106 protein-coding genes (1 of these 106 running past the window's edge) are annotated in these 115,343 nt (G+C 41.3%); 58 read left to right on the top strand and 48 right to left on the bottom strand.

Annotated features, from left to right (window positions below; translation table 11 throughout):
- From E0H89_RS09800 to E0H89_RS09740, 13 genes are all read left to right on the top strand, one after another.
- Positions 1-875 carry the 3' portion of a glycosyltransferase family 4 protein gene (locus tag E0H89_RS09800; protein WP_131216572.1) on the top strand. 409 nt of this gene lie to the left of the window's left edge, so 875 of the gene's 1,284 nt are visible here — the last part of the coding sequence; its start codon lies beyond the left edge, outside the window; its stop codon occupies positions 873-875.
- Between the two features lie 31 nt (positions 876-906).
- Positions 907-1,458, top strand: coding sequence for a phosphatase PAP2 family protein (locus tag E0H89_RS09795; protein ID WP_131216570.1), 552 nt, complete (start codon positions 907-909; stop codon positions 1,456-1,458).
- An 85-nt stretch (positions 1,459-1,543) separates the two neighbouring features.
- Complete coding sequence (iscX, locus tag E0H89_RS09790; RefSeq protein ID WP_131216568.1) at positions 1,544-1,744, top strand: Fe-S cluster assembly protein IscX; 201 nt, start codon at positions 1,544-1,546, stop codon at positions 1,742-1,744.
- Positions 1,745-1,853: 109 nt separating this feature from the next.
- Complete coding sequence (ndk, locus tag E0H89_RS09785; RefSeq protein ID WP_131216566.1) at positions 1,854-2,285, top strand: nucleoside-diphosphate kinase; 432 nt, start codon at positions 1,854-1,856, stop codon at positions 2,283-2,285.
- 123 nt (positions 2,286-2,408) lie between these two features.
- Positions 2,409-3,644: a dual-specificity RNA methyltransferase RlmN gene (rlmN, locus tag E0H89_RS09780; RefSeq protein ID WP_131216564.1), complete on the top strand. Its 1,236-nt coding sequence runs from the start codon at positions 2,409-2,411 to the stop codon at positions 3,642-3,644.
- A gap of 61 nt (positions 3,645-3,705) precedes the next feature.
- Positions 3,706-4,467: a type IV pilus biogenesis/stability protein PilW gene (gene pilW / locus E0H89_RS09775; protein ID WP_165494041.1), complete on the top strand. Its 762-nt coding sequence runs from the start codon at positions 3,706-3,708 to the stop codon at positions 4,465-4,467.
- Positions 4,458-5,246 (top strand): helix-turn-helix domain-containing protein, encoded by a 789-nt coding sequence (locus E0H89_RS09770; RefSeq protein ID WP_131216560.1) that lies wholly within the window; start codon positions 4,458-4,460, stop codon positions 5,244-5,246. Before pilW ends, E0H89_RS09770 begins: the two co-directional genes overlap by 10 nt.
- 24 nt (positions 5,247-5,270) lie before the next feature.
- On the top strand, positions 5,271-6,392 hold the full coding sequence (ispG, locus tag E0H89_RS09765) for a flavodoxin-dependent (E)-4-hydroxy-3-methylbut-2-enyl-diphosphate synthase (RefSeq protein ID WP_131216558.1): 1,122 nt from the start codon (positions 5,271-5,273) through the stop codon (positions 6,390-6,392).
- 3 nt (positions 6,393-6,395) lie between these two features.
- On the top strand, positions 6,396-7,691 hold the full coding sequence (hisS, locus tag E0H89_RS09760; protein WP_131216556.1) for a histidine--tRNA ligase: 1,296 nt from the start codon (positions 6,396-6,398) through the stop codon (positions 7,689-7,691).
- A gap of 29 nt (positions 7,692-7,720) precedes the next feature.
- On the top strand, positions 7,721-8,422 hold the full coding sequence (locus tag E0H89_RS09755) for a YfgM family protein (RefSeq protein ID WP_131216554.1): 702 nt from the start codon (positions 7,721-7,723) through the stop codon (positions 8,420-8,422).
- The gene (gene bamB, locus E0H89_RS09750) at positions 8,422-9,570 is read left to right on the top strand and encodes an outer membrane protein assembly factor BamB (protein ID WP_131216584.1); all 1,149 of its coding nucleotides are present in this window, start codon (positions 8,422-8,424) and stop codon (positions 9,568-9,570) included. Before E0H89_RS09755 ends, bamB begins: the two co-directional genes overlap by 1 nt.
- 3 nt (positions 9,571-9,573) lie before the next feature.
- Complete coding sequence (gene der, locus E0H89_RS09745; protein WP_131216552.1) at positions 9,574-10,983, top strand: ribosome biogenesis GTPase Der; 1,410 nt, start codon at positions 9,574-9,576, stop codon at positions 10,981-10,983.
- Between the two features lie 91 nt (positions 10,984-11,074).
- Positions 11,075-11,722 carry a 4'-phosphopantetheinyl transferase family protein gene (locus tag E0H89_RS09740; RefSeq protein ID WP_131216551.1) on the top strand — a complete coding sequence of 216 codons (648 nt, stop codon included), beginning with the start codon at positions 11,075-11,077 and terminating at the stop codon, positions 11,720-11,722.
- 74 nt (positions 11,723-11,796) lie between these two features.
- On the opposite strand, the gene E0H89_RS09735 is transcribed toward E0H89_RS09740, so the two are convergent.
- A complete protein-coding gene (locus E0H89_RS09735) occupies positions 11,797-12,570 on the bottom strand; it encodes an SDR family oxidoreductase (protein ID WP_131216548.1) in 774 nt (257 codons plus the stop codon).
- A 119-nt stretch (positions 12,571-12,689) separates the two neighbouring features.
- Here E0H89_RS09735 and mazG point away from each other — a divergent pair, with 119 nt between their 5' ends.
- The 9 genes from mazG (at position 12,690) to yjgA (ending at position 19,320) form a co-directional block, all read left to right on the top strand.
- Positions 12,690-13,451, top strand: a complete 762-nt coding sequence (mazG, locus tag E0H89_RS09730; RefSeq protein WP_131216546.1) for a nucleoside triphosphate pyrophosphohydrolase — start codon at positions 12,690-12,692, stop codon at positions 13,449-13,451.
- Positions 13,452-13,461: 10 nt separating this feature from the next.
- Positions 13,462-13,869 carry a ComEA family DNA-binding protein gene (locus E0H89_RS09725; protein WP_131216543.1) on the top strand — a complete coding sequence of 136 codons (408 nt, stop codon included), beginning with the start codon at positions 13,462-13,464 and terminating at the stop codon, positions 13,867-13,869.
- A 136-nt stretch (positions 13,870-14,005) separates the two neighbouring features.
- Positions 14,006-15,457, top strand: coding sequence for a polynucleotide adenylyltransferase PcnB (gene pcnB / locus E0H89_RS09720; RefSeq protein ID WP_131216541.1), 1,452 nt, complete (start codon positions 14,006-14,008; stop codon positions 15,455-15,457).
- The gene (folK, locus tag E0H89_RS09715) at positions 15,454-15,942 is read left to right on the top strand and encodes a 2-amino-4-hydroxy-6-hydroxymethyldihydropteridine diphosphokinase (protein ID WP_131216539.1); all 489 of its coding nucleotides are present in this window, start codon (positions 15,454-15,456) and stop codon (positions 15,940-15,942) included. Before pcnB ends, folK begins: the two co-directional genes overlap by 4 nt.
- A 39-nt stretch (positions 15,943-15,981) precedes the next feature.
- Positions 15,982-16,791: a 3-methyl-2-oxobutanoate hydroxymethyltransferase gene (gene panB / locus E0H89_RS09710; RefSeq protein WP_131216537.1), complete on the top strand. Its 810-nt coding sequence runs from the start codon at positions 15,982-15,984 to the stop codon at positions 16,789-16,791.
- A 2-nt stretch (positions 16,792-16,793) separates the two neighbouring features.
- Complete coding sequence (gene panC / locus E0H89_RS09705; protein ID WP_131216535.1) at positions 16,794-17,639, top strand: pantoate--beta-alanine ligase; 846 nt, start codon at positions 16,794-16,796, stop codon at positions 17,637-17,639.
- A 24-nt stretch (positions 17,640-17,663) separates the two neighbouring features.
- On the top strand, positions 17,664-18,515 hold the full coding sequence (gene rapZ / locus E0H89_RS09700) for an RNase adapter RapZ (protein WP_131216533.1): 852 nt from the start codon (positions 17,664-17,666) through the stop codon (positions 18,513-18,515).
- Positions 18,512-18,781: an HPr family phosphocarrier protein gene (locus tag E0H89_RS09695; protein ID WP_131216531.1), complete on the top strand. Its 270-nt coding sequence runs from the start codon at positions 18,512-18,514 to the stop codon at positions 18,779-18,781. The genes rapZ and E0H89_RS09695 overlap by 4 nt, the downstream gene beginning before the upstream one ends.
- Before the next feature lie 2 nt (positions 18,782-18,783).
- Complete coding sequence (gene yjgA, locus E0H89_RS09690) at positions 18,784-19,320, top strand: ribosome biogenesis factor YjgA (RefSeq protein WP_131216529.1); 537 nt, start codon at positions 18,784-18,786, stop codon at positions 19,318-19,320.
- A 252-nt stretch (positions 19,321-19,572) separates the two neighbouring features.
- On the opposite strand, the gene E0H89_RS09685 is transcribed toward yjgA, so the two are convergent.
- The gene (locus E0H89_RS09685; protein ID WP_131216527.1) at positions 19,573-21,213 is read right to left on the bottom strand and encodes an acyl-CoA synthetase; all 1,641 of its coding nucleotides are present in this window, start codon (positions 21,211-21,213) and stop codon (positions 19,573-19,575) included.
- Between the two features lie 913 nt (positions 21,214-22,126).
- On the opposite strand from E0H89_RS09685, the gene thrS reads away from it, so the two are divergent.
- Entirely contained in the window at positions 22,127-24,049 is a 1,923-nt protein-coding gene (gene thrS / locus E0H89_RS09680) for a threonine--tRNA ligase (RefSeq protein WP_131216525.1), read from the top strand.
- Between the two features lie 5 nt (positions 24,050-24,054).
- On the top strand, positions 24,055-24,606 hold the full coding sequence (gene infC / locus E0H89_RS09675; RefSeq protein WP_131216524.1) for a translation initiation factor IF-3: 552 nt from the start codon (positions 24,055-24,057) through the stop codon (positions 24,604-24,606).
- A 66-nt stretch (positions 24,607-24,672) separates the two neighbouring features.
- On the opposite strand, the gene E0H89_RS09670 is transcribed toward infC, so the two are convergent.
- On the bottom strand, positions 24,673-25,050 hold the full coding sequence (locus tag E0H89_RS09670) for an SPFH domain-containing protein (protein WP_131216583.1): 378 nt from the start codon (positions 25,048-25,050) through the stop codon (positions 24,673-24,675).
- Positions 25,051-25,240: 190 nt separating this feature from the next.
- The gene (locus tag E0H89_RS09665) at positions 25,241-25,699 is read right to left on the bottom strand and encodes an Hsp20 family protein (protein WP_131216522.1); all 459 of its coding nucleotides are present in this window, start codon (positions 25,697-25,699) and stop codon (positions 25,241-25,243) included.
- Between the two features lie 330 nt (positions 25,700-26,029).
- On the opposite strand from E0H89_RS09665, the gene E0H89_RS09660 reads away from it, so the two are divergent.
- The 3 genes from E0H89_RS09660 (at position 26,030) to E0H89_RS09650 (ending at position 27,488) form a co-directional block, all read left to right on the top strand.
- The gene (locus E0H89_RS09660; RefSeq protein ID WP_131216520.1) at positions 26,030-26,653 is read left to right on the top strand and encodes a glutathione S-transferase N-terminal domain-containing protein; all 624 of its coding nucleotides are present in this window, start codon (positions 26,030-26,032) and stop codon (positions 26,651-26,653) included.
- A 109-nt stretch (positions 26,654-26,762) separates the two neighbouring features.
- Positions 26,763-27,047 (top strand): hypothetical protein, encoded by a 285-nt coding sequence (locus E0H89_RS09655; RefSeq protein ID WP_131216518.1) that lies wholly within the window; start codon positions 26,763-26,765, stop codon positions 27,045-27,047.
- Positions 27,048-27,062: 15 nt separating this feature from the next.
- Positions 27,063-27,488: a YqaA family protein gene (locus E0H89_RS09650; protein ID WP_424619312.1), complete on the top strand. Its 426-nt coding sequence runs from the start codon at positions 27,063-27,065 to the stop codon at positions 27,486-27,488.
- 49 nt (positions 27,489-27,537) lie between these two features.
- Here E0H89_RS09650 and E0H89_RS09645 read toward each other — a convergent pair whose 3' ends face one another.
- Positions 27,538-28,272, bottom strand: a complete 735-nt coding sequence (locus E0H89_RS09645; RefSeq protein WP_131216516.1) for a TonB family protein — start codon at positions 28,270-28,272, stop codon at positions 27,538-27,540.
- A 104-nt stretch (positions 28,273-28,376) separates the two neighbouring features.
- A complete protein-coding gene (locus E0H89_RS09640) occupies positions 28,377-29,636 on the bottom strand; it encodes an MFS transporter (RefSeq protein ID WP_131216514.1) in 1,260 nt (419 codons plus the stop codon).
- 237 nt (positions 29,637-29,873) lie between these two features.
- Between E0H89_RS09640 and rpmI the strand changes: the two genes are divergently transcribed.
- Both rpmI and rplT read left to right on the top strand, forming a co-directional pair.
- Positions 29,874-30,068 (top strand): 50S ribosomal protein L35, encoded by a 195-nt coding sequence (gene rpmI, locus E0H89_RS09635; protein WP_067721945.1) that lies wholly within the window; start codon positions 29,874-29,876, stop codon positions 30,066-30,068.
- A gap of 12 nt (positions 30,069-30,080) precedes the next feature.
- Complete coding sequence (rplT, locus tag E0H89_RS09630; protein WP_131216512.1) at positions 30,081-30,440, top strand: 50S ribosomal protein L20; 360 nt, start codon at positions 30,081-30,083, stop codon at positions 30,438-30,440.
- 137 nt (positions 30,441-30,577) lie between these two features.
- Here the strand turns inward: rplT and E0H89_RS09625 are convergent, their stop codons facing one another.
- The 3 genes from E0H89_RS09625 to lgt form a co-directional block, all read right to left on the bottom strand.
- Positions 30,578-30,958 carry a hypothetical protein gene (locus E0H89_RS09625; protein WP_131216511.1) on the bottom strand — a complete coding sequence of 127 codons (381 nt, stop codon included), beginning with the start codon at positions 30,956-30,958 and terminating at the stop codon, positions 30,578-30,580.
- The gene (locus E0H89_RS09620; protein WP_131216509.1) at positions 30,958-31,344 is read right to left on the bottom strand and encodes an AzlD domain-containing protein; all 387 of its coding nucleotides are present in this window, start codon (positions 31,342-31,344) and stop codon (positions 30,958-30,960) included. The genes E0H89_RS09625 and E0H89_RS09620 overlap by 1 nt, the downstream gene beginning before the upstream one ends.
- 82 nt (positions 31,345-31,426) lie before the next feature.
- A complete protein-coding gene (gene lgt / locus E0H89_RS09615; protein ID WP_131216508.1) occupies positions 31,427-32,239 on the bottom strand; it encodes a prolipoprotein diacylglyceryl transferase in 813 nt (270 codons plus the stop codon).
- Between the two features lie 93 nt (positions 32,240-32,332).
- Between lgt and E0H89_RS09610 the strand changes: the two genes are divergently transcribed.
- The gene (locus E0H89_RS09610) at positions 32,333-33,115 is read left to right on the top strand and encodes an NRDE family protein (RefSeq protein WP_131216506.1); all 783 of its coding nucleotides are present in this window, start codon (positions 32,333-32,335) and stop codon (positions 33,113-33,115) included.
- 58 nt (positions 33,116-33,173) lie between these two features.
- Here the strand turns inward: E0H89_RS09610 and E0H89_RS09605 are convergent, their stop codons facing one another.
- From E0H89_RS09605 to tatA, 4 genes are all read right to left on the bottom strand, one after another.
- Positions 33,174-35,402 carry a PhoX family protein gene (locus E0H89_RS09605; RefSeq protein WP_131216504.1) on the bottom strand — a complete coding sequence of 743 codons (2,229 nt, stop codon included), beginning with the start codon at positions 35,400-35,402 and terminating at the stop codon, positions 33,174-33,176.
- A 172-nt stretch (positions 35,403-35,574) separates the two neighbouring features.
- Positions 35,575-36,354: a twin-arginine translocase subunit TatC gene (gene tatC / locus E0H89_RS09600; protein WP_131216502.1), complete on the bottom strand. Its 780-nt coding sequence runs from the start codon at positions 36,352-36,354 to the stop codon at positions 35,575-35,577.
- Complete coding sequence (gene tatB, locus E0H89_RS09595) at positions 36,351-36,818, bottom strand: Sec-independent protein translocase protein TatB (protein ID WP_131216500.1); 468 nt, start codon at positions 36,816-36,818, stop codon at positions 36,351-36,353. Before tatB ends, tatC begins: the two co-directional genes overlap by 4 nt.
- Before the next feature lie 6 nt (positions 36,819-36,824).
- On the bottom strand, positions 36,825-37,058 hold the full coding sequence (tatA, locus tag E0H89_RS09590) for a twin-arginine translocase TatA/TatE family subunit (protein WP_131216498.1): 234 nt from the start codon (positions 37,056-37,058) through the stop codon (positions 36,825-36,827).
- 154 nt (positions 37,059-37,212) lie between these two features.
- Between tatA and E0H89_RS09585 the strand changes: the two genes are divergently transcribed.
- Entirely contained in the window at positions 37,213-38,088 is an 876-nt protein-coding gene (locus E0H89_RS09585) for an AEC family transporter (RefSeq protein WP_131216496.1), read from the top strand.
- Between the two features lie 164 nt (positions 38,089-38,252).
- Here the strand turns inward: E0H89_RS09585 and rdgB are convergent, their stop codons facing one another.
- From rdgB to E0H89_RS09530, 11 genes are all read right to left on the bottom strand, one after another.
- Positions 38,253-38,879 carry an RdgB/HAM1 family non-canonical purine NTP pyrophosphatase gene (gene rdgB, locus E0H89_RS09580; protein ID WP_131216494.1) on the bottom strand — a complete coding sequence of 209 codons (627 nt, stop codon included), beginning with the start codon at positions 38,877-38,879 and terminating at the stop codon, positions 38,253-38,255.
- 116 nt (positions 38,880-38,995) lie between these two features.
- Entirely contained in the window at positions 38,996-39,583 is a 588-nt protein-coding gene (locus E0H89_RS09575) for a tetratricopeptide repeat protein (protein WP_131216492.1), read from the bottom strand.
- Positions 39,580-40,173, bottom strand: a complete 594-nt coding sequence (metW, locus tag E0H89_RS09570) for a methionine biosynthesis protein MetW (RefSeq protein ID WP_131216490.1) — start codon at positions 40,171-40,173, stop codon at positions 39,580-39,582. Before metW ends, E0H89_RS09575 begins: the two co-directional genes overlap by 4 nt.
- On the bottom strand, positions 40,173-41,333 hold the full coding sequence (metX, locus tag E0H89_RS09565) for a homoserine O-succinyltransferase MetX (protein WP_131216488.1): 1,161 nt from the start codon (positions 41,331-41,333) through the stop codon (positions 40,173-40,175). The genes metW and metX overlap by 1 nt, the downstream gene beginning before the upstream one ends.
- A gap of 101 nt (positions 41,334-41,434) precedes the next feature.
- Positions 41,435-43,132 carry a 2-isopropylmalate synthase gene (leuA, locus tag E0H89_RS09560; RefSeq protein ID WP_131216486.1) on the bottom strand — a complete coding sequence of 566 codons (1,698 nt, stop codon included), beginning with the start codon at positions 43,130-43,132 and terminating at the stop codon, positions 41,435-41,437.
- Between the two features lie 268 nt (positions 43,133-43,400).
- Positions 43,401-44,504, bottom strand: a complete 1,104-nt coding sequence (locus tag E0H89_RS09555) for an alpha-hydroxy acid oxidase (protein ID WP_131216484.1) — start codon at positions 44,502-44,504, stop codon at positions 43,401-43,403.
- Positions 44,501-45,184, bottom strand: coding sequence for a Fe2+-dependent dioxygenase (locus tag E0H89_RS09550; protein WP_131216482.1), 684 nt, complete (start codon positions 45,182-45,184; stop codon positions 44,501-44,503). Before E0H89_RS09550 ends, E0H89_RS09555 begins: the two co-directional genes overlap by 4 nt.
- A gap of 305 nt (positions 45,185-45,489) precedes the next feature.
- Positions 45,490-47,739: a catecholate siderophore receptor Fiu gene (locus tag E0H89_RS09545; protein ID WP_131216480.1), complete on the bottom strand. Its 2,250-nt coding sequence runs from the start codon at positions 47,737-47,739 to the stop codon at positions 45,490-45,492.
- A gap of 367 nt (positions 47,740-48,106) precedes the next feature.
- On the bottom strand, positions 48,107-48,790 hold the full coding sequence (locus E0H89_RS09540; protein ID WP_131216478.1) for a Fe2+-dependent dioxygenase: 684 nt from the start codon (positions 48,788-48,790) through the stop codon (positions 48,107-48,109).
- Positions 48,791-48,897: 107 nt separating this feature from the next.
- Positions 48,898-51,165, bottom strand: a complete 2,268-nt coding sequence (locus tag E0H89_RS09535; protein ID WP_131216476.1) for a TonB-dependent receptor — start codon at positions 51,163-51,165, stop codon at positions 48,898-48,900.
- Between the two features lie 214 nt (positions 51,166-51,379).
- Positions 51,380-53,584, bottom strand: coding sequence for a TonB-dependent receptor domain-containing protein (locus E0H89_RS09530; RefSeq protein ID WP_131216474.1), 2,205 nt, complete (start codon positions 53,582-53,584; stop codon positions 51,380-51,382).
- 280 nt (positions 53,585-53,864) lie between these two features.
- Here E0H89_RS09530 and tig point away from each other — a divergent pair, with 280 nt between their 5' ends.
- From tig to E0H89_RS09510, 4 genes are all read left to right on the top strand, one after another.
- A complete protein-coding gene (gene tig, locus E0H89_RS09525) occupies positions 53,865-55,199 on the top strand; it encodes a trigger factor (protein ID WP_131216472.1) in 1,335 nt (444 codons plus the stop codon).
- A gap of 193 nt (positions 55,200-55,392) precedes the next feature.
- Positions 55,393-55,998: an ATP-dependent Clp endopeptidase proteolytic subunit ClpP gene (clpP, locus tag E0H89_RS09520; protein ID WP_067866498.1), complete on the top strand. Its 606-nt coding sequence runs from the start codon at positions 55,393-55,395 to the stop codon at positions 55,996-55,998.
- Positions 55,999-56,025: 27 nt separating this feature from the next.
- Entirely contained in the window at positions 56,026-57,336 is a 1,311-nt protein-coding gene (gene clpX / locus E0H89_RS09515; RefSeq protein ID WP_131216470.1) for an ATP-dependent protease ATP-binding subunit ClpX, read from the top strand.
- Positions 57,337-57,540: 204 nt separating this feature from the next.
- Positions 57,541-58,254, top strand: coding sequence for a DUF2846 domain-containing protein (locus tag E0H89_RS09510; protein WP_131216468.1), 714 nt, complete (start codon positions 57,541-57,543; stop codon positions 58,252-58,254).
- Between the two features lie 111 nt (positions 58,255-58,365).
- Here the strand turns inward: E0H89_RS09510 and E0H89_RS09505 are convergent, their stop codons facing one another.
- Positions 58,366-59,892, bottom strand: coding sequence for a fumarate hydratase (locus tag E0H89_RS09505; protein WP_131216467.1), 1,527 nt, complete (start codon positions 59,890-59,892; stop codon positions 58,366-58,368).
- 567 nt (positions 59,893-60,459) lie between these two features.
- Between E0H89_RS09505 and E0H89_RS09500 the strand changes: the two genes are divergently transcribed.
- The gene (locus E0H89_RS09500) at positions 60,460-61,071 is read left to right on the top strand and encodes a class I SAM-dependent DNA methyltransferase (protein ID WP_131216465.1); all 612 of its coding nucleotides are present in this window, start codon (positions 60,460-60,462) and stop codon (positions 61,069-61,071) included.
- A 648-nt stretch (positions 61,072-61,719) separates the two neighbouring features.
- On the opposite strand, the gene pta is transcribed toward E0H89_RS09500, so the two are convergent.
- The 4 genes from pta to E0H89_RS09480 all read right to left on the bottom strand — a co-directional run bounded on the left by pta (position 61,720) and on the right by E0H89_RS09480 (position 67,223).
- Positions 61,720-63,861 carry a phosphate acetyltransferase gene (pta, locus tag E0H89_RS09495; protein WP_131216463.1) on the bottom strand — a complete coding sequence of 714 codons (2,142 nt, stop codon included), beginning with the start codon at positions 63,859-63,861 and terminating at the stop codon, positions 61,720-61,722.
- A 55-nt stretch (positions 63,862-63,916) separates the two neighbouring features.
- Positions 63,917-65,134, bottom strand: a complete 1,218-nt coding sequence (locus E0H89_RS09490; protein ID WP_131216460.1) for an acetate/propionate family kinase — start codon at positions 65,132-65,134, stop codon at positions 63,917-63,919.
- Positions 65,135-65,433: 299 nt separating this feature from the next.
- Complete coding sequence (locus E0H89_RS09485) at positions 65,434-65,835, bottom strand: hypothetical protein (RefSeq protein WP_131216458.1); 402 nt, start codon at positions 65,833-65,835, stop codon at positions 65,434-65,436.
- Positions 65,836-65,957: 122 nt separating this feature from the next.
- Positions 65,958-67,223 carry a glutamate-5-semialdehyde dehydrogenase gene (locus tag E0H89_RS09480; protein WP_131216456.1) on the bottom strand — a complete coding sequence of 422 codons (1,266 nt, stop codon included), beginning with the start codon at positions 67,221-67,223 and terminating at the stop codon, positions 65,958-65,960.
- Positions 67,224-67,520: 297 nt separating this feature from the next.
- Between E0H89_RS09480 and E0H89_RS09475 the strand changes: the two genes are divergently transcribed.
- Complete coding sequence (locus E0H89_RS09475; protein ID WP_131216454.1) at positions 67,521-68,852, top strand: alpha/beta fold hydrolase; 1,332 nt, start codon at positions 67,521-67,523, stop codon at positions 68,850-68,852.
- Positions 68,853-68,886: 34 nt separating this feature from the next.
- Here E0H89_RS09475 and E0H89_RS09470 read toward each other — a convergent pair whose 3' ends face one another.
- Together E0H89_RS09470 and nagZ are read right to left on the bottom strand one after the other, a co-directional pair.
- A complete protein-coding gene (locus E0H89_RS09470) occupies positions 68,887-69,744 on the bottom strand; it encodes a class I SAM-dependent methyltransferase (RefSeq protein WP_131216452.1) in 858 nt (285 codons plus the stop codon).
- 185 nt (positions 69,745-69,929) lie between these two features.
- Positions 69,930-70,952 (bottom strand): beta-N-acetylhexosaminidase, encoded by a 1,023-nt coding sequence (gene nagZ, locus E0H89_RS09465; RefSeq protein WP_131216450.1) that lies wholly within the window; start codon positions 70,950-70,952, stop codon positions 69,930-69,932.
- Positions 70,953-71,152: 200 nt separating this feature from the next.
- Here nagZ and E0H89_RS09460 point away from each other — a divergent pair, with 200 nt between their 5' ends.
- From E0H89_RS09460 to E0H89_RS09425, 8 genes are all read left to right on the top strand, one after another.
- On the top strand, positions 71,153-73,351 hold the full coding sequence (locus E0H89_RS09460) for a carboxy terminal-processing peptidase (protein ID WP_131216448.1): 2,199 nt from the start codon (positions 71,153-71,155) through the stop codon (positions 73,349-73,351).
- A gap of 474 nt (positions 73,352-73,825) precedes the next feature.
- On the top strand, positions 73,826-75,895 hold the full coding sequence (locus E0H89_RS09455) for a putative bifunctional diguanylate cyclase/phosphodiesterase (RefSeq protein ID WP_131216446.1): 2,070 nt from the start codon (positions 73,826-73,828) through the stop codon (positions 75,893-75,895).
- A 124-nt stretch (positions 75,896-76,019) separates the two neighbouring features.
- On the top strand, positions 76,020-77,612 hold the full coding sequence (locus tag E0H89_RS09450; RefSeq protein WP_131216444.1) for a peptide chain release factor 3: 1,593 nt from the start codon (positions 76,020-76,022) through the stop codon (positions 77,610-77,612).
- 378 nt (positions 77,613-77,990) lie between these two features.
- Positions 77,991-78,815 carry a hypothetical protein gene (locus E0H89_RS09445; RefSeq protein ID WP_171459150.1) on the top strand — a complete coding sequence of 275 codons (825 nt, stop codon included), beginning with the start codon at positions 77,991-77,993 and terminating at the stop codon, positions 78,813-78,815.
- Positions 78,816-78,882: 67 nt separating this feature from the next.
- Positions 78,883-79,875: an RsiV family protein gene (locus tag E0H89_RS09440; RefSeq protein WP_131216442.1), complete on the top strand. Its 993-nt coding sequence runs from the start codon at positions 78,883-78,885 to the stop codon at positions 79,873-79,875.
- Positions 79,875-80,696 carry a TatD family hydrolase gene (locus E0H89_RS09435; protein WP_131216440.1) on the top strand — a complete coding sequence of 274 codons (822 nt, stop codon included), beginning with the start codon at positions 79,875-79,877 and terminating at the stop codon, positions 80,694-80,696. Before E0H89_RS09440 ends, E0H89_RS09435 begins: the two co-directional genes overlap by 1 nt.
- A 175-nt stretch (positions 80,697-80,871) precedes the next feature.
- The gene (locus E0H89_RS09430) at positions 80,872-81,606 is read left to right on the top strand and encodes a Bax inhibitor-1/YccA family protein (protein WP_131216438.1); all 735 of its coding nucleotides are present in this window, start codon (positions 80,872-80,874) and stop codon (positions 81,604-81,606) included.
- 160 nt (positions 81,607-81,766) lie between these two features.
- On the top strand, positions 81,767-82,573 hold the full coding sequence (locus E0H89_RS09425; protein WP_131216436.1) for an enoyl-ACP reductase FabI: 807 nt from the start codon (positions 81,767-81,769) through the stop codon (positions 82,571-82,573).
- 198 nt (positions 82,574-82,771) lie between these two features.
- Here E0H89_RS09425 and secB read toward each other — a convergent pair whose 3' ends face one another.
- From secB to rsgA, 4 genes are all read right to left on the bottom strand, one after another.
- Positions 82,772-83,227, bottom strand: a complete 456-nt coding sequence (gene secB, locus E0H89_RS09420) for a protein-export chaperone SecB (RefSeq protein WP_131216434.1) — start codon at positions 83,225-83,227, stop codon at positions 82,772-82,774.
- Positions 83,228-83,265: 38 nt separating this feature from the next.
- On the bottom strand, positions 83,266-83,520 hold the full coding sequence (gene grxC / locus E0H89_RS09415) for a glutaredoxin 3 (protein ID WP_131216432.1): 255 nt from the start codon (positions 83,518-83,520) through the stop codon (positions 83,266-83,268).
- Positions 83,521-83,541: 21 nt separating this feature from the next.
- Positions 83,542-83,949 (bottom strand): rhodanese-like domain-containing protein, encoded by a 408-nt coding sequence (locus E0H89_RS09410; RefSeq protein WP_131216430.1) that lies wholly within the window; start codon positions 83,947-83,949, stop codon positions 83,542-83,544.
- Positions 83,950-84,042: 93 nt separating this feature from the next.
- Positions 84,043-85,101 (bottom strand): small ribosomal subunit biogenesis GTPase RsgA, encoded by a 1,059-nt coding sequence (gene rsgA, locus E0H89_RS09405; RefSeq protein WP_131216428.1) that lies wholly within the window; start codon positions 85,099-85,101, stop codon positions 84,043-84,045.
- Positions 85,102-85,226: 125 nt separating this feature from the next.
- On the opposite strand from rsgA, the gene orn reads away from it, so the two are divergent.
- The 3 genes from orn (at position 85,227) to E0H89_RS09390 (ending at position 87,690) form a co-directional block, all read left to right on the top strand.
- Entirely contained in the window at positions 85,227-85,784 is a 558-nt protein-coding gene (gene orn, locus E0H89_RS09400; protein WP_131216426.1) for an oligoribonuclease, read from the top strand.
- 165 nt (positions 85,785-85,949) lie between these two features.
- Positions 85,950-86,720, top strand: a complete 771-nt coding sequence (locus E0H89_RS09395; RefSeq protein WP_131216424.1) for a tRNA threonylcarbamoyladenosine dehydratase — start codon at positions 85,950-85,952, stop codon at positions 86,718-86,720.
- Between the two features lie 460 nt (positions 86,721-87,180).
- Positions 87,181-87,690: a pyridoxamine 5'-phosphate oxidase family protein gene (locus tag E0H89_RS09390; protein WP_131216422.1), complete on the top strand. Its 510-nt coding sequence runs from the start codon at positions 87,181-87,183 to the stop codon at positions 87,688-87,690.
- A gap of 129 nt (positions 87,691-87,819) precedes the next feature.
- Here the strand turns inward: E0H89_RS09390 and E0H89_RS09385 are convergent, their stop codons facing one another.
- A complete protein-coding gene (locus E0H89_RS09385; protein WP_131216421.1) occupies positions 87,820-88,863 on the bottom strand; it encodes a hypothetical protein in 1,044 nt (347 codons plus the stop codon).
- Between the two features lie 157 nt (positions 88,864-89,020).
- On the opposite strand from E0H89_RS09385, the gene pheS reads away from it, so the two are divergent.
- From pheS to E0H89_RS09370, 3 genes are all read left to right on the top strand, one after another.
- Complete coding sequence (pheS, locus tag E0H89_RS09380; protein WP_131216419.1) at positions 89,021-90,001, top strand: phenylalanine--tRNA ligase subunit alpha; 981 nt, start codon at positions 89,021-89,023, stop codon at positions 89,999-90,001.
- 131 nt (positions 90,002-90,132) lie between these two features.
- A complete protein-coding gene (gene pheT, locus E0H89_RS09375) occupies positions 90,133-92,514 on the top strand; it encodes a phenylalanine--tRNA ligase subunit beta (protein WP_131216417.1) in 2,382 nt (793 codons plus the stop codon).
- Complete coding sequence (locus E0H89_RS09370) at positions 92,511-92,807, top strand: integration host factor subunit alpha (protein ID WP_004649746.1); 297 nt, start codon at positions 92,511-92,513, stop codon at positions 92,805-92,807. The genes pheT and E0H89_RS09370 overlap by 4 nt, the downstream gene beginning before the upstream one ends.
- Before the next feature lie 184 nt (positions 92,808-92,991).
- Here the strand turns inward: E0H89_RS09370 and E0H89_RS09365 are convergent, their stop codons facing one another.
- From E0H89_RS09365 to trxA, 3 genes are all read right to left on the bottom strand, one after another.
- Positions 92,992-93,273 (bottom strand): hypothetical protein, encoded by a 282-nt coding sequence (locus E0H89_RS09365; protein ID WP_131216415.1) that lies wholly within the window; start codon positions 93,271-93,273, stop codon positions 92,992-92,994.
- Positions 93,274-93,692: 419 nt separating this feature from the next.
- The gene (gene rho / locus E0H89_RS09360; protein WP_131216413.1) at positions 93,693-94,961 is read right to left on the bottom strand and encodes a transcription termination factor Rho; all 1,269 of its coding nucleotides are present in this window, start codon (positions 94,959-94,961) and stop codon (positions 93,693-93,695) included.
- 329 nt (positions 94,962-95,290) lie between these two features.
- Complete coding sequence (gene trxA / locus E0H89_RS09355) at positions 95,291-95,617, bottom strand: thioredoxin (protein ID WP_131216411.1); 327 nt, start codon at positions 95,615-95,617, stop codon at positions 95,291-95,293.
- A gap of 262 nt (positions 95,618-95,879) precedes the next feature.
- On the opposite strand from trxA, the gene ppx reads away from it, so the two are divergent.
- Genes ppx through E0H89_RS09330 form a run of 5 tightly spaced genes read left to right on the top strand, consistent with a single transcriptional unit; the run spans position 95,880 to position 101,017 of the window.
- The gene (gene ppx, locus E0H89_RS09350; RefSeq protein WP_131216409.1) at positions 95,880-97,400 is read left to right on the top strand and encodes an exopolyphosphatase; all 1,521 of its coding nucleotides are present in this window, start codon (positions 95,880-95,882) and stop codon (positions 97,398-97,400) included.
- Between the two features lie 50 nt (positions 97,401-97,450).
- Positions 97,451-98,275 (top strand): acetyl-CoA carboxylase carboxyltransferase subunit alpha, encoded by an 825-nt coding sequence (locus E0H89_RS09345; RefSeq protein ID WP_131216407.1) that lies wholly within the window; start codon positions 97,451-97,453, stop codon positions 98,273-98,275.
- Positions 98,212-99,561: a tRNA lysidine(34) synthetase TilS gene (tilS, locus tag E0H89_RS09340; RefSeq protein ID WP_131216405.1), complete on the top strand. Its 1,350-nt coding sequence runs from the start codon at positions 98,212-98,214 to the stop codon at positions 99,559-99,561. Before E0H89_RS09345 ends, tilS begins: the two co-directional genes overlap by 64 nt.
- Before the next feature lie 28 nt (positions 99,562-99,589).
- Positions 99,590-100,420, top strand: a complete 831-nt coding sequence (gene proC / locus E0H89_RS09335) for a pyrroline-5-carboxylate reductase (protein ID WP_131216403.1) — start codon at positions 99,590-99,592, stop codon at positions 100,418-100,420.
- Between the two features lie 27 nt (positions 100,421-100,447).
- Positions 100,448-101,017 (top strand): YggT family protein, encoded by a 570-nt coding sequence (locus E0H89_RS09330; protein ID WP_131216401.1) that lies wholly within the window; start codon positions 100,448-100,450, stop codon positions 101,015-101,017.
- Positions 101,018-101,257: 240 nt separating this feature from the next.
- Here E0H89_RS09330 and polA read toward each other — a convergent pair whose 3' ends face one another.
- Positions 101,258-104,023 (bottom strand): DNA polymerase I, encoded by a 2,766-nt coding sequence (gene polA / locus E0H89_RS09325; RefSeq protein WP_131216399.1) that lies wholly within the window; start codon positions 104,021-104,023, stop codon positions 101,258-101,260.
- A 163-nt stretch (positions 104,024-104,186) separates the two neighbouring features.
- On the opposite strand from polA, the gene E0H89_RS09320 reads away from it, so the two are divergent.
- Positions 104,187-106,904, top strand: coding sequence for a DUF2339 domain-containing protein (locus E0H89_RS09320; RefSeq protein ID WP_131216397.1), 2,718 nt, complete (start codon positions 104,187-104,189; stop codon positions 106,902-106,904).
- 97 nt (positions 106,905-107,001) lie between these two features.
- On the opposite strand, the gene E0H89_RS09315 is transcribed toward E0H89_RS09320, so the two are convergent.
- Together E0H89_RS09315 and E0H89_RS09310 are read right to left on the bottom strand one after the other, a co-directional pair.
- Positions 107,002-107,928, bottom strand: coding sequence for a mechanosensitive ion channel family protein (locus E0H89_RS09315; protein ID WP_131216395.1), 927 nt, complete (start codon positions 107,926-107,928; stop codon positions 107,002-107,004).
- 9 nt (positions 107,929-107,937) lie between these two features.
- On the bottom strand, positions 107,938-108,765 hold the full coding sequence (locus E0H89_RS09310) for a DUF432 domain-containing protein (RefSeq protein WP_131216393.1): 828 nt from the start codon (positions 108,763-108,765) through the stop codon (positions 107,938-107,940).
- A gap of 93 nt (positions 108,766-108,858) precedes the next feature.
- Here E0H89_RS09310 and gspE point away from each other — a divergent pair, with 93 nt between their 5' ends.
- Positions 108,859-110,346 carry a type II secretion system ATPase GspE gene (gene gspE, locus E0H89_RS09305; RefSeq protein WP_131216392.1) on the top strand — a complete coding sequence of 496 codons (1,488 nt, stop codon included), beginning with the start codon at positions 108,859-108,861 and terminating at the stop codon, positions 110,344-110,346.
- Positions 110,347-110,389: 43 nt separating this feature from the next.
- On the opposite strand, the gene E0H89_RS09300 is transcribed toward gspE, so the two are convergent.
- From E0H89_RS09300 to E0H89_RS09275, 6 genes are all read right to left on the bottom strand, one after another.
- Positions 110,390-110,782 (bottom strand): DUF4951 domain-containing protein, encoded by a 393-nt coding sequence (locus E0H89_RS09300; protein WP_131216390.1) that lies wholly within the window; start codon positions 110,780-110,782, stop codon positions 110,390-110,392.
- 138 nt (positions 110,783-110,920) lie between these two features.
- Complete coding sequence (locus E0H89_RS09295; protein ID WP_131216389.1) at positions 110,921-111,346, bottom strand: organic hydroperoxide resistance protein; 426 nt, start codon at positions 111,344-111,346, stop codon at positions 110,921-110,923.
- A gap of 117 nt (positions 111,347-111,463) precedes the next feature.
- Positions 111,464-112,288 (bottom strand): carbon-nitrogen hydrolase family protein, encoded by an 825-nt coding sequence (locus E0H89_RS09290; protein WP_131216387.1) that lies wholly within the window; start codon positions 112,286-112,288, stop codon positions 111,464-111,466.
- A gap of 23 nt (positions 112,289-112,311) precedes the next feature.
- Positions 112,312-112,830, bottom strand: coding sequence for an anti-anti-sigma factor GigB (gene gigB, locus E0H89_RS09285; protein WP_131216385.1), 519 nt, complete (start codon positions 112,828-112,830; stop codon positions 112,312-112,314).
- A 113-nt stretch (positions 112,831-112,943) separates the two neighbouring features.
- Positions 112,944-113,912 carry an RsbU family protein phosphatase GigA gene (gigA, locus tag E0H89_RS09280; RefSeq protein ID WP_131216383.1) on the bottom strand — a complete coding sequence of 323 codons (969 nt, stop codon included), beginning with the start codon at positions 113,910-113,912 and terminating at the stop codon, positions 112,944-112,946.
- A gap of 108 nt (positions 113,913-114,020) precedes the next feature.
- Positions 114,021-114,941, bottom strand: a complete 921-nt coding sequence (locus E0H89_RS09275) for an MlaA family lipoprotein (RefSeq protein ID WP_131216381.1) — start codon at positions 114,939-114,941, stop codon at positions 114,021-114,023.
- Positions 114,942-115,343 lie beyond the last annotated feature (402 nt).

Below are 115,343 nucleotides of genomic sequence, written 5' to 3'. Positions count from 1 at the left end.
TTGTTACCGAAGGACCTTTGGGTTTAAGTGTTTTACAAACTGCAAAAACCAAAGGAATTCCTGTTTCAAGTGGTTTCCATTCACCTTTTCAAGAATTTAGTCGCTTCTTCGATTTGGCTTTTTTAGTTAAGCCTATCCAGCACTATTTACGTTGGTTTCATAACAATACACAACTGACATGTATTCCCAGTAAAGATACGGAATATATTTTAAGAAAGTTTGGTGTTCGTTGTCCTTTGGCTATTGTTGGGCGTGGCGTGGATGTTGCATGCTTTTCTCCAGACCATAGCTCAGATGCTTTACGTCAACAGTGGAAGGCTACTTCAGAGACTAGGGTCATGCTCTATGTAGGACGGTTATCTCCCGAGAAGGAGGTTGAGGTAGTGGTGAATGCCTATATAGCAATGAAGCAAACATCCCAACAGAATATAAAACTTGTGATTGTAGGGGATGGACCAGATCGAAGTCGTCTGGAAGTGCTCTGTGAAGGTCATGATGTCATTTTTATGGGGAATTTAACCGGGTTAAATTTAGCGCAGGCCTATGCAAGTGCCAATGTTTTTGTATTTGCTAGCCAAGTTGAAACCTTTGGTAATGTGGTACTTGAGGCGATGGCCAGTGGTTTGCCTGTGATTGCTTATGATTATGCCAGTGCGCATTTGCATGTGAAAAATGGTGAAACTGGTTGGTTAAGTCCTTTAGGGCAAATAGATAAACTGATTCAGTCAATTCATCACTTACCGAATAATCAACAGTTGAAAATTATGGGAATTCAAGCCCGCGAAACAGTGTTAAATGTAGGATGGCAGCATCCGGTCCGGCAGTTCGAGCAGGCACTGTATGGTGTTGCTAGAGAGATAAAAATGACATCCTGAATTTAAAGCAGAAGCTTAAAGGAGAATCATCATGAAATTAAAAAAAGCAATAATAACGATGTTAGATCTCGACTTAAAAGGATGTATGTATCTGAATCATTTTTCACATTCACATACGGTTGCCCATTTTTTTAAGATCATTAGTCGTCTTGGCAATGGTTTGTTTTGGTGCCTGATGTTGGCCAGTCTGTGGGTATTGGAAGATAAATTCTATATTGAGCAGTTGCTATATATCCTGATCAGTGGATCTATAGGAACTGCAATTTACAAAATCTTAAAACAAAAAACCACACGCCCCCGTCCTTACCAAGTTCATCAAGTGGTTCTATTGCAAGAGCAACCGCTAGATCACTTTAGTTTCCCGTCTGGACATACCTTACATGCTGTCATGGCGAGTATAGTGATGGGCTATATTCAGCCGATGTTATTGGTTTTAATGTTGCCTTTTACGTTTTTGGTTGCAATATCCCGTATGGTTTTAGGATTACATTATCCAAGTGATGTGATTGTGGGTGCACTAATTGGGGTGTTGGTCGCAACTGGTATCATTTTCACTGCGCCATTATTAAATATCGTGTTATAAAAATGTCTTTTAAGAATCGAAAAACTATCTCTCGATTTTAGGAATTTGTTAAAGTAGGACATTTATTTAGCGCTTAGGAATACCCATGGGTTTACGTTGGACTGACACCATTGATCTTGCCATTGAACTTTCTGAAGCACATCCCGAGGTCGATCCACAATGGATTCGCTTTACAGACTTACATGCATGGGTTTGTGCCTTGCCAAACTTTAAGGATGACCCGCAAAAATCGACAGAAGGCTTGTTGGAAGGGATTCAAATGGCGTGGATTGATGAAGTTCGTTAATCAGTAAATTGAAAAAAGCAACTTTTTACATATCAAAAGCTGATACTTGCTGATTATCTCGGTATAATGCGGCAAAATTTTCTCGTCAAATTGACATAAGGAGCCAATCATGGCTATTGAACGTACTTTATCTATCGTTAAACCAGATGCTGTTGGCAAAAACAACGTTGGTGATATCTTTGCTCGTTTCGAAAAAGCTGGTCTTAAAATCGTTGCGACTAAAATGAAACACCTTACTCAAGCTGAAGCTGAAGGCTTTTACGCTGAGCATAAAGAACGTGGTTTCTTCGGTGACCTCGTTGCGTTCATGACTTCTGGTCCGGTTGTAGTATCTGTTCTTGAAGGCGAAAACGCTGTTCTTGCTCACCGCGACATCTTGGGCGCAACTAACCCTAAAGAAGCTGCTCCTGGTACTATTCGTGCAGATTTCGCTGTAAGCATCGATGAAAATGCTGCTCACGGTTCTGACTCAGTTGCATCTGCTGATCGTGAAGTTAACTACTTCTTCGCTCAAACTGAGATCTGCCCACGTACTCGTTAATTCGAAGTATTCAAGCCAGATAAGTGTTATTATACTTATCTGGTTTTTTTATTCTCTGAATAATACTTTGCTCGATTATTGAGCTTCTCCTTTCATCTTTAGACATGGTTTAGGTAATTACACATGAGTACTGAAGTCGTCGCTGTCTCTGCAATTTCAGCTGAACAGCAACCATCTCTATCCACTCCGACACAGCAAAATGCCGTGGAAAAAGTGAACTTACTCGGCATGTCACGTCCGCAACTGGAAAAATTCTTCGAAGATATGGGTGAGAAGAAGTTCCGTGCTGGACAGGTGATGAAGTGGATTCACCAGTTTTTCGTGACTGATTTTGCCGAAATGACCAATATTTCTGGCAAACTGCGTGAAAAGTTGGAAAAGATTTGTGTCATTGAAGCGCCTGAAGTGGTGCATAAAAATTATTCGAAAGACGGTACTCGTAAGTGGGTATTCCGTGTCGGTGAAGGCGAAGGTTCACTGGTCGAAACTGTACTGATTCCTGCTGAACATCGCAGTGGTTTACGCCGTACTTTGTGTATTTCTTCACAAGTGGGCTGTGCGCTGGATTGTTCATTCTGCTCAACCGGTAAACAAGGCTTCCAACGCGATTTAACCCCAGCTGAAATTATTGGTCAGTTGTGGATGGCAAACTATTCTTATATGGAAGATGTACCTGTATTAGAACGTGAGCGTTCAGTGACCAATGTGGTCATGATGGGTATGGGCGAACCCTTATTGAACTACGATGCTGTTCTGAGTTCAATGCGCATCATGCTGGATGATTTTGCGTATGGTATGTCTAAACGCCGTGTGACTTTATCGACCTCAGGTGTGGTACCGAAGATTGACCAATTGACGAAAGATATTGATGTGGCACTCGCCATTTCTTTACATGCGCCAAATGATGAACTGCGTAACGAATTGGTTCCAATTAATAAAAAATATCCATTGGAGCAATTGATTGCCGCATGTCAGCGGTATATTGGCAAAGATGGCAATGAAAGTTCACGTAAACATGTGACCATTGAATATGTAATGCTGGATGGAGTGAATGATCACCCTGAACATGCGCAGCAAATGATTAAGTTACTCAAAAATTTACCAAGTAAAATTAATTTAATTCCGTTTAATCCGTTCCCGCATGCACCATACGGTCGCTCAAGCCGTAACCGCATTATTTCTTTCCAAAAAACTTTGTCTGATGCCGGTTTTGTGTGTACGATTCGTCAGACGCGTGGTGATGATATCGATGCAGCATGTGGACAGCTCGTGGGTCAAGTGGCCGACCGTACACGTCGTGCGGAACAGTGGAAAAAGAAAATTGCGCAAAGTAATGAGATTATGCGCTCTCAAGGATAATAAAAGGGGACGCCAATTGAGAAAGCCCACATATAAATTAGCTTTTATTACAACGATTTGTATGTCTGCTATTTTTATCACTGCTTGTCAATCACCGACGACAATGGTGAAGAAAGATCCAGAAAAAGCAGTTAAAGTTCGTACTCAATTGGCTGCAGAATATATTAAATCGGGTGATCTGGATTCTGCAAAGCGTACTTTAGACCAGGCGCTTGAAATGAATTCCCGAGATTCCGCTGCGAATATGATGATGGGAATTTTACTGCAACAAGAAGGCAGTAAAGTCAGTATGGATAAAGCAGATGCATATTTTAAACGTGCGATTTCTGCTGATCCCAAAAATGCCCAGGCGCGTAACAACTACGGTACTTATTTGTATCAAATTGAGCGTTATAATGACGCGATTGAGCAGCTCAATGTAGCCGGTACTACATTGGGCTATGATCAACGCTATAAAGCACTGGAAAATGTAGGGCGAATTTATTTAAAACTAGGTGACATGTCGAATGCTGAAAAATCATTCAAACAGGCCCTACAAGTCAATCGTGATTCCTATATTTCAATGTTAGAGTTGTCCGAAATTTTTTATTTGAAACAGCAGACCGCTGCTGCAACACAATTGTATGAACAGTTCGTGCGTGGTGTAGGTCAAAAGAATCAAGGTGCGCGTGCGCTCTGGATTGGTATCCGAAATGCACGGGCAAATAGCGACACGATGGGAATGCAGGCGCTTGTTAATCAATTACGTGCGCTTTTTCCGGAAAGTCCAGAATACCAACGTTATCTGCAATTACAGTACAGTACTGAGGCCGTATGGAAGTAAATCCTAATTCACAGCAATCAAATGGTTCAAGCGTAGTACCCAATGCATTAGGAAATGTTCAGCGTCCAGGTGAGTACTTACGTCAAATTCGAATTGCACAAAAGCGTGAATTAAATGACGCTGCCAAAGATTTGAACATGCAAGTGAAAACTTTGACAGCTTTAGAACAAGATGATTATAAAGCTTTGCCTGAAGCGACCTTTATTAAAGGTTACTACCGTATTTATGCGAAATATCTAAAGGTCGATGCAACGTCAATTATTCAGCGTTTTGATGAGATTTATCAAAATGATACAGGATTACTGCCTAACCATGCCTTAAACAATTCACCGATTAAAATCATGGGTAAATTGCCTGGTTCGAATAGTGATCGTAATAAGAAATGGTTAAAACGTATTATCATTGCTTTAGTGGTGCTGTTTGCTATCGCTGTTGCTGTGATGGCTGTGCAAAACATGTCATCAAATAAAGATGATAGCCAAGAAATTGCCCCAGCAAAATCCGATGTGGAAGTGTTGAATTTAGACAATTCAACGGCTGTATCCGGTGATCAGCTGGAACTTGACTTTAGCCGTCCAACCTCGGTTCATATTGTAGACTCAACCGGTAAAGTCCTGGCAACAGGTCGTCAGGCATCAACAGTGAAATTGAATGGTGAAACACCGTTCCAAATTCGTCTTGATGATGCATCAGCTGTAACCTTAACCTTGAATAATGAAAAGATTGCGTTGTCACCTTATACAGTGAATGGCAAGGCAGACTTCCGTTTGTCACGTTAATGGGTAAAGAGAAGAGCGATATTAATGATTGAAAATCCGATTAAGCGCCGTTCCACTCGCAAAATTCGTGTTGGTTCCGTCTATGTAGGTGGTGATGCACCGATTAGCATCCAGAGTATGACCAATACCGAAACCTGTGATGTTGCGGCAACTGTTGCACAAATTCAGCGCTGTGCTGATATCGGTGCGGACATTATGCGTGTTTCTGTACCTTCAATGGAAGCAGCAGCAGCATTCGGTGAAATCCGTAAGCAAGTCAAAGTACCCTTGGTTGCCGATATTCATTTCGATTATAAAATCGCTTTGGCTGTGGCCGATGCCGGTGCAGATTGCTTACGTATTAATCCGGGCAATATTGGTTCGGAAGCAAAAATTCGTGAAGTGGTTGCTGCGGCAAGACATAACGATATTTCAATGCGAATAGGTGTGAATGCCGGTTCGCTAGAAAAAGATATACAGAAAAAATATGGTGAGCCGACAGGTCAGGCCTTGCTTGAATCTGCGATGCGTCATATCGATATTTTAGACCGTTTGGATTTCCATGAATTCAAAATTTCGGTAAAAGCATCGAATGTGTTTTTAACCATGGATGCCTACCGTTTATTGTCAGCGCAAATTGATAATCCCCTGCATTTGGGTGTCACTGAAGCCGGTATTTACCGTACCGGTTCAGTGAAATCAGCGATTGCTCTGGGTGGTTTATTAATGGAAGGCATTGGCGATACCATGCGTATTTCCTTGGCGGCTGAACCTGAAGAAGAAGTGAAAATTGGTTTTGATATCTTGAAATCATTGGGGCTTCGTTCTAACGGGATTAACTTTATTGCCTGCCCAAGCTGTTCGCGCCAGGAATTTAACGTGATTAAAGTGATGCAATCACTGGAAGAGCGTTTAGAAGATATTCGTACCCCCATGGATGTATCGGTGATCGGGTGTAAGGTGAATGGTCCGGGCGAAGCCAAAGAAGCCGATATTGGCGTTGTAGGTGCAAGTCCGCGTTCACTGGTATATCGTAATGGCGAGAAAAGCCATTTAATCGATACCAATCAACTGGTTGATGAAATCGAAACGATGGTTCGTCAACGCGTTCTAGAGCTTGAAAAAGCTAAATCTAAAGAGATTATTCGCACAGGTTTTTCTGAGTAGATCATGAGTTCAATTGTCGCAATCAAAGGTTTTAATGACATTCTCCCAAAGCAAACTGCTGCGTGGAGACGTCTTGAGCAACATTTAGCATCACTTATGGATGCTTATGGCTACCAGCAAATCCGTTTGCCGATTGTTGAACAGACCAATCTGTTCAAACGTTCAATTGGTGATGCGACGGATATTGTTGAAAAAGAAATGTACACCTTCCTGGATAAGGGTAATCCACCTGAGTCTTTGACTTTGCGTCCTGAAGGGACTGCAGGCTGTGTACGTGCCATGCTCGAACATAATTTGCTTCGCGGTGCGACACCTCGTGTGTGGTATGTCGGACCAATGTTCCGTTATGAAAAGCCACAAAAAGGCCGTTACCGTCAGTTCCATCAATTTGGTGTGGAAACATTTGGTGTGGCTACACCGGATATGGAAGCAGAATTGATTTTGATGACTGCACGTTTGTGGAAACGCATGGGAGTTGCCGACAAGGTTCAGCTTGAATTGAATACTCTAGGTGAGTCTGATGAGCGTGCTGCATATCGTGCTGCATTGGTAGATTTCTTGGAATCGCACAAAAGCGATTTAGACGAAGATTCACAACGTCGTTTAGAAACCAACCCACTACGTATTCTCGATTCTAAAGATGCAGGGACTCAAAAAATTCTTGAGAATGCACCAAAACTTCACGACTTTATGGGTGAAGAAACTTTGGCTCACTTTGCTCAATTGCAGCAGTATTTAACTGATGCAGGAGTGGAATTTGTAATTAACCAGAAACTGGTCCGTGGTCTGGATTACTACAACAAAACTGTCTTTGAATGGACAACCACACATTTGGGTTCACAAGGAACGGTATGTGCCGGTGGCCGTTATGATGGTCTGGTAGGTCAATTGAAAGGTAAGGCGGATCAGTCTGTACCTGCAGTTGGATTTGCGATGGGGATTGAGCGTTTACTTCTTTTACTTGAACAAGTTGAAGACAATACACCTGTACGTGATTGTGAAGTATTCTTGTTGTCGGATCCTGCATCACAAGGTAAAGCCTTAGTACTTGCAGAACAAATTCGTGACCAGCTGGAAGCGGCAAATAGCAATATTCGTCTGAAAGTAGGTTCACAAGGTTCGATGAAATCTCAAATGAAAAAAGCGGATCAATCAGGCGCTCTTTTTGCCGTGATTGCAGGTGAACGTGAGTGGGAAGCGCAGCAATTAACTGTGAAAGAATTGGCGACCGCTGAGCAAACTGATGTTGTTGTGGCGAATATTGTGCCATTCTTCATTGAAAAATTTTCTTCAAAATAAGCTTAAAAACATAAGGAAAAGGTAATCACATGAACGCATTGAGTGATGAAGAACAACTTGATAGCTTGAAATCTTTCACTAAGAAATATGGTTCTGCCATGATTAGTGGGATTTTAATTGCGTTGATTGCCTTTTTCGGATGGGAATATTGGCAGAAGAAAAACCTGGCTGAATCTCAAATGGAAACAGCCAAGGTTCAACAGTTGATGGATGATGCTAAAAATGCGCAAGGCAATGAAAATGCATTTAATGCCTTATCTGCAACTGCAGATAAAATTGTAAAAGAAGCGCCCGATTCTGCTCAAGCTATTCAAACGCAATTGCTAATGGCTAAACTTGCGTATGACAAAGCAGATTATGCGCATGCAGAAAGAGCATTAAAAAAAGTTGAAAATTCCAAGCTGGATGATGCAGGCTTGGTTCAGCTGGTTAAGCTGCGCCTGGGTTATGCTCAACTTGCCCAAAAGAAATATAATGAGGCATTAAAGACATTAGCGGCAGTAAACGATCCAGCTTTTAAAGCGACTGCTGATGAAGCGCTGGGTGATGTGTACGTGGCTAAAAATGATATAGAAAATGCTAAAAAGTCGTACAAGAGTGCATGGGATGCGCTGGTTGAACGTCAGCAAGAACGTCAAATTTTACAAATTAAACTCGAAAGTGTTGGCGTTTTAGTTGATGATCCTGAGGTAGAACGACCAATTTTAGAAACACAAGTGGATGAGTCATGATGGATAGAAAATACAAAATACCGTTTGCGCTGACAATTTTAACATTTGCATTGGTTGGCTGTTCAACGAATAAAATTAAAGTGGAAGAAGCCAAACCGAATCCATTACCTAAATTGGTCCAAGCCAAAAGTCTTGTTCCAGTATTTTCTCAAAGTGTTTCATCAACCTCGACAGCGGATCCATTACGTCTACGTTTAGATGCGGATAACGGTGTAATCTTTGCATTAGATCCAAAAGGTGAAGTGGCAGCTTATCAAGGTAAGCAGCGCATCTGGGAGAAAAAAGTTTCTAAACAGGGTTTAAGCTCTGGTGTAGAGGCGGGCGAAGGCACAGTGGTTGTGGGCAATCACAAAGGTCAACTGTTTGCTTTAGATCAGGCGACAGGCGAGCAAAAGTGGACTGCCCAGTTGTCGGGTGCCATTTTATCTGCTTCATTGATTCAATCAGGTCGTGTGATTACTGTCAGTAATGACGGCACTGTTTATGCGCATGATCTTGCCACTGGTCAGCAAGTTTGGACATATAACCTTCCTAATGTACAATTTAGCTTACGTGGAATGGCATCACCGGTTGCACTCGATCCGCGTACGGTATTGATTGCTTCATCCAATGCTTATGTTTATGCCCTGGATATCATCAGTGGTGTACCGCGTATGCAGCGCCGTGTCGCAGTAAGCGAGGGCCGTTCAGATATTCAACGCCTCAATGATATTGATGGCGATCCAGTCGTTGCAGGGCAGTTTCTTGTAACGACCAGTTTCCAAGGACAAGTTACTGTTACAGATCTAACTTCACAACAAGTGGTGTGGAGTGAAGATGCAAGCAGTATTCAACGTCCAGAAGTAATGAATAATACCGTTTTTGTTGCACAGGCAGATGGCAAAATTACTGCTTATGCACTCACAACAGGTGAGCAATTATGGCAAAACGATAGTTTGCTCAATCGTCAGCTCAGTAATCCTGTTGTTCTCGGACAAGACCTTGTGGTTGGTGATTTAGATGGTGTATTACACTTAATCGATCCAACTTCCGGGCAAATCATTGGTCGATCAAAAACAAGTGGTGAAGTACGTTCACTACGCGAAATTGATGGACAACTATATGTCTCCACCAGAAAGGGCGCGTTAAGCGTTTGGCAGAACCGTTAATTTATGAAACCCGTAATTGCGCTAATTGGACGTCCGAACGTCGGTAAATCAACGTTATTTAACCAGATTACCAAGAGTCGTGATGCACTCGTTGCTGATTTTGCAGGTCTTACTCGTGACCGCAAATATGGCGATGCAGTATTCCAAAATAAATCCTTCATTGTAGTCGATACAGGCGGTATCGGTGAAAGTGAGGCAGGTATCGATTCATATATGGCTGAGCAATCAAAAACAGCCATCAATGAAGCCGATATTATTGTTTTTGTTGTTGATGCGCGTGCGGGATTACTAGCGTCAGATGAACAGATTGCACGTGAACTTCGTACTCTAGGGAAAAAAGTTTACTTGGTTGCAAACAAAGTTGACGGCGTACATGCCGAAGCTGCGGTAGTTGAGTTTTATCAACTGGGCTTTGGTGAACCGTTGCATGTTGCAGCAAGCCACGGTCGTGGTGTGGCTCAAATGCTGGAAGATGTGCTTGCAGATGTTCCTGAGGATGAAGATCCTGAATTGCATGACCAGAACACCGGTCTACGCTTAGCTGTGATTGGTCGTCCAAACGTCGGCAAATCGACTTTGGTCAACCGTTTACTCGGTGAAGAGCGTGTTGTGGTTTATGACATGCCGGGTACTACGCGTGATTCTATTTATATTCCATATGAGCGAAATGAGCAGAAATACACCCTGATTGATACTGCGGGTGTACGTCGTAAAGGTAAAGTAGATGAAATGGTTGAGAAATTCTCAATTGTGAAAACTTTACAAGCCATTAAGGACGCTCACGTTGTGGTTGTGGTATTGGATGCGCGTGAAGGCGTGGTTGAACAAGATCTACATTTGATTGGCTATGCTTTAGAAGCAGGCCGGGCAATGGTGATTGCGATTAACAAATGGGATAACATGACGGAGTACGACCGCAAGCAATGTAAGCTTGATGTCGATCGTCGTTTTGACTTTATTCCATGGGCCAAAGTGCATTTGATTTCAGCATTGCATGGGACTGGTGTCGGTGAGCTATATCCGTCCATTCACCGTGCCTTTGATTCTTCACATTTGAAAGTTTCGCCTGCGAAATTAACCCAGATTCTGAATGATGCAACCGAAGCGCATCAACCGCCAATGATTAGCGGTAAACGTATTAAAATGCGTTATGCCCACATGGGTGGTCAGAATCCACCAACGATTATTGTGCATGGTAACAAGGTCGATAAAACACCTGCGGATTATCGTCGTTATTTGGAAAATGTATTCCGTCGCGTCTATAAACTTGAAGGCACACCGGTTCGTATTGACTTTAAAACCTCTGAAAATCCGTTTGAAGGCCGCAAGACACAAATGGACGAACGCGTGGCAGCACGTAAACGTCGTTATGTGCAGAAGTTTAAAAAGGCTGAAAAGAAATTTAAGCGTTAATTGATTTTTGTCGATGCTGATAAAAGCCTGAAGTTTACTTTGGGCTTTTTTGTTTTAAGATGTCATTATATTTTGGGATAAGGTGGTACACGTGACCAGAGCAATACAAATAGCGGTCGATAAAATTGAGCGTATTGTCCCTCTAGCTAAAGAATTGGATCGCAAGACCAGAATTCAGCAGCAAAAACAGGCTATCTATCATTATCGAAATCAATTGCTCTCGCAACAGTTACACGTCACCATTCAGCAAGAAGATTTTGCTACCAATGAACATGGCAAACCATATTTAATTAAATTCCCCCAGTTTTATTTTAATCATAGCCATAGCCAAAAAAATTATGCTTTAGCCACCAGCTCTCATATGCCAGATTTAGGTGTGGATCTTGAGGATTTAGATCGGAAAGTACGCTTTGAGGCTTTGGCAGTACACGCTTTTCACCCCAATGAATTACGATACTGGAACGAACTGGAACAAGATCGTGAGTATTGGTTTAAAGTCTGGACGACTAAGGAAGCGGTATTAAAAGCATCTGGCTTGGGTATACATCTAAATTTAAATGAATTAGAAACTCGGGTGCATCCTATTTATGATGGAGGATTATGCAGTCATCCTTCAATCGGAACATTTGCCTATCAAAATTTCAATTTAGGTCATGCCATGTTAACGGTTGCGTGGCGTTCAGAATCCTCCTGTAAAGGTTTTGCTTTTCCCGAAATTAAAATAATTTTTCCCTCTTAAAGAATTTTTTAAATAAAATTGATGAAGCATTGAGTGCTTTAAAGAGCCTGATCATCAGGCTCTTTTTTATTGAATTATTTTCTTGTGGCTAAAAACATTGTACTGATCCGGTTTACAAACTGCGGACTGACTTTAGACAAATTAAACATAATTTTGGTCTTGAACCCCACTGGTTCATGGGTTTTGGTAAATACAGAATCTTTCGCTTGCACACGTGTGTAAATTGTCTGTGCGACATCTTCAGCAGTTAAATGTACTCCCATATTTTGAATGCTGCCTGCATCCATATCTTTAACCATAGCGGTTTGAACAAATAAGGGCATGACATCCAGAACCCGAATACCATATTTCTGCCATTCAATATCTAGGCCTTCGGTAATACCGCGAACCGCAAACTTACTGGCTGAATACGAGACTAAATCAGGTTGTCCATAAATGGCGGAAGCAGAGGATAGATTAATCACACGTGCAAAAGATGCCTGTCTTAGAAAAGGTAAAGCAGCATGGCAACCATTTAAAACCCCGTTAACGTTGATATTGAAAGTTCGTTGATGCGCTGCAATATCGGTCTGCTCAAAAGCCCCTGAATAGAGAATACCGGCATTATTAACTAATATATTAATTTCTCCTGCCCAAGCCTGAAATTCATTTAAAGCCTGTTGCCATTGTTCATAATGACAAACATCAAGTAGACCAGCTTTAGCATTTATTCCCAGGCGCTGGGCAAGTTTTTGCGCTTGAACGACATTGATATCATAGATGCCGACTTTATAACCATGTTGATAAAACAGTGTTGCAATTGCGGCCCCAATTCCTTGTGCTGCACCACTAATAAAGATACTGTGCATATATTTTTCTCTTTCAGTTTTGTTTTTGTAGCGCTTAATTGTTAGCGATTTTAGCTTGAGCATAACAAATATTGACTGCGAAAAACGAATTTTTTCAAAATGACTGGAGTGATGAAAACATGGATAAATTATTAGCAATAATGCGTGAGTTACGTGAAAAATGTCCATGGGATCAACAGCAAACACCACAAAGCCTGACCAAATACGCCATCGAAGAAGCGTATGAGGTAGAAGCAGCGGTCAGGGAAGGAAATACAAACGAGATACGAGATGAACTCGGTGACTTGCTCCTGCAAGTGGTTTTTCAGTCGCAAATGTATAGTGAAGTTGGGGCCTTTGATTTTAATGATGTGGTAAATGCGATTACTGAAAAGTTAATTCGTCGTCATCCACATGTATTTCAGGCAGAGCAATTTTCACAACTTAGTTCTGATGATGTGGCGGTACTTTGGAAAAAAATTAAACAAAAAGAAAAACAGGGCAAAGCCCAATCCCGTTTAGATGACATCAAACATGGACCTGCAATTCAGCAAGCGCATGAAATTCAAAAAAATGCAGCACAAATTGGCTTTGACTTTCCTGATGTAGCAGGTGCTTATGGCAAGCTGAATGAAGAGTTGGCTGAATTACAGCAGGCTATCCACAATCAGAATTCCGACGAAATACTCGATGAATTTGGTGATTGTTTATTTTCACTTATCAATGTTGGACGTAAACTGGGACTTTCCAGTGAAATGGCGCTTTTAAGCACCATTCATAAATTTAGAACACGTTTTGCTTTCATTGAAGATCACGCTCAGCAACAACATAAAAAAATTGAGAAGCTGTCTTTAGAAGAAATGGATCGACTCTGGGAGCAGGCAAAACAACAATTAAAATAAAAGGCCTAGAATGAAAAAAATAATACAGATCCTGAATGCCATTTTTTATCTTGGCACATTGATGTCAGTGCTAAGTGGAACGACTGGTTATGCTCAGCAATTTGACCAGCAATACTTAAAATGGAAGGCTGAGCAGGAAGCCGAAGATGCTCGCTTAAAAATACCGCATGTATCTCCGCCAAAAAATTACTATTTGGCGAAACCTGCCTTACAGGCATCTACGGGGTCTAAAATAAGTTTGAACCAAGCCAACCTGCAACAGCTACAAGAGTTGTCCGGGGTCGGTGTAAAAAAAGCGGAAGCAATTATTGCCTATCGTCAAAAAAATGGAAAATTTAAAAACATTGAGGAATTACAGCAGGTCAAGGGGATTGGACCGGCTTTATTTGCCAAGAATAAAGATCGATTAGCCTTATAATTCGTGGCTCAAGCAGTCAACAAGGGACAAACAATATATTTAGCATCGAGATAATCAAATTGCCCTTTGATTGTGTTAGATATATGATTAGCGTCATCTTAGATATTTTACGTTCAGACGTAGGAGACAGCGTCTTTTGCAAACTTTGCGCGCGTCAAAATGTGGTTTATCAACCGCTCAATTACCTTCTTCCATATTAGATGTTATCGATGCCTTAAATAAGGCAGGCTTTGAAGCTTATATCGTCGGTGGTGGTGTCCGTGACTTAATGTTGGGTCTTAATCCTAAAGATTTTGACGCAGTCACCGATGCAACACCGGCGCAAGTGAAAGAAGTTTTCGGACGGCGTTGTCGTATCATTGGACGACGTTTTGAGCTTGCTCATGTCTATTCAGGCCGAGAACTGATCGAAGTTGCGACATTCCGTGCACCGCCTAAAAAAGCAGTCACTTCTGCTTCAGGCATGATTTTACGTGACAATAATTGGGGCACGATTGAGCAAGATTTTGCCCGCCGTGATTTTTCCATTAATGCGATGTATTACCAACCGCGTAAAGGGATCGTGCTCGATTTTTGTAATGCAATTGATGATATTGAAAATAAAACTTTACGCTTATTGGGCGATCCGACTTTACGTTTTGAAGAAGATCCAGTGCGTATGCTGCGTACTTTGCGTTTCGCGGCAAAATTAAATTTCAGTATTGCACCTGAAATTTTAGAGATTTTCACTCCGGAAATGACCCAGTTGCTGCGTGATATTTCTCCGCATCGTTTGTATGACGAGTCGCAGAAATTGTTCACCATGGGGCATTTGAATCGCGTGCTGCCGATGCTGATTGATTTTGATATCTGGCGTCAGTTGTTTGCTGATATCCGGCCAGAAATTTCCACATTTATCGAACACGCTGCCATCAATACCGACCAGCGTATTCAAATTGGTAAAACCATTAATCCTGCATTTTTCTATGCGGTGTTGCTGTGGAAACCCTTTTTAGAGCGTTGCGAATTTTATCTCAGTAAAGGTGTGGTTGCTGCAGAAGCACGTGCACAAGCGGGTCTGGATGTATTAAAACGTCAGGCCACCCGTACCATCATCCCACGTTTTGCAGAAACCTTTATTCGTGAAGTTTGGGAAATGCAAACTCGTTTGCTGAATCCAAAACCACAACAAATCCAAGCTTTATCATCCCATGCACGTTTCCGTGCCGGTTTCGATTTTCTGCTACTTCGCGAAAAGTCAGGGGATAACACTACCCAAGGTATGGGCATGTGGTGGGATTCATATCAGTTAATGAGTACCGATGAAAAAGAACGTGCCATTAGTCAATATAATCGTCAACGTGCAAAAAGTCGTCGTAAAGCTGCAACAGAAGATACAATTGAACCTAAATCCGTCTCTGTAGAAATTGAACCGTTGGTCAACGAACCTGAACCACGTCGCCGTGAGCGCAAGAGCAGAACCAGACCTGACAGACCTGTTCAAACAGTTTCTGCAGGTGGCTCAGAGATTGCATATGACCATCCAATTCTAAAACGTAAACGGGTAAAACGTGATTTAAATCACGTTGTTTTTGGGCCGACACAATGACCACAGTCACCTATATTGGCTTAGGTAGCAATTTGGGTGATTCACGCCAGATTTTGCTTGAAGCTGTGCAAAAACTGGCAACACTTGGAACCGTGAAAACATCCAGATTATATCAAAGTCCACCAATGGGCCCCCAAGATCAGCCGAATTATTTAAATGCGGTGGCGCAGCTAGAAACTGATTTAGCGCCTTTGGTCTTATTGGATGAGTTGCAACGTTTTGAACAAGAGTCGGGTCGGGTACGTTTACGCCGTTGGGGCGAGCGTACCTTGGATCTGGATTTATTGATCTATGGCCAAGAACACATTCAAAATGATCGTTTAACTGTTCCACACGTGGGACTGTTCGAACGTGATTTTGTGGTCATACCCTTGTTAGATTTAGATGTAAATATACAAATTAAAGCACAACGATTAAAAAATTTACCCGTGGTTCAACATCCGACAGTGTCTGTTTTGGATGATGAAACTTGGTCAAATATTTAATTTAGACATGTGGAAAGCATGGGTTAGAGGAATATCTTGATGATTAGTCTCAGCGACTTAAGAAAATTTAAAACTGATGGACGCAAATTTTCTTGTTTGACTTGTTATGATGCAAGCATGGCAAAAGCGATGGAAATTGCCGAAGTCGACAGTATTTTAATTGGTGATTCTTTAGGGATGTCGATTCAAGGGCGTGATTCCACTCTGCCGGTTACTGTAGAAGATATGGCTTACCATACTGCAGCGGTACGTCGTGGTAATCAGCATGCCTTTATTATGACTGATTTGCCATTTATGAGTTATGCTACTTTAGATGATGCCTTACTTAGCTCAAAAACCGTCATGCAGTCGGGCGCACAAATGGTCAAAATGGAAGGCGGGGCCTGGCTAAGTGAAACTGTCACTGTTTTGACCCGAAATGGTATCCCTGTGTGCGTCCATTTAGGTTTAACGCCTCAATCCGTACATGTCTTTGGTGGTTATAAATTACAAGCTCGTACTCGTGAAGCCGCGGATCAATTAATTGCAGATTGTAAAGCCGTGGTTGAAGCGGGTGCTGCATTATTATTATTAGAATGTGTACCTGCACAATTGGGTAAAGAAATTGCTGAACTGTTCCCGCATATTCCTGTAATTGGGATTGGGGCAGGCGCAGATACTGATGGTCAAGTACTTGTGGTTCAAGATATGCTTGGGCTGACCTTTGGTCGTGTGGCTAAATTTGTACGTAATTTTATGAAAGAACAAGCGGGGGAAACTGCAATTTTGGATGCTTTTAAAGCCTACCATGCTGCAGTACAAGAGGGTTCTTTCCCTGCCAAAGAACACACTTTTCAAGTCGAGCTGTAAACATGAAAACAGAAACCACCATTCAAGGATTAACGGCTTCACTTAGTCCAGCTCGATCGGCACGAAAAATTATTGGTTTTGTTCCAACCATGGGTAATTTACACGAAGGTCATTTAAACCTTGTACGTGAAGCGCGTAAATTATGTGATGTAGTGGTGGTCAGTGTTTTTGTCAATCCAATTCAGTTCGGTCCAAATGAAGATTTTGAAAATTATCCGCGTACTTTGGAACAGGATAGCCGTTTGTTGGCAGAGGTAGGCTGCGATATTGTTTTTGCGCCAAGCGTTGAGCAAATGTATGGTAATAAACCCCGTTTAACCAATATTAGTGTCTCTGAAATCACCAATGATTTGTGTGGTTTACAGCGTCCGGGTCATTTTGATGGCGTAGCCGTTGTTGTGACTAAACTGTTTAATATGGTGCAACCAAATTTTGCATTCTTTGGACAAAAAGATTATCAGCAATTGGCGGTGATTCGTCAGTTTGTACGTGATTTAAATATTCCATTGGAAGTGATTGGCGTACCGATTACCCGTGCTGAAGATGGTCTGGCACTGAGTTCGCGTAATGGATATTTAAGTCAAGAACATCGTCAGATTGCACCGACTATTTACCAAAGTTTAAAAGCTGCTGAACAAGAACTTCAAAGCGGTATTGAGCTAACGGAAGTGTTGGAAAATATTAAGCAAAAGTTGACACAAGCCGGTTTTATTGTGGATTATGTGGAAGCACGTACTCTGGAATTACAGCAAATAGAAGCATTTAATCAGGATGTGGTTTTGTTTGTCGCGGCAAAATTAGGTACAACCCGACTGATTGATAACTTGCAAGTTAAGTATACTGCTTAAAATTTAGTTAAGGACAGCCTTGCCATGAAGCGTATTTTAATCGTTACAGGACAATCCGGATCAGGGAAATCATCTGCATTGCAGGTGCTTGAAGATTTGGGATATTACTGTATTGATAATTTGCCATTGGCACTGCTGCCGGAAATTGTTGCTAAACTGGACAGTGAAAATAATTTAGAACAATTGGCTTTAGGTGTAGATGTACGCAGCACTCGCGCGGACTTACAAGAGTTTGATCATGTGTTTGAACAACTGCAAACCCATGGTTCAGTCGATATCATTTATCTGACCACCCAAGATCAACAATTGATTTCCCGTTTTAGTGCTTCGCGTCGCCCTCATCCTTTGTCCAGTCGTTTTAAAAGTTTGAATCAGTGTATTCAGGAAGAAAAAACCTTATTGCTTCCGATACAATTACGTTCAACGGTACATATTGATACTACGGATAAAAGTGTGCATGATCTGAAGCATACTTTGTTGTCTAAACTTGGACAATCCGATAACCTCATTTTAATTTTGCAGTCTTTTGGTTATAAGCACGGTATTCCACTGGATGCCGATTATGTGTTTGACGTACGTCATTTGCCTAATCCGCATTGGGAGCTGGAATTACGCAAATATTCAGGTTTGGATTTACCTGTGCAACAATTTTTGCTGCAAAGTGAACAAACCAATGAAATGTTCGAAGATATTTATCATTTTTTAGATAAATGGTTGCCTGTCTTCGCAGAGGGACATCGTCACTATATGACAGTGTCGATTGGATGTACCGGAGGGCAGCACCGTTCAGTATATATAGTGGATAGACTCAAAAAAGCTCTTGAGGCAAAATGGTCTATTCAGGTCTTACACAGGGAAATGAAGCACTGGTCATGATTGACACAACTGTTGACGTAATTAATAAACTAGGTTTACATGCGCGTGCATCTGGAAAGCTAATTGAAGTTACCACCAAATTTCGTTCATCGATTCAAATTGGTAAAGGTGACAAATTAGTCGATGCAAAAAATATTATGTCCTTGCTCATGCTCGGTGCAGGCAAAGGCACAACTTTACGTTTAGTGCTTGAAGGTGCAGATGAACAACAAGCTTTATCTGAAATTCAGGCGCTATTTGCAGCAAAATTTTACGAGGCAGATTAATCGTGGCACGTCGACCGCAACAGCGTTTTACTGAAGATGACTTTGAAACTTTAGAAGGACGTGCAAGCAAAACCGAACAAAAAAAAGCAGTTCAGCGTATGGCTGCTTTAGGTGAACAACTCTCTGAATTGAGCCTTAAGCAGATTCAGAAACTCCCTGTGGAAGAGCGTTTAATTGATGCTTTGCTTGATGTGCGTAGTATTACTTCACATGAGGCACGCCGTCGTCAGTTTCTACGGATTGGTAAATTATTGCGTAATGAAGATGAGGCAGTGATTTTGTCTTATTTAACGCCGCAACAAGGTGCGAAAAAAACCGCACAATTACAGCGTTGGGTTGACCGAATGATTGCACAGGGTGATCCTGCAATCAAAGAATTCATGAAAGCGCATAATGCGGCTGAGCATCATCCGATTCGTCAGCATATCTTGCGTATTCAACGTGATATCACCAAACAATTGCCTGAAGAACAAGTCGCTGCGTCTAAGCTGAAATTATTTAACTATATTCAGCAAGTGGCATTGATTTCAGATAACTGATTTTTTGTTCAGTGCAAAATCTAAAAAAGCGACTCAATTGAGTCGCTTTTTTAGATTTTAAGATTTCTCTCTCCCTTTGGGGGATTAAAGAGAGGGTTGATCACTATCCAAAAATATCTTTCAAACAACTCATTTTTCAAATAGCTACGTAAAATCACGTATTTCTTCGATGTATATAACCTCTCCCTAACCCTCTCCTAATAGGAGAGGGAAACTTTTGTAAGATGAAAGTTTATTCAGCATAGAAAGAAATTAATTAAACTCACCTTCAGCACGTTCTTTTGCCCAGTCACGCAAGATGAATTTCTGCAGTTTCCCGGTTGAAGTTTTAGGAATTTCGGTAATCACTAAATCTTTAGGCACTTTAAAGCGCGCTAGATGTTGTTTGCAGAATTCGATCAGTTCTTTAGGGGTGGCTGTTTTACCTTGTTTGAGTTCCACAAAGGCACACGGTACTTCCTGCCAACGTGAATCAGGTTTGGCCACCACGGCTGCAGTCAGTACAGCAGGATGTTGATATAAGACTTCTTCCACTTCAAGCGATGAAATGTTTTCACCACCCGAAATAATCACGTCTTTGGAACGGTCGGTGATTTTGGCATAGCCATCTGATTGGCACACAGCAAGGTCACCGGTATGGAACCAGCCACCAGCAAATGCCTCGGCTGTTGCTTCGGGATTCTTTAAATAACCTTTCATGACAATATTGCCACGGAACATAATTTCTCCCATGGTCTGACCGTCATGCGGAACCTCTTGCATAGTTTCAGGATCAAGCACTTTCATGCCGTCTTGTAAGGGGTAAGGAACGCCTTGGCGTGAGTGTAACTGCGCTTGTTCTTGAATCGACAAATCACTCCAACCCGCTTGGGAGGCGCAGAGAGCAGAAGGACCGTAGGTTTCTGTTAAGCCATAGACATGAGTGACATTAATGCCAATATTGCGCATCCCTTCAATGATCGCTGCTGGAGGCGCAGCACCCGCGACCATGACTTCAACACGGTGATCAAGCTGGGTCTTCTTCTCTTCAGGCGTGTTGATGAGCATGGACAAGACAATCGGCGCACCACAGAAGTAATCCACTTTATGTTCAGCAATTAATTTAAAGATCAGTTCAGCATCGACCTTACGTAAGCAGACATTTGTTCCACCGTTGGCAGCCATAGTCCAGGCAAAGCACCAGCCATTACAGTGGAACAGTGGCAGTGTCCATAAATAGGTGGCACGAGGCATCATGCCGCAAGCAATGATATTGCTGGCCGCGTTAATGTAGGCACCGCGGTGATGGTAAACCACACCTTTAGGATTACCGGTGGTTCCAGATGTATAACTTAAACTGATGGCATCCCATTCATCTTGGGGTAAATGCCATTCAAAATTTGCATCGCCTTGGGCAATCCAGTCTTCATATTCAACTTGACCAATTGGTGTTGACGCATTTTCATATTCTTGGTCAGCCACATCAATCACATAGATCTCTTGTGACACCAGCGAGAGTGCTTCGGTAGCAACTGCAGTAAATTCGGGATCGACCAATAACACTTTGGTTTCAGCATGCTCAAGCATAAAGGCAAGGGTCTTGGCATCCAGGCGCGTATTTAAGGTGTTGAGTACCGCACCCGCCATAGGCACGGCAAAATGTGCTTCAATCATGGCAGGGACGTTTGGCAGCAGTACTGAAACGGTATCATTTTTACCGATGCCTAATTTTTGGAGTTGGTTGGCAAACTGACGGCAACGATTGTATTTCTCACGCCAGGTAATACGACGCTTACCGTGAATAATCGCATCTTGATTTGGATAGATATACGCTGCACGATCAAGATAGCGTAAAGGTGACAACGCTACAAAATTTGCGGGGGTACGCGGTAATTCATCGTATGCGTTAACCATTTTAAAACTCCGTTATATATTTATTTTCATATCCTGTTAAAAAGATATGCACTTCTTGGGAATCTTGCATTTAGGCTTTAGTCGAGTGCGTTTTTATAATTTTTAACATATTGAATATTAATGATAATGTTTGACGATATTCAAATATTTTGAACGCCCCGGTTCCCATGTTTGATTTTTTAAGTATTTTACTCTAATTGAGCAATTAAATAATATCAGCCAAGGAAGAAGAATGAAATTTTGTACAGTATTACCAGCAAAGCAAATGTAATGATTTGGCTTTGGGTCAATGTTGATTAAACCGAGTGCTTGTGATCTGGACAATTTATCAGAACTAAAATGCACACTCTAGATTGCTATACCCGTGTTAAATTTTTTGCCTTATACCTAATTAGCCGGTTTAGAATTACTGAATTATTTTACCCATAATAATCAAGCTTAGTTTGTGTATGGGGGATGGGCGCGCAGATGATATTCATCCTGCAAAATATTAGCCGCATATTTTATATGGATATAGCAGTAATCCGGAAATGGTACAGGTTCTCAAACGGCGCGATGTCGTTGTGGATAATTATGTGTTCTTAAAGCGGAAATAGAGCAAAGCGGTTTATTCCGCAATTTTCCAAGCTTTATGCCCATGCTCAGGCAAAATTTACAGGGCGGGATACCTTTAGAGAATAAAATAAGAAGAAAGATTCCCAGATTCTGATAAGGGTAGAGGAGTGGCAAATAAATTCAAAATGAGCCAAATCGCGAATTTTCTAGGTAAAAAGGTTTAATCCTGTGGATAAGACGTGTAAAATTCGAATCGATTTTATTTATCCACCGTTTTTATCTTTTGAGGCTTTGCCTCGATCATAATCTCGCGGTGATATGCCCCATGGTACGGGGCATCACTCCTTAAGGATTTCTTATGCCAATTATCACTTTGCCAAATGGCGATCAAAAACAGTTTGATCAAGCCGTATCTGTGATGGACGTTGCACTCAGCATTGGTCCGGGTCTTGCCAAAAATACAGTTGCTGGTCGTGTGAATGATCGTTTAGTGGATGCGTCCGATTTCATCACTGAAGATGCAACGCTACAAATCATTACGCCTAAAGACGAAGCGGGTGTCGAAATTATTCGTCACTCATGCGCACATTTGGTTGGCCATGCTGTTAAGCAATTGTTCCCAGAAGCAAAAATGGTGATTGGTCCGGTCATTGAAGAAGGTTTCTACTATGACATCTGGATGCCACGTCCATTTACATTAGACGATATGGCAGCGATTGAGGAGCGTATGAAAAAGCTCATCGATCAAGACTATGATGTGGTGAAAAAAATGACTCCACGTGACGATGTGATTGCAGAGTTCACAGCACGTGGCGAAGAATACAAATTACGCTTGATTGCGGACATGCCTAACGAGACACAAATGGGCTTGTACTACCATCAAGACTACCTGGATATGTGCCGTGGTCCGCACGTACCAAACACCAAATTCTTAAAATCATTCAAGCTGACTAAAATCTCTGGCGCTTACTGGCGCGGTGATGCGAAGAATGAACAATTACAACGTATTTACGGTACAGCGTGGGCAGACAAGAAACAGCTAGCGGCTTATGTAAAACGTATTGAAGAAGCAGAAAAACGCGATCACCGTAAAATTGGTAAAGCGCTTGATTTGTTCCATATGCAAGAAGAAGCGCCGGGTATGGTGTTCTGGCATCCAAATGGCTGGACCATTTACCAAGTGCTTGAACAATACATGCGTAAAGTTCAGCAAGACAACGGTTATGAAGAAATTCGTACTCCGCAGGTAGTGGATTTCACGTTGTGGGAAAAATCAGGACATGCTGCAAACTATGCAGACAACATGTTCACCACGCATTCTGAAAACCGCAACTATGCGGTTAAACCAATGAACTGTCCTTGTCATGTACAAGTGTTCAATCAGGGTTTAAAATCGTATCGTGATCTTCCTGTACGTTTGGCAGAATTCGGTTCATGCCACCGTAATGAACCATCGGGTTCATTACATGGCATTATGCGTGTTCGTGGCTTTACTCAAGATGACGCGCATATTTTCTGTACCAAAGAACAGATTGGTCAGGAAGTTGCAGACTTTATCAAATTGACACTGGATGTATACAAAGATTTTGGCTTCGAAGAGGTACAAATGAAATTGTCGACTCGTCCTGAGAAACGTGTGGGTGAAGATGCACTTTGGGACATGGCAGAAAAATCTTTGGCTGATGCTTTAGATGCTGCAGGTCTAGATTGGGACTTACAACCAGGTGAGGGTGCATTCTACGGTCCTAAGATTGAATTCTCATTGAAAGACTGCTTAGGTCGTATCTGGCAATGTGGTACTATTCAATGTGACTTTAACCTGCCTGAGCGTTTGGATGCTTCTTATGTCACAGAAGATAACGACCGTGATCAGCCAGTAATGTTGCATCGTGCAATTCTTGGAAGTTTTGAACGATTTATTGGTATACTTATTGAGCACTATGCGGGCTTTATGCCACCTTGGTTAGCACCAACACAAGCATGTGTAATGAATATTACAGATTCGCAGGCCGAGGCGTGTGAGTCAGTCGTCGCTAAACTTAAAGAAAGTGGAATTCGTACCATTTCTGACTTGAGAAATGAGAAAATCGGCTTTAAGATTCGTGAACGTACTTTAGAGCGTATTCCTTACTTACTGGTTCTTGGAGACCGTGAAGTAGAGGAAGGTACTGTGAATGTTCGTACCCGCTCAGGAAAAAATTTAGGTACTATGTCAATTGATGCCTTCGTTGACCTAGTGAAAGCAGCCGTAGCCGAACGTGGCCGGTATATTGTGGAGTAATAAAGATTAAACAGCCTGACCGTAACCAACAACAAGGTGCTAAAAGCAATCGTCCTGCATTGAATGACGAGATCCGTGCAAAAGAAGTACGTCTCGTTGGTGCTGAAGGAGAGCAAAAGGGCATCGTTTCTTTAGCTGAAGCGTTGCGCGCTGCAGAAGAAGTTGAGCTTGATCTTGTTGAGATCGTTGCTAATGCAGAGCCGCCTGTTTGTAAAATCATGGACTTTAACAAACATTTATTCGATCTGAAGCAAAAGCAAAAAGATGCGAAGAAAAAACAGCATCAAGTTCAGGTTAAAGAGATTAAGTTGCGTCCTGGTACAGACATTGGTGATTACAACATCAAGTTACGTGCAATTCTTCGTTTCCTCGAGGAAGGGAACAAGGTAAAAATTACCTTGCGCTTCCGTGGTCGTGAAATGGCTCACCAACAATTAGGTCTTGCTCAATTACAAAAAGTTGAAGCAGACGTAATTGAATACGGTACAGTCGAACAAGCACCAAAAATGGAAGGTCGTCAAATGGGCATGCTCATTGGACCGAAACGTAAAAAATAAGCACTTGTTGATCCATTGATAAAAAGCACTGCAAATGCAGTGCTTTTTTATGCCTGCCTTTTTTACTTATTGTTGTAGAGGGCTACTGTTTTTACCTGCTTCCACAATTGGAATATTGGCTTCGGTCGGTACATAAATAATTTGCTGAATACGACCATCACGTAACGCCTCACCAAAGGCGCCAATAAACTCCTGTTTACGGTATTCAGGATAGTCTTTCGCGGCTTGACCGACTAATTTTATGGCTTCGGCACGCAATTTGGTACTTTCCAATTCTGCTTTAGCGACCTGAACCTGAATCATTTTGGATTGCTCGGCTTCTGCTAATGCTGCTTGACCATCCATACCTTGTTTCCATACTTTATAATGTGGCCAGCCAAAAAGAAATAAGCCAATCAGAATGATGAAACAGATAAAAGCGATAAAAATCGTGGTTGGACCCATATTGGCAGGTTTTGAATAATGCATATTTTGCCTATTTTTCTTTGCAAATGTTTATGATTTTTTTATGTGCTACTTGAGCAGTATATTCATATAAGCTTTTAAATAGCATTTTATTTTTTTGAGGTGATTGTTAAATTAAAACTAGAGGAAATAGAAAAAGACCTGCACTTAGGCAGGTCTTTGATACGGTTTATGCGTCAACGGTAGTGGACTCTAAGCGTTCAATTTTCTTCCCAATCGGAATTTGTCTCGGCAATTTCTCTTCTGGAATAATACGCTGTAAGTCTATTTTTAATAAGCCATTTTCATAGTCGGCATGCTGTACTTCAATATGTTCATCTAGGCGTAGCGAGAGTTTGAATGAACGACGGGCAATGCCTTTATGTAAAAATTCAATCGTGTTATCGGTACTTTCTTCCGCAGGTTTACCTAAAATGGTGAGTACTTGATTTTCAAGATTAATCATCAGTTCTTCTTCGGCAAAGCCTGCGGTAGCCACCACAATGCGGTAGTGATTGTCACCCGTCTTTTCAATATTATAAGGTGGGTAATTAGGGGTATCACTTTGCATCGCATAATCAAATAGATCATTCAGACGGTCAAAACCGATACTGCGACGAAATAGTGGAGTAAGACTTACATTACTCATTGATAGAACCTCCTGAGTTCAGCAAAGTTTTATAAATAAGATTTCAAGGCTGTCATGCTGAGCATCAACAGTCAGTAAAGCTATAGCTTTACGCGATCATGGCTTTACTTTGAATAAATATAGGTCTGCAATTTGGCTTTTCAAGCATTTTAATTAAAAAAATTGAGAAAATCTTAATCGGATAATAGGGGATAAATTAATAGGTCAAGCAGCTTAATTGTGTTTATTAAGTTTCACTAAAGATTAAGGTTTAGCGCAATAAAACATGCTATAAATATTCATATTGTTTAATAATGTCATATAGAGCCAGAAAGACAAAAGGTAGAAAAAATGATTGATCTCTATTATTGGGGAACGCCCAATGGTCATAAAATTACAATAGCTTTAGAAGAAATGGGCTTGGATTATCAAATTTTCCCCATCAATATTATGGAAAATGATCAGTTTCAACCTGACTTTTTACGTATTTCTCCAAACAATAAAATTCCGGCCATTGTCGATCAGGATGGTCCGGGTGGTGAGGCCATTTCCGTATTTGAATCTGGCGCAATTTTGCAATATTTGGGACGTAAAACCGGCTTGTACTATCCAACTGATGAGCAGCAACGTGTTGAAGTTGAACAGTGGTTGATGTGGCAAATGGGTGGTTTAGGACCTATGCTCGGGCAGAATCATCATTTTGGTAAATTTGCAGCTGAAAAAATTCCTTATGCGATTGATCGTTATATCAATGAAAGTAAGCGTTTATATGGCGTGTTAAACAAACAGCTGATGGGGCAAAAATATGTCGCGGGTGAATATTCAATTGCCGATATGGCAATTCTGCCGTGGATTTTGCGTTATGAATGGCAGCAAATTCAGCTCGAAGATTATCCATACGTAAAAGAATATATTGAGCGCTTAACTGCACGTCCGGCAGTGCAACGTGCATTGGCAATTCAAGTGAATCCTTGAGGATAAAAATTGCGAAAGGTTTTTGTGCTAAGATTACGCAATAATACCGCTTAAATCTCGCAGAAAATAAACCACCCGTTGCGGTGGTTTTTTATTGGACCTCATGGCTATGAAAGACTTTTTCTTAAATTTGACCCATATTGTTGAAACAAATAAGAAAATTTATTGGGCAATTATCTTTGGTATTGCCGCTTGCTTATTGCTCTTTATTGCTGAAGTCGTGCATATGCAGTCAGTTGCAGAGACGCTAAAAGCCAATGATCCAGCCATCTCTAAAGAAATTTTTCGCGTCATTGCGCATCGTTATGATTTGGCGCGATGGGTGGTGATGGTTTTATTCATTATCTGGTCAGTTTATGAATATCAATCTACCAAGAGAAAACTTGGTCTTTAAGCTGTTATTCATCTAATGCTGTCCTACGTTTTACTTTTTATTTCCGCTTTCGGCGCAGCAACTTTATTGCCTTTACAGTCTGAAGCGGTTTTACTGGCATTGTTGGCCGAGGGTAGTCATTCAATTAGTAGACTGCTGCTTGTTGCAAGCGTGGGAAATATTTTGGGTTCCTGTGTGAATTGGTGGCTAGGCTTCCAAATCGAACACTATAAAGATAAAAAATGGTTTCCTGTCTCTGAGCAGCAAATGTTAAAGGCACAAGGGATTTATCAAAAATATGGCTACTGGTCGTTGCTGTTGAGCTGGGTGCCCATTATTGGTGATCCGATTACTTTAATTGCCGGCTTGTTAAGACAAAACTTCTGGCGGTTTTTATGGATTGTGAGTATTGCCAAAGTAGGACGGTATTTATTTATCTATGCTGCTTTTTCAATATTTTAAAAAGAGATGCAGGGCGCATCTCTTTTTATTGCCTAGACTCGTATTCAAATTACCGGCATTGATTTAAATCAAACTTGATTTCATCTTTAAGAGTTGATTTTTTATAAACCCAATATTTACGTGGTACATCTACTTTCGCGTCTGAGACTGCACGTAAAATTTGTTGGTCTAAAGCATAAATACCTGAACCGTTTTTCACTTTGACTTTTTTTACATCGCCGTGTTTATTTACTTTAAAAGTAAATTTCACTGCACGATTGTGTCCATTGAGTTGTTCAGAGTCGATATCTAAATCGGGTTGAACACGATATGAAAAAGGTACTTTTTTATCTTGCTGCTGAGCCTGCCAGTTTTTAGAGTTAAAGTTGTATTGGCAAACTTCAGTGTCATGGTCTTGGCTTAATTTCAGGCTAAAGGTTTGATAGCCAATTTGTGGAAGGGCTGTATTATTTTCGATATGCGGTTTTACACTTACCTCACGTACCGCTTTAATTAACAGATCATCTAAATAGCTTAAACCGGTGCTCTCCTGGATACTGGCTTTGCTAATCGTACCGGTCTCATCGGCATAGATCCGGATAATTGCATTTCGGTTTTGATCTTTTAAATCTTTATTTTTATAAGAAGGATGTGGAAATTTGGTCCATTGAATGCGCGTGGTTAAATGCGCCGGAAGGGCTGCGCTTTTTTGGACCGCGAGTTGTTTGGATGAATTAGCTGTAGCACTATATGTAGCGCTTAACGGTAAGCTCATGAGTAGAGAAAAACACAGTATTTGCTTCATAAATATTAAGTTCTTTAATCAAACCAGAGGTTGCGGCGGTAGCGGAGCATTTTGAGTGCGAAGTATTTCCTGAATTAGAAATACTCGCAAGTCTAAAAAGTGAATTAACGTCTTTGATCATCACCTTGAGTGATATCTACACCAAATAAATCTTTGGTTTTGATCCAGCTTATAGTCACGACAGCCATGGTCATACAGCCGCCAAAGACCGTTGCCATAATAGCACCCATGTATTTTGCCGCTAGGCCAGATTCAAACGCACCCAATTCGTTGCTTGATGAGACAAACATGCCATTTACTGCCGCAACACGTCCACGCATATTCTCAGGCGGGTAAATCTGTAGAATGGTTTGACGAACCACGACTGAAATACTGTCACAGGCACCAGTCATGGCTAAAGCAAACAGGGATAGCCACATGTTGTTTGAGAAGGCAAACAGCAGCGTGAACACTCCAAAACCGGCCACTGCAAGCAACATATTGCGCCAGGCATTTTGGGTCGGTGGAAACTTGGTTAGGACAATCATGGTAAAAAGCGCCCCAATGGAAGGAGCAGCGCGTAAATAACCCAAGCCTTCAGGACCAACTTTTAAAATATCTTCAGCGAAAATTGGCAGCAGGGCAATGACACCCCCAAATAAGACTGAAACCAGATCTAGAGAAATTGCCCACAGCACGATTTTGGTTTTCCAGATAAAGCGGAAACCATCGCCCAGACTTTCAACCAGATTATGCGTTTCGATTTTGGGAAAACTACGTTTTTGCAGCAAGTTAATTAAAATAAAGCAGATACTCAACAATACCGCGACCGATAGCAAGCTGGTTTCGCGACCTAAAAATGCCAGCATGAAACCACCGAGCATGGGTCCGATAATTACGCCACTTTGCCACCCAATTGTGGTCCAAGTTGCACCATTGGCATAGAGATCACGAGGAATCAGAAACGGCTTAAGTGAAGTAGCCGAGGGATTATAAAAACCGCGGATCGTACCCAAGCCAAAAATAACTGCATAAATTCCCCAAGAAAGGGTATTTATCCCAATTTCACCTAGACCATAACGATGAAATAGCCACCATAAAACCACAGGTAAAGGCACGGCAAAGAACAAACAGATTTTCATAATGGTCTGTTTATTAAAGCGGTCAGCAAAATAGCCACCCCATAAAGACAAGGTGATAAACGGAATCGCTTCGGCTAAACCAATCAAACCTAGGGTCAGTGGATCTTTGGTAATTTGATAAAGTGAATACGCGACAATAATTTCTTGAATTAAAATGGCGAGAGTGAGACAGAACTGATTCACCGTGACAATTGAGAAATCACGATAGCGCAGTGCCGCAAAAGCATCCTGTGCGGGAGTCATGTTATTCCAGTATTCTTATGTTGTGATAATTATAAGACCGAATAAATGATTTATTAATAAAAAAATCCCACATTTTATATTGGAAATAAAACTAACAGAAGCAGACGATTGGTTGGGTATTTTAAGGATAGGTGCTTTTGTTTTAAGCAAAGATGCTTTAGAATACTGGCTCCCTTACCTGCAGGTCGTTTTTGCAATGGTGCAGACGTTCCGAACAGGTGTTCAAAAGAGGTTGTTATGCCTAAGATGAAAACTCGCCGTGGTGCAGCTAAACGCTTTAAAGCGACTGCTAACGGTATCAAGCGTAAACAAGCGTTCAAACGCCACATTTTGACCAAAAAATCTGCTAAGCGTATTCGTCAATTGCGCGGCTGTGTAATGGTTCACGTAAGTGACGTTGCTTCAGTTCGCCGTATGTGCCCATACCTTTAAGGAGATTTATAAATGGCTCGTGTAAAACGTGGTGTCCAGGCTCATCGCCGTCATAAAAGAATTCTTGCTCGTGCTAAAGGTTACTACGGCGCTCGTTCACGCGTATATCGCGTAGCGTTCCAAGCAGTAATTAAAGCAGGTCAATATGCTTACCGCGACCGTCGTCAGAAGAAACGTCAATTCCGCGCTTTGTGGATTGCACGTATCAATGCTGGTGCGCGTCTTAATGGTTTATCGTACAGCCGTATGATCGCTGGCTTGAAAAAAGCTCAAGTGATTATCGACCGTCGTGTACTTGCAGACATCGCTATGCATGATGCAGTTGCATTTGCTGCTATCGCCGAAAAAGCGAAAGACGCATTAGCTGCTTAATCGTCTTCTGATGATTGAAAAAAGACCGCTTTTAGCGGTCTTTTTTATTTTGCAGAAGTAGAAAACTGATTAATTAAAAAATTCCTCAGTCTTGATAAAGATAGATGAATTGCATGCTAAATTACAAAGAGGCTGGCTCATCTCTCTTCATTTTTATCAAACCTGCGATTTGGAAATGTTGATAAGATAAATAAACCAATTGCAGCAAAGCCAATTGCTTGCATGACAAGAACGATTTTATGCTGGGTAGGTAAGGCTGAAATTAAAATAATTAAAGTGATCAGCGGCATAGCAAAAATTAGAATGGCGAAACCTTTTTTATAGGGATGATCGGCTGCAATTTTTAAGTTCAACGCTCTTAATCCATGCAGGCCCATGCCAATAGTAATGCTGATTCCGGTAAACAGTGGCGAAAGTTGTTGTACTGTGGAACACAGATAGATCATCACACAGGTAACAATACAGACCATCAGCTTGATTTGACGGCTACATTGATCTGAATACCAAAATTCCAGCATTATTTAGGTCCATTGGAAAGATCATTTTTATTTAGCAAAGACAAGGGTGAAAATAGACAGATGGCCAAAGCCATAAAGCCAATACCTTGTGCCCCCGGAATTAAAATTTCACCATCTTTCATCTGCATAAAAATAAGTGCCAGTAATAGGGCAATCGGAATCCAGGTCAACAGACGATATAACAATCCAGTGGGATTTTTTGAAGTAAAATGAATTTTACAATAACGGCAAATCAGAAAAATAATACCAGTGCCTAAGAACATCAGGATTGCATCGGGTTTTAGCGGTTCCATCCAGTAAAGTACGCCGGTAACAATAGCAATAACCGCAAAGATCATGAGTTTGCGGAGGATGGAAACTTTAGGATTAAACCAAAATTCGAGCATATTCTTCTGATAGATAAACGAGGACTGACTGCACTTTAGCAAAAACAAAGATAAAAAAGCGAGGCTTTTGCCTCGCTAAAAATTAAGTATTTTTTTGTGGACCCCAATCATAAATTTTCTTTTGGTAGGCGTACCACATCATCCAGAGACCGATCAAAATCATGGGTACAGTCAGGAATTGTCCTTTACTCATCCAGCCAATAAACAGCTGTCCATTGTCCGGTTCGCGGAAGAATTCCACCACAAAGCGTGCAATACCGTAGCCAATCAGGAACAAGGCTGAAACGGCCATACGTGGGCGAGGTTTTGAACTGAACCACCACAATACAATAAACAGAATCAACCCTTCAGCCAAGGCTTGATAAAGCTGTGAGGGGTGACGCACCAATTGCAGCGGATCGGTCGGGAAAATCATGCCCAAGGCAAAGTTTGGATCAGTGACTTGACGACCATACAATTCACCACCAATAAAGTTGCCGATTCGGCCAAACATCAAACCCGTTGGTACGCATGGTGCAATAAAGTCGAGCGTTTGGAACCAGGTTTTCTGGTATTTTTTACACCAGAACAGCATGGCAATCATTACGCCCAAGAAGCCTCCATGGAAGCTCATGCCGCCAGTCCAGACCTGGAATAACCAGATTGGATTGGCCAGGAATTGCTCAAAACCGTAAAACAATACGTAGCCAAGACGCCCCCCGACCACCACACCTAAAGCCCCATAGAAAATCAGGTCAGACACCATATCGGGTGTCCAGCCATCCCTGTGCTTGGTTCGATAAGTGGCAAGTCCCCAAGCAAATAAAAATGCCAGTAAATACATCAATCCATACCAGTGGACTTGTAACGGTCCCAGCGATATAGCAACTGGGTCAATATTGGGATAGGTCAGCATTCCTGTTCCTTGTGATTCTGTTTTGCACAGATTTTAGCTGAATGTGATGAAAAATGTTGTACATTCAATGTGTAAAGATAAAGAGCATAGATTATGTGTATTGTAGCTTTAGCTTGGCAAGTCCTGGAAGATACGCCTTTGTGTCTGATTTCCAATCGGGATGAGTTCTATGCCCGTCCGACGGCTGGTTTAAAAACTTGGGGAAATAGTCCGATTATTGCCGGACAAGATCTGCAGTCTGGTGGAACATGGATGGGGGTGACTGAATCAGGACGATGGGCAGTCGTGACAAACTTTCGAGATGCAACTGACAAAAAAACCTATCCGACTTCACGCGGTCATCTGATTCAAGCATTTTTAGAGTCAGATTTGACGCCAATCCGTTTTGCTCAAGCTTTGGAAAAACGGCAATGTGATTATGCCGGTTTTAATTTATTGCTCGGGGACCAAGATCAGGCAGTCTATATGAGCAACCGGGGTGAAGCGCCACAGGTTTTGGCTCAAGGGGTATATGTGGTTTCTAATGGTTTAATGACCGAACACTGGGAAAAGACCAAGCATCTACGTAAACGTTTTACCCAAGAATTTTTACCGATGTTGCAGCAGAACACGACGACTGAAGCGGATCTTGAATTTGCAGTCTGGGATATTTTAGAAGATGAACGCAAAATCATTCCTGAACTGCTTCCACAAACTGGCATAAATACAGAGATGGAAGAATTGCTCTCATCGACTTTTATTCAAAGTCCTGTATATGGCACGCGCTGTTCTAATTTTTTAAGAATGAAAAATGATGCTTGGCTATGGCAAGAAAAATCCCAGCAAGGAGCCACTCAAGGTGAAATTATTCAAATCAATTTGCCTTTAATCCCATAAAAAAATGCCGACATCATGTCGGCATTTTTTTTATCTTATTTCGATCTTGAGTTAATGATTAAACTTTTGCTGGCTGGGTCTGTTCTAAAGATTCAGCGGCAATTTCTTTACCATCGGTACGGGTAATTACTACAGTTGCTGAACGTGGACGTGTTCCGATCCCTTTACTTGAGTTCAGGTTACTAGGGTGATTTGAAGGCCATGTTCCACCGGGGTGTTGCACGTTTACAAAGATAGCCTTGTAGTCAGGAGTCATAGTCACGCCCGTAATTTCACAACCGCTTGGACCAGTCAGGAAGCGACGAAGTTTACTGTCATTCAAAACCGCACCTGCAGGCGTTTGCTGGGTTGCCGTGCCAGAGAGCGCTGTAGTAACCTGACCATCACCCGTTTGGCCTGGTAATGCCGCAAGCATCATACAATTGGTTTCATCAGTATAGGCACCATCATCGGTTTGTACCCAAAGCACACCGCGTGGATCGAACCACATGCCATCCGGACTAGAGAAGTCATTGGCATCGGTTAGGCCAGATAGATTCACATTCGTTAAGGAATCAGCTTCAGCACCAAACAGAAAGATATCCCAGACGAAGTTAGTCGCAGTGGTTTGGTCATTATTTTCACGTAAACGAATAATATGCCCGTTGATATTGCCTTTTAAGCTGGTTGAGCCGCTATCGTTATCAAAATAGTTACGTGGATTGGCAGCATCTGTGCCATAGGCTTTACCACGGTTCGAGTTGTTAGTTAAGGTGATATAGACTTCACCATTTTTCGGGTTCACTGCACACCACTCTGGACGGTCCATTTTGGTTGCGCCCAAAGCATCTGCGGCTAAACGTGCATTGACTAAAACATCGCCCTGATCAGCAAATTTATAGCTCGCATAATTGGCAATACGTGCATCGCTAATATTCAGCTCAATCCATTCGCCAGTCGCTTTTTGTGTGGTTTCATTAAAATCAAATTTTGCAACATACAGCTTGCCACTATTCAGGTATTTATCTCCGGCTGTATAACCGCCATTGATATCTTTGGCATCCCATTTAGCATTCGATACATATTTATAGATGTACTCACCGGTTGAGTCATCGCCCATATAAAAGGCGAGTTGCTGTCCTTCGATGGCACGGCTGGCACGACAGTCTTCATGTGCAAAACGACCGAGTGCAGTACGTTTTACCGGGAGCTGGCGACCATCAAAGGGATCAATTTCAACAATCCAGCCAAAACTGTTGGCTGAGTTGCGGAAATCTTCCGACGCTGTTGCGGCAGTGATGGATGAATTCCAGCGGTCATACATGTCTTGAGTAAGTAAGCTGGCCTGTGGGGTATTCCATTTATACTGAGAAGACTGACCTTTTTTAATTTTATAGCGGTTTAGTGCATATTCAGTTTGAAGATCACGCTCATCATTTGCATTACGGGCCAGATAACCATCAAAGTTTTCTTCAGTGGTTAGATAAGTGCCCCAAGGCGTATAACCGTTACCGCAGTTATTATGTGTACCGAAGGTAAATAAACCTTCGGGACTGATTTTGCTTTTAACCAGTGCATGACCTTTGACCGGACCTGAAAATTCAATTTTCGATGCTGCAGTAATGCGGCGGTTAAAGATTGAATTTTTATCAATCTTCACTTCTTGGGTACTCGGATCTTTGGTCACATGCAAAATCGAAACACCATGTGAATTGACCTCGCGAATCACTTCATCTTCTGAACGAATAGCATCTTTAATCGTGTTAATAGTTGGATGTAAGTAACCTTGATTGATGTATTCATGATTAAGCACCAACAAACCTTCATTGGATGCTTTCGGATCATAATTGCCTTTGGATTTATTCATTCCAAAAAAGGTCATGCCATCATGGTTGTCACCTGAACGCATGCTAAATGTTGGACCAGTTGGAATATTGTTGTCATCCCATTCCGGCATACCTTCAGCGAGCGGATCACCCAAAGCAAATAATATACGCGCTTGATAACCTTCTGGAACGGTAAAGGCATTTAAGGTGTTTTTATCTACGGTTTTAAAAGTTAATGAAGTCGGTGTTTTTACCTCTTCAACTGGTGTAGTCGGAGCGCTACCGTTATTTAAACTGTTATTGTCATCATCATTACAGCCGGTTAAAGTGGCTGCTAAAGTTAGAGCAACGGCACCACCTGCAGATTTTGTAATAAGATCACGACGGGTAATATTTTTATTAAACAGATCTTTAAATTCAGAATTTCCAGATTCATTGCTGTCGTAAACATTATCTTCATGATGAGGTGTAAAGTCTGTCATGATATTTTTCCAAATGTATGGTTGTTATAAAGTTGTACTAAACTTAGGTGAAAAATATGACAGCGCGCTGACGTTTGAATGACAGTCTGGTGAAGAAAATAAGTCAGATTGATGAAAATGTCTGAATAAAAAAGCAGACCAAAGTCTGCCTAAAAAATTTTGTTTGAGATCTTTAAACTGCTCGGCGTTTTTCAATCAATTTGCCAAAGAACAGTCCCATTTCAAATAACAGCCACATGGGAATGGCCAGCATGATCATGGAAATCGCATCGGGTGGGGTTACGAACATCGCGACAAAGAAACAGCCCACCACAATAAAACGCCGTTTTTCGACTAATTGTTGCGTAGAAACCAGTCCGATTAAAATCAGCACTAAGGTAATAATCGGAATTTCAAAGGTAAAGCCAAATACCAAGAACAGTTTTAAGCAAAAAGCCAAGTAACTGTTAATGTCGGTCATTGGGGCGACCGTTTCTGGTGAAACACTGATGAAAAAATGCAGAATAGAAGGCAGGGCAACAAAATAGGCGAAAGCAATCCCTGCATAAAACAAGCTGATGCTACCTAGCAGCAGAGGCATAGCTAAGGTCTTTTCTTTTTCATAGAGTGCAGGCTTTACAAAGCGCCAAAGTTGATAAATGATGAAAGGCATGGCTAACATCAAGGCAACGAAGAAATTCAACTTAAACGGTGCCATGAATGTCGCCGTAACATCGGTGGCAATCATGGATGAGCTAACAGGGAGCTGTGCACGTAAAGGTTCAGACAAAAGCTGATAGGTTTGATTGGCAAAAGGCAATAAGCAAAAAAATAGTGCCAGTAGTAAACCGACAATTTTAAACAGATGCTGACGCAAGACCATCAGATGTCGAGTAATCGGCATTTCTTCAAGATCTGATGGTTGTGGATCTGTAAAGGGAATCGGCAACTGGTTTTCTATGGGAGTGTTCATACTGCCACCTTTAATTCATTTAATTGTGAAATTGGAGGCATGCTGTTTAAAGACTTTTCTGTTGAAGGCATAATGCTACACGCATTTTGTGTGCTCAAATAAACGCACAAAGGCTGAGGTTGTTTAATAAAACTATAAATAGTGGGAGCATTTTTATTATTGAGCACTGCGTTTTGTAATACTGGTAATTTTGCAGGTTGTGATTGTTGTTTTAGTTCATGCATTTGAGCTTGCATCTTTTGCTCGAGCTCTTGAATCCGCTGCATTTCATTTTGCATCTGTTCACGTAATTCAGACAAACGCAGTTCGCGGTCAATATCATTCTGTACATTGCTGATCGTGCGTTTGATTTTAGCGTACCATTTCCCCGCGAAACGTGCAGCTTCGGGAAGCTTATCTGGCCCAAGCACCAATAAACTAATAATGCCAAAAGCCAGCAGTTCAGTCATACCAATATTGAGCATAAAGTTTTAGCCTGAGTGGGTTTTTGCTGGAGAGTTGACATCAGAATGGCTGGTTTGATGTTCAATTGTTTTAGGTTCATTTAATGACGAAGTAGCTACTTCATCTTCCTTGATCGACTTTTTAAAGTCTTTGACTGCACCACCGACATCTTTGCCTAAATTTTTTAGTTTTGATGTTCCGAACAATAAAATAACCACAATTGCAAAAATCACAACGTGCCAAATCGATAATCCTGCCATGTTCTTAACTCATTTTTCATTTAGAACCATCTGAACATGTTGCGATGACAGCAATGTGACTGAAAAATTTCAGTTTAAAGACAAAAGGCATTTAATCTGCTGTTGTGCTTGATTCAGTGCTAGCATATTTGTATTGATCACTCAGGGTAATGTTGTGGCTTTGCTGTTACCATTTTTTGGCTTTTTATGTGGCTGGGGACTTGCTTCAAGCCAATTTTCGACACGTTTAAAATCACTTTTTTCGAGCCTATTGGCACGAGTTTTTATTCCCATCGTGATTATTTACAACATGGTGTTTTATCAAGCGGGCAGCTTGAGTTTGATGCTCTTTAGCTTTGTGGTTGCGGTGCTGCTGTTCTATTTTTCCCTTGTCCTGTTTAAAGACCAATTGCGGGCTTTATGTTTTAGCTATGTAAATATGGCATGGCTGGGCTTTCCTTTTACAATTGCTTTATTCGGTTCTGAAATTAGTGCACCGATGGTGGCTTTATATGTGGGCGGTTCTATTTTTGGTAATATTTGGGCCGTCACTTCCGTCAGTTCAGACAAACAAGCGCTCTCTGATACTGCAAAAAAAGTCATGCAATCTCCCCCCATAATGGCATTGAGTTTGGCACTGATCTGTCGAATATTAGACGTGCAGCATTTGGAATTACATCAAACGATTGATCTGATCTATAGCCTAGCTAAAACTGGAATGAGCTTTACAGGAATGTGCATATTGGGGATGTGGTTACAGCAGACCAAAGTGTATAAAAAAGATTTACTGCAGAGTAGTCGTGTAGCCGTATTAAAACTTGGTTGTGGTGTAGTGCTGTGTGGACTGACATATTGGATGATTCCAATACCGAATATTGAACAATACATTGGGGTAATGTTCTTATTGTTCTGTTTACCGCCAGCGGCCAATATTGTGGCATTAGAAACTCACTATCAAGGTACTGGTACTTCTGCCAGATATATCGCTTCGGGAACAATTGTGAGTTGTGGGGTGGTGATGCTATATGGAGTGATGTTGCATTTTATTTAAAGCTGAATCCTCCTGTTGCACAATATATTCCCTATCTTTTTGAAGAGGGGCTTTTGTTGCCTTTATTAGAGGCAGATAAAAAGGGATTTATTCAACCAGAATTGAAATTTCCTCTCCTGAGTCAAGTATGGCGCAAGAGAGGGGGCTTTCTTTGAGAGCGAGAATTACTTCTCCAAACTCGCCTTAAACAGTTTCATCGCCTGACCACGATGGCTGATCTTATTTTTATCTTCCTTGCTCATCTCGGCACTGGAAATACCCAGTTCAGGTAACCAGAACAGCGGGTCGTAACCAAAACCATTTTCGCCACGCGCTTTTTCCAGGACTTCACCTGTCCAGATGCCCTGAAAAATTTGTGGAAGCGGATCTTCTGCATGTTGAACTAGAGCAAGGACGCAGACAAACATGCCTTCAATCACTTGACCGTCTTTACGTAACGGTTTTAAGTCCGCTAACAGTTTTTCATTATTCGCGGCATCATTGCCATGTTCACCGGCATAACGTGCAGAAAAGATTCCAGGGGCGCCGCCCAAGATCGGTACACAAATCCCGGAATCATCGGCAATGGCCGGTTTGCCTGAAATTTTAGCCGCATGACGGGCTTTAATAATTGCATTTTCGACAAAGCTTAAGCCGTCCTCGACTGCATCTTCAATGTTGAGTTTGCCCTGAGCAACCACTTCGACAGGTAGATTCAGTTCAGCAAAAAGTTTTTCAAATTCGGCAGTTTTGCCTTTGTTGTTGCTTGCAAGTACCAGTGTGCCTTGGGATAACCAATCTGTAGAAGCCATGATCTCGATCTTTATTTGAAAATAATTGTGCGTATTTTAGCAAACTTAGCTAAATAATTTAGCCAATAAAAAAGCACCCGCAGGTGCTGTTTAGAGTCAGGCAAACATTTTCTAAATTACTGAGCCTGAATCCATTTGTCGGCACGGTCACGCGCCATACGAATTTGCTCTTGAGTTAAGTTGGCAGCCAAAGCTGTCTTCTTGCCTTCAGACAATGAAATCACTTTGTTATCGAGCATGCCATCACGGGTAGACAGCTCATACCATTGATATGCACCCACGTAATTTTTCTTTTGCTCTTCCATCATTGCTAGATTAAAGCTGGCACGGTTGTCACCATGACTTGCAGCTTTTTCAAAGTATTTACGCGCCAAAGTTTCGTCTTTTTTGGTGCCCATCCCATCAGCTAGCATGCGACCGACATTCAACTGGGCAGCAGTCAGACCTTGGTCCGCAGCGGCTTTGTACCATGCAAAAGCTTGCTGTATATCTTTTTGAATATCTTTGCCGAGTTGATATTTGGTTGCCAAATAAAACTGTGCAGCAGCTTGACCAGATTTTGCCGCCTTAATCAGGCTATTAATATCCATAACAGAATATTGTGCTGCCTGAGTGGAAATAGACGGTGCTGGTGCAACATAATCCGCATGGGCTTGAATGCTAAAAAAACCAACCAATAGTGTGCTTAGTAATATTTTTTTCATAGTGCGCTCACTCGATAGATAGCGACTTCACCAAACAGATTCGGGACATGTTTACTGAGTAAACTACCTTGTTGATCCCCATTCACGGCGAGTCGATTAATAATCCGGATATCATTTTCAGCACACAGTGCTTCAAAATCACGGAAAGTACATAAGTGGATATTAGGCGTGTTATACCACATATACGGTAAAGCTTCCGAAACAGGCATCATTCCTTTCAAAGCCAAGAAAGAACGCGTCTTCCAATGAGCAAAGTTTGGAAAGGTAATAATCGCTTGTTTCCCCACACGCACCATATCACGCAATAATACGTCTGGTGCATCTACTGCTTGCAAAGCCTGTGCCATCACAACATAGTCAAATGACTGGTCTGCAAAGCGGCTTAAACCGAGGTTCAAGTCTTGTTGGATAATATTTAACCCTCGACTGACCGCAATTGCAATCTTTTCCTGATCAATTTCTAATCCATAGGCACGAATATTGTGTTTTTTGCCCATATGCGCCAGCAGTTCACCATCACCACAACCTAAATCGAGTACGCTTGAGTCGGGTTTAATCCATGTTTCTGCCAATTGATGGTCGATACGCATTACACAGTCTCCTGAGGTGTTGCTTCAAGGTGTTCTGCGCCACCTAAAAATGCACGTAATGATTTAACGTAAAGCGGAATAGGGAACAGGAACGAGTCATGTCCTTGTTCTGCATCAATATCGACATAGCTGACAGGTTTATGATTGGTGATGAGGGCATCCACAATTTCTTGTGAACGCTGCGGGGTAAAACGCCAATCCGTGGTGAATGAAACCACCAGAAAACGGCATTGGGTATTGGCCATTGCCTTGGTTAAAGACAATTCATATTCACGTGCAGGATCAAAATAGTCCAGCGCTTTGGTCATAATCAGGTAAGTGTTGGCATCAAAGTTACGGCTGAACTGTTCACCTTGATAACGCAAATAGCTTTCAACCTGGAATTCCACGTCAAAACCATACATAAACTTGCCCGACTTCAAGTCGCGGCCAAATTTCTGTTTCATTGCTTCTTCAGATAAATAGGTAATATGACCGACCATACGTGCCAGAATCAGACCACGTTTGGGATAGCTGTCATTTTCCAGATAGCGGCCGTTATGGAAATCGGGGTCCGATAAAATCGACTGACGTGCGACTTCATTAAAGGCAATATTCTGTGCCGACAGTTTGGGTGCACTGGCAATAATCACACAATTTTTTAGACGGTCAGGATAATCCACCGACCATTGCAAAGCTTGCATACCGCCGAGTGATCCGCCAATTACCGAATACCAGACCTCAATCCCTAAACGGTCAGACAGCATGGCTTGGGTTTTCACCCAGTCACGAACGGTGACCAAGGGAAAGTCTGGACCATAAGGGCGGTTGTCATTTTCAGGATTTGGCGAGATAGGACCGGTAGAGCCACTGCAACCCCCAATATTATTTAAGGCAACCACGAAAAATTTAGAAGTATCAATCGCTTTGCCGGGACCAATACATGCATCCCACCAGCCTGGCTTTTTATCATCTTCATGATGATAGCCTGCCGCATGATGATGCCCAGACAACGCATGGCAAATCAGAATCGCATTGGATTTATCTGCATTAAGCGTACCGTAAGTTTCAACCATGATTTCGAAACGTGGGAGAATGCGACCACATTCAAGCTCTAACGGCTCTTCGAATGAGAACTTTTGTGGGGTAACTAGACCCACTGAGTCAGTTGGAAAAGACACAGGAATAATTCGCCTTAAATCTTTAGGATGTATAAACAAAAGGATACCACTTGAGGGTATCCTTCTAAAGTCATTTTAGTGCTAAATATTATTGCTAATACTTATACGGCAGCCACAGCAACCTGTTCTGTGCTGAGTACACCTTGCTCGATTAAACGGTTGGTGCAGGCAATGATCGCTTCGATTGAAGCAGTCACAATATTGTCGTGAACACCCGCACCGAATGCGGATTTTCCGGTACCTTTCACTTGAAGCTCAATTAAAGCCAAGGCTTTGGCATGCGCACCTGAGCCAATGCTACGTTCTTCATAGTTCAACACATCAATTGGCAATTGTAATGCATTCAAGATGGCAGAAATCGGACCGTTACCTTCACCACGTAATTGCTGGGTTTCACCGTTAATGTCGATATCTAGCTCAATCACTTGATTGCCATTTTCATCAGACAATTTGTAGTTCTTGGTAGAATAGTGTCCATCTTTAGTTGCAACATAATTCTGTTTGAACAAAGCCCAAATCTCTTGTGCTGAAATTTCTTTGGCTTGTTCATCTGTTACTTGTTGAACTGCTTGCGAGAATTCAATTTGTAAACGGCGTGGTAATACCACGTTGTAATTTGATTCTAACAAGTAAGAAATACCGCCTTTACCTGACTGTGAATTGACTCGAATCACCGCATCATAGTCACGACCTAAATCTTTAGGGTCAATTGGCAAGTAAGGCATATCCCACATTTCTTGGTTTTTCTGGAACTCGAAACCTTTCTTGATCGCATCCTGATGCGAACCAGAGAATGCGGTGAACACCAAGTCGCCTGCATACGGATGACGCGGATGTACTGGTAAACCGGTACATTCTTCAATTGTGGCAATAATGTCGTTAATGTTGGAGAAGTCCAAGTTTGGCGCCACACCCTGGGTGTACATGTTCAAGGCAATTGCTGCAACGTCCACGTTACCGGTACGTTCGCCGTTCCCAAATACACAACCTTCAACACGGTCTGCACCCGCCATAATCGCCAATTCAGAAGCGGCGATACCACAGCCACGGTCATTGTGACAGTGCACAGAAATGATTACGCCGTCACGACGCTGAATATTGCGGTGCATCCATTCAATTTGGTCGGCATAAACGTTAGGACCGGAAACTTCAACCGTTGCAGGCAAGTTCAAGATCACTTTATTGTCTGGTGACGCTTCCCAGATTTCAGTCACCGCATCGCAGACATCTTTGGCGACTTCCAATTCGGTTGCAGTAAAACATTCTGGACTATATTGGAACACCCATTCAGTTTCAGGGTATTGCGCTGCATATTCTTTAACTTTAGTTGCAGCATTTACCGCTAACTGTTTTGCGCCAGCAACATCCACATTCAAGACTTTTTCACGGAAAGTCGGAGAATTGGAGTTGTAAATATGTACGATCGCACGTTTCGCACCTTCCAAAGATTCAAAAGTACGTTGAATCAAGTGATCACGCGCCTGAACCAAAACTTCAATATACACATCATCTGGAATATGATTTTCTTCAATCAATTTACGCGTGAAATCAAAGTCAATTTGTGATGCAGAAGGGAAACCAATTTCAATATGCTTAAAGCCAATTTTCACCAACATCTGGAACATTTTAAATTTCTGTTCCATATCCATGGGTTCGAAAATTGCTTGGTTACCGTCACGAAGGTCGGTGCTCATCCAAATAGGCGCTTGATTGATTTCTTTATTTGGCCATTGGCGGTCTGGCAAGTCTACACGTTGATACATGCGACGGTATTTTTTACTTGGATCAGCCAACATCATGAGGTAACTCCTTGTGTAGCATGTATTGCTTAAGTCGTGGATAACGGCAACGTACTACAAATATAGATTGTGTCTATTCTAGCAATTTACAAGTCTGTCACTGGAAGACATTAGTCGAAAGCTGTAATAAAACCAAGGCATTCTTATGATTTAGCTGAAGCGCAGATCTTGCAAATCTATAACTAAATATTAGTGCACTTATTCCGGAAATAATTTTCTATTTTTGCGTTTACAGCAGCTTTATAGGGAATATTTTCCTTGAAATTAACTATTTTTGAAAAATATAATCGGAAGTGATCTGGTTTAATGTTGCCGTTCCCGCTAAAGCCATGGTTATCTCAAATTCTTCCTGCAAGATTTTAATCACATGCGCAACCCCTAAGGCACCTGCAACAGCTAAACCATGAATATAGGGACGACCCATACAGACCGCTGAAGCACCTAAAGCCAGCGCCTTAAATACATCGCTTCCACGACGAATTCCACCATCAACAATTAAAGGGAAATCATTAGGCACAACTGCTTTAATATGCTGCAGGGCGGTCAGGGGTGAAATGCAGCTATCTAAGACCCGCCCGCCATGATTGGATATAATGAGTCCCTGAACACCGCATTGAATCGCCATTTCTGCATCTTGGGGATGAACCACACCTTTTAAAATTACCGGAAGTGAGGTGTTTTTAATTAGCCATTGGATGTCGTCCCATCTCGGGGCAATCTGCATTAGACCATTAAACACCGGATGTTGATCTTCGCTAATTTCAGGTAAGGGAATATGCGTAGGCGTATGCGGATGTTGCATGCCTTCAGGTAACTGGAAAAACACCCGACGTTCACGATCCCGAATACCGCTATGCGGTGAGTCTATCGTTATGACCAAAGCTTTAAAGTTGTGCTGCTCTGCAATTTTAACCAAGGCTAAAGATTTTTCACAGTCACCCTGCCAGTAGAGTTGAAACCATTTATAAGGATTTTCAGCTTTAAGGCTACGCATATCGGTATTGCTGAAAGTACTTAAAATCAGGTTGCTCTGTAGTACTTCACCCGCTAAAGCCGTCGCCAGTTCAGCATCGGGGTGAAACAGCTGTTGATGGCCAATCGGTGCCAAAAAAATAGGATGTGGAAAGGTTTGACCCAGAATTTCACAGGTAGTATTGCCTTGAGTCAGGTCATTTAAATGTCTGGGAATCAGCTGGATTTTTTTAAACTGATCCAAGTTTTCCTGAACGCTGACTTCATCCATCGCTCCGCCTTGCAAGTAATGCCAGGTAGTTTCTGGAAGGTGTTTTTCTGCTTGCCGTTCATAATCGGCAAGGGTTTGCAAATGTGCTGGAATTTGGCTGAATGGGTCAAGCGGTGTCACCGGTTTCATAAATCACCCCATTGGCGCAATAAATTATGATAATGACTGGTCAAACTGATTATTTCTTCCGAATCGCCGAGGTCTTGACGTAGTTTCATAATGGTCATATCCAGATTGAATAACATACTGCGTTGCCAGTCATCTTTCACCATGCTTTGTAACCAGGTGAACGCTGCAACCCGTTTGCCATGAGTCACCGGTTCAACCCGATGTAAACTGGTCGCAGGGTAGAGAATGGCATCACCTGCATCCAGTTTTACTTCATGGCTGCCATAATTGTCTTCAATAATCAGTTCACCACCTTCATATTCATCCGGTTCAGATAAAAACAGGGTAATCGAAACATCGGTGCGAATTGCATGTCCTGTCGCATCTGAATATTGCACCGCACTATCGACATGATTGCCATAATTGCCCGCATCCTGATAGCAGTTAAACAAAGGCGAGAGTATGTGTTTGGGCAGTGCCGCAGATTTGACCTGAGCATTTCGTTGTAAGGCTTGCAAGATTTTGGGAGATAAGGATTGATAGATAATACTGTTCACATCGATTTGCAGATTGTTTTTTATTTTTTTGGCCTGAAAGCCTGCGCTCTGCTGACCCTGAATCCAGGCATGGCTGACATCCAGTTGCTGGCGTAATTCAATAATCTGCTGTTTGGTTAAAATTTCAGGAATATGTAACATCATCAGCTTTATGCATCCCTTGAATGGAGTGGGCTCAAAAATAAATAATGTAGTGCATAGGGTCTGTTGATACTTCATAAATGATTTGCGCTGTAGGCTAAAATTGAGCAGAACCACAGCCCTACGGGACAAGCATATTTTTTGCTGTTATATCGTTATGAAGTGGTCATTTAGAATGACTAAATTTCCTACTCCATGCCTCATATCAGCTAAAAATATGCGTCGTCGCAAACATAGAGGAAGTGTCAACAGCCCCTGGCTCTAACACACTACATTTATACTCAATCTGCTAAGGCTTAGCGAATTGCTTAAAATTTATAATTAAAGGTCAGGGCTGCTGAGCGTGGTTGACCCAATATCACACGGCCGCCACCATTATTGAGAGTACTGATGTATTCTTTATCTGCCAAGTTGTAAACATTGAGATTCACTGATGCATTTTTATTCAGGCTATAACCTGCCATGGCATCAAACACCACATAGCCCGGAATGTTAGGCATATTCGCCGCTGCAGTACTGTCAGTGATTAGACGTTTTTGCTCATCGACATAGCGCGCGCCTAGACCCAGTTTAAAGCCGGCAATGTCATAGGTAGACCATAAACTTGCTGTCCATTCCGGTGACCAGCGCACATTGTTGGTTCGGGTAATTGCTCCGGTGGTTGCATTAACGCTGAGCTGATCTTCTTGTTCAGTTTTCATGTGTGCAACACCGGCAGAGACATTCCATGCATCGGTGATTTTACCTACAGCACTGAGTTCTACACCTTTAACGGTTGTTTTACCTTGCTGAATGGATTCTTGGGTAATTGCATCTTGGGTAAACTGGTTTTCATTTTCAGTGTAATAAGCAGCAGCATTAAGTGCCAGTTGATCATTCAACAGATCCCACTTGGTGCCAATTTCATAGTGATGGGTTTCTTGCGGTTTTGCAGCAGCACTATTAAGTCCATCTGCTGAAAGGCTAAAGTTGGCACTTCCCGGAGGAGTCAAGGATTTGGCATAAGAAGCATATACGCTACTTTTAGAAGTAGGTTTAAATAGGCTTCCCAGTTTCCAGCTGAACAAAGTATCGTGTGCAGCAAAACTGGATGGAACCAAGCTGCTATTACTCGATGGCAAGGTCAAAGCATCATATTCGGTGTCGTAATAGTCGATACGAACTCCGCCATTCAGCTGGAAGCGTTCACCAAATTTAAGCGTGTCGAATAAATACGCTGCGGCAGTATCGGTTTCACCTTGGGTATAGCCTCCGTTATACATCAGGCCGGGCATTGCTTCATTGCGATCTGGATTATAAAGATTGGCCCAAGAGGTTGCTACCGTCGTTTGTCCCGGCATTTGCGTAGCCATAGTTTTTGTGTGTTGCTGTTCTTTTAAGAATTCCAAACCTGCAACCACATCATGTTCAATGGCACCGGTTGTTAAATTCAGGTTCAAAGTCGTTTGATTGGCCAGAATCTTATTTTCCTGATCGATACCTTGACGTGAACGGTTAACTTCCCAGTCTTTAGGATCAGTTGAACCATTGGTTCTTAAACCGGCTGAGCCGGTATTTATCCCGGTTAAAACACGGTTCATACTGGTTTTACCCAAACGGGTGATGTTGGTCAGTTTGACGTTTTCAGCCAGATCATTTTCAATTTTTGCCGTGTACATGTCTGCATCGACATCTTCATGATCATTGGCTTGGCCATAATAATTTTCACGGCTGACTTTAGGTGCTGAAGCTAAAGCGGAATCTGCATTATAAAAACCTTTCATGCCGACAGTCGGAATACCGCCATCCGGAATATTACGTTGACGAATATGCTGTGAATAGAGATATAGGCGGGTATCGCTATCTAGACCGAAAGCAATTGAAGGGGCAATGGCCCAGCTATTGTTTTCAATAAAATCGCGGCCTTCCACACCGCCGTCTTGTCCCATCGCATTTAAACGAAAAGCAGTACCGCCATTGATGACTTGATTCATATCGGCAGTGAGACGGGCATGTTCAGCAGTATTATAAGTGGCAGAAACTTCACGACTATTTTCTGCATGAGGCAGTTTTGTGGCGAGGTTAATATAACCTGATGCCGACCCGCGTCCTGCTTCTGCGCCAGAAGGGCCTTTGACTACTTCAATCTGTTCCAGATTAAATACATCCCGAGTAACAGCACCCAAATCACGAATACCGTCGACATAAGTGGATGTTTGAGTGGAAAAACCACGCATTTGAAAAGCATCACCGGCACTGGTATTACCATTTTCACCAAGCTGCAGGGTAATTCCCGGCGTATTTCTTAAGGCTTCAACCAGAGAGGTTGCACCTTGTTCTTTTAATAATTCTTTTTTAATGACTGAAACGGTTTGCGGGGTATCTACCAAGGGTTGAGTATATTTAGGCGAACTCACTTTATCTGCTTTATATTTATTTTCCGCATCTGACTTTACTGTAATGGTTGGAAGCTGAGTAACATCTTGTGTATTTGCTGCATGAGCCATGAGGGGCAGAGATGCAGCTAAAGCAACCAGTTGAGCATTTCGATTGTGTTTACGGCTTTTAATCTGTGCCATGGTAGGTAATCCCTAATATCGTTGTGACAGAATTCCATTACTGCCTGCGACTTTTTAAAATCGGAAAAATAGCAGTAAAAGTGGAGATATTGTTATGGCCTGTAACAATTGATGCGAATTCTAATGATAATTATTATCATTAACAATAGTGATAAATGTCGAATTTTCATTTAAATGGATGGAAATATGACTTAATTCAAGCTTATTCATTAGATAAAGCAATCATGCTTAAAGGGAAAAACGATACTATTGAAGTTGAATTTGACTAAAAGTTAAAATAATAAAAGATTCAAATGTTTGTAGGTAATGAATTAGACTGACTAAGATAAGATTTCAGCAGCCTATTATTCTTTTTGCGCTATAAAAATTAAAGTTCAGCCCATTTACGCATTAAATTATGATAAAGATTGGTCAACTTGATCACTTCTTGGTGTTGATCGCCCAACTGCATACGCAAGTTTTGAATGGTTTGGTCTAGGTTAAATAACATGTGACGTTCTGCATCTTCACGAATCATGCTTTGTACCCAAAAGAAGGAAGCGATACGACAACCGGAGGTCACCGGAGTGACTTCATGTAAGCTGGTCGATGGATAAAGAATCATATCGCCTGCAGGAAGTTTAATTTCATGGTAACCATAGGTGTCTTCTATCACTAAGTCCCCACCTTCATATTCTTCTGGTTCACTTAAAAAAACTGTACAGGATAAATCTGTTCTTAAGCGTTCATTGGTTCCACGAATTCGACGAATCGAATTGTCGACATGAAAACCGAAGGCTTCATTATTTTCATAACGGTTAAACAGGGGAGGAATGATGTCTAAAGGAATGGCCGCAGACAGGAATAAAGAATGTTGTCCTAAGGACTCTAAGATAATCGTACTTAAATGATGGGTTAGCGGAAGATCTTCCGGGAGCTGTTGATTTTGTTTGACTGTGGCTGAAAGTGTACCCGCAGTGACTTTACCATTGACCCATTCAATTTTATTCATTTCTTCACGAAAATATTGAACTTGTTCTTTAGTCAGGACATTAGGAATATGATGGATCACGGCAATACACCTTTGGAAGAATGAATTTTTTTAGCTATAAAAATAGCCTCATTATTATGAGGCTATTTTAGATTAAATCCATAATTAAGTTATGGTTTTAATTGAACTTAGTATTTGAAGTTTAGCGATAATACTGCGCTACGGCCTTCTGCTTCAGTTGCATAATGTGATGAATATGCTTTAGTGAAATAGCGTTCATCAGACAGGTTGTTGACGTTCAACTGCAGGTCAACATTTTTGTTAACGTTATAACGCGCCATGGCATCGTAACGTACGTAACCTGGAACGTATTTGGTATTAGCAGCATCGCCATAGACTTTGTCCATAGCGGTTGCACCAGCACCTAAAGTTAATTGTGGTAATACTTGGTAAGTTGTCCAGAGTGTTGCTGAGTTTTTCGCAACATTTTGAACTTGATTACCATCATTAGTACCAGCACCATCATCGATAATTTCACTGTCTAAATAGGTATAACCAGCAGAAACTGCCCATTTATCAGTAATGTTACCGTTTGCACCAAGCTCAAGACCATCTACACGAGTTTCGCCAATGTTTCGTGTAAAACCATCAGTATCAGTAGCTCGTGTATTTGTTTTTTCAGTACGGAAAATAGCAGCTGTTAAGTTTAATTTATCATTAAATAAATCCCACTTTGTGCCAAGTTCCATGGTACGAACTTCCTCTGGTTTGAGGTTGTTGATTGCTTCAGCTTGTGCTTCGGTAGTATTACGTCCAGGAACAGAAATTCCTTCTGAGCCATCAGCAGCATCCACCCCAACTGGGTTGGCTGAAGTTGCGTAACTTGCATAGATAGAACCATTTTCTAATGGTTTATAAGTCACACCTGCTTGATAGTTAAAGAAATCACTGTCACTTACATATTTTTTGCCCGAAGCATGAATGTTTTGTTCAGTTTCAAATTTATCCCAACGAACACCAAGGTCTAATAACCATTGTGAATTTAATTCGATGTTATCTAACAAATAAACAGAAGTACTTTCGGTTTCTGTTGTACTTGCTTTTGGTGCCGCTGTAATAATGTCATTAAAGCGATCATGAGGGTTAGGATTATAAGCATCCGTACACCAACCGTTAGATGCTACTCCCGTACCTAAAACACAAGCATTTTCATTAACATTAGTTGTAGCAGCATCATCAGAACCGCCAATAGGCTGGCCAGTACGAGAAGTAACGTTATAGCTACCTTTATCTGATTCTTGTTTACTGTATTCTGCACCCGTATTAAAGCTATGTTTAAGAGCACCAGTATTAAATTTACCCGTCAATGCAAGTTGATCAGTAAATGTATTTGTATCGCTAATACGAGAATTTACTCGACGCCACACTTCATTATTTGCAATATTGCCTTTAGAGTCATCTGGTTGTGTCCAAATATAATCATTCTTCGAATTACTATAAACAGCTGTATTACTAATCGTTAAATTATCAGTTAGATCATGTTCTAACTTAATTGTACCAATCTGATTTTCTTGTTTTTGGAAATCACGATCCAACCAACCATAGTAAATACCTTGTTTTGCATTTAATGGTTTACCAGTTGTTACACCAGTATTAGGACCAGTTGAAGTCCAATATGGAACACCCGAATCTGGAGTATCGTCAGATTTTAAGTAGTAATAGCTTAAAGTTGCACGAGTAGGGGTGTCCAAACCAAAAGTAATACTTGGCGCAATACCAGCACGTGCATATTCAGCACCATCGGCTTGACCGGCTTTTTCATTTTTGTGGCCCAATACCGCAACACGGGCTGCAATACCATTACCAAAATCTTTGTTGCCATCCAAAGTAATACGTTGGTAATTGTCTGTACCTGCGCCAACAGAACCTTCTAGGAAGTCACCTTGTTTCGCAACTTTAGAAATCATGTTAATGCTACCGCCAGTGGTACCTGCACCACCCATTGCAGATGCAGAACCTTTAGTAACTTCCACTTGTTCTACGGCAAACATTTCACGGTTTTGCGAAGTTGCGCTACGCACACCATCGACATACATTGAACTTTCAGAGTTATAACCACGAATAAATGGACGGTCGCCATTTGGGTTACCACCTTCACCAGCACCTAAAGTAATACCAGGTACAGTACGCAAAGCATCGCTTAAAGTTGTCACTTGAGTATCTGCAATCAGCTGTTTAGAAATCACAGAAACTGATTTTGGCGTATCGAGCAGCGGAGCCACAAACTTGGAATTCGCAGATTTATCTACTTTTAGTGTTTGTTCTGCTTCTGCTTGCGTACGGATAGTATCAAGTTGAGCAACTTGATCTTGTGCAATTGCATTCCCTGCCATGACTGAAAGTGATGACACAATCGCAGAAGATACGATTTTTTTGCGTGTTTTAATGAAGGCCATTTCTAACTCAAAATGTGTACTGTGAAAATGTATGAGAATAATAATGATTCTTATTTTTTATCACTATTAAGTTGAATTGGAATTGACGATTCTTAAGTTAGACTAAAACGGGATATTAAATGAAATAATGTAACAAATTGTGATTAAGTAATTGATTATGTTGTTATATAGGAAAACCCTGTCTATACAGGGTTTTTTATGGGGATTTTGAATATTAGAATTTAAAGGTGGTGCTCAATTGGACGCGGCGACCTTCTTGAGTATTGCTATAACGATTGTAATAACTTCCGTCGACTAACTCGTAGTCAGTAAAATTTTTGTCGAATACATTATATAAGGCAACACCAATATCCCAATTGTCATTCACATTAAAATTAGATCCAAGATGTAATAATGCATAGCCTTTAAAATCGCCTAAATCATTATAAACCTTTTGATTCTCAGCAGTTAAATTGTCGTAAGTAAAAGTAAAGCGCGCTCTTTCACTACGATATTCACCACGTGCCCATAAGTTAAGATGATCGGATGCCTGCCATTTTAAAGAGGTATTTACAATATGCTCTGGTGTATCGTTAAGAGGCGGATTACCTAAAGTACTATCTTTAATTTCAGTTTCAGTCCATGTGTAATTAACACCCAACTTCCAAGTGGGTGCAAATTCCCAGTTGAAACCTGTTTCTATCCCATATACTTCAGCTTTTTCAGCATTAGTTGGACGTACTACATTCCATGAGTCAGGTCGTCCATTTGTTGGATGGTTGCCCATACCCCAAGGTGTTCCAATAGAGGCCATATAGGCTTCACAATCTGCTTTAGACCAATTACTGTCTGAAGTAGTAGTGGTATTTGTATTACAACTAAATTCGGTATTTCCGTTTACAATTTTATCTTCAATCTGGCTGTAAAAAGCCGTGATATTGGCATCAAAATTAGAATTGTTATTAAAATAAGTCCCAAACTCTAAATTTTTACTGGTTTCAGGTTTCAACTCCGGATTACCAAATAATGGGGTACGACCCTGTCCACTCACATTATAAATACCATTAGTTAAGCGTTCTAAACGTGGTGCTTTGTAACCCTCTGAATAGCCACCTTTGAGTGTCCAATTATCATTGGTATTCCAGACTAAATAAGCACGGGGCGTCCAAAAATCACCAAAGGTACTATTATCGTCGAAACGTAATCCCAGAGTTAAAGCTAAGCTGTCTGTTAATGCCCAGGTATCTTCTGCAAATAAACCTAACTGATCAAATGAAACTTCTTTATTAACACGTAAGCCATCTTTAATGCTCGCGTCCCACCATTGACCGCCCAGCGTAACATTGTGTCCATCAAAATGTTGCGTGGTAAATTTTGTATCAAAAATTGTATCTTCACTTTCTAAAAGACGCGGGGTTACCACAGTTGAGCCACCTTGCGCTCGGGAAGGAATTAATCGTCCAATTGTTTCTGTCTGAGTGTTGCTAACACTTGATTCCAGTGTTCCTAGGCTGTTGCGCCAAGTATGAGCAAGAATCATTTTTTCACGATTATATTCTTGTGAAGAGTTATAGCCCCCATTTGCACCTAAAGTACCGAGCTGTCCTTTACTGTTGTCATACCATTGCTCAGTCTGTTCATATTCTGCAGAAATATCATGATGATCCGTCGGGGTCAAAGTAAGACGAACCCCCATAGTTTCCAAATCAGACTTTGTCGGACTATTACCTTGAGATAATTCAGTATCTGAATTGGCATCTGGAGTTAAATGTGATTGGTCTCGTTCAGCTTTACGTCCACGAAGTTGAATACCCAGTAAATTTTGAATTAAAGGACCAGATACGAAAGCATCTACAGCACGTTGATTACCGAAGTCAGAGTAATTAGGGTTAAGCGTCCCTTCTAGGGTGACAGCACCTGTCCATTCAGGTGAAACTTTTTTAGTAATAATATTGATTACACCACCAATAGCATCGGAACCATAAAGCGTAGATGCAGGTCCACGAATCACTTCAATTCGTTCAATTGCTGAAATTGGAGGTATAAAACTGTTATTGGATTCACCAAAGCCATTTGGGGCGATATCACCTGTACTATTTTGACGGCGTCCATCAATTAAAACGAGTGTATATTCTGAATCCATACCACGAATACGAATATTTAGCCCGCCAGTTTTACCTGCGGTAGGGCTAATGTCGACACCTTCCACATCCACCAAAGCATCTGCAATGGAATTAATTCTTTTATTTTTAAAATCTTCTGCAGTGATCACTGTAATAGAAGCAGGCGCATCTTTTATTTTTTGTTCATAGCCCGTAGCTGAAACCACAATTGTTGAAAGTTGATGGGGAGCAGATGCGGTTTCAGTATTTGCAAAAATAGAAGTAGACGTAATTCCTAGAATAGCAAGACTAAGCGGACGAAGGTTGAACTGACTCATAAAATAGAATTCCAAAGATGGACGAGATAAATAATTGAAAATAAAATAAATAAAAACAAACGCAGTAATATTAATGATAAGGCTTATCATTTGCAATAAAAAACAAACAAAAGTGTCGACAAGAAGTAAAGATAGGAGGTTTTTTTACATAAAATTTAAATTTAATTGTAGAACAGCACAAAATTAGTGGTTAACTCATCCTGTTTTGTATATCTTCCAATGTTGTCATATAATATGGCACTTTCAAAATTGCAATTACTATTTCTATATCGAGGAAGCCATGCAAGTAACTTCTGAAGCGGTTTCGGGCGTTGCCCGTCGTTTAAATGTATCTGTACCGACGAGCCGTGTGAACGAGCAATTTGAAGCTCGTTTAAAACGCACTGCTAAAACTGTGAAGATCAACGGCTTCCGTCCAGGTAAAGTGCCTTTAAATGTTGTACGTCGTGAATATGGCGCGGGTATTTATCAAGAAGTTGTCAACGATGTAATTCGTGACACAGTATTCGAAGCAATTCAGCAAGAAAAAATCAATGCTGTTGGCATGCCAAACATTGATAAAGTTGAAAATAAAGAAGATGCTCTTGTTTATGAAGCAACTGTAGAAGTTTATCCAGAAGTTGAAGTGAAAGCTTTTGATGCTTTGGAAGTTGAACGTAAAACAACTGAAGTTAACGACAAAGACGTTGACCAAATGATTGAAAACCTTCAAAAACAGCGTCAAACTTGGGCTGAAACCAAAGGCATGGCTAAAAAAGACATGCAAGTAACTTTCGATTTCGAAGGTACTGTTGACGGTGAGAAGTTTGAAGGCGGTACTGCTGAAGACTTTAAACTTGTTTTAGGTTCTGGTCGTATGATTCCCGGCTTCGAAGACGGTATCGTTGGTATGAAGAAAGGCGAAGAGAAAGTTATTGATGTAACTTTCCCTGAAGACTATCAAGCTGAAAACCTTGCTGGTAAAGCTGCACAGTTCAAAATCACTGTAAAGCTTGTTGAAAAATCAAAACTTCCAGAAATTGATGCTGAATTCTTGAAAATCTTTGGTTTAACTGAAGAAGAAGGCGTTGAAAAATTAAAAGCTGACGTTCGCAAAAATATGGATCGTGAAGTGAAGAATGGTCTTCGTAACCAAGTTAAAGCGGCAACTTTTGATGCGCTTGTAGCTGCAAACGAAGTTGAAGTTCCTGAGTCAATGTTGGCTCAAGAGATTGACCGTCAACGTCAACAAATGATTCAACAATTCACTCAACAGTTTGGTGCTCAAGGCGCGCAAGCATTTGACAGCAGCATGCTTCCAGATGACTTGTTCAAAGAACAAGCTGAAAAAGCCGTTAAACTAGGTGTATTGGTCAGCAAAGTTTTAGCTGATGCTAAAATTGAAGTTGATCCTGCTCGCGTTGAAGCTTACATCGACGACATGGCTTCTTCTTACGAAGACCCGACTGAAGTGATTGAATACTTCAAAAATGACAAACAGCAACGTGCTCAAATCGAAGCAGTTGTGTTAGAAGATCAAATTGTTGATCACATTTTAGCGTCTGCTAAAGTAACTGATACAGCGGTAAGCTACGAAGAATTGTTGAAAGAGCAACAAGCTCGTCAACAAGGCTAAGCTTAGCTGATCGGAAAAAGGCGCATCATGCGCCTTTTTTTATATATTCAGCTTATCTTGAGCGTGCCTTGTATTAATAATGCGCATGCAAAAAATATCTGTTATTTAATTGGGAATATTTTGCAATTTCGACAATTATCCCTCATATTGTGAATATGAGTTGAGTAACAAAAAATTTAGGAATAAATAACGTATGTATGTTCCAACAATTAATAGCGCTTTAGTACCAATGGTCGTAGAGCAATCGTCTCGTGGCGAGCGTTCTTTTGATATTTTTTCACGTCTTTTACGTGAGCGTGTCATCTTTATGAGTGGTGAAGTTGAAGACAACATGGCGAACTTAATTGTTGCGCAGATGTTGTTTTTAGAAGCAGAGAACCCAGATAAAGATATACACCTTTATATTAATTCACCAGGTGGCTCGGTGACTGCAGGTATGGCCATTTATGACACCATGCAGTTTATTAAACCGGATGTAGTAACTTACTGTATGGGTCAGGCAGCATCTATGGGTGCGTTCTTATTGAATGCAGGTGCAAAAGGCAAACGTTATTGCTTGGAAAATGCCCGTGTCATGATTCACCAACCACTAGGTGGTTTCCGTGGTCAAGCATCGGATATTGAAATTCACGCACGTGAAATTCTATTCATTAAAGAACGTTTAAACCGTTTAATGGCAGAGCATAGTGGTCAAGACTATGAAACTGTGGCAAGAGATACTGACCGTGACAACTTTATGACAGCTCAAGCTGCTAAAGAATACGGTCTCGTGGATGAAGTGTTAAGTAAACGTCCATAATTTTCAGATTTTAATATTGGAGTAAATATGTCCGAACATCCTCAAGGACAAAAGCATTGTTCATTTTGCGGTAAAACGCAGTCTGAAGTCGGGAAACTGATTGCAGGTGAAGACGCTTACATCTGTAATGAGTGTGTGGACGTATGCTTAGATTTAGTCCAGACCAGTCAACAAGTAGAATCGGGTGATTGGGCAACTAAGCCTTTGCCAAAACCACATGAAATTCGTGCTGCATTAGATCAATATGTCATTGGTCAAGATGTTGCCAAAAAAACGCTTTCAGTTGCAGTGTATAACCACTACAAACGTTTAAAAGTTACCCATTCAGGTCATAAATCTGATGAGGCGGTAGAACTTGCGAAAAGTAATATTTTGCTGGTTGGACCAACAGGTTCAGGTAAAACTTTACTTGCACAAACTCTAGCACGTCTTCTCGATGTTCCATTTGCCATGGCAGATGCAACGACTTTAACCGAAGCCGGTTATGTGGGTGAAGATGTTGAAAATATCGTACAAAAACTTCTTCAAAAAGCGGATTACGATGTAGAGAAAGCGCAAAAAGGGATTATCTATATCGATGAAATCGACAAGATTACCCGCAAGTCTGAAAACCCATCGATTACCCGTGATGTATCGGGTGAAGGCGTTCAGCAAGCATTATTAAAAATGATTGAAGGTACGGTTGCTTCAATACCACCCCAAGGTGGCCGTAAGCATCCGCAACAAGAGTTCATTCAGATTGATACCTCAAATATCTTGTTTATTTGTGGTGGTGCATTTTCAGGTTTAGAGAAAATTGTACAACAACGTCAAGAAAAAGGCGGGATTGGTTTCACAGCAGATGTGAAGAAAAAAGACGAAAGTAAAAAATTGTCTGATTTATTCCGTCAAGTAGAAGCAAATGACTTGGTGAAATTTGGTTTAATTCCAGAATTCATTGGTCGTCTACCAGTTATTGCAACTTTGGAAGAGCTGGATGAAGAAGCGCTTATGCAGATTCTGACTGAGCCAAAAAATGCCTTAACACGCCAATACCAATATTTATTCGATATGGAAAATGTTGACTTGGTGTTTGAAGATTCTGCATTGCGTGCTATTGCGAAAAAAGCCTTAGAACATAATACAGGGGCACGTGGTCTGCGTTCAATCCTGGAAAACTCTTTACTTGAAACTATGTATGATTTACCAAGCCGTACCGATGTTGGTACCGTGATTGTAAATGATGCGGTAATTAGTGGTGAAGGAAAGCCAGAGTTAAAGGCAGAGCGTCAAGCTAAAACAGAGACTGAAACTGCGCCTAAAGTAGATTTGAAAGTTATAAATTCTAAATCTGCTTAATTCGCTATTCGTCTGAAACGTGCGGAAAACTGGTGTTTTCGCACGTTTTTTATTTCCAAAAATAAACTGCAATGTTAATCTCAAATACTAGGCGCGGACGTCTAAATAAGATCAACTAACTCAGATCAATGTCGCGATCCATCTAGCGAAAAATTAAGTGTTTAATTGAGTACAAAAATAAAAAATACGCGGTGAGGGAAAATCATGCGTGGAGTCTGTATTGCGGTCTGTGCAAGTATTATTTTAATGGGTTGTCATGGCAAATCTGCTTTTGAACATGCTCAAGCAACATCAACCTTAAAACCTGTAAATACTGAACATGAACCGGGTCTATTGGAGCAATACCGTTTTGGTATGTTTACTATTGGAGGTTGGGTCAATCAAAAAGTAGGACAGCGCTTTCAACCGGTACAAGCCCAAAGTGAGCAAGCGGCCCTTGTGTATATGTATCGTCCTGATAGTAAATGGAATCGTCAAGAAATTGTGGCATCCAGTCTTTTTATTAACAGTGAGCGTATTCCGAGTTTGTTAAATAATCATTATTATTGGATTGAATTGCCTGCAGGAACGTATCGCTTGTCGACCAGCCGGCCTGTAGGTGTACAGCATTTTCAAAAGCCTAAATATCTAGATTTTACTGTGGAAGCAGGGCAGTCTTATTTTATTAAATATGATGAAGAAAATTTAAGCACTCGTCATGAAATTTCTGGACCATTGATACTTGTATCTGAAAAAGCAGGTTTAAACGAAATCGCATTTACCCAGTTAAAGTCGGAAAGTTTTAACTTTGTAGCCCAAGATTCAAATACAGGTAAGGTACGTAAAAAAGCTCAGAAGCTTAAGCCTGCTAAATATGACCCTGCGGAAGATGTACAACTGACTACACCCTTTAAGCCGTGGGATCCAAGGACGTGGTAAATACACATTTCTCAGTTTGAAACTGAAGGCCAGCGATCTTCTGGTAAGTAAGAAATACTTGTTTATAGAAATAAAAAAGCACCCATTCGGGTGCTTTTTTAGCTTAGAAAATTAAACTGCAGCCGCATCCACTACTGGAATTTTACCAATTTTGGCTTGCCAGATTTTAGGTGCAGTCGCGTGAATAGAAGTACCATTTACGTCTACCGCTACAGATACTGGCATATCTTCAACAACAAATTTGTAGATTGCTTCCATACCCAAGTCAGCAAAAGCTACAACTTCAGCTTCACGAACAGCTTTAGATACGAGGTAAGCAGCGCCACCTACAGCCATCAAATATGTCGCTTTGTTGTCTTTAATTGCTTCGATAGCCGTCGGACCACGGTCTGCTTTACCAATCATGCCATACAAGCCAGTTGCTTCTAGAACCTGACGCGTGAATTTATCCATACGTGTTGCAGTTGTCGGGCCTGCAGGACCAACCACTTCATCACCAATCGGATCGACTGGACCCACGTAGTAAATGAATTTACCTTTAAGATCGACTGGAAGTTCTTCACCGTTATCTAACATTTCACACATACGTTTGTGCGCAGCGTCACGGCCTGTATAGATTGTACCGTTAAGCAATAAGGTATCGCCCGGTTGCCAAGAATTCATTTCTTCTTGTGTAATGGTGTCTAAGTTTACACGCTTAGATGTCGATGAATCCCAAGTTACAGCAGGATAATCATCCAATTTTGGTGCTTGAATATGAGCAATGCCTGAACCATCTAACTGGAAATGTGCATGACGCGTTGCAGCACAGTTCGGAATCATACCGACTGGTTTACCGGCAGCATGACATGGGTAGTCTTTGATTTTGATATCAAGAACAGTGGTTAAACCACCAAGACCTTGAGCACCAATACCTAGAGCATTTACTTTTTCGAAGATCTCGATACGGAGTTCTTCCATTTTGCTCTGTGGACCACGACGAAGTAATTCGTCCATGTTGATTTCTTCCATCAAGGCTTCTTTGGCAAGCATCATGGCTTTTTCGGCAGTACCACCAATCCCGATACCGAGCATACCAGGAGGACACCAGCCTGCACCCATAGTTGGAACAGTTTTAAGTACCCAATCCACGATTGAGTCAGATGGGTTCAACATGGCAAGTTTAGATTTGTTTTCTGAACCGCCACCCTTAGCAGCCACAGTAATGTCTACTTTGTCACCCGGTACGAGTTTGTAGTGGATCACCGCAGGAGTATTGTCTTTGGTGTTTTTACGACCAAAAGCAGGGTCCGCTAAAACTGATGCGCGAAGAATGTTTGAGTTTTCAAGATAACCCTGACGTACACCTTCGTTAATCGCGTCATCTAGGCTCATGGTTAAATCAAATTTAACGTCTAGGCCCACTTCAAGAAATACGTTAACAATTCCTGTATCTTGACAGATAGGGCGATGACCTTCTGCACACATACGAGAGTTAATTAAGATTTGTGCAATTGCATCTTTTGCGGCTTTGTTCTCTTCTCGATCATAGGCACGGCTCATCGCTTGGATGAAGTCTTGTGGATGATAGTAAGAAATGAACTGAAGCGCATCTTTTACCGATGTGATCAAGTCATCTTGCTTGATAATAGTTGTCATATCAAATATCTCTTGAGCGGGCTGTTAGCTAGCGGGCTAAATTATAAGATAAAAAGCAAGTTCTGTGGGCGTTTTGAATGATTTTTGGCCGAAAGTTTAATAGCGAATTAGCAAGTCAAGGTAACTGTCATTTTTGTGGAGATTTCTGTCATAAATATGACAAAAGGCTGTCATAGTTCAGTTGAAATCTGTCATTTAAAGCAGAAAGTGGAATAATTTAAATCTATCTAATAACCTAACTTATTGAAAATTATTAATTAATAAAATTATTTTAAGTTATATTAAATATGACAGCATTGTCATAAATTTGTCATAAAACTTTTACATAATAAGCTCATCAAATTTAGAGCGTAACAAGCATATGATTACTGCAGTTGTTTCAGTTGTTGGTTTTTCTTTATATATCGCAGCGACATGGATTTACGGTCAAAAAGAAGATCAGGCTTAAGCTCTATCTTCTTTTTTTTTGCTTTAATTTTTTCATTCTAATAAATTCCTACAACTTCAAATCTTCAAATTTCGATCTAAATCTGCGTATACTATTCTAAAAATATGAAAACTTCTCTGATGAAAGATCATTCGGAATTTGCACACAATATAATTGAAATCTATAAAAAACATGCTCGTGCATGGACGGAATTACGCGGCAATTTTCTGTATGAAAAAGCATGGCTCGATCATTTTCTAGCACTGATTCCTCAACATTCTAAAATATTGGATTTAGGTTGCGGGTCGGGAAAACCGATAGCAGATTATTTGATTCAGCATGATCATAAAATAACGGGTGTCGATAGTTCAAATGTGATGATTGAAATGGCACAACAAAATTTTCCTGAACAATACTGGCTTCAAGCAGACATGCGAACTGTTGAACTCGATCAAAAATTTAATGCGATTTTGGCGTGGGACAGTTTTTTTCATCTGACTCCTGATGATCAACGGGCGATGTTCCAGAACTTTCAAAAACATGCCAAGCTGGGAGCGGCATTGATGTTTAGCAGTGGGCCAAGCCATGGGGAAGCGATTGGAGATATGTTTGGCGATGCTTTGTACCATGCCAGTTTGTCGCAAGATGAATATCGACAATTATTGAAAGATCATGGTTTTGAAGTCGTGAAAATGATTGTTCAAGATCAGGCCTGTGCCGGGCATACGGTGTGGTTGGCCAGAAAACTTTAATAAAAAACTCTAAATAGAACATAAAATCGATTAAATAAAATGGCAGAGCACTGTAAAAAGCCCATTCGAGGGGGAATAGGCTTTTTATAGTGCTCTATCTTAATGATTTTATATGACAAACTAATTAAATTTCATTTAAGTTATATTATATTTATTTCAGAAAATCTTAAAATAAGTGAATCTATTCACGCTCCTAAATCAGACTTTTATAGGAGGAATAATCGTTTAAAGGATAATGCGGTAATAATGGATATTGCAGGTGACTACAGGATGATCAAAATTAAAAACCATACTCTTCTTTTCAACTCATTAAACTTGGTTTCAAGTTGAACGAACGTGGTAGCTTGGAAAAAATTAAATCGAGTAAATTGTTTAAAAATATAAACTATTTAATGAGTATTAATTTACTTTTTTCTGCGGTTTAAGACTGGAGGCCTGAAGAATTATTGGGTTTTTATAAAGAGCAGAGACTTTTAAATGAACCGTAGGCGGTTGTTTTCTGGAAAGATAGACATCTTACTAAAATAAGAACGGTTGAATAAAACAGCTAAAATTAATTCCATTTTACCTCATCGTCATTCTAAGAAATTCACAAAAAAAACCACCCAATTTTTCAATCAGATGGCTTGGAAAACTTGCTTTGAAAAATTATTGAGCTGCTTGCTGCTCTGCTTGAATCGCAGTCAGGGCAATGGTAAATACAATATCATCCACTAGTGCACCACGTGACAAGTCATTCACCGGCTTATTTAAACCTTGCAGCATCGGACCTACGCTGACTACATTTGCCGAGCGTTGTACAGCTTTATAAGTCGTATTGCCTGTGTTCAAATCAGGGAAAATAAACACATTGGCACGACCAGCAACTTGTGAATCTGGCGCTTTTGAACGTCCCACACTTTCAACCGAGGCTGCATCGTATTGCAGTGGTCCATCAATCAGTAAATCAGGACGACGCTCTTTAGCAATTCGGGTTGCTTCAGCCACTTTCTCTACATCTGCACCGGTACCAGAAGTACCGGTTGAATAAGAAATCATGGCAATACGTGGGTCAATACCAAAGGCTTTTGCTGAATCTGCCGATTGGATGGCAATTTCAGCCAGTTGTTCAGCATCCGGGTCAGGATTAATTGCGCAGTCACCATACACGTAGACTTCATCCGGTAACAACATGAAGAATACTGAAGATACCAGTGAATACTCCGGTGCAGTCTTAATCAGTTGGAATGCAGGGCGAACTGTATTGGCGGTGGTGTGTACTGCACCCGATACCAATCCATCGACTTGATCGAGGGCAAGCATCATAGTGCCGAGTACGACGGTATCTTGCAGTTGTTCACGCGCTTGTAATTCGTTAATTTTACCTTTACGCAATTCCACCATTTTCGGCACATAGTTTTCACGAATTAGGTCAGGATCGATAATCTCAAGATCATGCGGCAAGTCTATATTTCGTGCTTTAGCCACTTCAATTACTGCTTCCGGTTTCGCCAATAGAATGCAATTGGCAATTCCACGAGATTGGCAAATTGCAGCTGCCTGAATGGTCCGGGGTTCATCACCTTCCGGTAAAACAATCCGTTTTTTTGCTGTAATGGATTTTTGAACCAACTCATGACGGAAAGCAGACGGCGATAAACGAGGCTTGTAAGAACCATTTAGCAGTAGGGCAATCCAGTCTGCATTCAGATGGCTGGATACGAAACGGCTGACTTGCTCGGCGCGTTCAGTATCATCGACTGGAATTTCATTGCTTAAATTGGAAAGGCTCTGTGCGGTCTCAAAGGTGCTGAGCGGTGTGTGCAGAATCGGTAAGCCATTTTTAATAGCAGTCTGGCAGAAAGCTAAAACCGAAGCATTTGGCTCATGGTGTTCAGTTAACACCAAGCCGGCTAGTGGGATACCGTTGCTGCTAGCGAGGCTACTTGCCAGTAAAACATCAATACGGTCAGAGGCACTAATAATCAGTTCACCGGCCACAAATTTATTCAGTTCATGTTCAATATTCGAAGCAATCAGGCTGCTATGTAATACCCGGCGCTGCGTGGCTTCACCCCGGTTAATCCATTCTGCTGAAATATGCGCAGCCAGATCGGAAATTCGCGGTACACTTAAAGTATCACTGAAGGGCACTAAGCCAATCACTGGAAGTTTTTCAGAACCAAGATGGGCATGAGTTTTTTGAATTGCTCTAACAAATTTTTCAGTCTCACCAATCAGGCGTAAACTGGGATCAAATGTGACCGGAACCTGAGCAGAATCTTCATGCAAGCCCTTGGTACGCATAAACAAGATGCCGGCCATACGGGTAGAGGAAGCGCCACCAAAATAGCGTAACTGATTTTCGACTTTTTCCGCACTCAATTCCGGCGTATTAATATCGGCATTGCTGACAATAATGACTTTGGCATCGAGTGCCTGCGCCAAGGTGGCATTCATTTCAGAGGCGAAAGCATCACGACTGTTCGGGAATAAGCCTTCAACAATAATCAGATCATGATTCTTGGCAATCTGACGATGCAGACGTACTGCTTCTTCGAGTAGCTCATCACTTTCATCTTGATTAATTTGCTGAATCAATTTGGTATAAGGAATCGGTTCAACTGTTTCACTATTTGATAAATGACGATACAGGGCGGTTGTACCATCTACGGGTTGATTTTTTTCTTGTGAAAAAGGTTTAAGAAAACCGGCTTTCACACCTTGGCATTCCAAGGCATAGACTAAACCCAGGCTGGCTGAAGTTAATCCTACGCCTTCCCCAGTTGGAACTAATAAAATTGTTTTCATAGCTTGATTCTAAATAAAAGGATTCAGTGATGAGCATTATAAAATGTACGATGGCTTAAGCCGTCTCAACATCTGCTTCAAACTTTTTTGCAGCTGCTTGATTAACCTCATTCACAACATTTTCAGTTTCTTGTGCAATGCGACCTTCTTCATCAGTAGGAACAACCCAAATTTGAGGACCAGTACCTGCGTCTATACGGCCTTCTGTTCCGCGCTTCAAGTTATCGTTTTGTTCTTTGCTTAAGTTGAAACCGAAGTGAGGGAGGTATGCCAATGTTTTTTCACGGATATAGGCAGAATTTTCCCCGATACCACCTGTGAAGAACAGACCGTCAATACGCGGCAAGCCACAGCTTAAGGCTGCAAGTGATTTAGCTAAACGGTAGCAGAATACTTCAATCGCAATGCTTGCATCTTCATTGCCCTGTTCAGAGGCTTCAATCAGGGTACGCATATCATTCGAAAGATTCGAAAGACCGAGCAAACCACTTTGATTGTTCAGCATTTTATCGATTTTATAAATATCCCAACCCAAGTTGCTTGCCAGAAAGCTATGAATACTTGGGTCAACATCCCCGCTACGGGTACCCATAACCACACCTTCTAATGGTGTCAGACCCATAGAAGTATCCACACTTTGGCCATTCCAAATGGCACAAGTCGAGCTACCATTGCCGAGGTGAGCCGTTAGCCAGCCACCTTGTTTAAAGCTGCCTGCCAGTTCTGAACCGCGTTCAGATACATAGGCATGACTGGTGCCATGGAAACCGTAACGGCGGACATTGTGCTCGGTATATAAGAATTTTGGCAAGGCATAACGAAAAGCATGTTCCGGCATAGTTTGGTGGAAGGCCGTATCAAATACCGCGACTTGTGGTAACTGTGGAAACAAACGCATGGTTGCGTCAATACCGACTAAGTGTGCAGGATTATGTAAGGGTGCAAGCGGTGTAGCTTCACGAATACGTTCTACGATTTCTTTAGTGAGTAATTCTGCTTTGGTCAAGGTGCCGCCATGTACTACCCGGTGGCCAATGGCTTGAGGATTATATTGTGATAAACGTTCTAAAATGGTTTCCAGTGCTTTTTCATGATCGGCATAGGGAATAGAAAGTTCGAGTTGCTCACCGCCAACAGTGATGCCTTTAATACGTGCATCAGCAGAACCTAGATTTTCTGCCAAACCAAAGATACGATCTTCACGGTGCTCAGAAACTAAAGCATATTTGATAGAAGAAGATCCGCAGTTAATCACTAATACTGATGTAGTCACGTTTATATACCCGAATTCTAATTGAAATAATTATCCCTTATTGATCACGATGCAATGTTGTTGTGATGCAATCTTAATCAGTATGAATGTTTTATCATGGGTTTTTTATTGCTCCTAGATAGACTTTAGCAGATTAGACTTAAGCATTATCGACCTGCTGCATAATAATAATTAAAATTTATCGTTTGATAGATTTCATTTATTAATAAAATAGTACTCAATCCTAGTATGTGGCTTGTATGAATTATAACCATAGCATGAGTGATTTATTTTGAGCATCAAATCATGTTGTTTTAATATTATTTTCGATATTTTATTTCTGACCAGCGCACGATCACATAAGCAATCAGTGCAACCATGAAAAAAACCAGCATCATCCAGGCCAAGCCCTGTAGTGTTTCAATAATGGTCCGATAAATCTCGAGTACCCATCTTTCACGGGTCAGTTCAATGACAATTTTTTTGTCATTATCGGTATAGGTGAGTGGCGTGATATATTTTTCCATATCGTAAATACGAATACCGGAAGATGTGCCCACGACCATGCCGGCAAATTTGGTGTATTTTGCCCATGCTTCATGAATGGGATCGTTAATTATTCGCGCCAGAATTTGATTGATAGAGTGAGAAAAAATTTTCATTACGGCAAAAGAGACTAGTAATGCCAATACGAATGTACAGATCATTAAATAATAAAACATTGCATATTCCCTTTTATGGTTATTTTTATCATCTTGTGAAATTTAGCTTAGAGATATTGTAGTGGCTATGTTCAGCCTCATTTTTGAAGCTGAACATGGAATGATTCTGTTAAGCGCTGTATTTATTGACGAATTTGACCATCACCAAACACCACCCATTTTTGCGAAGTCAGACCTTCAAGACCAACAGGGCCACGGGCATGAATCTTGTCAGTTGAGATACCAATTTCTGCACCTAAACCATATTCAAAGCCATCTGCAAAACGGGTAGAGGCATTGATCATCACTGAGCTTGAATCTACCCGGGCTAAAAACTGACGAGCATGACTATAGTTTTCAGTAATAATGGCATCGGTATGGTGTGAGCCATATTTATTAATATGCTCAATTGCTTCCTCAATACCGCTGACCACTTTAATCGCCAAAATTGGACCTAAATATTCGGTGTACCAATCTTCTTCGCTGGCAGGTTTAACATTTGAGCCTAAAATGCGCTGCGTTTCGCGGCAGCCACGCAGTTCAACCTGTTTCTCGGCATAAAGTTCAGCAATATTAGGCAGAAATTCTTCAGCAACTTTTTCATCGACCAATAAAGTTTCCATCGCATTACATACGCCATAACGATGGGTTTTGGCATTTAGCGCAATCGGTAAAGCTTTTTGCAAATCGGCCTGTGCTTCAACAAAGACATGACAATTACCATCTAGGTGTTTAATCACCGGAATACGCGCTTCATTGCTCACGCGCTCAATCAGCCCTTTGCCTCCACGTGGAACAATGACATCTACATATTCAGACATGGTAATCAGATGACCGACTGCCGAACGGTCAGCCGTGTTAATAACTTGCACGGAAGTTTCCGGTAAACCCGAAGCTTTTAAACCATGCTGGATGGCTTGAGCAATGGCTTGATTAGATTGTAGTGCTTCAGAACCGCCACGCAAAATAATGGCATTTCCAGACTTCAGCGCAAGTGACGCTGCTTCAAGGGTCACATTCGGCCGTGATTCGTAAATCATGCCGACTACACCTAAAGGTACACGCATTTTACCAAGCTGGATTCCCGAAGGACGGTAAGCGAGGTCAGTGATTTCCCCAATAGGGTCAATAAGGCTCATGACATCTTTCAAGCCATGCAACATAGCTTTAAAGCGTGTGGGGGTAAGTTCTAAGCGATCAAGTAATGCACTGTCCAAATTGCTGTTACGACCTTTGGTCATATCAATTTGGTTCGCAGCTAAAATTGCAGCTTCACTGTCTTGTAAAGCAGTGTAAATTGCAGATAAGGCATTGTTTTTTGTTTCAGTAGAAGCGCTTGCCAACACGCGCGAAGCTTGGCGTGCTTGTTGTCCTACCGTTTGCATATATTGTTCAATTGAATCTTGCATAGCGGTTGATCACTTAGAAATTACACCTTCGATAGTAACAGTCTGGCACAAGACAATGAAGCATCTATCGGCAAAAAATCTCTGAAACTTTTCAAGCTATTTATATTTTGAAATTCTTTTGTTTGTAAATTTAGATGAGTGGTCGGGGAATAAGTTGCGTGTTAAATGATCCTCTGTATAGAATAAAAAATAATGACATTGATGTCTGATAATTAAAGCAAATGAATGGATGCTGCGCAGAAATTCGATATTTATTTTCTTGCAAAATAACAATAAGGCAAGAATGGAGGAAGGGATATGAATTCCATGATCCAAATGGACTCGGCACTACAAGAATCGAACATGAGTTTTGGCTTTTTTGATCTTTACCATAGAAACAGTTTTAAAGAGCCTGCACGTACAACGTGGATCAAAGGCTGGAAAATTGAATATATGGCAATTGCTCAACCTGAAACGATTCACAACACTCCAATTGTTATTGTTGGCGGTGCATTTCAAAATTTCAATTCTTATAAATATTGTGTTGAACAGTTGCTCAGTGCAGGCCCGATTATCCTGATTGATTTACCTTCTATGGGCGCGAATCAACAAATTACCAATCGTGATACCGGGGTTTCTGCAGGAACTTTGGAATTGCCAGATTTGGCACGTATGCTCGGTGAATGGCTGGATATAGAAAATTTGTCCAAAGTTTCAGTAATGGGAATGTCTCTGGGTTCAGTCGTGGCGTCAGGCTTGGCCCATCAACGTCCTGAATTGATTGACCGCATGATTTTAATGGGCGTGATGCAAAAAACCCGTAAAAGCTGGCGCATGTTGCTGGAAGAATCTTTGCATTTAATGAAAGAACAGCGCATGGACGAGTTTGGCCAAGCCGTGATTTTGTATTTGGTCAATCATGCCAAAATTGATCAAACCCGCATGTCACCCACTGCAAAACGTTTGTTCTTTAAACAGATGGCTGAATTTACTGCAACCGAACAAGATCGCTATGAAATCAACTGTAGCCGTTTACTGCGTTTAACGGACGTGCCGATTCCGCAATGTAAAGTACTGGTCGCGTGTGGGCAATATGACAGTTTCACCTTGCCACATGAAAATGCAAATTTTGCTTTGCAATGTCCCAACATGGAATTTGCCATGATTGCCAATGCAGATCATGTACCGCAATTACAGCGCCGTAAAGAAACCATGAGTTTGTTTGCAACATTCTTACAGAGTCAATCGATTGACATTGTAGAAGGGATTATCCCGATGACCCGTGCACAGTTGCTGACTTTAGAACGTCGTGGAGAAGAACGGATTGCAGTACAGAATCCAATGACTGTATTGACCCATCGTCATTCAGAATTGCGACTGCCAACACATATTATTGATCTAAACTTCTTTGGGGTTTTACTTGAATTTGCAGAAGGGTTAACAGTAAAAGCGGAGCAATATCCACGTGATTTGGCTTTGCATTTAGAAGATGATGAAGGTCAATTTAAAATTGAATGTTTAATTTTTGCCGTAGATTCAACACAAATCCGTGCCCTGTTTAAACATGGCAGTTTTGAGGTGGCAGAACGTTTATTGCGTTATGTGCAGCGACAAAAAGAAGCAATCCAGATGCTGGAATCAGTGAGTTAAGCAATTTTCTTCTGAAGATAAAAAAACAGCGTATTTAACGCTGTTTTTTTATGCTTGCATGGATCATCCAGACCAGATCTCCCAAGTGTTCGTCACTCGGTAATTGGTTGTTTGTCTGATTCTGAAAATAATGCTGAGGTTGAACAACAGTCGTTTTTTCAAAACCTGCTTGCTGAAAAAAGTCTTGTACTTGTTGAGGATGAGTAAAATGAAAACTAAATGCACTCTTGGACATCCATTTCAGTAATTTACTGCTGGCCCAAATAAAATTGGCCAATTTATTCTTGACCGGTTCCGGATAAATATCAGTCAGGTAATGCAGTTCTTTAAAGTCCTGACCGTAGTGTGTAATCGCCTGCAGCAATTGCAATAGCAGATCTTTATTAAAGTAGTTTATTAAACCTTCACTAATCACCACCAAGGGACGATTCAGATCAAATACGTGAAAAGCTTGCTCAAAATCTGCAGTGAATAAATCTACTGATAAAACTTCCGGACTATTGAGATCAATTTGTTTTAGTGCCTGAGTTTTGACTTTTGCCATACCTGGTAAATCAAGTTCACGATAATCAATGTGGGGATATTTTTGTCGAAAGTTCCAGCCACGTGGCGATAGACCACTTGCGATTTCAAGCACTTGTAAGTCGGGGAGTTGCTCAATCAGTTGGGTGAGATGCTGATCAATCATGCGATGGCGTTGTTTGAGCGTGGTACGCATACTGCCACCGACAAATTTTTCAGCCCAGCTTTCTAGAGGGTGTACCAGTCTAGCCAGCATTTTGCCTTTAGATGTCGCAAAAACCGGGTGTGAAATTCCCATGGTATACCAAATATAACCAGTGTAATGCGCAGTAAATGAAATGTGTCGATGTTCTGAAAGCTGTTGTGTCATGTCATCCTGACCTGTATGTTTTTGTAGTTTTAAATATATAATTGAGTGTTTAATAGGCTTCTTCTATAACTGATTGGTATCTTTTAAAAAAGTTGATATCAGCAGATTATAGGCAAGTAGTCTCTGACTTTATTTTTGATTATCATAATGAAAAAGGAACACCTTGTCGTGTTCCTTTTGTCGCATTAATTAAATGAATTTTTAAAGTTTTCGACAGTGTCTCGAACTTTTTCCCATTCGGTACCTAGATTCAGGGTTTCACTCACGCTGATCTCTGGGATTTTACCGCGCATACGCTCTAAACGTTCTTGATTCGGTAAAGGTAAATCGCTAATACCTTCTAGTGCTGTACATGCTGCTGAACGGTCATTACACACTAGGCCCATATCACAGCCGGCTTTGAGTGCAGCCTGAATGCGGGCGTCTGCGCCGCCGACTATGCAAGCTGCTTGCATGGTTAAGTCATCCGAGAACAGCACACCATCAAATTTCAATTTTTGACGTAAAATATTTTGAATCCAGTAGGGTGAGAAGCCGGCAGGGTTCAGATCGACCTGATCATAAATCACATGCGCGGGCATGAGTGCATCCAGTTGCGGCATGAGCTGAATAAAGGTCTGCATATCCTTGTTGTAGATTTCGTCATAAGACCGTGAATCGACAGGCGCTGCCACATGCGAATCTGCTTTGACTGAACCATGACCCGGGAAATGCTTGCCTGTATTGGCCATGCCTGCTCGCTTCATTCCTTTCAAAAAGGCACTTGCAAGAGGAACAATATCTTGAATATTTTTGGCAAAGCCACGATCGCCAATCACATCGCTGACATCATTTAAGTCCAATACCGGTGCAAAACTAAAATCAATCCCGACGGCAAGAACTTCAGTTGCCATGAGCCAACCGCATTGCTCAGCCAAATCAACTGCCTTTTCAGGTTCGCTTAAATAGAGTTCACCCAAACGACCCATTGCAGGAAGTAAGGTAAAACCCTGTTTCAAGCGTTGTACGCGACCACCTTCTTGGTCTACGGCAATTAAAATCTCGGGTCTTATATTACGCATATGATCTGTTAAAGCACGAACTTGTTGTGGTGATTTTATATTTCGCGAAAATAAAATCATGCCACCCACTTGCGGTGTTCGTAATAGTTGAATATCTTCTTGAGTAAGTTCTGTGCCAGCGATGTCTAGCATCAATGCGCCAATCATATCGGTGTCCGTGTTAGGATTTTATAAAGAAAAAACAATACCCGAATTCTGCAATGATTTGCTACATTTTGACAGTACAGAATATGATAAAACTACACGTCATACATATATTAAGTTGTTTAAGATTTTGAATATACTGCATTCATGTTGAAAAACGACGTTGCAATATTGGTCAAAGACCAAGGAATTATGAATTATTTATGAAACTTCAAACATTAGCTTGTGCAGTTGCAATTGCGACTGGTGGATTTTTCTTTTCCCATGTAGTGAACGAGGCCATTGCAGCTAATGATACAGTTGCAGTTTCTCAAGCTATTCAACCCACGCAAGAACAAGCGCTTGTATCACGTCAATTGGCGACGTTGGTTGACCGTCAGCATTATTTAAATCAGCGCTTAGATGCGGCTACTTCTAATCGCATTCTTGATTTTTATTTAGATAGCCTAGATGCAGATCATTCATTATTTTTGGCACCGGAAGTCGAACAATATAAGAAAAATTATGGTGCAAATTTTGGTGCTGCGTTAAAAGCAGGGGATTTATCGGGCCCTTATTTGATTCATGCGCAATATCGTGAACGTTTAAAACAGTTTTATGAGTTTATGTTGGCCGAATTGAAAAAGCCGCAAAACTTGAAACAAGCCAATGTGTATATTGATACCGATCGCGAAAAAGCACCTTATTTCAAATCTGTAGCAGAACAACGTGCCCATTGGCAAAAAATGTTGGTGTCGCAGCTCATTAACTTAACTATTAGTAAAGAAGAAGAGTCTGCGAAACAAAAAGCATTAAAAGATGATCCAGCTTTAGCCAATGGTCAGGATTTAGCCAGCCCAGAAGATTTAACTCCAGTCCAAACCTTGACCAAGCGTTATACCCGTCAACTTGAACGAATTAGCCGTGTTAAAAGTGATGATGTTTTAGACAAAACTTTAAATGCGATGATGTTGACCTATGATCCGCATAGTAACTATTTCCCGCCTGTAGATGCGATGGAATTGAACCGTCAAACCACCTTGCAATTAGAGGGGATTGGGGTTTCGATTCGTCCAGAACGCGGTAATGAAGATTACACCAAGATTGAAACCATTGTTGAAGGTGGTCCGGCCAGTAAATCCGGTCAGATAAAATCGGGTGATCGCATTATTGGTGTAGCACAAGACGGCGACAAAATGGTCGATGTTGTTGGTTGGGCAAGTAATGAAGTGGTGGGCTTAATCCGCGGTAAACGTGGCACCAAGGTTAGCTTGCGTTTACTGGGTCCTGGTGCATCGATGGGTCAGGCGCGTACCGTAAGTCTGGTTCGTGATGTGATTCAGGAAGAAGATGCCGGTGTACGTTCTCGTACAGTTGATATTAAGCGTGATGGTAAGAACTACACTTTTGGTGTGATTGAAATTCCGTCGTTCTATTTGAACTATCGTGCGCGCCGTGCAGGTACAGATTATCGCTCGGTTTCTGAAGACACCAACAATGCTTTAAAAGCTTTGGCTGCGAAAAATGTGTCCGGAATTATTATTGATTTACGAAATAATCCAGGCGGTTCACTTGAAGAAGTGGCACGCATGCTGGGTCAAGTGATTAAGTCAGGCCCTGTGGTGCAAATTCGTGATGGCAATGGCAATGTCAGCGTATTTGAAGATAATGATGGCGGTGCACAAACCTATGCAGGCCCACTTGCAGTCATGGTCAACTTAGCATCAGCATCAGCCAGTGAAATTTATTCTGCTGCCATTCAGGACTATGAACGCGGTATCGTGATTGGTAGTACAACCACCGGTAAGGGTACAGCGCAAGTTCAACTGGATACTTTGGCGCATGGTCAAGCGACCTTGACGCAACGTAAGTTCTATCGTGTGACGGGTGGTAGTACCCAGAATAAAGGCGTAGTGCCTGATATTAAACTGGTGGATATCTACAATGAAGAATTTGGTGAGCGTAAAGCCAAGAATGCCTTGAAATGGGATACCATTCCAACTGCTCCATTTAAGCGTGAAGGTTCTATACAACCCTATGTACAAAATCTGGCTCAAATGTCGCAACAGCGCGTAGTGGCTGATCCGCAATTTAAATATCTGGAACAACGCAAAGCGATTGCCAAAAAAACCGAAGAGCAAAAGCGTGTAGTTCTGGATATTGATCAGCGTAAAGCAGAATTGAATGCGCTGGAACAAAAAACTTTAGAGTCAGAGAATCAGCGTCGTGCGGTAACCGGTCAAAAGCCTTATGCCAATTGGGAAAGTTACCAGGCTGCTATGGATGCGTTGATTGAGTCACGTTCAAAAATGAAGGCAACCCAACGGCCTGCTTTACCTGAAGAAGAAGTGTTTGTCACAGAGTCGGCCAATATTTTATTGGATTACGCGAAATTACAATCGGGTAAGACTATTACAAACTAAACTTACTGTTTAGGCATTACTCCTTTTAATATCCAAAAACCAGTCAGTTCATCTGACTGGTTTTTATTTGTCTGCATATCGGTAATTTTGAATTACCTAGCCCTTGTTCAAATAAAGGAATAGGCAGCGAGATGTAATCAATCTGGTTGTGCTTTTATCATCCTTGGCAACCAGATTTTTTTATCAGTGCTAAGTTGTATAGAAACAACCGAATGCCTTGAATCAGGGGGAATATGAATGGTGTAAGAATAATGACCAAAAATTTGATCTATATTTCTTTAATTACATAAATAAATTAGTAATAAAAATGAATAGAGTAATGATCACTTGACTAAAATAGAATAGTATTAGATGTTTGTTTTAATTGATGGTTTTAATACGTACTCTTTAATGAATGACAAGCTTTTGTTAAACAATAAATGATATTAATAACGTGGAATAAAACAAGAATGATAACCTGTACGGAAGCTTGATATGGTTCATATATATTATGATTTTAGCCTGGTGATAGGTTCAGTTATTGTTGCCATTTTGGCCTGTTATTTTGCAGTGTCAATTGAACAATCATTATTCCGTGGCTTACGTCAGCAATATGAGAAAATTCTTCTTGTTATAAGTGGATGTATGTTGAGTGCTGCAATTTGGTCTATACACTTTGTAGGCATGCTGGCTTGTCGTTTACCTGCTGATTATTCTTTTGATTACGGCCTTACCTTCCTGTCTTATGTGATCGCGTTTATTGCTTCTATCTTTGCCGTTTGGCTCACCACGCGAGCAACCTTGCCATTTTTGCGCCTGGTTTTAGGCGCGGTCCTGACGGGTTTGGGCATCGCGGGGATGCACTATACCGGAATGATGGGTTTAGTCATTGATCAACATGAAATTTATTATGATCCATTGTTAGTCGCCTTTTCAGTCTTGATTGCCATTGTTGGGTCAGGTTTATCCTTTTGGCTCACTTTCAAATATAAAAATGCAGTACATAAAATGCTGCATATTAAAGCTTTGATCGCTTTAATAATGGCACTGACTCTGGTCGGCATGCATTATATGGGGATGGCTTCTGCCGCTTTTTACTCGATTGATGCGAATCAGCTGGTTTCAAATTATAAAAATGCACAAGGGTTAATTTTATTTAACATTATTTTTGTAATCAGTTCAATTCTGGTTGCTGCATTTACTGTGGCGATCTTGGAACAACGCCTGGAAGCGCGTAATAAACAGCTTTCTGCAGCCAATCGTGAACTTGCCAGCCAAGCAGTTCAGGATAACCTAACCCGGTTGCCCAACCGTTTATTTTTGGCTGAATATTCACATTTGCTCTTTACTCAGCATCGTTATCGAGATGAAAAAATTGCATTTCTTTATATTAATTTAGATCGTTTTAAGGCAGTCAATGATGTATTTGGACATCATGTTGGTGACCAATTATTGGTTCAACTCGCTGCGCGCATTCAAAGCATACTCGCAGAAAATGAAAAATTGTTGCGTATTGGTAGTGATGAATTTTTGATGGTACTTGAAAGCGCAAGCATTGAACACGCTGTCGAAAAGTCAGAACAAGTATTGCGGTTGATTCAGGACAGTTTTTTGATTGCCGGCAAAGAAATTAATATTTCGAGCAGTATCGGAATTGCGATGTATCCAGACCATGGCAATAATTTACAAGATTTGCTGATCAATGCCGATGCTGCAATGTTAATGTCTAAATATCAAGGTAGAAATACCTATTCAGTGTTTAATTATAGTGTAGGTCAACAAGAAGCAAAAAGCCAAACTAAACTAATCAATGATTTATATAAGGCTGTTGAAGAAAAACAATTTATTCTATTTTATCAACCTAAATTCACCACCAAAAGCCGTAAAATTTGTGGTGTGGAAGCACTGATTCGTTGGAATCATCCCCGCTTGGGACTATTAACCCCGAATATGTTTATCGAGGGAGCAGAAAAAACTGGACTCATTATTCAAATGGGCTATTGGGCTTTGGAGCAAGCCTTTAAACAAATTCAAATTTGGGAACAAAGTGATTCGAATTATTTTCCCTTGGCTGTGAATTTGTCGGCAGTGCAATTTGAACATAAACATTTATTTTCAACGTTGGAGAGCTTATTTGATAAGTATCAAATTAATCCAAATCATTTAGGCATTGAAATTACCGAATCTACCGCGATGCATCATATTGATGCCAGTATTCGCAGTTTTGAGCGTCTGCGTCAGATGGGCATAAAACTTGCCATTGATGACTTTGGGACAGGACATTCCAGTTTCTTGTATTTAAAGAACTTGCCGGTGGATGAACTAAAAATAGATCGAGAGTTTATTCGTGATCTGTCTGTCGGTTCAAAAGATGAAATGATTTTAGAAAGTATTATCCAGTTAGCGACCAAACTGGGTTTGGTGGTTACCGCGGAAGGGGTGGAAACGCCATCACAAGCCGATATCTTGACCCGTTTAGGTTGTCAGCAACTGCAAGGATACCTGTTAGGTATGCCAGTAAATGTTGATCGCCTGGAAGAGAGCAAATACGCACTGCCTATTTAAGATTAGTCAATTTTGAACAAGTTTAGTTCATTTCAAAAGTTGGATGATCTGCTACAATATCGCCAAATTTTTATATTGATCAGTTCTGATCTTTTACACTGCGATTCTGCAGTAGGTATCTTTCATGAGTTTTAAAGACGAATTAGCGGCACAGGTCGCGCAGCGACGGACGTTCGCGATTATTTCCCACCCCGATGCTGGTAAAACCACCATGACAGAAAAACTGTTGTTATGGGGTAAAGCGATTCAGGTTGCCGGGATGGTCAAAAGCCGAAAGTCAGACCGTGCTGCAACGTCTGACTGGATGGAAATGGAAAAAGAACGGGGTATTTCCATCACCACATCGGTTATGCAGTTTCCCTATAAAAAGCATGTGATTAACTTACTTGACACCCCGGGACATGAAGATTTCTCGGAAGATACTTACCGTACTTTAACTGCAGTTGACTCTGCACTGATGGTGATTGACGGTGCAAAAGGGGTCGAAGACCGTACCATTAAATTGATGGAAGTGTGTCGTATGCGCGACACGCCGATCATTTCTTTTGTCAACAAAATGGACCGTGAAATCCGCGAGCCATTAGAGCTGCTTGACGAAATTGAAAATGTGTTGAAAATCCGTTGTGTGCCCCTTACTTGGCCAATGGGCACTGGTCGTGATTTTGCCGGTGTGTATAATCTGCTCGAAGAAAAATTTTATGTCTACAAAGCCGGTTTTGGTTCGACTATTACCGACATTGAAATTCGTGACGGTTATGATTATCCGGACTTGCGTGAAAAAGTTGGTGATCTTGCTTTTGCTGCTTTTGAAGAGTCTTTAGAGCTTGTTCAAATGGCTAACGATCCGATTGATCGTGAGCTATTCTTGCAAGGTAAACAAACACCGGTGTTATTCGGTACTGCTTTAGGTAACTTTGCGGTAGATCATGTTTTAGATGCTTTCATTAATTTAGCGCCTGAGCCAAAAGCACACCCAACCAAAGAACGTACTGTAGAGGCGACTGAAGAAGGTTTCACTGGCTTCGTATTTAAAATTCAGGCCAATATGGATCCAAAACATCGTGACCGTATTGCATTCATGCGGATCTGTTCAGGCAAGTATGAGAAAGGTTTAAAAATGAATCATGTACGTCTGGGTAAGGATGTACGGATCAGCGATGCTTTGACCTTTTTGGCGGGTGAACGTGAACAGCTAGAAGAAGCATGGCCAGGCGATATCATTGGTTTACACAACCACGGGACGATTCAAATCGGCGATGCTTTTTCCTCGGGTGAGGATATTCACTTCACCGGCATTCCACACTTTGCCCCAGAAATGTTCCGCCGTGTACGTCTTAAAGATCCGCTAAAATCCAAGCAACTTCAAAAAGGCTTGAAAGAGCTTTCTGAAGAGGGTGCAACTCAGGTCTTCATGCCGCAAATCAATAATGACTTGATTGTGGGCGCAGTCGGTGTACTTCAGTTTGAAGTGGTGGCGTACCGCTTGAAAGAAGAATACAAGGTTGACTGTGTTTATGAGCCGGTAAACATTAATACGGTTCGTTGGGTAACATGTGATGATGAAAAGAAATTCAACGAGTTTAAGAAAAAAGCGCATGACCAATTGTCGGTTGATGGTGGTGGTCATTTGACTTATCTGGCACCGAGTCGTGTGAACTTGCAACTCATGCAAGAGCGTTATCCAGATATTCAATTCCGTGCTACACGCGAACACTAAACATAACGAAAAATAAAGCAGCTTCTTTATGAAGCTGTTTTATTAAGGGGGCTATTAACGCTTCATAAATAGTTTGCGCTGTGTGCTAAAATTAAACAGATAAGGCATGAAACGCAAAGAATAGCGAGACTATTTTTAAGTTTCATAATGAAATCTGAGAAAATTTTAGCCACGGCCTTTCAGGACTAGCATATTTTTTTTGCTGTTATGTCGTTAAAGAGCAGTTATTTAGAATAACTAAATTTCATGCTTCCTGCCTCATATCAGCAAAAAATATGTGTCGTCGCAAATATAGATGAAGTGTTAACAGACCCCATTAGAATCATTGATATAGATATATTTATACAGATCAGTCAATTTAGAAAAAGAGTTGTAAGCATGAACGGGAAAATAATGGGTGCATCAGTGATCGCCATTGGTCTGATGCTGAGTGCTTGCGATGCTTCAAAAAAAGAACAACCAGATCAATCATATGACAAGCCTGAAACTTCAGGACTAAAAACTGAGCACGCAGAGGTATTGCCATATTTAAATATTCAAGAGCAAGATGCAAAAATTGCTTTGCCTTTTTGTGAAACAAAGAATTGTATTGATGTAAGTATTCAAAGTGTGCATACCGCAGATGCCTGGTTAAATGACTGGATTAACAAGAGCCAAGCATTGGTGATTCAAGATCAAATTGGGCTTAAACAGGACATGAGTTTACAGCAGGCGATCAATGCGTATGTGAAAAAGTCAGATGCTTGGCAAGCTGAATTTTCCAAAAATAAAGCCTATGAATTGGCGATGTATACACGAATTGCCTACCAGCGTAATCAATATGTCTTGATGCAATTGGGCGTGGATACCAATCAAGAAGGTATTAAAGTTAAAGAGCGCTATTACTTTTTTGTGGCCGATCGCAAAAAACAGAAAGCAGTGACTTTATTGGAGCTAATTGACCCTAAGCAGCAAAATACCATGAATAACCTTGTGCAGCAGGCTTATCAAAAATGGTTAAAAGAACAAACCACCGAAGTGAAAAAGCATGCACCCAAAAAACTGTATTGGGGACAAGCGGACTGGTTTTTTGATCAAGAAGGAGTGGGTTTACATTATCGTACCCATGAAATTGTTAAAGACGGAACACAACTGGACATCTATTTAACCAAACAACAAACCAAGCAGATATTGAAAGCTGATGCGTATCAGCATATGTTCTAGTAATCCTGTAATAAATATGTACATCTAACAGAAGTCCATTTACCCGATTAAACTGATAGGTCAGATGATGCTAAAAAATAAAACAATTTTTACCATGAGTATTCTTGCAGCAGCAATTGCATTGAGTGCCTGCCAGCCTAAGCAAACCGAACCGAAACAGGAGGATACAGCGGCATCTCAAGCTGTGGCCCAACCTGAAGTTTTAAAACTGGCAGGGGATTCTGAAAAGTTAAGCTCGGATTTGCCTGAATGTGATGGGAATAGCTGTCCAGAGATTTCTATAGAACGTTTGTCTAGTAACCAGGCCTTTATTGATGAGTATATTGATCAGCAAATTTTGAAACAGCTGGATCAAATTTTAGATATTTCCCCGAATTTGGTGAAAGAAAACCAGCAAGCAACTGCTGAAAATCCAAAAGATTCTAAAGCCCAAGAGCAAGCTACAGAACAGGCCGCGTCCGTAGCGATTGAAACACCAAAGCAAAAACTGGAACAGCAAGTTGCACCTTATTTAGTGAATTTCTTGTCTTTGGATAAAGAATTGAAGGCCTTAAGTGCCAATCATCAAATTAGCCTAATGATCAAGCCGAAAATCCTAAATGCAGGCACGCCTTTAGCAACTGTGGTTTTAAATTCAAGTAGTTATTTGGGGGGAGCGCATGGTTCATCATCACAGCGCTACTATAACTTTGACTTGGAAAAGAAAAAACAAATTGAACTGAATGATATTTTAGTCCCAAATCAAAAAGCAGCTTTAGAAAAGAAAGCACATGAAGTGTTTAAAAACTGGGTGGTCGAGTCCAAGTTGGCGAATAGCGTTGAAGAATATGAACAGGCATGGAAATTTACTTTATCGGATAATTTTTATTTATCCACCCAAGGTTTGATTTTACAATATGGTGAATATGAAATTGGGCCTTATGTGGTGGGATTACCGCGTTTGACCATTCCTTATGATCAATTGCAAACTGTACTGAAGAAACAGTATCTACCTCAGGTTGAAGCAAAGCAGGCAGCCGCACCTGCAAGTACAGCTGCGGTAAATAAAGCCAAACCTTAATGTCTTATCCACTGTTTGATACTCATACCCATTTTGATGTTCCTGATTTTGATCATGATCGGGAACAACTGGCGCGTGCTGCAAAAGCAGTGGGGGTTGAACGGTTAATTTTGATTGGTTTTGTGCAATCTCGCTTTAAAGACTTAGTTCAAACCCAGCATTTTTTAAATCAATTGCCAGATGCACCCAAAAGCTATCTAGCTCCCGGGCTGCATCCTTTTTATATTGAACAGCATCAAAGCTCACACCTTAGGGATTTAGAGCAGCTTTTAAAAAATGAAGAATGTGTCGCGATTGGCGAAATTGGTTTGGATACTTTTTCAAAACAGCATAAACAAGCTGAAGCTTTTCAAAAGCAAAAAGAGTTTTTCTCTGCGCAACTTGAATTGGCGCAACAGTTTGATAAACCAGTTTTACTGCATATTCGGAAATCGCATGCTGAAACATTGGCTATATTGAAGCAGCATCAATTCAAATTAGGCGGTATTGCACATGCTTTTAGTGGTGGAATAGAAGAAGCAAAAGCCTTTATTAAGCTTGGTTTTAAAATTGGTGTCACTGGGCAAATTACCAACCCCAATGCAAAAAAATTACATGCTGTGGTTCAGGCCATTGGTGCTGAGCATGTGGTTTTGGAAACAGACTGTCCTGATATGACGCCATTATGTTGTCAGAGTTCAACAGAACACCGAACCCGAAATACCCCGGCCAATTTACCTTATGTTTTAGCTGGATTAGCACAATCTCTTCATCTTGAACCTGATAGTCTTGCCTTGCAACTATGGCAAAACTCACTCCATGCCTTAAAAATTGATATCTAAAAAATGTTATGAAATAGCCTTTTATCCATAAATATTCGTATTTTATTGCGTATTTTGTTATGAATATAAGATGTTGAGTTCCCCTGTTTTGTGGAATATTGAAAAGATCCATCTTGTATGGTTAAAACCTGTCTATACTATTTTAAAAATCTAAATCAAAAATAATGAGTGAATTATGCAAAGTAATAACCCTATTTTAACCCGGGTAGAAACCCAGAGTGATTTTAACCAGACCATGACTGTACAAGGTGCAATTCAAAAATCTGTCCTATTGACGGTGATTGCTGCTGCGGTAGGTTTATTGCTGTTTTTCTATAGCTTCATCACCCTGAATTTATCGCTTGCCTATGCCGGTGCAATGGTCGGTGCGATTGGTGGTTTAATCTTGGCACTCGTTGCCACCTTCAAGCCAAAAACTGCACCAGTGTTGGCTATTCCTTATGCCTTGTTTGAAGGTGCCTTTTTAGGCGGTATTTCGGTGATCTTCCAGCTGAAATTTCCGGGTGTACCTTTACAAGCTTTACTGGCCACCTTTATCACCACCTTGGTGATGTTTGCTTTATATCGCTTTCAAATTATTCGTGCCACAGAAAAATTTAAAGCAGTCGTTTTGTCAGCCTCCATCGCTATTGCAATTGTCTTTTTGGTGCAAATTGTCATGCGTTTGGCTTTTGGCTCAAGTGTTCCTTACATCTTTGAAAGCAATTGGCTCGGGATTGGTTTTGCGGCATTTGTTGCAGTGATTGCTTCTTTAAACCTGATCCTCGACTTTGACCTGATTGAATTCTCTGCTGCGCAGTACGCGCCGAAAGCGATGGAGTGGTTATGTGGTATTGCTTTGTTAGCGACTTTGGTCTGGATGTACTACTCATTCCTGCGCTTGCTCAGTCTATTACAGGGTGATGATTAAGCATCCAAAAAGTAAAATGTAGCTAAATAAAAATGCTCCCAGATAAAAGGAGCATTTTTTTATGATTTTTACAGAACACGTTAAAAAAGGTGCATTATGCAATTTCGCAAATGCTCCAGAGTTGGCATTATGTTTGTAAATTAATTTGAGTGAGATTCACATGGCACAAGGACTATTGGCGGGCAAGCGCTTTCTAATCGCGGGTATTGCAAGTAAGTTATCCATTGCATTTGGTATTGCTCAAGCTTTACACCGTGAAGGTGCAGAACTTGCATTTACTTATCCAAATGAAAAATTAAAAAAACGTGTTGATGATTTTGCTGCACAATTTGGTTCAACTTTAGTTTTCCCTTGTGATGTGGCTGTTGATGCTGAAATTGACCAGGCTTTTGTGGAACTGGCAAAACATTGGGATGGTTTGGATGGCGTAGTTCATTCAATCGGTTTCGCACCAGCACATACTTTAGATGGCGACTTTACCGATATTACTGACCGTGAAGGTTTCAATATTGCGCATGACATCAGTGCTTATAGCTTTGTTGCTATGGCACGTGCTGCAAAACCTTTACTTAAAGTACGCCAAGGTTGCTTGCTGACTTTGACTTATCAAGGTTCTGAACGTGTGATGCCAAACTACAATGTGATGGGTATGGCGAAAGCATCATTAGAAGCAGGCGTACGTTATTTGGCATCCAGCTTGGGTAGCGAAGGTATCCGCGTAAATGCGATTTCAGCAGGTCCAATTCGTACCCTTGCTGCATCAGGCATTAAATCTTTCCGCAAGATGCTCGATTTAAATGAAAAAGTTGCACCGCTTAAACGTAATGTAACGATTGAAGATGTGGGTAATGCAGCATTATTCCTATGCTCGCCTTGGGCAAATGGTATTACTGGCGAAATCATGTATGTCGATGCTGGCTTTAATACCGTTGGGATGAGCGCAGATTTGATGATGGATGGTGAATAAGAGTCTTTTTAAATTACTCTTTGAAAGATGAAATTCCCTCTCCCTATGGGAGAGGGCTAGGGTGAGGGAGATTATTAATTAAATTTATCTCTCCCCCTTGCGCAACAGTGTTGCTCATCTCCTCTCAGGAGAGGGAATAAATTGAGAATAAAAAAGACCGCATATGCGGTCTTTTTTATATGAGGTTGGCTTAAACGATTAAGCTTGACCTTCAGCAGCGGCAACTTGAGCACGTTGCATATTCGCTTCGAATTCAGCATCGAAGTTAATTGGGGTAAGAAGCAATTGCGGGAAGCTTCCTTTAGTCACCATGTCATTTACAGCTTCGCGTAAGAATGGGAACAAGATATTTGGGCAATATGCACCCAGAATATAAGGAAGACGTTCTTCTTCAACGCTATCAACCAAGAAAATTCCTGATTGTGTTACATCAACGATGAAGGCTGTTTCACCGGCATTATTCGCTTGAACAACAACTTGTAATGCAACTTCATAATGGGTCGCATCAATTTTTTCTGCAGAAGAAGACAGATTGATGTTTAATTCAGGCTGCCATTCTTTGGTAAATACTTGAGCCCCAGGGACTTCAAAAGAAATATCTTTAGTATAAATACGTTCAAGTGCTAATTGCGGTTGAGCTTGTTGTTCACTCATTTTTTAATCCTTAATATGAGGGGGACTTAATGAAAGTATTAAGCCAATAATTCGTTGAGTTTTCCTTCACGCTCTAAAGCATAAAGTTGATCAAAACCACCGATAAATTGGTCGTTAATAAAAATTTGCGGAACAGTACGGTGATTGGTGCGTTGCATCAATTCAATACGTACTTCAGGCGCTTCTTTAGATAAATTAATTTCTTTATATGCAACGCCTTTACGCTCAAGAAGTTGTTTTGCGCGAACGCAGTAAGGGCATACAGTCGTTGAATAAATTGTTACTTCAGCCATTAGAATATCTCCTTAAGCGAATTACTTGCTTTTAATGAGGGGTAAGCCTTGGACTTTCCAATTGTTCACACCACCATCTAAACGGTAGCTATCAGCATGACCCACTTGTTGTAAAGCTGTACCTGCGATTTGACCGAGGTTGCAAATGAACACCAGTGGACGATCCGAAGATTTTAACTCTTCAAGATGGCTTGTAATTTGGCTATACGGAATATTACGGCTGCCGCTGATATGACCTTCACGGAAGTCTTTGGCATCACGTAAATCGATCAACATGGCATTCTTAGCTTTAACTAAGATACCCAAAGATTGTGGTGAAATCTTACGACCATTGCGTTGTCCTTCTAAAACGAAGAACAAGACAATCAATACCCCAAGTGAGCCAAACAAGAAGGGATGATTCCCCATAAATTCCAACCAACGTTCCACAAGTCACCTAATTACAATTTAAAATTGCGTAGAGTATAGCTCATAAATATGGCGATCAAAATCGCCGCTTCAAGGGCTAAGCGTTAAGAAATATTAATTTTTTTGCTGTGCTTCAGTAATTTCGTCGGTTAAACGCAAATAACTGTCTAAACGACGCTGCAAAATTTCGCCCGACTGTGCTGCCAGACGTAAAGCACATTGTTTTTCGTGCTTATGGGTACAGTTACGGAACTGGCAATGTCCAAGCAGATTTTCAATTTCAGGAAAACCTTGCTGAACTTTGTCTGGGTTTAAATGCCATAAGCCAAATTCACGGATTCCAGGCGAATCAATCAGGGCTGCGCCTTCACCAAAAGCAATTAAACGCGTAGAGGTGGTGGTATGCTGACCCAGTGCAGAGTTTTCTGAAATAATATTGGTCTTTTGTGCAGCATCAGGAACCATGGCATTAATCAACGAGCTTTTCCCGACCCCTGACTGCCCCACAAAAGCGACAGTTTCACCAGCCAAACGATTTGCCAGTTCAGTTAAATCACCATCAGATTGAGTCTGAATCACTTCATAACCTAATGCCTGATATTCCTGCATTATGTTCAAAATCGGATCATTTTCTTTGATTAAATCGGCTTTATTCAGTACTAACAGCGCAGGAATTTGCGCATCGGCACACGCTACGATATAACGGTCAATCAGGCTTGGCGCAACTTCAGGGAAAGATGCAAATACAATCACAATCAAGCTGACATTGGCAGCCACCGGTTTTACTTTATGGTAGCGGTCAGGGCGAGTTAACAGGGATTGGCGTGGATGAATCGCGGTAATAATGCCGAGTCCGGTATTTGGATCTGCCTGCCATTTTACCCGGTCACCGGTGACCAAGGCTTCTAAATTGGTACGGGTATGACAGCGCCAGACACTGCCGAGCTCAATCGGCTTCCAAAACGGGTCCGGTTCGCCTGCTTTGACTTCAGGTTTGATCGGATGCTCATCAGGCGTTGATAGGGCTTGAACCTCAAGTTGACGACCATAGTGCTGTACCACCAAGCCTTCTAGGTCACTTGAAGTGTCTATTTCTTCTTGACGTGTTTGATGTTGTTTCTGAATGCGACGTTGTTGCTGTTCAGTTAAACGACGTTTACGAATTAAAGCCATTCATATCCTAAAAAAACCATGAACTAAGGCTGTCAAAAATAGCATGAAGCGGGGTGCGAGTTACAGCATCGATGCAATAAATTTGCTACTATAGCGGTTTTTCAGCCCAATAAGATTGCACATTTATGAGCAGCACTCCTGATACCCGCCTCATTTGGATTGACCTTGAAATGACAGGTCTGGATACAGATAACGACCAAATTATTGAAGTTGCAACCATTGTAACAGATGATAACCTGAATATTTTGGCGGAAGGTCCTGTGCTTGCTATTCACCAGCCCGATCGCGTACTCAATGCGATGGATGAATGGAATACCCGTCAACATGGACAGTCGGGTCTGATTGAACGTGTACGTCGCAGTAAATTGACTGCACAAGATGCCGAACAACAAACACTGGAATTTCTGAAAAAATGGGTCACCCCGAAATCCTCACCAATGTGTGGTAATTCTATTTGCCAAGACCGTCGTTTTTTGCATCGTTTAATGCCGGAAATGGAACAATTTTTCCATTATCGTAATCTTGATGTATCTTCAGTGAAAGAGCTGGCGAAACGCTGGCGTCCAGAAATCATGAGTGGCTTGAAAAAGAATGCCTCACATTTAGCGATGGATGATATTCGTGATTCCATTGTGGAACTCAAATATTATCGTCAGTATTTCTTTATCATGAATAAAGACTGATTCTAAAGGATCAATAAAAGAGGCGAAAGCCTCTTTTTTTATCGTTAAAAATTCTCTTTATTTCGTTTTTGATCAGGGTTATTGAATAGACTTAAAGATATAGATTATCGAATTGGGATGGAGTTTGGTAAAATGCGCCGGTGTTTTTTAGATACCTGATGACGAATGACTGATCTTCCTGAAGATGATGAATATGAGCGCCGCTTTGCAGGTGTGGAAAAAATTTATGGAGATGAAGCTTTTCGTCAGTATGAACACAGCCATGTGATGGTAATTGGCATTGGCGGTGTTGGTTCTTGGGCAGTTGAAGCTTTGGCGCGTACCGGTATTGGGAAGCTGACTATTATTGATATGGATGTGGTTGCGGCATCCAATATTAACCGTCAATTACCGGCCATGAGCTCGACTTTAGGACGTGAAAAAATTGAAGTGATGGCAGAGCGCTGTTATTCGATTAACCCACGGATCAAGATTAATCTGGTGGATGACTATTTAACGCCTGACAATGTCAAAGAACTGTTAGAAAACAAACCTGATGTGGTGCTAGATTGTATTGATGATGTCAAAGCCAAATTGGCATTAATGCTGCATTGCCGATTTAATAAAATTCCATTAATTGTGTCGGGTGGGGCAGGCGGCAAGCTGGATCCCTTAAAAATTCGGGTTGCAGATTTGTCTAAAACTGAACAGGATCCAATGTTGGCCAAGTTGCGTAGTCAGTTACGCGCGAAGGGAATTTGTAAAAAACCCAAAGAGAAATTTGGTATCACCTGTGTCTATTCGATTGATAATCCGTTTTCGAGTGCCGAGGTTTGCCCAAGTGCCGGCTTGCGCTGTGGCGGTTATGGTTCCGCGGTCGTAGTTACTTCAAGTTTTGCCATGATTGCAGTGTCCGAAGTATTAAAAAAACTGGCCTTAAAAAAAGCGAAAGCCTAAGCATCGAAATTTGTATGAAATTCAAGGTCTGTTAATGTTTTTTAACGTTTATCTTTTAATATCAACAGACCTCCATACAATCAATTGAAAATTAAAACAATTAACACGCAGTAATTTAACTGTGCTGAACATAGCTCACATGCTTTAAGCGCTCTAGAATTTATATCTATTTATATTGAACTTAATCATTTGGCTCATTATTTTCCTGTTCTCTTTTTCTCATTCAGTAACGTTAACCTGTTTCCAAATTCTCAAGATAGAACAGCTTTTTAACTTTATTTTTAAACAAAATATTTTTCGTTATTTCTTAGGAGGATTAAGCGAATTTTTTATTATTCAAATGTATAAATTAAGTAAGGTGGCATATTCAAAGTAAAAAATATCACTAATCTAGAAAATAGGCGAATGCATAAAATTAAATAATTTCTTATTTCTAAGGTTTAGCTTCAGGAGAAAAGTAATGACGGATAATCATAATCGCGAAAAATTATGGGAACTGATCAAGGAAGTACGCTATGCGATGATCAGTCACACCACTGAAACGCAAGAATTACATTCACAACCTATGACTATGCTGAATTCGGACAAGACTGAACAGATCAGTGAAGGTCATAATCTTTATTTTATCTTGAAGGATACTAACGATCTGGTCAGCGCTGTGAATTCTGGGCGTAATCAGATTGGATTGTCTTTTACCAAACCTTCAGATGGCATTTATGTTTCGATCAGCGCCCATGCACATCTCAGTACCGATCCAGCCTTGATTGAGCAGCTTTGGAACCCTTGGGCTGAGAACTGGTTTACAGGTAAGGATGATCCGAGTGTGCGCGTATTGGTTGCTGAAGGTGTCAGCGCAGAATACTGGAACGTGACTGACAATAAAGTAACTCAGCTATTTAAATTAATTAAAGGCAGTGTGACTGGCCATACTGGCGAAGTAGGTTCGGATCACAAAAAGCTTGATTTATAATCTGTCAGTATTTCAGGCCGAAAAATATAGCTTAAGTTTTAAGCTAAATATGAAGAACACGTATAGAGCAAAATACGTGTTCTTCTTTTTATATCCATTGAGCTGAATTTTTTAGCATCTTTATAAAAATTAAAGTCCAAAGTAATAAGCCAAGAGACAAATCACAATAGTTAATAAAATCAGTTTAATCACACCCGATGCACCGACTTTATGATGGGTAGGGGCTTTATGGGTTTTTAAATGAGGGGAGGTAAGTGGCGTTGTAGGAGTACCATCTAAAGGATTGGCAATTTCTACTTTGGTCAGTTTTGCAGACTGATAATGATTGGCGACTTTAACAATAAATTTTGTCATTAAATCATCCAGCTTTTGCGAAAAGTGACGCAGATTCAGCTGTTCTTCAGGTGTCAGTTCACTGCCGTCAGCATGATAAGGGTGCTGCTGTCGGTGTTTAATATAGGTCGATAGTGCTTCTAAACGATGTAATGTGGTATGAGCATAATCCGCCTGATATTCGCTTGGAAGTAAAGGCAGATATTTACTCTCCAGCAAAGGCGAGCCATCAGCATTTTCCGTCGCAGTTTGAGTCATCCCATAATAAGGGAAATCCCGGTTTGCCGGTTCGCTCATGCCTTGTGCAAACTTGCTATCGAATAATTCATTATCGGTATAAGTTTGAATATCATCCCAATTCGGCTGTTGCAAATCGGCATCTAGACGTTTTGCAAGTTTGGGATTGAGCTCGAAACGCCAAAATGTTTCCTGACGGCATTGTTCTTGTTGGGGTTCAGGCGCTTCATAGTCATTGTCAGCGCTATACCATTCCGGTAGTTCTTTACCAAAAATCCAGGCGGTTTTTTTATGATGTTCATGGCTGACAATAAAGTGTGGAATGGCTAAAAGCTCTACATTGGCATTTGGGTTTTTTTCGTCAACCAAAAGACTTGAGCTATGTAAGCTAATACGGTGACTGCCTTGTTTTTTCAGACCTTCAAGCCAAATTTGAAAATGTTGCGCAAGTAAATGTTGTGACATGAGATCACGGAAACGCAAGTTATGCTGGTTAAAAATGGAATGCTGTACCCAGTGATTAAAGCTTAAATTCTGGCTGAGATACTCATTACCATAGGTGACCAAAGTTAATTGTTGTTTCCAAATCGGATCGAGTGCCATTTTTTATTGATCTCACGAATAATGCCTTTATCTTATACTTTTTATAAATCTGGATGCCAATCTAATTTTCCTCTATACGGAACTTCATCAATACGCTCAAAAACTGTTAGAATATGGGGTTTTATTATATTTTTAAATTGTTGCTTTGAGAGTTACTATGTCACTGGAAGCCCTGACCACTGAAGCGCTCGCTGCGATTGCAGCAGCTCAAGACCTTGCTACACTCGATCAAGTACGAGTTCAATTTACAGGGAAGAAAAGCCAGCTTGCGGAACAATCGAAGGCACTGGGTAAAATGGACTCTGAAGAACGTAAAGTTTTTGGGGCGAAAATTCACGCTGTACGTGAAGCCATTACTGGTGCATTAACGACACGCCAGGTGGAATTACAAAAAGCTGCATTAGAACAAAAACTTGCTAGCGAAATGATCGATATTACCTTGCCGGGTCGTGGTCAAAGTGTGGGGAGCATCCACCCTGTGACTCAAGTGCAAGAGCGTATTTGCCAGTTCTTTACCAAAGCAGGTTTTACGGTTGCGACAGGTCCTGAAGTTGAAGATGATTATCACAACTTTGAAGCATTGAATATTCCGGGTCATCACCCTGCACGTGCCATGCATGACACGTTCTATTTTGATGTCAATCATTTACTGCGTACGCATACTTCTGGTGTGCAAATCCGTACCATGGAAACTCAGCAACCGCCAATTCGTATTGTGTGTCCTGGTCGTGTATACCGTTGTGACTCGGATCAAACCCATTCGCCAATGTTCCATCAAATTGAAGGCTTATACATTGCGGAAAATACCAGTTTTGCGGAACTGAAAGGCTTGTTGATTAACCTGTTAAATGAATTCTTCGAAAAAGATTTAACCGTTCGTTTCCGTCCATCGTACTTTCCGTTCACTGAACCAAGTGCGGAAGTGGACATTATGGATGAGCGCGGTCGTTGGTTAGAGGTTTTGGGCTGCGGTATGGTGCATCCGAATGTACTTCAAGCTGCCGGCATTGATCCTGAAAAGTATAAAGGTTTTGCTTTTGGTCTGGGTGTGGAACGTTTTGCAATGCTTCGCTACGGTGTAAATGATTTGCGTATGTTCTTCCAAAATGATGTGCGTTTCTTACGCCAATTTGCTTAAACGAATTTATTAACCTCTCCCTGACCTCTCCTAAAAGGAAAGGGGTTTTCAATATGAAACAGGGGTCTTGCTTTGAAAAAAGAGAGAGTCAGAGGGGATTCAAGAAATTAGATTTATAGGTTTTTATAGAAATGAAAATTAGCGAAAATTGGTTACGCACATGGGTAAACCCAGCCATTGATAGTGAAAAACTATCTGACCAACTCACCATGCTTGGTCTAGAAGTTGATGAGTTGGCGCCAGCAGCAAAACCATTTACAGGTGTGGTGGTAGGCGAAGTTCTGACTGTAGAACAACATCCCGATGCAGATCGTTTGCGTGTAACTACTGTGAATATTGGTTCAGGTGAGCCTTTACAGATTGTATGCGGTGCGCCAAATGTACGCGCAGGTATGAAAGCTCCAGTGGCAACGGTTGGTGCGGTTTTACCAGGTGATTTCAAAATTAAGAAAGGTAAGCTTCGTGGTATTGAATCACAAGGCATGCTGTGCGGTGCTTCTGAAATTGACCTTGAAGATAAAATTGATGGTCTTTTAGAGCTTCCTGCGGATGCGCCTGTAGGGGTAAATGTACGTGAATATCTAAATCTAGATGATCACGTGATTGATATCAGCATCACCCCAAACCGTGGTGACTGTTTCAGTATTCGGGGTATTGCACGCGAAATTGGTGTGATTAACCAACTTTCTGTGACTACACCTGAGATTGTTGAAGTTGCTGCAACTATTGCTGATGAGAAAAAAGTTGTTATTTCAACTGAAGGTTGTCCACGCTATTTGGGTCGTGTGATTAAAAACGTCAATACCAAAGCATCAACCCCAGAGTGGATGGAGCGCGCACTTGCCCGTTCAGGTATCCGTCAGCACAGCATTTTAGTCGATATTACCAACTACGTCTTAATTGAACTGGGTCAACCACTACATGCATTTGATGGTGCCAAAGTTCAAGGTGCAGTACATGTGCGTCAGGCCACTGCTCAAGAGAAACTGATACTGTTAAATGAACAAGAAGTCGAGCTCACTGAAGATGTGATGGTGATTGCGGATGATGAAAAAGCATTGGCAATTGCCGGGATCATGGGTGGACTATCTTCATCTGTAACCGATGAAACCACGGAAATTTTCCTGGAATCTGCTTTCTTCGCACCATTACATATCGCAGGTCGTGCACGTCGTTATGGTTTACATACCGATGCATCGCAACGTTATGAACGTGGCGTAGACTTTGAATTGCCAAGCATTGCCATGAAGCGTGCATCACAGCTTATTGCTGAGTTGGCGGGCGGTGATTTTGGTCCAATTACGGTTACAGAACAAACCGAATTTTTACCAATACGTGACGCGATTGAATTGAACCAAGCTCAAGTGGATCAATTGTTGGGTTATCGCGTTGAAAGTGACTTTATTACGGATGCGCTACAACGTCTCGGTTGTATCGTGACGGTGAAAGCACAAGGCGAGTGGACTGTTGTTCCGCCTTCACATCGCTATGACATGGCCATTTATCAAGACCTGATTGAAGAAGTTGCCCGTATTCACGGTTATGACAATATTCAGATCAGTTTGCCTGTGATCGATGTCAAATTTGCAAAGTATCAAGATCAGTTTGAATTACCTCAACTTCGTCAAACCTTGGTGACTTTAGGCTATCAAGAAGCAATCAGCTTTAGCTTTGCCGATGCCAAACTTGAAAAGCAGTTGAATCCATACGTTAATCCATTGATGTTGGCAAATCCGATCTCAAGTGACTTGGCTGCGATGCGTTCGACTTTGTTATCAAGTTTGATTCCATGTGTGCAGTACAATATTAACCGTCAACAAAGCCGCGTACGTTTCTTTGAGCTGGGTTTACGCTTTGATTATCAAGATGCAAAAAGCATTCATGATCTGAAGCAAATCCCGACTTTGGCACTAATCGCTGTGGGTGCGAAAACTGCTGAATCTTGGCATGCTAAAGCACAGCCGATGGATTTCTTTGACCTTAAAGGTGAAATTGAAGAGATTTTCGCTGCTGGACGTGTAAAAGTTGAATATGTACGCTCAGAACGAGTATGGTTACATCCAGGGCAATCTGCTGAAATTTTAGTAAATGGAAAATCAGTAGGTTATCTCGGTCGTCTACATCCATCTTTAGAAGATGAACTCGATTTGGGCATCACTTGGGTGGCAGAGATCGACCAACAGGCTGTTTTGCAAACTTATGTATCTAATTTTACAGAATTATCACGATTTCCATCGGTTAGACGTGATATTGCGCTTTTAATTAGTGATAAGATTAATGTTAGTGAAATTCAGCAACTTATCGAAAAAACGGGTGGAGAGTTATTAGGCTCGACTTGGTTGTTCGATGTGTACACTGGACAAGGGGTCGAAGAGGGTAAACGCTCATTAGCATTTGCACTTTTATGGCAACATCCATCACGTACACTTGAAGATGCTGAAATTAAATCGGGTATGGATCAAATAATCGAAGTGTTGCAAAACACTTATCAGGCGACATTGAGGGCTTCATGACAGCATTAACAAAAGCAGAAATGGCTGATCATTTAAGTGAGCTCACGAGTTTAAACCGTCGTGAAGCAAAACAAATGGTTGAGTTGTTCTTCGATGAGATTAGCCAAGCGCTAATCTCAGGCGAGCAGGTAAAACTTTCAGGTTTCGGTAACTTTGAGTTGCGTGACAAACGCCAACGTCCAGGTCGAAACCCGAAAACGGGTGAAGAAATTCCAATTTCTGCACGCCGTGTAGTCACATTCCGTGCAGGGCAGAAATTCCGCCAGCGCGTAGGAAATGAGCAGATCGATTGATCTGCTTTTTTATTTTAAATTTACATAGTTCCTCTCACTTGAGTAAGAAGGAAGTAGGACTATGACAGGAAGTAATATTTTATTTGAAAATAAGATTGGACAATTTTTATTATATTGATCTTTATTTTTACCATAAAAAAAAGAGAGCCAACGGCTCTCTTTTTTTACTTAATAATCGTAAAGATTATTGAGCTTTAGGTGCAGCTTCAGAAGCAGCAGTAGCATCAGCAGCAGCATCAACAGCTACAGAAGCAGCATCAGCAGCTTCAGAAGCAGCAGCTTCAGCAGCAGGAGCAGCTTCAACAGTAGCAGCAGAAGCAGCAGCTTCAGCTTCAGATGCAGCTTCTACAGCTTCAGATGCAGCAGAGTTAGCGTCAGCAGCAGCTTCTTCAGTTTTTTTAGCACAACCAACGAAAGCTAAAGTAGTAGCAACTGCAGCAGCAATAGCGATTTTTTTGAATAACATGGCATCACTCTCTAAAATATGAGATTAAAAAAAACCTATGTTAGCCTGTTGAGTGCTTTTATTCTTCCTAATATCTGTTAGGCAGTAACAATGCAAAGGCAGTCTAACTGGTCTGCAAATATGCTATCACTGCGCATTTTGAATTACTACTAGGGCATAGCCAAAAAATGCAAAAAATGATGAAAAATGAGCAATTTATTAACAGAAAATAACAATCAACTGTAGGGTTTATATTGGATAAGTACTAAATAACCTGCTAAAAAATATCGTTTTTTTATATTGATTATTTTAATAATCAGAAACTTGCATAAAAGTTTACAAAGAAAATAGTCAATTGTAGCTTTATGTAATTAAAGTCAACCAAATAAAAAGGCTATCGTTATAGATAGCCTTTTAAATGAATATAAACGTAATAAGTATTAATTAGCGGCTTTACGTTTCATTTGATCAAAGAAATCGTCATTAGTTTTGGTTTCTTTCATGCGATCGAGCAAGAATTCCATTGATGCCAATTCATCTTGAGTGTGAAGTAATTTACGTAAAATCCAAACCTTACGTAAGTTATCTTCAGACATTAGGCGTTCTTCACGACGTGTCCCCGATTTTTTGATGTTCATCGCAGGGAATACACGTTTTTCAGCAATCCGGCGATCAAGCGTAATTTCTTGGTTACCTGTACCTTTGAATTCTTCGTAAATCACTTCATCCATCTTGCTGCCTGTTTCAATTAAAGCAGTAGAGATGATGGTTAATGAGCCGCCTTCTTCAATATTACGTGCTGCGCCGAAGAAGCGTTTTGGACGTTCCAGTGCATGTGCATCCAAACCACCGGTAAGTACCTTGCCTGAAGATGGAATCACTGTGTTGTAGGCACGTGCTAAACGAGTGATTGAGTCAAGCAGAATCACTACATCTTTCTTGTGTTCAACCAAGCGTTTTGCTTTTTCAATCACCATTTCTGCAACTTGAACGTGACGAGCGGGTGCTTCATCAAATGTTGATGCAACTACTTCACCACGTACCGTACGTTCCATTTCTGTTACCTCTTCTGGACGTTCATCAATGAGAAGAACAATCAGGAAGACTTCAGGGTTGTTACGAACAATGGATTGAGCAATGTTTTGTAGCAACATGGTTTTACCGGCTTTCGGCGGCGCCACAATAATAGAACGTTGACCTTTACCAATCGGTGCCACCAAGTCAACCACACGTGCAGTCAAATCTTCAGTTGTACCATTACCTAACTCCATAATTAATTGTTCGGTTGGGAACAAGGGGGTCAGGTTTTCAAATAAGATTTTGTTTCTTGAGTTTTCAGGCGTGTCATAGTTAATTTGATTTACTTTTAATAAAGCAAAATAACGTTCGCCTTCTTTAGGCGGGCGAATTGTACCGGTAATAGTATCGCCCGTGCGTAAGTTAAAGCGACGAATTTGAGAAGGACTGATATAAATATCGTCAGGGCCTGCAAGATAAGAACCAGCTGCAGAGCGTAGGAAACCAAAACCATCAGATAGAATTTCTAGAACACCATCACCAAAAATCTCTTCACCATTCATTGCATGGCGCTTTAAGATGGCAAAAATGATGTCTTGCTTACGGTTACGTGCCATTCCTTCTAGGCCCATAAACTCCGCAATCTTGATGAGTTCGCCAATCGGTTTTTTCTTGAGTTCAGTTAAATTCATAGGGGGTCAGATAGGATCAAAATTCTGGAATACAGATGAGGAAAGGGAGCAACATTCAGCCGCTTGCACGCAATAAAAGTAACGTAATTGTATTTGCACAATAACAATTCAGAGGTCTGATTCATTGTTTTGAAGAAAAAAGTGTAAAAACAATTTCTGTTGCCGAGCGGCGATCTTATGTGTTGTGTCTTGTAAGAAAATTGCGGATTGAAAATCCTTTATTCCTTGAACATGTAATATAAGAGAGAATAAAGCTTTTGTCAATTTATAGACGAAAAAAATACGCTATCCAGAGATAGCGTATTGAATCAAATTGCACTGTTTTTGAATTAGATATTTTCTTCAATAAATGCAGTCAATTTAGATTTTGGTGCTGCGCCGACTTGTTGAGCGACCACTTCACCATTTTTGAACATCAATAGGGCAGGAATGTTACGGATATTGTAATTCACGGCAGTTGCTTCACAATCAGTTACGTCAACTTTAACAACTTTAACTTTACCTTCGAATTCTGTAGACAGTACTTCTAATACAGGTGCAATGGCTTTACATGGTGCACACCAGCCTGCCCAGAAATCGACAAGTACAGGAACGTCAGATTGTAAAACGTCAGCTTCGAAGTTTGCATCAGTTGTGTTTACGATATTGCCAGACATGGATATGCTCCAAATAAAATTTTAAGATAGTTTTATAACTATAAGTATTACATAGCCTCGTTTAACTATGTAGTGCGATATGTAAATTTTCAGTCATTATGTTGGGTTTGTCTAATTGATGCTCACGATATTGATGATCGTGTCATGCAATTGCGACATCACTTAAAAAAATAAAAAACTCATCTATTTGCTTTGATAAATGGCTTTTAAATTGGATGGAGGTGAATTACTCTAAGCATAATTCTTATAGGTTCGTTGAATAATGTCGGATTTTTTGATTGATGAAGAGTTACTTGCTGCCATCGATATGGGGTCGAACAGTTTTCATCTTGCTATTGCACGTGTAGATCATGGCGAAGTGAAAAAAGTGGCTTCAATGTCAGAAAAAGTACAATTGGCTGCAGGTCTGGATGAAAATAAAAACTTGACTGAAGCCGCACAGCAACGGGGCTTAGCCTGTTTGGCACGCTTTGTCGGACGTTTAAGTTCGGTACAGGCAAACCGGATGCGAATTGTAGCCACCAATGCTTTGCGCCAGGCCAAGAATGGTCATGAATTTATTCAAAAAGCGGCTGAAATTCTCCCTAAACCGATTGAAATTATTGCCGGCCGTGAAGAAGCACGTCTGATTTATTTGGGTGTCTCGCATACCATGGCCAATAGTGGTCGTCGTTTGGTGATTGACATTGGTGGGGGTTCTACTGAGCTGATTATTGGCGAGGAATTTGAGCCCATCCATACCGAATCTTTACAAATGGGCTGCGTCGCCTTTACCAAAGCTTATTTTAGCGATGGTGAGATCAATCAGAAAAATTTTGATAAAGCCGTGGTAGCTGCGCGTAAAGAACTTTCAGGTATTGCCAACACCTATAAAACAGCGGGTTGGGATACAGTGGTCGGTTCAAGCGGTACCATTAAAGCCTGTCGTCAAATTACCGTAAACATGGGCTGGAGTGATGCACAAGAAAACTTGACTCGCGAAGGTTTAGAAAAACTCAAAGAAAAATTACTCAAATTTAAGCATATTTCAGAAGTTGATTTTGATGGTTTAAAAGAAGACCGCCGAGCAGTTTTGCCAGCAGGGGTTGCCATTTTATATGCGGTGTTCGATGTGCTTGAATTGAACAAATTGGTGTATTCCGATGGCGCATTACGTGAAGGGGTGATGTATGACTTACTCGGGCGTTTCCAGCATGAAGATATCCGCGACCGAAGTGTGCAAGCTTTAATGGGACGCTATAACGCAGATCCTAAACAGGCTGAACGCGTAGTGGCAACTGCGCAGCATTTGTTTGAGGGTGTGGCTAAGTCGCTGAATTTAAACAGTGAAGATAGTGACCTGTTGCGTCGTGCTGCCTATTTACATGAAATTGGTTTGGCGATTAGTCATGGGGGTTATCACCGTCATGGGGCATATCTACTCCAACATTCAGACATTGCAGGCTTCTCTCAAATTGACCAAAATCATCTTTCACACTTAGTTGCACATCATCGTCGTAAGCTGCGTAATGATAGCCGCGTAGATGTAATGAGAGTAGGTGGTAGCAAATTAGTTTACTTAAGTCTATTGCTTCGTCTTGCAGTTTTACTTAATCATAGTCGTAGCGATGAGATGCTTCCTGCCATTGAATTAAGTGTCGACAATGAGCAACAATGGCAACTAAGCGTTTCTGGCGATGCCAAACAATGGCCTTTGCTTGTAGCAGACTTGCATGATGAACAGGTGCAGTTTAAGCATTGGGATATTGAATTGAATATTCAGTCGGAACAATTTATCTATTAACAAGTTATTGGTTAACAAGCTATTGTTAGTTTTGGGATAATGGTCGACCTATGAAAAATAAAGCTGCTAAATCTAAGGCATGGACAACGGTTCAAATTGCACGTCATCCGGAACGTCCGCAATTTTTGGATTATGTTGGTGAAATTTTCACTGAATTCGATGCTTTACATGGTGATCGGTTATTTGGTGATGATGGTGCAATGATCGGTGGTTTGGCACGTTTTAATGGTCAGGCAGTGATGATTGTTGGACAGCATCGTGGCCGTAGCACACGTGAAAAATTGCAACATAACTTTGGAATGAGTAACCCTGAAGGTTATCGTAAATCACAGCGCTTGCTGGATATGGCTGAACGTTTTAAACTGCCGGTATTTACTTTTATCGACACCATGGGTGCATATCCAGGTGTAGGTGCAGAAGAACGCGGTCAGGCAGAAGCGATTGCCACCAGCCTTGCACAACTTTCAAGTTTGAAAGTTCCTGTGATTGCCACAGTATTGGGTGAAGGCGGTTCAGGTGGTGCGTTGGGTATTGGTGTAGCAGATCGTGTGGTGATGCTGTCTCACAGTATTTATTCAGTGATTTCACCTGAAGGCTGTGCATCCATTTTGTGGAAAACAGCAGAGAAAGCTGAACAAGCCAGTGACGCATTGGCACTCACTGCTGAAAAACTCAAAAAAATGGGTATTGTTGAATATGTGGTGGATGAAGGTGAGGGCGCACATTTGCAGCCTGAACAAGTCATGCAAGACCTTAAAGATGTGTTACAACAGGCTTTAGAAGAATTGCAGTCGATGGATGCGAATGAGAGATGCGAAGCACGTTACCAGCGTTTAATGAAGTTTGGCAGCGACAATTTAGGTCTGGCGTCTTAAATCAAATCCAAGGTTTTCCTCCCGATAGTACCTTTTTAATTGGATGTAGTGGCGGTATGGATTCCATGCTGCTTTTGCATTTAATGTCTTATTTGTCTCTTGAAAAAATTCGTGCGATCTATATAGATCACCAGCTGCAAGCAATGAGTGCAGATTGGGGCCAGTTTGTGTCTGATCAATGTGCTGCGCTGAATATTCCTTGTATCGTTGAACCTGTCGAGGTACAAGCAGGAAACTTGGAACATCAGGCACGTACGGCACGTTATCAAGCCTACTTAAAACATCTAAAACCGAATGAAATTTTAGTTCTGGCGCATCATCAGCAAGACCAGGCTGAAACCTTAATGTTGCGTTTGCTCTCAGGTGCAGGTGTGCAGGGGTTGGCGGCCATGAAATCGGTCGATACGCGTGAGCAATTCACCATTTGGCGACCATTACTCGATATCTCGCGTGAGCAGATTTGCCAATGGACCGTCCAACTGAATGTGCAAAATATTCACGATCCCACCAATTTAGATATCCATTATGACCGTGCCTGGTGCCGTCATGAATTATGGTCAGTTTTACAAAATCGCTATCCTAAAATGCAGCAGGCACTCAGTCGCACCAGCTATTTAATGCAAGATGCTGACGAAATTCTGCAACAAGTATTACAGCAGGATTTAGCACTTTGCGGAACAGCAACTGAACTCGATTTAAAAAAACTGGCGCAACTCTCTACTGCCCGGCAAAGACAACTGTTATCTGCCTGGATGAAAGGGCAGGATATTTATCGCCCCAGTTTTGAAATGGTGGAACGCTTGTTGCATGAAGTGATTGCATCCAAATCAGATGCACAGGCAGTGTTGCACTGGAATCAATACTATTATGTGCGCTATCAGCAAAAGCTTTATCGTTTAAGTCCTGAAGAATATCTAGCTGAAAAAAATCAAAGCCATATTTCCGAACAAACTGTCTGTCTGGAATTGGGTCAAAAAATTACTCTACTTTCAGGAAAGTATCTGGCTGAAACTGCAAAAATAGGTTTATCAGCATCATTACTGGCTAAAAAACTGAATTTGGTGATGCGCGAAGGAGGTGAGAAAATTCATTTATATGGACGAGTGGGAGCTTGGCCATTAAAAAAAGCCATTCAGGAAGCACAAATTTTTCCTTGGCAGCGTTATAGAATTCAAATATTAAGCATAGATAATGTTATGCTTGGTGTTTTTACACCGAAAGGGTTTTGGTTAGCTCAATCTGAATATTGTGAAGTCGGTGGTTGGCAACCAAATTTGATCTCTTAGTTAAAAAATTCTAATTTGAGTATGATTCATGAATGCAGCTTTAAATTGTAATATTTGTTTTATTGGTGGCGGCAATATGGCTCAGGCCTTAATTGGCGGGCTGATTTCGCGTGGTTTGCCCCCAACACGTATTACAGTTTCTGACCCGGTCGAAAAAGTACGTCTTTTATTAGAAGAAAAAGATGTGCATGTGACCGATGATAATATTGCTGCCATTCGTGATGCCGATATCGTCCTTTTTGCGGTAAAGCCACAGGTGTTGGCAAACGTATTAAAACCACTCAAAGGTTTATTTGACGGTAAATTGGTGATGTCGATTGTTGCGGGGGCTGAAATTGCCACAATTGCAAATCTGCTTGAAACTGATCGAATTGTTCGGGTCATGCCGAATACACCTGCTTTGGTACACACAGGGGCACATGGTTTGTATGCGACTGATGCGGTGGATACAAAAGATCGTGAGCTTGCAAGCCAGGTTTTGGCTGCAACGGGTTTAACCCTTTGGGTGAATTCCGAAGCACAGATTGATGCAGTTACTGCAGTGTCTGGTTCAGGTCCAGCATATTTCTTTTATATGATGGAAAGCATGATTCGTGCAGGAAAAAACTTAGGTCTAGATGAGAAAGTGGCGACAGCCCTTACTCTGCAAACGGCTTTAGGTGCTGCACAAATGGCCATCACCAGTGCAAATTCACCTGCAGAATTACGCAAAAATGTGACCTCTCCAAACGGTACAACTCAAGCTGCACTTGAAGTCTTTGATCGTGCACAAATCTCTCAAAATATTCAGGCCGCTTTGGCTGCTGCACAAAAGCGCAGTCAAGAACTTGCTCAAGAGCTAAGTGAAAGTAGCAAATAACTCGTTTTTATTTAGGAAAGTTCCAGTATGGGTGCAAACTCTGCGCTAATTTTTGGCATTATCATTAACGTAGCGATTTTGCTCGTATTCTTCCGTTTTCTCATGCAATTGGCAGCGGTGAATGCTTATAATCCAGTGGTAATGTCTACAGTAAAAGCCACGAAAATCGTTGATGTCTTTGGTCGTATTTTTCCCACTGTCGCTAAAGGTCGTGTCAATTTAGCGGCTTTGGCCTTGGTGGTGATTTTATATTTACTCAAAATTTTTGGGGTAATGTATCTTTCTGGTGCCATGCCGAATAGTCCGGTGCATTTGGTGATTTTGACTTTTGTCACCATGATTCAGGACTTGATTCGTTTCTGTCGTTATTTAATTTTTGCGACAATTATTTTAAGTTGGGTGGTGATGTTTACACAGTCCCGTTCACCTTATATTGAAGTAATTCAAGAACTGGCAGAACCTTTACTGGCTCCGTTCCGTCGTATTTTGCCGAATATGGGGATGATTGACTTATCACCAATTATTGCATTTTTGACTTTGTATATTGCTGAAATCATTATGAATCAAGTGGCAATTGTGCTTTTAACTGGTTTATAAAATTGGCGAAATAAAAAAAGGACTCGATGGAGTCCTTTTTTTATTGTCTATTGAAATACTATATGAAAAGTATTGACAGTTCCTCTCCCTGAGCAAACTTGAAAGTACGGCTTTCAAGTAAAGCGCAAAATAGCCTAGGAAGGACGGTCTCTTTTAATAACCCTCATCCCAGCCTTCTTCCTGAGCAACATATTGCGCAAGAGAAAGAGCTTTAAAAGTGAGAAGAAACTTAAGACAAGATTAATGTGCTTCATCCCAGTTCATGCCTTTACCGACTTCCACAATCAGCGGTACGGAAAGTTTCACCACCGATTGCATCACTTCAGCCAGTTTTGGTGCCAGTTCATCGGCAATCTCGGCATCGACTTCAAACACTAATTCATCGTGTACTTGCAACAGCATTTTAGCCTGATCTTTCGGCAACATTTTATCCACTTCAACCATCGCCATTTTAATGATGTCGGCTGCACTGCCTTGGAGTGGTGCATTGATGGCGGCACGTTCAGCACCTTTACGTACCATCATATTGCGGGCATCTATATCAGGGGTATAGAGACGACGTCCAAAAATGGTTTCCACAAAACCTTGTTCCAAGGCAATCTGACGTGTACGTTGCATGTATTCGTAAATGCCCGGATAACGGTGGAAATATTGTTTGATATAGTCTTGTGACTCTTGGCGGGTAAAGCCCAGCTGACGAATCAGACCAAATTCCGACATACCGTATAACAGACCAAAATTGACTGCTTTGGCTTGACGACGTTGGTCATTGGTCACATCTTCCAGGGCAATGCCCAATACTTCCGCTGCTGTACGGCGATGCACGTCTTGACCATGATTAAAGGCATCGACCAAGGCTTCATCTTGAGAAAGATGCGCCATTAAACGCAGTTCAATTTGTGAATAATCGGCTGCCAGCAAGACCCGACCTGCAGGTGCCACAAAGGCTTTACGAATTTGACGACCAATTTCGGCACGAATCGGAATGTTTTGCAGGTTGGGATCGGTTGAGGATAAACGCCCGGTTGCGGTTAGCGCCTGATGATAACTGGTATGTACGCGTCCGCTGTCATTGTTGGCCTGTTTTTGCAAGCCATCGGTATAGGTGCTTTTCAGTTTTGACAGACCGCGGTATTCCAGAATTAAAGCGGTAATTGGATGGTCAATTTTTTCTAAAATACTTTCACTGGTGCTGTATTGTCCAGTCGCCGTTTTTTTACCGCCTTTGATGCCCAACTTATCAAATAACACCTCACCGACTTGTTTTGGTGAGCTGACATTAAAGGATTGTCCTGCCATTTCTATAATCTGGCTTTCCAGATTTTGAATGGTATTGGAAAAATCGACACTCAATTGATCCAGGAATTTCAGATCAAGCTCAATGCCGTTTTCTTCCATGATGGTGAGTACACGTGCCACCGGCATTTCAATATTATGCAAAATGCTATCCAGTTCAGGTACGGCTTTTAATTTTTTAGACAGTACTTCATAAAGACGATAGGTGACATGCGCATCTTCAGCGGCATAATGTGCAGCTGTCTCAATCTCGATTTGATTAAAGGTTTTTTGTTTAACCCCTTTACCGGCCACCTGTTCATAGGTGGTGGTCAAATGACTCAGATAAACACGTGCCACATCATCCATGCCGTGACGGGTGGCCACAGAATTTAAAACATAAGAGGCCAGCATGGTATCGAAATACCAGCCTTGTAATTCAATCCCGTGATTGTGCAAGATGTGGGCATCATATTTTAGATGGTGCCCAATTTTTTCAACGCTCACATCTTCTAAAATCGATTTGATTTGCGCAAGGATGGTTTCACGATTCAGCTGTTCAGGTGCGCCTTCATAATCATGCGCAAGCGGAATGTAATAGGCATCATTGGCATCAAATGCCACTGAAAAACCCACCATCTCGGCAATACGATAATCCAGACTGGTGGTTTCGGTATCAAAGGCAAAGCGTTTTTCAGTACTGAAACGAGTAAACAGGTTGTCCCAGTCAGTCTGAGTTAAAATGGTATGATAATTGGCTTTTCCAAGTTGATCATCAACACTGGTCAGCTCTGCTTCATCTTCGGTATTAATCACCACTGCAGTATCTACAGCGCTTTCAATTCCTTTGGAAGTCTGCTTATAAACTGAATTATTCGGATTATTGGGATGATCGAGCGACTGTAACTGGTTACGGAATTCAAGTTCGGTATACAAGCGGCGCAGTTCTTCGACATTCGGATCACGCAGTTTAAGATCTTCATAGGTCAGTCCCATATCCAGATCACAGACGATACTTGCCAACTGGTGGTCTAGGGTAATGCCTTCGACATTGTCTTTAATACTTTGACCAACTTTACCTTTAATCTTATCGACATTTTCTAAAATGCCACCAATGGAGCCATATTCGGTCAAAAGTTTAGCCGCAGTTTTAGCCCCCACACCCGGTACGCCACGAATGCCGTCCGACGCATCGCCCATCAGGGTTAAATAATCGATAATTTGATTCGGCCACACCCCGAATTTTTCAAATACGCCCTCCACATCCATTGGCTTGTCTTTAAAGCTGTCTTCCAAAGTCACTTTGTCGGTGACCAATTGAGCCATGTCTTTATCTCCGGTTGAAATCAATACCTGATAACCGGCTTTTTCAGCACGTTTCGCCAAGGTGCCAATCACATCATCCGCTTCAGCCCCAGGCAGGGTGTGCAAAGGAATACCTAAAGCGCGAATCAGGTTGTGAAGATAGGGGATCTGTTGCGACAGTTCATCCGGCATGCTCGGACGGTCACCTTTATAGATTGATGAAAGCGCATGACGGAAAGTTGGCTCAGGGGTATCAAAAATCACCGCCATATGCGTCGGCTGGATACGGCGCATCAATTTTTGAATCGCAGAAATGGCACCACGAATTGCGTTGGTCTGTAAACCAGTCGAAGTGGTTAGTGGTGGCAGTGCATGGTACGCACGAAATAAAAAATATGAGCCATCGACCAAAACAAATGGTGGCATTGAAAGATTCCTAATTCAAATATCGGGCTTATTGTACGTGATTTTGCACATGAACATAGATACATGATGAAAGTCGTGTGTTACCTAATATCTGATGAATGCTTAAAAATCAAAGTCCGAGCTGTTGTATGATCAGATTAATAAGAATTGAGAACGAGATAAGATGCACAAAGGGCAGAGCGAAATCCGGATGATTTGGCTGATGGTATTGATTATTGTCGGTGTGGGATCTTGGTTTTTAGATGTACACATATTTACATATTTATGTGGCTTAGCCTTTGTCATGAGTGTGATGCAATATGTCGATGCCATTCAAAAACCGGCAGCACAAATTGTTCTAGAAAAAAAATCTTCTTACCCAGAAACGTCTAAAGTACCTTTATATCTTTCTTCAATTGTTGCCGTTGTCGGGGGCATTCTCGATTGGAAGTTTATTGTAGGGTTGGGTATTACAACGTGGATTTTTTTCTTTCTGAGATGGTTGCGCCGTGTAGAAGGTCTATTAACTCAAATTCAAACGCGATTACAGCAGACGTCAATAAACTTATCTTCTAATGCCGAAAACCCACCCGCTCAACGTTCTCACTCTCCAACTGCTCCCCATTCATTAGAATTGATTGACCAGTTAAAGCAGTGGATCTTTCAAGGAAATCCTGTTTTAAAAGCAGCAATATTGGTGCTGGTGATTGGCATCGTATTATTACTACGCTTTGCCACCGAACATTGGCAACTCAGTCTTGCACTAAAACTGGCGATTGTGGCCGGTGTCAGTACTGCAGTAACTGGACTAGGCTATTGGTTACAGGCTAAAAACCGCAGTTTTGCATTGGCTTTGGAAGGCTTGGGTTTGGCCGCATTATTTCTAACCTTATTTTTTGCCTATTACAATACCGTGATTCCGACCTTGGGAATCGCAGCAGTGTGTTTTGCGGCAATTATGTCCGTGACACTGGCCCTAAGTTTAAAACAACAATCGATTGAACTGGCCTTAATGGCGATGATCATTGCCTATATCGCACCATTTACCCTGCCGGTTCGCAATGCGACTGCGATCGAATTGATTGTCTATTATGTAGTGATCAATCTGGCTGTTGCGGTACTCAGTACCTTACGTCCCTGGAAAATCCTCAATCAGATTGCCTTTTTAATGACGGTGATTGTAGGAGGCGGTTATGCCTTTTATCAGGGGCAAGAATTTGAGAAAAATACTTTAACTTTCTTGGTTGCAGTGCATACGACAATATTTGTCTGGCTGAGTTTTCGTTTTAGTCAGCTGATTGCCAAAGAAGACTTTGCGCAGTTCAAGCTGAAACCTGCTTTAGATATTACCCTGATTTTTGGTGCACCGATTATTGGATATATTTTTATTTACTTAATGCATTTTGAAGAGATGTTTTGGCAAGCTGGAGCAAGTCTGATCTTTGCAGCCGTTTATGCAGGCTTGTATCAACTGTCTAAACGCAATCAGGCAGTGCAGCTGATTTCACAAAGTTATTTTAGTTTAATGCTGATTTTCTTGGCTTTAATTCCGCCCATTTTGCTTGCTGAACAATGGAGCGTGATTGGCTGGGCGGTTGAAGGGCTGCTCATTTTTAGCTATGCCCTATATCGAAAATCGCAGATCAGTCGTTATCTGGCCATGGGATTACTGATCGTGGCTGGCTTATCCAGTCTTTATTATCTTGTTGAGCTGAGTGAATTTCCACGTGAAATGTATTGGGGACTATGTCTGAGTTATTTTGCCGTGGTATTGGTCGCCAATAGCCGGGAGACATTTAGAAATCAATTAAGCAACTCTACCATCGCTTTTCACTGTTTGCAGATGCTGTCTGCAACCACGATGTTGATTGTACTATTGCTGGATGAAATTGAGGGTCCTCATCAGCAGGTGATGAGCCTGTTGATTGTCAGTGGATTGTATCTGCTGATGAACGAGGTCATGCTACGCTGCAAATCGACCTGGTCTTGGTTATTTCCGAAATGGCTCGGTCTAATTCCCGTCTTTGTTTTTGCACTGATTATTGTAATTAATCAAAGTAAGCACGGGATCATTGTTTGGGAAACTACATTTAATCGGGTGGGTTTTGCACTTTCCGGTTTAATGTTGATCGTGTTATGGCTGCGCCCGATGTTGGGTGTACGAACTGAAAAAGAATGGGTCAGTTTCGGGGCTTTAATCAGTCTTGCCATGACCAGTCTAACCTTGCTTCCGAGTATGCCTTATATCAGTGTCGTGATTTTGCCTTTGCTGTTCTGTGCTTGGTGTTATTGGCAGGTGAATAATCCGGATTGGAAAATGTTCTGGCAAGCGCGCAGTACTTTGCTGCTGATGGCAACCTGGATTGTCTGCTCACAACTATTTACCGAGCAGGCATTCCAAGGCTATTTCTTGCCCATTTTGAATCCATTTGACCTGGTGAGTATTGCCATGCTGGCCGGTTTTATCTGGATGTTGTCCTTGCAGCTTAACTCAGGTCTGGATAAAGGCATCGTCGCGGTGTTGATGGTGCTCAGTCTGCTTTGGCTCAGCAGTTATATTGTGCTACGTGCATTACACATGTATTTGGGTACGCCGTTTAACGAACTGGCTTTATGGGGAAATGGCACGGTCCAGCTTAGTCTGACTTTACTTTGGGTGAGCTTGGCCTTTATGACTATGAGCCTCGCCAGTCGTAAACAATTGCGTTCGGTCTGGATTCTGGGTGGCAGTATTTTGGTGATGGTGACCTTGAAGTTGGTGCTGTTTGATTTGTCTCACATCGGCACTTTGAGTCGGGTAATTTCATTCTTGGGCGCAGGTTTTGTCATGTTAGTGATTGCTTATATCGCGCCGATTCCGGAAGGGGAAAAAATAAATCCCTCATCCAGACCTTCTCTCTGAGCCATATATGGCGCAAGAGAAGGAGAAGTTCCCTCTCCTTTATAGGAGAGGGTTAGGGAGAGGTAAAAATAAATCGGATTGATAGGAACGAGAAAATCTATTTTAAATCCGCCTCTCGTTTCGCTTCCTTAGCATTGGCATATGGATCAATATCTTCTTCAGTTAAAGGCTGCACAGTTGCAGGTCGGTCGACAAAACCCATTTTTGGTACCGGTATTTCAATTTGATTGTCCAAGAAACCATTACGGATGCGTTCCTGGATTTCATCACGAACTTTTAAAAAGTTTTCATGATCACACCAGATCGCAAATAACAGTTCAATGGAGGATTCACGGAAAGCGGTTACCGTCACTGCCGGCTTGGGGTCAGCTAAAACCAGTGAATATTTGTTGGCTACATCCAGCAGAACTTCACGTACTTTAATGATGTCTTCATGAAAGTTGATGGCCAGAGTAATCGGAATACGCCGGATTGGGAACTTGGACAAGTTATAAACGGGCGCACGAATCAGCTGTTCATTCGGTACACGCACATAAACATTGTCCTGAGTCAGCAGTTTCACCGAAAGCAAGTCAATGGAAATTACTTCACCTTCGATGGTATGACCACGAATCAGGGTCATTTGTACCGTATCGCCAATTTCGAAAGAACCCTCTCCAATCAAAAATAAGCCACTGATTAAGTTTGAGGCAGAGGTTTGTGAAGCAAAACCCAAGGCTACCGTTAAAATACCGGCCGCGCCTAAAAAGACACTCAGTTTAAAACCGGCTTCTTTAAGGCTTGCCATCACAAAAATCAAGAAGATGAAATAGAAAATGCCACGTCGCCAGACCAGACTTTGATGTGCATTAAAACGTGAACCAATGGTGCGGATAAAGGCATTTGATATAAAGCGGGCAATCAGAAAACCAATCAGCGACAAAATTACAGCCACTAAAATTTCAGTCAGGCGTTCAGTATTGATGTTGGTGAAAATGCCTTTCACGCTTTGAGTAATTTCTTTTGGAATATTGGAATCTGCCATAGTGCCCCCCTAGAAAAATGAATCAAACATATTAAACAAGGCAATCGCGGGAGCACGAGGTGGATGTACATACATCACTTCACCTGCATGCGGCGGTGTGCGGTTTTCAATACGAATGCGTGGGGGACGATCCAGCCCTTCATGTAACACTTTAATTTGTGAAGTCCATAATCTTCCGGTACTTTCACTATAAAAGAGCGGCAAGGCGGAAACAGGCACATTCATCCGGTCAAAACGTAACTGTTGATGGCTGGTGTTATGAAATTCAATCGGAGTCACAGCACGAAAGGCGCGAGGTTTTAATTGATGCAGCTCTGTACGCCCATCCACTGCTGTGGCATAGCAAATTTCCCCCGTACGATGATTTGGACCAAACCAGGTATCTTTAGGCAGAATTACCGGAATATCAAATAACGGTTCGCGTTGCCCTTCGACAAAACCGGCAATCCATAACGGGGTACTAATATACAGCGTACCGCGTTGTCCGGCAGGAATATAAATCGGATCCACCGGTTTAATCACCACCGAGCGGTCGGCTAAACGCGGCATCAATTGAATTTTATTTTTGGTCGATTTGAACATATAGCGTTCCACTTTGACAGGTTGTGGAAAACCAAAATTTGGATCTTCAATTTCATGCCAACTTTGCTCATAGTCATATTGAACTTGTGGACGATGAATCTCCATGCGCCATTCTTGCAGACTGCGGGTCAGACGAAACAACAGTGAACCAAACTGCCAAGCTTTAGGCTGATTGAGTTCAAAGGTGGATTCACCCCACCATTTTAAATTCGGATATTCCGGTTCGATCAATTCATTGCTTTCAGACAACGGCATATTTCCTTTCTTGCTTAATCGGTAAAAACAGACTTCACGCTGTCTTATGCTTAGAGTACACTCAAATCAATTTATCCATCATTATAAACTTTGATGCAAATACTTAAACAATTACAAATACCCTATAGTTTTGCCAAACGTCACGGCATATTGCTTCGTTACGAAGGCGATCAGGCTTTTATTGTACGCCGTGAAAATACTTCCATGCTGGCGATACAGGAAGCGCGCCGCTATTTAGGTCATCCAGCACAGCATCAATTATGCAGCGAACAAGAATTTCACCAATTGCTCAGTTCCAGCTTTGCCGGAGATACCGGGGAATCGCAACAAGTGGCAGCCGGTCTGGAAGATCATCCGGATTTACTCAGTTTAGCGGACTCGGTACCTGAAGCTGAAGACTTAATGGATCAGGAAGATGATGCCCCCATTGTTCGTTTAATCAATGCATTATTGTCTGAAGCGATTCGCGTCGGTGCATCCGATATTCATATCGAATCATTTGAGAAGAAATTATCGGTACGTTTACGGGTCGATGGTCAGCTACGAGAAATTGTCCAACCACGCCGTGAACTGGCACCGTTATTGGTATCGCGGATTAAAGTCATGGCCAAACTGGATATTGCTGAAAAGCGCGTTCCGCAAGATGGCCGTATCTCTTTAAGACTGGCTGGGCGTGAAGTTGATGTTCGTGTATCCACCTTGCCATCGTCGCATGGTGAACGTGTGGTGATGCGTTTGCTGGACAAGCAAGCCGGACGTTTGAATATGACGCATTTGGGCCTGATGCAGCCTGATTATGAGCGTTTAACCCATTTAGTGCATCGTCCACATGGCATTATCTTGGTGACTGGACCTACTGGTTCAGGTAAAACCACAACCTTATATGCCGCATTATCTGACCTGAATGATGGCTCAAAGAATATTTTAACTGCAGAAGATCCGATTGAATATCAGCTAGAAGGCATTGGACAAACCCAGGTGAATACCAAAGTGGACATGACCTTTGCCCGTGCTTTAAAAGCGATGTTGCGTCAGGACCCTGATGTGGTGATGGTCGGTGAGATTCGTGATCTGGAAACTGCCGAAATTGCGGTTCAGGCCTCCCTTACAGGTCATTTAGTTTTGTCTACACTGCATACCAATACTGCTATTGGCGCGGTCACGCGTTTGAAAGATATGGGTATTGAACCATTCCTGTTGGCCAGTTCTCTGATTGGGGTAATTGCCCAGCGTCTTGTGCGCACTTTATGTCCACGTTGTGCAACATGGCATGAGGCCGATGCATTTGAAACCGAAATTTTTCGGCATTTAGATGTGTCAACTGAACTTAAACTGCCTCAACCGAAAGGCTGTGACCACTGCTCGCATACCGGATTTATGGGACGTACGGCTATTTATGAAATTGTCCCTGTAGATGATCAAATGCGCCGTTTAGTGCATGGCAATGCTGCAGAATATGAACTGGAAGCTTATGCACGTAAGCAGTCAGGCTCGATTCGTGATGATGGTTTACGCAAAGTACTGGCAGGCAAAACCACTCTGGAAGAAGTATTGCGCGTTACCAATGAAGCAGCCGATTAACACGAAATACTTTTGTCTTTCATTTTTTGATCAATTGCCGAACTTACCAAAGCTCGGCAATTTTTTTCATCAGGTGTGCACGAAATGGAGCAGCGGGATTAGCCGCATTGCGCCGGGTTTCATTTTCATAAAATTTCTGCCAAGTTTGCACCATCTCTAAAGTCACCTCTTGGGTTTTAAGTTTTTCGACATCTTCTTTGTTTATGTTATTTAGTCGCTTTTCTGCACCCATAGGGCCAGTTCCCCAGCCAATAATCCCTTGTCCAAATTCAGGTAATTTCATGTTGTTCGGTGTAGGAGGAATTTCTAAACGCTGAATGTCTGGATTGACTAGAGATTTGACTGAAGGGCTTATGTTTTCAGAAATACTGATCTCTGCAAAAGATGTGCTTGCGGTAGAAAGCAGGAGGGAGCTTATCAGAAGATATTTAAACATGAAAAAAACCCATTATTGCAAATAGGAATCATTATATATTACAAACTTGGATTTTTATATTTCTTTTAATTATTAAATTGATGAATAAATCCTATCCTAAAATGATCAGTTCGATTTTAGGATAGGATTAGAGTTTGCTTAAGTAATCACATTGCGGGTTACATCAATATTGCCACGTGTCGCATTGGAATAAGGGCAAACAATATGAGCAGCATCGACCAGCTTTTGTGCTTCTGCCTGATCCATACCTTCTAAATGAATATTCAAGGTCACTTCAATCCCAAATCCAGTTGGGATGGGGCCAATTCCAACTTCACCTTCAATATAGGCATCTTTACTGATATTAAGTTTATCGCGGTTGGCGACAAATTTCATGGCACCGAGAAAACAGGCTGAATAACCTGCTGCAAAAAGCTGTTCAGGATTGGTACCACCACCTGCACCGCCCATTTCCTTCGGTACAGCTAATTTTACATCTAAAATTCCATCGGAAGAGGTTGCACGTCCATCACGTCCGCCGGTTGCTTTGGCTTTTGCTGTATAGACCACTTTTTCTAAAGACATTTTTTATAATCTCTGTAACTTTTATAGGAGTTGTTATCGTGGGGGATTTTGATTGAAGAATAAGCAGTTGTTTTGTAATTTTATACAGGAAAACTTTAAATTTAACGCTAAATAGAATTAAAAATTAATTATTTTACGATGCTGAATCAAAGGCATGGATGTTCGTACAGTTTCTTGTTCATCCAGATCAAAAGGCACTGTAATTAAGCTCGCACCTTCACTCTGGATAATGTCTAAAATTTGACCGCGACTATTGCTGGCACCTGCATGACCCCAGGTTTGACGTTTTGTTCCATGCCAACCTTGTTGTGCGGCACCTAAAACATAGCATTGGCTATCCATTGCACGTGCCTGAAGGAGCAATTGCCAATGCATTTGACCGGTAGTGTAGGTGAATGCCGCAGGTGCCGTCAGGATATGGGCATCTCGACTACGTAAAGTGAGTGCGAGCTCAGGAAAACGCAAGTCATAGCACACCATTAAACCAATATTGCCGAAAGGTGTTTTGGCAACGACGACATCTGTACCGGGTTCAAAGAATTTCGATTCCTGATATCCACCAACAGCATCACCGACTTGCACATCAAACAAATGAATCTTGTCATAACGCACTTCAGTGCGTTCAGGACTAATACATAAACTCACCGTACGTACACGACCATCAGTAATAACAGAGCCATCTGGACGGAACGGGCATGGGAGAGTGCCCGCCACAATCCAGATTTGATATTGATGCGCAAGTTTTTCCAGGCGCTGTTGAAGGGCTTCAAACTGCATTGCTGTTTCACGCTGTTTTCCACCTGCAAAACAAATAAAGTTTTCAGGGAAAACAATCAGCTCTGCACCATCTGCTTTACTCTGTTGTATTAGTGATTCGATCACGACGAAATTGGCTTCAATATCATCTTGGGAATTCATTTGTACAACAGAGAGTAAAGTCATGGGATGGCTCTAAATAATAATTTTTATACGATTTGTTGAGACACTTTTTCTATGGTGTCTTGTTCTTTTTGCAATTGCTTAACCAAAGGCTCGAACATATTTTGGTTATTTTCGTTTAACTTCATCAGGGTTTTATGCGCATCTAAAACAGTGGTTAACATTGCATTATGAGTAATGTGTTCTTCCATTAATTCGAGAGTGCATACTTTCGGATCACCGCAGTAATTCAGGATCACAAAAACCTGACCCAAGCCCATGCTATTGGCTAAGGTGGTAATATCCGGATTGGTAGATAGCATGACTGCCTGAATTTGGTGAGTTTGCTTCAACTTTAAACCAAGCTTGGCAAGTATGCCTAAAACAGTACTGTCAATAAACGTGGTTTGGGTTAAGTCTACGATTGCCCCAACGACATTTGATTGCTGTTCAATTTTACTAAGGAGTTTGTCTAGACTGATACAAGATTGGGCACGCACTTCGCCAATAAGCTTAAAAATATGCGTTCCATTCAAGCTTGCATATTCAACATGACCTGTTGACATATAAATGCCATTTGCAGAGAAGGATTCTAAAATTATCACATAGGGCCACTACAGACTCAAGTAGTCTAGGGTCGTATATCGCTTACTTGAAAGTTAACGTATTGATTATATAGTTAATTCATTCGGCGTAAACTTAGGATAGCAATATCATCTGCAACATGTTCCGGTGCCTGGAAGGATTGATTCTGTAAGTGGAAGACTAATTTTTCAAATTGTTCATTCAGTCCACCATCAAAAGGCTCAAGAGCGCCATCTGAACAAATAATAAACCGGGCATGACGATTCAACACGCATTCAAACTCTTCAACTTCAAGATCTTCAGTAAGTCCCAGAGGAAAACTGCTGGTATTTAAAATTTGCGGTGGTTGGTTCGGTTCAAAGATGATTGCAGGGGGATAGTGTCCGGCACTTGACCAACGCAGCTGATGCGTTTCTAAATTTAAAACCCCTGCAATCATAGTAATATGCTTTTCGATATTTTCTTGAACCAGCATTCCGTTGAGCTTTTTAATCAACTCCCGCGGGGTTTTAGAGCGGCCATGAAAGGCAGCCATCCAAGAAGTCAATAAACTACTGGTGACGCCATGTCCAGAAACATCCGCCAGATAAAACATAATTTCTTTATCGCTGATTTTCCAGTAGTCATACCAATCACCTGATAGATATGCAGAAGGTTGAAATAAGGTTTCAACTTTATAATTTATCAATTCAATGGGATTGGGAAGCAAGCACTGTTGTAAGTATGCCGCTGAAGGGAGGTCGCGACTATCTTGATTCCGCTTGTATTGCGCATCAATTTTAAGTAACGCTTCTTCTGGATCACTCGGCAATTTATTCCAGATCCAGCCCGCTAAAGCACCCAGCTCCCAAGCTTGGGCTAAAGGGGTGCCTTCATTTTCAAAAGCCAGCACAATTGTGGGTAGCGACCACTGATGCGTCAAATAGTCTTGTACATCCGCAATGGCTAAAATTGTGGGATCATACAAATCAATATCATCTATGTGAATCATTTGCACACCGGGAAGCGTACTTAGAACCTGATCTAAATAAGGAATATTGCGAGTCGGTTGAATGAAATACATAAAGAAATTGTATGTTCCTTAGGGTGATAACGAATAGCTTTACTATAACAATCTAATCATCAGCAGAGAAAGATGCTCTGCTGATTATATGCCAATAAATAAAAAGACTTATTTGGTTGTTGGATCTACATCTTGTTGTGGTACTTCATCTTCAGGGGTGTCTAGATCATCTTCAATGAACATGGTTTCAGGATCGAGTCCTTTCTTTTCAGCAATAGCAAAATTTTTACGTTGCAGATAAATATCACGAATTGCCGCATATTTATCACCTTGTAAAACATCTTCTATATCTAAAAGTTGTGACCGGGCATCAATCCCACGTAAAGATTGCTCTGCCCAATAAAGACCATCATGATCTTCCAGAAGGTATTTTTGTGGGCGTGCTTGACCATCTACAACTAAACCAGCAGTATCGCGGAAAGTACTTGGACCGAAAACAGGCAAGACTAAATATGCCCCAGAAGGGATTCCATAATAGCCTAATGTTGTACCAAAATTTTCTTCTTCAGTAGATAGGCCAAGACGTCGAGCAGGGTCGGCAAAGCCTAAAGTTGTGAGGGTATTAATAGTAAAGCGTCCTAAAGATTCTGCAGCACGAAGAGGGCGACCTTGAATCAGTTGATTTACTACATTCCAAGGTTCACCTAAATTTTTGCGGAACTGGCGATATGAGCCTCGAACGTCAGTGGGTACTTTATTCTTGTATTGAACGGCTAAAGGACGAGCCAAATGACGATCCAGAACATCATTAAAAGCAAAAATTTGTCTATTTAAAGGTTGTAAAGGATCTTTTTGGCTTTCCGGTTGAGTAGCATTGGCATTTACTTTCAAATCTTTTGCAGTAACATTTTTTAATTCTTTTAAGGCTTCAAGACGTGGATGCTGAACCGATTGTATTTGTTGTGTAGAAGAAAATTCTAAATCTGTTGGAGTAGAAGATTCAGAATTATCAAGTGAATCATTTGCAAATACCGGAGCAATCAATCCAAAAGAGAACAGGCTGGCCCAAAAAAAACGAGTGTGACGCATAAAAAATCCTAGAGCTCGATAATAAGCCGGTGCTTAAAGCTAAAAATACGTAATAAAGTATATTAACAGTTCTTTGATAGAGGGTATTAAAACAAATTTGATCAAAATGTGTAGGAAAAAAAGCTAAAATGATTAAAAATTATCCTGATGATTTGAAAAGTTAAAAAAGGGGGTTGCAACCCCTCTGAAATGCTGTAGAATGCACATCCATCGGCGGTGATGTTGATTAAAACTTGTTGAGAAACAAGGATTTAGCCTAAAGGGTTTAAATCTGGAAGTCTTGAAGAAGTTGAAAATTAATCAATAAAACCTGTTGACTTTCTTTAGATAGAGAGTAATATAGCCGACCTAGCTTGCTGCTGATGAAGTTGCAAGACACTCATTAAGAGATTATGAAGAACA

Origin of the sequence: Acinetobacter sp. ANC 3781, from assembly GCF_004331285.1 — a bacterium.
In the GTDB taxonomy this organism is placed as follows: Bacteria; Pseudomonadota; Gammaproteobacteria; order Pseudomonadales; family Moraxellaceae; genus Acinetobacter.
Note: the sequence above shows the minus strand (reverse complement) of the source record. Positions and strands in the feature narration are given on the sequence as shown.

Excerpts from the sequence above, each read along its gene's own strand:
- E0H89_RS09510 (WP_131216468.1), top strand. The coding sequence starts at position 57,541 with ATGCGTGGAGTCTGTATTGCGGTCTGTGCAAGTATTATTTTAATGGGT.
- E0H89_RS09315 (WP_131216395.1), bottom strand. The coding sequence starts at position 107,928 with ATGGCAGATTCCAATATTCCAAAAGAAATTACTCAAAGCGTGAAAGGC.
- mazG (WP_131216546.1), top strand. The coding sequence starts at position 12,690 with ATGGATAAATTATTAGCAATAATGCGTGAGTTACGTGAAAAATGTCCA.
- E0H89_RS09795 (WP_131216570.1), top strand. The coding sequence starts at position 907 with ATGAAATTAAAAAAAGCAATAATAACGATGTTAGATCTCGACTTAAAA.
- clpX (WP_131216470.1), top strand. The coding sequence starts at position 56,026 with ATGTCCGAACATCCTCAAGGACAAAAGCATTGTTCATTTTGCGGTAAA.
- bamB (WP_131216584.1), top strand. The coding sequence starts at position 8,422 with ATGGATAGAAAATACAAAATACCGTTTGCGCTGACAATTTTAACATTT.
- E0H89_RS09440 (WP_131216442.1), top strand. The coding sequence starts at position 78,883 with ATGCTAAAAAATAAAACAATTTTTACCATGAGTATTCTTGCAGCAGCA.
- E0H89_RS09550 (WP_131216482.1), bottom strand. The coding sequence starts at position 45,184 with ATGATGTTACATATTCCTGAAATTTTAACCAAACAGCAGATTATTGAA.
- E0H89_RS09480 (WP_131216456.1), bottom strand. The coding sequence starts at position 67,223 with ATGCAAGATTCAATTGAACAATATATGCAAACGGTAGGACAACAAGCA.
- E0H89_RS09370 (WP_004649746.1), top strand. The coding sequence starts at position 92,511 with ATGACAGCATTAACAAAAGCAGAAATGGCTGATCATTTAAGTGAGCTC.
- folK (WP_131216539.1), top strand. The coding sequence starts at position 15,454 with ATGACCACAGTCACCTATATTGGCTTAGGTAGCAATTTGGGTGATTCA.
- E0H89_RS09620 (WP_131216509.1), bottom strand. The coding sequence starts at position 31,344 with ATGCTCGAATTTTGGTTTAATCCTAAAGTTTCCATCCTCCGCAAACTC.
- hisS (WP_131216556.1), top strand. The coding sequence starts at position 6,396 with ATGAGTTCAATTGTCGCAATCAAAGGTTTTAATGACATTCTCCCAAAG.
- grxC (WP_131216432.1), bottom strand. The coding sequence starts at position 83,520 with ATGGCTGAAGTAACAATTTATTCAACGACTGTATGCCCTTACTGCGTT.
- lgt (WP_131216508.1), bottom strand. The coding sequence starts at position 32,239 with ATGCTGACCTATCCCAATATTGACCCAGTTGCTATATCGCTGGGACCG.
- E0H89_RS09500 (WP_131216465.1), top strand. The coding sequence starts at position 60,460 with ATGAAAGATCATTCGGAATTTGCACACAATATAATTGAAATCTATAAA.
- gspE (WP_131216392.1), top strand. The coding sequence starts at position 108,859 with ATGCAAATACTTAAACAATTACAAATACCCTATAGTTTTGCCAAACGT.
- E0H89_RS09755 (WP_131216554.1), top strand. The coding sequence starts at position 7,721 with ATGAACGCATTGAGTGATGAAGAACAACTTGATAGCTTGAAATCTTTC.
- rlmN (WP_131216564.1), top strand. The coding sequence starts at position 2,409 with ATGAGTACTGAAGTCGTCGCTGTCTCTGCAATTTCAGCTGAACAGCAA.
- orn (WP_131216426.1), top strand. The coding sequence starts at position 85,227 with ATGAGCAGCACTCCTGATACCCGCCTCATTTGGATTGACCTTGAAATG.
- E0H89_RS09345 (WP_131216407.1), top strand. The coding sequence starts at position 97,451 with ATGAAAAATAAAGCTGCTAAATCTAAGGCATGGACAACGGTTCAAATT.
- pta (WP_131216463.1), bottom strand. The coding sequence starts at position 63,861 with ATGAAAACAATTTTATTAGTTCCAACTGGGGAAGGCGTAGGATTAACT.
- rho (WP_131216413.1), bottom strand. The coding sequence starts at position 94,961 with ATGAATTTAACTGAACTCAAGAAAAAACCGATTGGCGAACTCATCAAG.
- rdgB (WP_131216494.1), bottom strand. The coding sequence starts at position 38,879 with ATGGCTTCTACAGATTGGTTATCCCAAGGCACACTGGTACTTGCAAGC.
- E0H89_RS09445 (WP_171459150.1), top strand. The coding sequence starts at position 77,991 with ATGAACGGGAAAATAATGGGTGCATCAGTGATCGCCATTGGTCTGATG.
- leuA (WP_131216486.1), bottom strand. The coding sequence starts at position 43,132 with ATGATGTTGGCTGATCCAAGTAAAAAATACCGTCGCATGTATCAACGT.
- E0H89_RS09435 (WP_131216440.1), top strand. The coding sequence starts at position 79,875 with ATGTCTTATCCACTGTTTGATACTCATACCCATTTTGATGTTCCTGAT.
- E0H89_RS09470 (WP_131216452.1), bottom strand. The coding sequence starts at position 69,744 with ATGACACAACAGCTTTCAGAACATCGACACATTTCATTTACTGCGCAT.
- rsgA (WP_131216428.1), bottom strand. The coding sequence starts at position 85,101 with ATGGCTTTAATTCGTAAACGTCGTTTAACTGAACAGCAACAACGTCGC.
- clpP (WP_067866498.1), top strand. The coding sequence starts at position 55,393 with ATGTATGTTCCAACAATTAATAGCGCTTTAGTACCAATGGTCGTAGAG.
- E0H89_RS09275 (WP_131216381.1), bottom strand. The coding sequence starts at position 114,941 with ATGCGTCACACTCGTTTTTTTTGGGCCAGCCTGTTCTCTTTTGGATTG.
- panB (WP_131216537.1), top strand. The coding sequence starts at position 15,982 with ATGATTAGTCTCAGCGACTTAAGAAAATTTAAAACTGATGGACGCAAA.
- E0H89_RS09290 (WP_131216387.1), bottom strand. The coding sequence starts at position 112,288 with ATGACTTTACTCTCTGTTGTACAAATGAATTCCCAAGATGATATTGAA.
- E0H89_RS09575 (WP_131216492.1), bottom strand. The coding sequence starts at position 39,583 with ATGAAAAAAATATTACTAAGCACACTATTGGTTGGTTTTTTTAGCATT.
- E0H89_RS09670 (WP_131216583.1), bottom strand. The coding sequence starts at position 25,050 with ATGGGTCCAACCACGATTTTTATCGCTTTTATCTGTTTCATCATTCTG.
- E0H89_RS09505 (WP_131216467.1), bottom strand. The coding sequence starts at position 59,892 with ATGACAACTATTATCAAGCAAGATGACTTGATCACATCGGTAAAAGAT.
- ppx (WP_131216409.1), top strand. The coding sequence starts at position 95,880 with ATGTCGGATTTTTTGATTGATGAAGAGTTACTTGCTGCCATCGATATG.
- proC (WP_131216403.1), top strand. The coding sequence starts at position 99,590 with ATGAATGCAGCTTTAAATTGTAATATTTGTTTTATTGGTGGCGGCAAT.
- E0H89_RS09770 (WP_131216560.1), top strand. The coding sequence starts at position 4,458 with ATGGAAGTAAATCCTAATTCACAGCAATCAAATGGTTCAAGCGTAGTA.
- E0H89_RS09685 (WP_131216527.1), bottom strand. The coding sequence starts at position 21,213 with ATGGTTAACGCATACGATGAATTACCGCGTACCCCCGCAAATTTTGTA.
- E0H89_RS09665 (WP_131216522.1), bottom strand. The coding sequence starts at position 25,699 with ATGAGTAATGTAAGTCTTACTCCACTATTTCGTCGCAGTATCGGTTTT.
- E0H89_RS09300 (WP_131216390.1), bottom strand. The coding sequence starts at position 110,782 with ATGTTTAAATATCTTCTGATAAGCTCCCTCCTGCTTTCTACCGCAAGC.
- E0H89_RS09610 (WP_131216506.1), top strand. The coding sequence starts at position 32,333 with ATGTGTATTGTAGCTTTAGCTTGGCAAGTCCTGGAAGATACGCCTTTG.
- E0H89_RS09390 (WP_131216422.1), top strand. The coding sequence starts at position 87,181 with ATGACGGATAATCATAATCGCGAAAAATTATGGGAACTGATCAAGGAA.
- E0H89_RS09475 (WP_131216454.1), top strand. The coding sequence starts at position 67,521 with ATGAATTCCATGATCCAAATGGACTCGGCACTACAAGAATCGAACATG.
- E0H89_RS09545 (WP_131216480.1), bottom strand. The coding sequence starts at position 47,739 with ATGGCACAGATTAAAAGCCGTAAACACAATCGAAATGCTCAACTGGTT.
- E0H89_RS09365 (WP_131216415.1), bottom strand. The coding sequence starts at position 93,273 with ATGTTATTCAAAAAAATCGCTATTGCTGCTGCAGTTGCTACTACTTTA.
- tig (WP_131216472.1), top strand. The coding sequence starts at position 53,865 with ATGCAAGTAACTTCTGAAGCGGTTTCGGGCGTTGCCCGTCGTTTAAAT.
- ndk (WP_131216566.1), top strand. The coding sequence starts at position 1,854 with ATGGCTATTGAACGTACTTTATCTATCGTTAAACCAGATGCTGTTGGC.
- E0H89_RS09455 (WP_131216446.1), top strand. The coding sequence starts at position 73,826 with ATGGTTCATATATATTATGATTTTAGCCTGGTGATAGGTTCAGTTATT.
- E0H89_RS09725 (WP_131216543.1), top strand. The coding sequence starts at position 13,462 with ATGAAAAAAATAATACAGATCCTGAATGCCATTTTTTATCTTGGCACA.
- E0H89_RS09330 (WP_131216401.1), top strand. The coding sequence starts at position 100,448 with ATGGGTGCAAACTCTGCGCTAATTTTTGGCATTATCATTAACGTAGCG.
- E0H89_RS09605 (WP_131216504.1), bottom strand. The coding sequence starts at position 35,402 with ATGACAGACTTTACACCTCATCATGAAGATAATGTTTACGACAGCAAT.
- E0H89_RS09530 (WP_131216474.1), bottom strand. The coding sequence starts at position 53,584 with ATGAGTCAGTTCAACCTTCGTCCGCTTAGTCTTGCTATTCTAGGAATT.
- E0H89_RS09645 (WP_131216516.1), bottom strand. The coding sequence starts at position 28,272 with ATGAAGCAAATACTGTGTTTTTCTCTACTCATGAGCTTACCGTTAAGC.
- trxA (WP_131216411.1), bottom strand. The coding sequence starts at position 95,617 with ATGTCTGGCAATATCGTAAACACAACTGATGCAAACTTCGAAGCTGAC.
- E0H89_RS09555 (WP_131216484.1), bottom strand. The coding sequence starts at position 44,504 with ATGAAACCGGTGACACCGCTTGACCCATTCAGCCAAATTCCAGCACAT.
- gigA (WP_131216383.1), bottom strand. The coding sequence starts at position 113,912 with ATGTATTTCATTCAACCGACTCGCAATATTCCTTATTTAGATCAGGTT.
- rplT (WP_131216512.1), top strand. The coding sequence starts at position 30,081 with ATGGCTCGTGTAAAACGTGGTGTCCAGGCTCATCGCCGTCATAAAAGA.
- E0H89_RS09660 (WP_131216520.1), top strand. The coding sequence starts at position 26,030 with ATGATTGATCTCTATTATTGGGGAACGCCCAATGGTCATAAAATTACA.
- gigB (WP_131216385.1), bottom strand. The coding sequence starts at position 112,830 with ATGTCAACAGGTCATGTTGAATATGCAAGCTTGAATGGAACGCATATT.
- E0H89_RS09450 (WP_131216444.1), top strand. The coding sequence starts at position 76,020 with ATGAGTTTTAAAGACGAATTAGCGGCACAGGTCGCGCAGCGACGGACG.
- E0H89_RS09425 (WP_131216436.1), top strand. The coding sequence starts at position 81,767 with ATGGCACAAGGACTATTGGCGGGCAAGCGCTTTCTAATCGCGGGTATT.
- E0H89_RS09735 (WP_131216548.1), bottom strand. The coding sequence starts at position 12,570 with ATGCACAGTATCTTTATTAGTGGTGCAGCACAAGGAATTGGGGCCGCA.
- E0H89_RS09640 (WP_131216514.1), bottom strand. The coding sequence starts at position 29,636 with ATGACTCCCGCACAGGATGCTTTTGCGGCACTGCGCTATCGTGATTTC.
- E0H89_RS09460 (WP_131216448.1), top strand. The coding sequence starts at position 71,153 with ATGAAACTTCAAACATTAGCTTGTGCAGTTGCAATTGCGACTGGTGGA.
- E0H89_RS09295 (WP_131216389.1), bottom strand. The coding sequence starts at position 111,346 with ATGTCTTTAGAAAAAGTGGTCTATACAGCAAAAGCCAAAGCAACCGGC.
- pilW (WP_165494041.1), top strand. The coding sequence starts at position 3,706 with ATGTCTGCTATTTTTATCACTGCTTGTCAATCACCGACGACAATGGTG.
- nagZ (WP_131216450.1), bottom strand. The coding sequence starts at position 70,952 with ATGATTGGCGCATTGATGCTAGACATCGCTGGCACAGAACTTACTCAA.
- E0H89_RS09430 (WP_131216438.1), top strand. The coding sequence starts at position 80,872 with ATGCAAAGTAATAACCCTATTTTAACCCGGGTAGAAACCCAGAGTGAT.
- tilS (WP_131216405.1), top strand. The coding sequence starts at position 98,212 with ATGCGAAGCACGTTACCAGCGTTTAATGAAGTTTGGCAGCGACAATTT.
- metW (WP_131216490.1), bottom strand. The coding sequence starts at position 40,173 with ATGCGTATCGACCATCAATTGGCAGAAACATGGATTAAACCCGACTCA.
- secB (WP_131216434.1), bottom strand. The coding sequence starts at position 83,227 with ATGAGTGAACAACAAGCTCAACCGCAATTAGCACTTGAACGTATTTAT.
- tatC (WP_131216502.1), bottom strand. The coding sequence starts at position 36,354 with ATGAACACTCCCATAGAAAACCAGTTGCCGATTCCCTTTACAGATCCA.
- pheT (WP_131216417.1), top strand. The coding sequence starts at position 90,133 with ATGAAAATTAGCGAAAATTGGTTACGCACATGGGTAAACCCAGCCATT.
- E0H89_RS09650 (WP_424619312.1), top strand. The coding sequence starts at position 27,063 with ATGCTGTCCTACGTTTTACTTTTTATTTCCGCTTTCGGCGCAGCAACT.
- E0H89_RS09485 (WP_131216458.1), bottom strand. The coding sequence starts at position 65,835 with ATGTTTTATTATTTAATGATCTGTACATTCGTATTGGCATTACTAGTC.
- polA (WP_131216399.1), bottom strand. The coding sequence starts at position 104,023 with ATGCCACCATTTGTTTTGGTCGATGGCTCATATTTTTTATTTCGTGCG.
- thrS (WP_131216525.1), top strand. The coding sequence starts at position 22,127 with ATGCCAATTATCACTTTGCCAAATGGCGATCAAAAACAGTTTGATCAA.
- pheS (WP_131216419.1), top strand. The coding sequence starts at position 89,021 with ATGTCACTGGAAGCCCTGACCACTGAAGCGCTCGCTGCGATTGCAGCA.
- E0H89_RS09695 (WP_131216531.1), top strand. The coding sequence starts at position 18,512 with ATGATTGACACAACTGTTGACGTAATTAATAAACTAGGTTTACATGCG.
- iscX (WP_131216568.1), top strand. The coding sequence starts at position 1,544 with ATGGGTTTACGTTGGACTGACACCATTGATCTTGCCATTGAACTTTCT.
- E0H89_RS09385 (WP_131216421.1), bottom strand. The coding sequence starts at position 88,863 with ATGGCACTCGATCCGATTTGGAAACAACAATTAACTTTGGTCACCTAT.
- E0H89_RS09320 (WP_131216397.1), top strand. The coding sequence starts at position 104,187 with ATGCACAAAGGGCAGAGCGAAATCCGGATGATTTGGCTGATGGTATTG.
- E0H89_RS09395 (WP_131216424.1), top strand. The coding sequence starts at position 85,950 with ATGACTGATCTTCCTGAAGATGATGAATATGAGCGCCGCTTTGCAGGT.
- E0H89_RS09655 (WP_131216518.1), top strand. The coding sequence starts at position 26,763 with ATGAAAGACTTTTTCTTAAATTTGACCCATATTGTTGAAACAAATAAG.
- der (WP_131216552.1), top strand. The coding sequence starts at position 9,574 with ATGAAACCCGTAATTGCGCTAATTGGACGTCCGAACGTCGGTAAATCA.
- E0H89_RS09310 (WP_131216393.1), bottom strand. The coding sequence starts at position 108,765 with ATGCCGTTGTCTGAAAGCAATGAATTGATCGAACCGGAATATCCGAAT.
- rpmI (WP_067721945.1), top strand. The coding sequence starts at position 29,874 with ATGCCTAAGATGAAAACTCGCCGTGGTGCAGCTAAACGCTTTAAAGCG.
- E0H89_RS09625 (WP_131216511.1), bottom strand. The coding sequence starts at position 30,958 with ATGCTGGAATTTTGGTATTCAGATCAATGTAGCCGTCAAATCAAGCTG.
- panC (WP_131216535.1), top strand. The coding sequence starts at position 16,794 with ATGAAAACAGAAACCACCATTCAAGGATTAACGGCTTCACTTAGTCCA.
- ispG (WP_131216558.1), top strand. The coding sequence starts at position 5,271 with ATGATTGAAAATCCGATTAAGCGCCGTTCCACTCGCAAAATTCGTGTT.
- tatA (WP_131216498.1), bottom strand. The coding sequence starts at position 37,058 with ATGGCAGGATTATCGATTTGGCACGTTGTGATTTTTGCAATTGTGGTT.
- tatB (WP_131216500.1), bottom strand. The coding sequence starts at position 36,818 with ATGCTCAATATTGGTATGACTGAACTGCTGGCTTTTGGCATTATTAGT.
- E0H89_RS09535 (WP_131216476.1), bottom strand. The coding sequence starts at position 51,165 with ATGGCCTTCATTAAAACACGCAAAAAAATCGTATCTTCTGCGATTGTG.
- rapZ (WP_131216533.1), top strand. The coding sequence starts at position 17,664 with ATGAAGCGTATTTTAATCGTTACAGGACAATCCGGATCAGGGAAATCA.